This is a genomic window from Paenibacillus radicis (ex Xue et al. 2023), from assembly GCF_024722015.1.
Taxonomy (GTDB): Bacteria; Bacillota; Bacilli; order Paenibacillales; family NBRC-103111; genus Paenibacillus_S.
Map to the genome: position 1 here is coordinate 346,028 of NZ_JANQBD010000002.1, position 115,343 is coordinate 461,370.

The following is a 115,343-nucleotide window of genomic DNA, read 5'->3' on the forward strand; positions in this document are numbered from 1 at the left end:
TTTGTAGTATTTTATTTCTGAGTAACTTAAAGTTTCAGGAATGCAGATAGGAAGATTCATATTCAATTCAATAAAGTCCAGTCTAAGCTCATTACATAATTGAACATTTTCAATAATGGATGTATATTCTATTAAAGTAGGCATTCCAAGCTTCATACGACATCCTCGATTCGCTTTATTATCCGTACCGACTATGATAATACCATAAAATGGATAATAGTTTAAGCACTGAAGGAGTTGATATTGTGAAGGATAAACCTTTATTAGTCATTATCAATGGACTACCCGGCAGCGGGAAAACGACCCTCGGGAAATGGCTTGCAGTTGAGGCAAGACTTCCCCACTTCTCCAGAGACGGGATCTACGAGACGCTCTATGACTCTCTTGATTGCAGGATGGCGGGAATTCCGCCCCAACTGGGTGCAGCATCATTTGCTTTTCTTTATTCCGTGGCGGGAAATCTGCTTGCGGCAGGTCAATCTCTCGTCGTGGAGGGCTTCTTCGGCAAGCCGGAGCTGAGAACCGCAGAGTTTCTTCAGCTGCAGCAGAAGCATGATTTCAAGCCCATTCAAATACTTTGTCAGGCGGATGGACAAGTACTGCTGGAACGTTATCTGACCCGCGCAGGAAGAGCAGATCGGCATGAGGGACATCAGGATCTGGAGTGGTTGGAGCATAACAGAGAACGTTTGCTGCAAGGAATGCTGCCTCCCCTTACCTTGGATGGCCCCATAGTAAACTTGGATACGACCGATCCCGGCAGCATCGATTATGCAGCGGTATTGGAAGTGATTCGCGAATTCCAAAATGATGGAACGGATTAGGGCAATTCCTAATTATCGTTCATGCCAATTCCAAAAGCGGACTTCACCTATCCGGATACCGGAAACCCAAGATTCTTCTTTCAGCTTCAGCAGCTCTTTGGTCGGGCCAGTTAATACAACACCATAAAGCTTCACACCATGAGCTTCTATATATTGAACGGCGGAATCGAGCTCAAGCCAGGGGGCAAGCCGCTTGCTGATGCTAGCATATTTTTGCAGGAGATACAGCGTATCCAAGAAATTTTGCTCCCTTACCTCTCCGTCTCCGTAACTCTCAATCCCCGGCGAAGAGGAGCTTGTAGTTACGATTTTGCTGAACCAACCTGTTTTTTGCTCCGAACGGCTGCTTACTTTCATATCATTCGCGTGCCAGATGGGGTAGAAAGGAAAGCCTACCGGAGATATCACTGCACCACCATCTCCAGGCTTAGCCTCTTGATCCGTGTAGGCTGCGAACCAGACTGGGTCCATATTCTTGTTCTCAAGAAGCTTCAACAGCTCATTTGTCGTATACATCCGATCCAATGAAATGAATGCTTCCGAAACGGTTCCCTCATGCAATTTCTCCAGCTTGGTCCACTCTAAATTCTGGCTTGACGTCTGACTTGCTCCAGGTAGTTGAAATAAAGAAGAGCTGGAAGAAGATGTTTCATTACGCCAAGTCGTTTGCTCCAGACCCGGCAAGCCGAGCAGGAATGAAAATTGAATATCCCCGATGGACGATACCTCGGACCCAATTTTCTTCCTTATCGTTCCTTTGTAATCCATAGTAAGGAAGGCATTCGAATTGGTACCTCCGCTTACACTCAAATTAGGCCGCGTAAGAGCAATGGCTGAGGCGATGACATCTTGGTAGATGGCTGCTCGATTGCCAAGCCCATAGTAGAATCCGGTAAATATTGCACTTACCATGCTAATGGATATGACAATCCCTATAGCGGTCAAGGCCGTCTGAAGCCGGGCTTTCCATTTGCTTCTGCGCAACAAAGAAGCTTCTGTGAAGGATGGAGCCAAGCCTTCTTTAAGCGGTTGCCGGTTCTGGTTCTCCTCACTACCGAGAAGCTCACTCAAATAATTCTGATAAGTCTCCATTTTATTCAACTCATTCTCCAGCTCTTCTTTCTCACTTCCCTTTAATTTGCCTTCCGCATAATCTTGCAGCTGTCGTTTGAATTCCTCACTCATAGATGCTCCTTCCTTTCCTCGGTCTGTCTTATGGCTTGCCTTGCACGGTAGAGCAATATTTTGAAATGAGACAGTCTGATTTCCATAATATCGGCAGATTCCTGATAGGACAGCCCATGAAAGTCATGCAGTAGTATTGCTTGCATCTGATTGTGAGGCAACTTATGTATGACATTTCCGATATGCTCCCATAACTCCTGATTGAGTAAATGTTGATCAGGCGTCCGTGTATCTGGAAGCTTAACAAAAAACTCTGCTCCTATTGGAATGCTGCGCTGTTCCTTGCGGTACGAATCCACGAATGCATTATAAGCAACACGGAACAGCCAAGGCTTCACCTTATCATCCTTGCAATTGTCCAAATAAAGGTAAGCTCGGTAGAATGTTTCCTGAACTAAATCTTCGGCTGCATGATGATTTCGACAAAGGGAGAGCAAGTAACGATAGACGTCTTTTACATATAATTGATACAAGCTGTCCAGTGTATGTCTTCTCATTACATCCCCCCTTCACTTTATTCACGTATGAAGCCCTCAATAGTTACAGATATTTCTATTGGACTGAAAAACATAACGGCGAATCCCATGAAACAACAAAAAAAGGAGCTGTTAACCCAACCAGCTCCTCAATCATTGTTAGATAAAAAAACTTATATTACAGACTCAACAAGGTTTAATTGCCATGAAACCCCATATTTATCTTGAACCCAGCCAAACTTATTCGAGAATGGATACTTCCCTAATGGCATTAAAACTGCGCCGTCATGAGACAATCGCTCATAGACTTTACTTATCTCTTCATCAGTTTCACAGCTTACATACAAGGATATTGCAGGGGTGAATGTAAAGCCATGCTTCACGCTGCTATCTATACACATAAACACTTGTCCATTTAGAGCAAAAGCTGCTTTTATTACAGTTCCTTCAACACCGGCTTCATTAGCACCATAACGTTCAATGCTCAAGATTTCTGATTGTTCAAATAAAGAGGTATAGAAATTCATAGCCTCTTCGGCTTTTCCTTCGAACATTAGAAATGTAGTAATCTTCTGATTGTGATTAGAATTATTCACTATATTCGCCTCCTTTGCTTATTTTACAACTTCTGCATCCAGAATCCAAACTGCAACAAACAGACCTGTACCCAGTCATTCGGGTAATGTGCAGGTCTGTTTGTCAGGTAACAGGATCTATGCCAGCAGCTTTCGTTAATGTTGGGAATCACCGGCCAAGTCCAGCAAAGCATCGGTGAATTGGTAAAATTGATGAACGACAAGGGCATTTTGGCGATCAAAATGTTCAAGAGCGATCGGACTGCTAAGCCAATCGAGGTTTTGAATCGTATTATGTTTAAAATAGAGATCGCCTGTGTCTGTAAACAAGCCAAACCCTCCAAGCGGCAGCTGGATGTTAATTTTTGCTATCTCCTCTAACAATTTCGCATAGACACGAGGAGAGACGTTGTTTTTGATCACGGCAAAGGATTGTAAAATATAAATTCCCTCTTGGGAGAAAGACTCCAGTCCTGGCAAAAAGCAAAGCTCCAAATCAATAAGGGAATTTTGCTCGCCTATCTCATCAAAGCGTAAGATCAGAGAAGGATAAGGCGATTCCTCGGTCGGTTCAGCCCAATGGTTAACAATATCCCTTTGACTGTAGTACTGCTGAAATTCACGGAGAAAGGAGTTCGTAAAATCGTTAAAGGACGTCATGGGAGATGCCTCCATCCAAATCTTATGTTAAGTATGCAATTTTTTGGCAATCAGATCTTTACCCGGCTTTCTTTTAGCCTTATCGACCTTAAGTCCGAGACTTTCTATAACGGATTGGCACTCTTCATCCTGACCGACAACGCCTCCTTCATACAGCATTGAGGCGAGATCTGTTACAAGCTGCGTATAGCATTGGTCGACATTGTTGAAACCCTGGGCTTCCAGCATTTTTTGCCGAACTTGTTCTTTTTTTAGCCCAGCATTCTCGGGCTTGGCCACTTCTTTATCCAGATTCAGCGCTTTGTCGACAAAGGTTTCCTTACGTTTCGACTTCTTGTAAAATTTGATAAGCGCCCCGATGCCGCCAATAATAGCTGCTGCCGCCAACAGGATGGGCCCGACCGGAGATGCTGCTGCCGCCAGAAGCACAGCTCCCCCTGCGATCATAAGAGCTCCTTTCGCCGCAGTAGTGGCGCTCTTGTTCTTATTCATACCTTGAGTGGAGCCGCCGAGGTGCGCAGCCAAACCAAGATCCCGCTGATGCTGGTCGGCCTCAGCCCTGGTATTGAATTTGTTTTCGAGCTTATTCAGGTTTTTCTGGTTTTTGCCGCTCTCGATGTAACCCGCAACTCCACCGGCCAGATAAGCAGCGCCACCAACAACACCGGCAGTACCTGCCGCAATAGTGGCCGCTCCGCTGGTAGCCATATTGCCCAACGTTCTTACACTATTAACCGTGCCTGCAGAAAAACGGGTTAGATCAGCCACACCCCCGGAAGCTTCGGTACCGGCCAACTGGGCTTTATCGACTGCCGACAGGCTGGAATCATAGTTTTGGGAAGCGTTATAAATTTGTGAAACGGAAGCTAAGCCGCTAAGAACACCTGCCGCAGGTGCAACCGAGTTGGCCACACTTAAGGCCCCTCCAGCTCCGAGGCCAGAGCTTATGGTGGCGCTGCCCGACACCCCACCCGCTGTCGCGGAGGTTCCAATCGCAGTATATGAGGCATAATCACGCGACCCATCGGCGTTATAATTTTTAATGTTTTTGGCTTTGGCTTCACGGCTGATTTCGGAGAACCGATCCCAATCTACTGTCTTTGTGAATACACCGGTCAGCATCGTGTCTTTTACCTTTTCAATAGTGGGAGAACGCTCATTATTGCACATTGTTTTAATCGCCGACATTTTTTGCCCGGCAGTAAGATCGTCAAAAAATCCGAACAAAGCATTCTTCTTTTCAGTATCTGCCCGAGCCTTCAACCATTTATAAACAACATTATAGTTGGAATAATTGTTCAGATCCTTTCTCTCCTGTCGGGCTTTGGGAGGGGCAGGGGCAGCTCCTAGCGGCGCGGCTCCAGCAGGTCCCTCAGCCACAGGCCCAGCCACTGCAGGCGCTGCTATCCCGCCTGCCGCATCAGGTGCGGCTGGTCCGGGCAATGATTGCGCTGCCGGTGCTGCCGGGGCTACCGGTACGACAGGACCGGGTGCAGGCCCAGCGCTAACCGGAACGGAGATCGGGGCTTCCTCGGTAGCCGCCAATGCCGGCGATGGGGCTGCCACAGCATCGGGATTTCGTTGAATGACAGGCTTGTCCGCTCGATACGTAGGGGATAACATTCGCTGCACAGCCTGATTGCCGATAACGCGATGCATTTGTAAAACATTTACCATGGATAGTCCTGATGTCTTCAATCCTGTAGCGCTTCCCTGCATAGCAGTCATTTCTTCGGGTCGTTTGTGATTGGAGGTCCGGTCGGTTGCAGTATTTTTTGCAGCGCTATTCGTTTTGGAATGTTCAAACATAAGATATCCTCCCCCAGTATACACCTCTATTTATATTAGCATTTCAAGGTGAAAATATGGGGATTTTTTCAAAAAAATAATTTATCCGTCTCTTTGATTCGTATTTATTTTCGTATCGCTTTATAATAGAGTTTACCATCTTTTATTTATAATCAAGGAGTACTGCTATGAGTTCTTTTCCTGCTTTAAACGACGAGCAATGGTTGAACCTGCTTGAGCAAGTAGCTAAATCCTTTAATGAGGTTACCCTCAGCCGAGGGTTTAATTCTTTTAAACAGCAGCATGTGACAAGCCTGGTCATTTCTGAGAACCGCATAGTTCAAGCAAAGGTAACAGGCCCGGAAGACCACACGGACACGGTTACACTGAATTTGGACAACTTCATATCCAGCTCCTGTAGCTGCCCAGTCCAAAGCTATTGCAAGCATTTGGCAGCAGTTATTATGGAGCTTGCCGACCGGCTGGGCTACCCAGCCTCCCAAGTTGTGAATGCAGCTTATCACCTTAAGCGGGCCAGATTGAATGCCTCATCAGATTCGTCGCTCACTTCCTTGTCCGACATGGATATTTACAACTGGCATAAGTTTCTGCACCAATATACAGCTCATGTTAAAGCAACTTACGATCACGGAGCTTTTGCAAATCTGCTGAGGCATGAGATGCAAAATATTAGAAAGGCGCCTATACCTTTTTCAGCAATGGACTGGCTCTTTTTTGAATTGCATCAAGAGTTATTTATTCTTGGAAAGTTAAAAGAGCTGGCTGCTCAGGGCAGTGTAAACTATTACACTTCTTCTGCATTGTACCGGGTGTTCGATGAAGTCCATGCTTGGCTGCAGCAAAAATCAGCTGATTTCAATTTTACCCTCGCAGAAGAGCGTCTTCAGCAAACACTAAGCTATATTAGACAGCAATTGGCCGAAGAAACCGATCAGAAGTATTTGAATTATGGTCTATATACGTCACTGTGGAAATATTGGATAGACCCATATCCCGAAGCCGACCATTGGGTGTCGCAGGAGATTAATTACATAGAGAAACAAACGAATGATTCTTCATCCCCATCTCTAATTGCAGCGAAGGCGTTTTTGTTCCTTCATCAATCCAAAAGCACAGAGGCATGGGCAGTCTTAGAAGCAAGCGGTACATTAAAAAAGGCACCATCAAGTCTACTTTTATCTTTCCTTAATCAGCTTTATGCTGCTCGTGAATGGGATCAACTGCTTGATTGGTTGCTAAAGACGGCCGATTACTTTTATGGCAAGAAAACAAGGGAACTCGATGCCTATATAAGTTACTGGAAAGAAACTGCCGCATATGTGCCTGAAGCCGATAAGCATTTGTGGGACGTACTGGAAGGAATGCTTCCCCACTCTATCCACATTATTAAGGATTTGCTATATGAGCAGAGAAAATGGAAGCCTTGGTTGGAGCTGCAGATTCTTCAAGGGGATGATCCCACTTCGCATCGGGTCAGTGTCCTGCAGCCGATCGAGAAGGAATCGCCAGAGCTTCTGCTGCCTTATTATCATCAGGCCATCGAGCGTTATGTCGCCCTCAAAAACCGGCATGATTATAAAATAGCGGTCAAGCTGCTGAAAAGGTTAGATAAAGTATATAAGAAAATGAAGCAGACTGATCGCTGGGATCGCTTCTTAATTGGTTTTTTGGAACGACACAGCCGACTGCGTGCGCTGCAGGAGGAAATGAAGAAAGGAAAGCTGTTGGAATGAGCACAAAATTGTATGATATGACCTTGCATGTAGTTTTAACGGATAATGGCGATGCCTTATTATGGGGCATTCAGGATGGATATGATATACCGGGCGATAAATTCCGGAAAATTTTATTTGCTTGGCACGAGCCATCCTGCTATGGAACAACTCTGGAGCTGCGTGAAGCTGGTGAACTGACATTGACGGTCCTCCCAGCGGAAATGGTACTCCCTTTCTTCGCAGAGCCGAACTTCATGGATGTTGTTCGCTGGGACTCTGGAAATGAAGCTGCCGAACAATTGCTTGAGGTAGCACCGGTCCTGTATAGAGAAGCTAAGGCAGGACGTTATATACCAAGCTACAGCTCATTTCGCGATGGAACATTGCAATGGACATGGGAGGCCGGTTCTGAAGAGCTGAAAGCTCTGAATTGGGAATCCCTATTGAGCATGGACTTTTTAGGCGAGGAAATGAGAGGCTTGCGCTCAGCCTTTTCTGCCATTGTGTCCATAGAGCACTATGCGGACGAAGTCTCTATGTCCGATCTTCGAAGGGATTATCCCGCATTGTTTGCTGGGGCCCAGGCAGCAGCCACCGCTGCCCATACGTTTACGGAGGAAGAGTGGCTCGCAGCACTCGGCTGGAAGCCGGACACAGCGCCATTCCGCCCAGCTTTGCAGCTGCTGGAGCCGGATGAAGAGCAGCACGACTGGCGCCTCCGATTGGTGCTGCAGGATAAGAAAGAAGGCTCAGCGCTTGTACCTATTCGCCTTGCTTCAGACGGTTATGCTGCCGGAGCATGGCCTAGCGATTGGACCCCTTATATCCGTGAACGATCTCCCGGGTGGGCTGCAAGGATCGCAGCGGCGCTTCCAAACGAAAATACCGGCAAGGAGCTCTTCTCTGAGCCGTTAACCGATGAATCCGCATGGCACTTCCTGACCACCGACAGCCGTCAATTGCTTAGTGACGGCTGGAACGTTATGCTCCCTGGCTGGTGGGAGGCTGCTTCGAAACGGAAGCCTCGGCTGCGCGCTCAGATTTCGCCAGAATCAGGTGGCACAAGGAAGTCGTTATTCGGGCTAAACTCCCTTGTAGACTTCGACTGGCGAATAGCCATCGGCAATTCAGACCTGAGCGCAGCCGAATTCGCAGAGCTGCTTAGCCGCAAAGAGAGGCTTATTCGCTTCCGCGGAGAATGGGTCTACTTGGATCCTGCTCTGCTGGAGCAAATCCGCAGGCTTATGGAAAGCGTGGATCCGGAAGAAGGGTTAACATTGCAGGATGTTCTTCAATTGCATTTGTTAAATGAATCAGAACCACAGAAACCATCTGAGCACGGCCTAACAACTGAAACCGATGCTGAGGAAGAAGAAAAACGTATTAAGATGGAAGTTGAGTTAAACTCGCATTTATTGGCTCTGCTTCGCCAGTTAGGACAACCATCAGGTTTACAGGAGCTTGTGGTACCCGAAGGATTGCGTGCAGAGCTGCGCGGTTACCAGCGTGAAGGCTTCACATGGCTGAGTTTTCTTAGAACTTTCGGGCTTGGCGCCTGTTTAGCCGATGACATGGGGCTCGGCAAAACCGTTCAGTACATCACTTATTTACTCCATCACAAGAAAGAATCCGGGAGCCCCTCACTACTCGTCTGTCCAACCTCTGTTCTTGGCAACTGGCAAAAGGAGTTGGCACGCTTTGCTCCCGATTTAAGAGTTTTGCTTCATTACGGTAGAGGACGATTAAACGGCGAGGCGCTTTCCAGCGTACTGAAAAATATAGATATAGTGATCACCTCTTACACTACTGCTTTGCTGGATCAAGAAACCTTGCAAGAGACTACTTGGAGCTCTCTTTGCCTGGACGAAGCACAGAACATCAAGAATGCGCAAAACAAACAATCGGCAGCTGTCCGATCGCTCAATGCGCGGCATCGCATTGCGCTGACAGGAACGCCCATTGAGAACAGATTATCAGAGCTGTGGTCCATCTATGACTTCCTTAACCCAGGTTACTTGGGTACCCAGCGCGGGTTTCAACATCGATTCGCCAATCCGATCGAGAAGCATCATGACGTAGAGCTAACAGCTCAGCTTCAGAAGCTTATCAAGCCTTTCATGCTGCGTCGTAAAAAGAAAGATCCAGCTATTCAGTTAGATTTGCCGGATAAACAGGAAATGAAAGTTTATATCAACCTGACAGCTGAACAAGGAGCACACTATGAACGTGTGGTCAAGGATCTTATGGAGCGTATGAAGAACCTCGAAGGCATTGAGCGAAAAGGAGCGATCCTCGCAGTGTTGACACAGCTTAAGCAGCTATGCGACCATCCTTCGCTGCTTATGAAGGAAGCTATGCCGACTGGACAAGCTCTTCAGCTCGAAGAACATCGCGAAGCGTTCATCTCGCGGTCTGCGAAGCTCGAACGAATCGCAGCCATGGTCGGCGAACTCCGGGATGAGGGAGATTCCTGCTTGATCTTCACCCAATACGTAGGCATGGGCCGTTTGCTGGCCGACGTACTGCAAGCCCAGCAGGGTGAGCCTGTGTTGTACCTGAACGGCAGTACCCCCAAGGCGGAGCGTGATAAAATGATTGACGCGTTCCAGGCCGCTGACGGAACAGGTCCGGGTATTTTTATCCTGTCTCTGAAAGCCGGCGGAGTCGGACTCAATCTGACTGCAGCCAACCATGTGTTCCATTATGACCGCTGGTGGAATCCTGCCGTAGAGAATCAGGCTACTGACCGGGCCTATCGGATGGGACAGAAGCGAAACGTACAGGTGCATAAATTCATATCTCTTGGCACGCTTGAGGAGAAAATTGACGAAATGCTGGAGAGCAAGATGAGCTTAAGTGAGAATGTAATCTCCACCTCTGAAAATTGGATTACTGAACTATCCAACGAGGAGCTTCATAATTTATTCGCGCTTCGGCAAGCTTGGTAATTATATCGGCATGCCTAATGTCACAAAACACTTATGGGATCAAGTCCCTGTCAACAACCGATGACAAGAGCTTGATCCCATATGATAAATGAGCCCTATTGGATTACCTTGAACTTGCCAATTTGTTGTTGCAATTCTTCAGCCATTTTGGTCAAGGAAGCAGAAGAGGAGAATACCTCCCCCATTGAGGCTAATTGCTCTTCCGTTGAAGCGGATACATGTTGTATCCCCGAAGCAGATTCCTCAACAATATTAGAAATGTTTTTCATGAAGCTACCAATTTGCTCCGTACTGGCTGACATCTGTTGAGCTGCTGCTGCAACCTCTTGAATTTGGGTTACCACCTTATAAATGGACTGTTCAATATGGTTAAATGATGTCCCGGCGACATTTACAACACGAATTCCTTCGGCCACTTCTTTCGTGCCGGCTTCCATTGATTGTGCAGCCGTGCTTGTTTCATCTTGAATGGTTGCTATTAATTCAGCGATTTGTTGGGATGATTGGCTCGATTGTTCGGCTAGCTTTCTAATCTCACTTGCTACTACCGCAAATCCTTTTCCCTGTTCCCCAGCGCGTGCTGCTTCAATAGAAGCATTTAATGCCAATAAATTGGTTTGTGCTGCGATACCAGCCATAATTCCAACAATCTCTCCAATATCTTGAGATCGTTCCCCCAATCCTTTAATCACATTTGATAAGCCTTCAATGGTTTCATGAATAAAATTCATTTGATGTACTACCTTTATGATCGCTTGATTGCCCTCTTGCGACTTTTCCTGAGCTTCAGAAGCAGAAGATGAAACACTTTGGGCATTAACGGCAATCTGTTGAGCCCCTTCTGACATTTCGCTGACGGCTTGCACACTTTCTTTCACAATGTGAACTTGCTTATCGGTTCCTGTGACGACTTGCTGAATGGCACAAGAAATTTGTTCTGCTGCACTATTAGTTTGTTCAGCACTTGCTGTTAATTGTTCTGAAGATGCAGCTACATGTGCAACACTAGTGCTTACTTGGAGAATCAAATTCCGGAGATTAACGACCATTTGGTTAAAGGAATCAGCCAATTGACTAACTTCATCCCGACTTTTCACTTTAATTTCTTCTAACGTTAGATCACCTGAAGCAATTCGTTGTGCGGCTTTGGCTATACCAACGATAGGTTTGGATATGATTCGCGAAATAAAGAGTCCTATTACAATAGCCATTATAATTGCGAATATACTTAAAATCAGAATCGTTGCTCTGATGGATAGAATCATCAATGAATTCTCTCTACTACCTTCATCAACGAGCTTCTGCTGCCCGATTGCAATCCCGTTAGCCAAATTTTCCATTTCTCGTCCAATCGGAATAACTTCAGAATCGGCCAATTTTATTGCAGCTTCTTTGTTTGTTTTTATTAATGAAATTACTTGGTCTGCGCCCTTCTTAAATTGTTGACCTAGCTCATTCAGTTTGTTTAAATCGATTTTGTCCGAATCACGTCTTACCAAATTCGAGGTTGTATTAATTAGTTCCGTTAAGTTCTTATTCGCTTGATTATACTTAGCCAATCCGTCTTCGTTTTGGGTTAATAGGTAATCACGCAAACTGCTCATTTGCTGTAGCGTGCTTGCTCTCATATCCTTCGTGTTAGAAAGGATATATCCTCGCCTATCAATCAAATCTCTAAAGGAATCGTCTATTTTTTTAAAATAATACAAAGATAACACACTTACGATTCCAAATAACATAGCAATAACTAAAAATCCACTTATAATTTTTTTACCAATTGTAAATTTCATCATATTCCCCCTTTTTCCGATAAAATAAGACATAATTCGACTTTACCACGATAGACCCATACCTTCAATATCAATAGTGGGTAAAAATGCCTATTTTATATTAATTTATTATTAAGATTCACAATTGGGATAGTTGATTTCAAGCAACCTTTTTTAGTAAACCGTTTATTCTATTTCAATCATGACCACAATGAAGGAAGAAAACTATTATAACGGAAGGTGAATCTAATGATAGAGCACCCCTTACAATCCTTCGTCAAAACAGCCATGGAAAATTTAAAAGATATGGTGAATGTGAATACGACTATTGGTGAACCGGTTGTAGCACCTGATGGCACCTTTATCCTACCGGTTTGCAAAATAAGCTACGGCTTTGCTGCGGGGGGAAGTGACCTGGGTAAGTATGGCCAAGAGCCTTCCATACCTATGCTGCCATTTGGCGGTGGTACGGGCGGAGGCGTATCCGTAACACCGCTAGCTTTTCTAATAATAGGGAAAACGGGTGTTCAAACGATATCTCTTGAAGATTCTGCCAATGTGTATCAAAAAATCCTGGATATGACGCCCCAGCTCTTGGATAAATTACAGGTCTTACTCCAGCAATACCAAACGGGATCGGGAAACGTTCAGTGAACTATGCCAGATTCGTTAGGGTATTGCTCTAATTGATGTTCCGCGGCAAGCAAGGGGGCTAAATTGTCGTTCTGAACATGTAATGGACTATTTTTTTCAATTACAATCTCTCTGGCTTCATACTGACTGCGGCAAGCCGGCTGTTCATTTTCCACTCTTATGTATTGCCCATCGGGAAGCAGCTGCCGGGCCTTTACATTATCTTCAAGCAGCAGAGTTAAATATTGAATGATGTTGGATCTATGAGATTCATTTAATATAGGACACATTAATTCAATGCGTTTATCCATATTTCTAGTCATCCAGTCCGCACTGGATAACCATACTTGTGGAGTACCTTCATTTTCAAAATAAAAAATCCGGGAATGCTCCAAAAATCGGTCTACAATGCTGCGAACCGTAATATTGTCACTCAAACCGGGTACTCCCGGACGTAAGCAGCATATGCCGCGAACAATCAGATCAATACGAACGCCTGCCTGTGAAGCCACATATAGTTCATCCACCAATTCTTTATTTGACAAAGCATTCATCTTGGCAATGATTCTGGCAGGTTTCCCTAATGCAGCAATCTCTGATTCGCGTTGAATGTAGCTGAACAACCCCTGTTTTAGATGGGTAGGAGCCACTTTAAGCAAATGCCAATGACTGGGGGCAGAAAAGCCCGTTATTTGATTGAATAGATTGGAGACATCTTCCCCAATATTCGGGTCTGCTGAGAACAGACCTATATCTGTAAATATTTGAGCTGATATTTCATTGTAATTTCCGGTAGCGACATGAATATAACGTCGAAGTATATCCGCCTCCCTACGTACAACCAGGATCATTTTGGCATGAATTTTCAACCCCGCCAGTCCATACACGACATGACATCCAGCCTTCTCCAATTCCTTCGCCCACTCAATATTTCTTGCTTCATCAAAACGGGCTTTCAGTTCAACTACAACTGTAACCTGTTTTCCTGCTTCGGCAGCACGACTAAGAGACTGAATAATTCGGGAATTGCCGTTTACGCGATATAGGGTCATTTTAATAGCCATAACTGAAGGATCCATAGCAGACTGCTGAATAAAATAATTGACAACGTCAAACGGCTCATAGGGATGAAATAACATAACATCCTTATTGCGCAATATTGAAAAAAAATCGTCCGAATACGTAAGTTCCCGAGGATTTACAGGTTCAAGCTTCGGATATTTAAGATGCTCGAAGCCTTGCATGGAAAGTGAAAAAGTCATTAAATAACTCAAATCAATAGGTCCGTCATTCATTATTAATATATGTTCATCAAGTTCTAGTTCTCTTTTTAGCAGCTCCAATGCAAACGGATCAAACCCCTTCTCTATCTCCAAGCGAATCGGTGCCCCCCATTTTCTGGATAGCAGCACCTTCTCCACTTCATCAAGCAAATCTTCTGCCTCCTCCTCGTTTAAATCAAAATCAGCATTGCGGGTTAAACGGAAGGTATGAAAGGAAATTGGCGAATACGTGGTAAACAAAGTGTGGATATACTCTTTTATTAAATTTTCAAGCAAAATGTACTGCCGCTGCTCGGTGTTCATTAATGGCGAAACCTCAATATAACGAGGTAAATTGGACGGAATTTCAACCAAGGCAACATGAGCTTCGTTATCCGATTGTTCAGACGAGTGCTTCAGAACAATAGCCAAATACACACTTTTAGTGCGAAGTAAAGGAAAAGGACGGCTTTTGTCAATTGCCAAAGGTGTCAACACAGGAAATATATTTTGAAAATAATAGGCTTCTAAAGTCTTTTTCTGACCAGCATCTAATTGCTCAAAAGATGTGAAAGCAATACCTTCCTTTTCAAGAAGCCAAGTTATCCGTTCATTTATTTGATACTGATCCGCTACTAATTGCTCTATCATTACTATTAGTTGCTCAAGCAGTTGTTGAGGTGTATGGCCTGTGAAATCCGCATCACTGCTTCCCGTTCTAATTTTATCCATAACTCCTGCAGCCCTAACGCTCACAAACTCATCCAGATTGGTAGACACAATAGATATAAATTTGATCCGTTCCAACAGCGGAGTGTTCTCGTCTTGAGCTTCTTGAAGGACGCGCCTGTTAAATTGAAGCCAGCTTATTTCACGGTTTATATAGTTCAAGTCAGTATTACCTTCTGCAACAAATTTCATGGCGCGCCCCCACCTGCTTCATTATTTTTTTCTAAACAATAATGTTCCTAATTTTTGAAACAACTGCCATGTGGCACTGGAACGAAACGTAATAGTGCTAGGGCTATTTTCTTTTTCATTATTTTGCATGCTGTATCTTCCTTTCACTGTAAAGATGGAGAAAAACCCGCTAAAAGCTAGCGAGTAGATGTTGCCAATAAATTGTATAAAATCCTGTAAATAATCCTTATTACGTTGCCGATGGTGTTGCATGATGAACAGAATCCGTTACTGACTTCGTTACAGACTGAGCTGCATTTGCCACAGACTCTGTAACTGAGTGAGTTGCGTTTGCCATAGATTCGGTCACGGACTCCGTCACATTAGCCACACACTGCTTTACGTCACTTACCAAACGGTTGTTAACAAGAGCATTGCCTGCTTGTATTCCAACCGTGTGACCCAATTTATTTCCCAAAAGCCCTCCAACAACGGATCCTATGACTGTTCCTACTCCCGGTAATAATGTGGTTCCAAGTACAGCTCCATATTCAATACCTGCCATTACACCTATAGCACCTGATACATTCCCCGTCGTTTGGACAGTAAATTCTTTTTTATCCATTTCTCCCTTACTTAAGCTCAATGTATCTTTGATCTGGGTTATTCCTCCGGCTATAAGACCGCCCCATAAAGAACCACCTTGCAGCATATTAATCTCTCCTTGGTCATTTTATAATGTTCTACAAATTGAATTGTTCCCTATTGTAATTTCAAAAAATCGTCATTAAGCATTTTGCACACATTTCCCAGTATCACCCCAGCATCGGATGTTCTGTGTTCTTCTCGTCATCTGTCGATTCTGAATTAAGTTCTGATGTCCTTGTCTTTATTTGATCTGCAACATCGAGTAACATTTCTGTTCCTTTAACAGCAAATCGGCGTACTGCCTTTCTGGCTTCCGGAGATACAGCAAGAACAACAGCTGCAGCTGCAAAAATAATGCCGATCGGTGATTTAATCATAGCTACCTCCCTAAAAAGATTATTAATGAAATAATTCCATAATTTGAATTTTTTTATACTTGACTACAAAATTCGCAATTAATAAATATGCATATTTCAGTAACCATTGTGAATAATACCAAATACATTTTTATGACTTTAACATGGGGTAAGGAGATTAAAGGATGACAGCATCTCTATACAAAAACAGATTTCTCCGCGTCTTGCCAGGAAGAATACGCATGGAAATCTGCGGTCTGCAGGGCAACAAGCATGTTGCTAAGCTTCTAATTGTAAGCTTGTCTGCTTGCAAGGCAGTTCACAAAGTGGAGCCCTGTCTAATTACAGGCAGATTACTGCTTCTTTATGATCAAAATCAGATTACAGAACTTCATATTTTCGAGTTAATCCAGAATATTGAAGAACAAATCTGTTTACTAAACCCATCAAAACAACCTGATGCGCTGTCTGCCGTAACCGAATTAGAGGAAGTTAAGCTGGAAGTTGCAGCCGCGGCCATTGTTGACGCTAAATCTGAGCTCCCTTATAACATGCGGGTTGTTCCTAATATTCTCAATCCAGGTACAGCCGAGCCTAAGGAAAAAGTACCGATTTCACTGGCTTTGTCCATGGGTGGTTTAGCTTTTCTGGGAATCAAGCAGCTGATAATGGGACGTTCCGCATTAGCGCGAAGTCCGGCTCCCTTCTATTTATCGGCGTTCGTCTCTGTAATAACCGGTTATCCCTTTCTAAGAAGGGGGATTCAAACCTATTCGAATAACAAAAAAATAAACTCGGATCTCCTTCTAGGAACAAGCGCACTTGCCCTGGCATTAATGCGCGAAAATCTGGTTGTGCTTGCCGGTCTCAGCATTTTGCAATATGTTAATTGGAAGCGAAGTCACACTGTATTAAACGGTAATCAAGAGGTTTCTTTATCTCCGGAGATTCGAAGATATAGTGAAAAGGCAGGTAAGCTTGGGATTATAGCCTCAGCAATTACTTGGGCTGTTACCCGAAATCCATTGCGTGCAATCGCCGTTCTATTGGCAGCCAATCCGCGACCGATGACCGTACCTGCACAGTATGCATGGAATCAGGCTGAGCTTGTATCTTCTGAGAGAAAATACATTGTGCCTGAAAAAGGGTCTTTAGCTCAGCTTGCTCGGACGAAAACTATGTTATTTGAAGATTCTTCACTCCTGTTTAATAGCCAGGAAATTGAAGAAATTCAATGCATTACAGAAAAGGAAGAAGAGGCGGACAAAATTGTCTGTTTGGCAGCTTCCTTAATGGAAAAGAGTAACCACCCATGGAAAGAAGATATTCGCCTCAAAGCGAAACAAACATGTCGAACCATCCGTACCGCTTTTCACCTGGAAGAAGAAGAGCAAGGATTACAAGGAAAAGTTAATGATAGCCGGATATTCATCGGCAGCTGTAAATACTTGCAGGATCACGGAATCGATTGCCACTCCTATGAGCTTAAAGCTAAAAGACTTGCAAGAAATGGATATGAGGTTCTTTTTGCAGGCAAACAAGGAACGATCAGAGGCCAATGTCTTGGGATCATAGTCAGGCATCAACAATCAACAATTAACGAGTACGGCTCTGCCGCAGCAGCTTTTATCGAAAAAGGCTGGCAGCTCGGGCTACTACATAATAGTTTGAATATTAGCGATGCCGCGATTTCTCAATTTCACATGGATACAAGCTGGTCATCTTTAGAACAAGGTGAGGTTATCGAACGGATCGCCGTTCTCCAGCAGCATGGAGAAGAAGTTTTATTTGTGGCCGATCAAGAGCATAATCCGATGAATCAGTTTTATAAAGAAGCCGGAGTACCCTCGATTGCGGTGCACGAACTAACACGTATCCAAGATAGCGCCCTGTTCGCTGAGAAAATGTATCACACCGTAAACCAACATGTTCAAATCACTAAAAAATGGAATATTTTTGGGTCCGTTTTAGCAACATTAGGGATGATTAGCGCACCTGTCGTCAATTTGGCCGGGGATGCACTATCGCTTGTATTTATGTCCAGAACCAAAAAAATTAGTGAAGCTTTAACACCTATTTCCGTGATGACGCATGAGGCTGAGATTGCAGCCGCTGCCGAAGCATTAGTATGGCATGCCCTTCCCAGTGATCAGGTTATTAAGAGGCTTCAAGCCAATCAGCAGGATGGACTAGCAGCGGATCAGGTCCTCTTCCTACAAAACCAGTATGGGTTGAATCGACTTGACAGCAGAAAACCGACACCCTGGATCATATCCTATATGGGACAATTCAAGGAATTTACAACCCTGATACTCCTAGGAACAACCGCATTGGCTCTATTAACGGGTGGTTTATTCGATGGAATTGCTATGGGTGCTATTCTGCTCGCCAATGCTGCAATTGGAACGATCCAAGAACGTAAAGCTGAGAAAGTTGTGCAAATGCTTAACCAATTTCAGCCTCCCATGAGTAAGTGCATTAGAGATGGACAACAAATGGAGCTAAGTGCTGCGGAATTAGTACCGGGAGATCTTATTTGTCTGGAGGCGGGAGACCGTATTCCGGCAGATATCCGATTAATAAGTTCTTGGAATTTACGTGTCAACGAGGCCACCTTAACCGGAGAATCTCTTCCCATCGAAAAGAATGATTCCTCACTGAAAGAGGATTGTCCTCTGACCGAACGCACCAATATGCTTTTTATGGGTACCGATGTATGCGGAGGTAAAGGTAAAGGGATTGTGGTACATACGGGGATGAATACCGAAATGGGCCATTTAATGTCCCTTTTGAAGCAGCAAGAAAAAGATGTTACCCCCTTGCAGGAAAAGGTAACGTCCATAAGCAAAAAATTTGTAAAAGGTGCTCTTGTAGCTGGAGGATTAGTTTTCGTAGTAGGCATGCTGCGCGGCATCCCTATACCACAAATGATTTCGACTTCCATAACTTTGGCGGCTTCTGCCATACCGGAAGGACTTCCAGTAACTATAACCATTGCCTTAAGTGCAGGTATATTCCGAATGGCCAAGAAAAATGCTCTGATACGCAAGCTCTCTTCCTTGGAAACATTAGGGAGAACGACCATCATTTGCACGGATAAGACGGGCACTTTAACCAAAAATGAAATGACCGTAAAAGCACTTTCCACAGTAGATCGTATGTGGACCGTTACTGGCAACGGTTATGAACCATTGGGAACATTACATGAATTGACACCAGAGATTGCTGCCTCAGCCGCGGCACAAATAGAAACTAAGAATGCTGGCGGAGGCTCCCTGAACCATCCGGATTTGAAAAGATTGCTGCAGATCTGTGTACTATGCAATAACAGCAAGCTAGAACAACAGGAAGGACAATGGATCACCAAGGGTGACCCAACCGAAGGTGCGCTTCTAACGTTAGCAGCCAAAAACGGGATGTGGCTTAAGGATATGGCTCATTGGCATCGAGGACTTGAAATACCATTCGATTCCAATACTGCAAAAATGAGCGTGGTTTGCAAGGATCTTAAGACGGAGCAGGAATGCTACCTCTTTTCCAAGGGAGCCGTTGAAACTATTCTTCGCCGTTGCAATCGATACCAGAGTAACGGGGAGATCTTGCCTCTTTCCGAAGAACAGAAACAGCAAGTTTTGCAGCAGAATGAGAAATTTTCAGCTGATGCGCTGCGCGTTCTTGCTTTCGCCTACCGCCCTATTGATGGGAACGTTGAGCACCAATCTATCGATGACGAACAAGAGCTCATTTATGTAGGTATCGCCGGAATGATTGATCCTCCCAGATCGGAAGTTGAACAAAATATCCGGGAGGCTTTTGCATTAGGGGTAATACCCGTAATGATTACCGGTGATCATCCTATTACTGCTCTTGCCATTGCGAAACAGCTCGGAATTTACAATGGCACGCAAAAGATAGTATCCGGCTACGAGCTCGATAGATGGACCGATGAAGAGTTGAATGAAATTGTAGATGAAGTATCCATCTTTGCGAGGGTAACACCGGAACATAAGCTTCGAATTGTAACGGCTTTTCAAAAACGGGGACATATCGTAGCTATGACTGGTGATGGAGTCAACGATACCCCTGCCATCAAACAAGCCAATGTAGGAATCGCTATGGGCCGAACGGGGACAGAAGTAACGAAGGAAACGGCCGATATGGTACTAACAGAAGATCATTTTGGCACGATTGTCGATGGGGTTAAAGAAGGTCGAACGATAATCGGCAATATCCGCAAGGCTCTCGGCTGTTTATTAACCGGCAATTTGGCCGAAATTATCGTAACGAGTGCCGCTGTGATGGTCGGATTACCTATTCCATTGGTCCCCATACAAATTCTTTTAATGAATTTATTAACCGATGCATTACCAGCGATGGTTTTGGCCGTCAACCCTGGCAATAAAACGAAGCAAACGAAACGGACAGATATCGTGGATAAGGAGCTGTACCAGAAGGTAATTACAAAGGGAGTTCTGTTGGGATTAGGATCACTAGGTTTATTTGCTGCAAGTCTTGCTGCTGGAATCCCTATGCCCGTAGCCCAAAGCATTGCATTTGCAACATTGGTTGCAGGACAGCTGATCCAAACCTTTTCTTGGCGGCAAGAAGGCTCCGAGGAAACCGTACGGGATTGGACTAAGGACCGGTTTTTACTTGGCGCTCTATGTATTTCCTGGTTAGCTTTAATAGGGGCCTTGTACTTTCCACCGTTAGCTGTCTTTTTCCATACCGCTCCTCTGCCGTTAAAATATTGGATTCCAATACTCGGGGTAGCCGGATCGATATCGATCTTATCCAAACCGATTCTAGCCCTGATTTCAAAAAAGCAGGAATTGAAAGCTTTCCATGCAAGCCATACCTTTACTGCGGCGTAAATGCCGCAGTAACCCCATTGTACAAGTAGGAGGTACATAATGCTTCGAAAGAATTTAGACAAAATTATTATTGGATCTGCACTTGCGATAGCGGCCTCCGCTTTACTTCCAATAGCCAAATCCACCCTTCGCCCTATCGCCAAAACAGGAATGCAAGGCGGTGCCAACTTGTTCAATCGTGGCAGATCCTTTATCCAGATAGCGCGGCAAGAAGTGGAGGATATTATTGCCGAAGCCCAGTTTGAAAGGATGAAAAAGCAGCTGGACAAAGAAATTGCATTACTTGATGATGACGAAAAGTGAGGAGACATTATTTATGACGGAACAACAAAATATAGATATTCATTTACAGGAAGCTTTATCCCATCTGGAATTAGCAATAAACCAAAGCGTAAAATGTGTTCTTGAGAATGATAACTCGAAAAAAGAAATCGGTTTGAAGTGGGAAAGATTTCTTGGAGAATTTATGGGTCAAGTTCGAGATAAAGGAAAAAAATCCAGATTAAATTTATTGAGCTGGATTACTTTTCCTCGAGTACGTTAAAGGACATATTGGAGCTGGATCGAAAAGGAGATATTATTATGCCAGATGGATTGCGGGCTAATTCAAAGAAACCGGCAGTTGTAGCATTTGCCCAAATTCTGCTTTATTTTGCTGCGGTTATGAACCTAGTTAATGGCATCTACTCGTTTGGTAATGAAGAAGTCTTAAAGAAAGCACTAGCCGTTGCAATGATTATTTTTGGAGCGGCTGCAATTTGGGCAGCAACCCGCTTAGCACATCCTGCCGTGTCCGGACGCAAGACTGCCATTGGTCTCTCTTGGGTTCTTATCGCATTAAGATTAATCGAGTTCGCCGTTTGGCATAACCTTGGATTTTTACTCGGCCTCATCCTGCCCCTAATCGTTTTGTGGAGACTTAACAGCGATGAAGCAAAAGCCTGGTATGGCCAGAACTGATTATTACGGTCATAAATGTGAATCTTTTTTTGCATAAGTCAGCTAATATAATGTTCTCCATAAATAAAAAGTAACATAAGACTCCCATCCGGGCCACTGCTCGAATAATGCACGTAGTTCAGATGGAGTTGGCTTTTGGTTCAGCCCCAACATTTTCTTTACAGCATTTTGCAGCCCCACATCACCAATAGGGAGAGCTGTTTGATCACCCAAGCATCTCATTCTCACATACTGGGCTGTCCATGGGCCGATTCCCCGTATTTTCGTGAGTTCTTTATCAATGGATTCAGAATCGCTTAGCTTGAGCAGCCTCTCCCTACTTAATTCTCCGCTAGTCATGCGCGATGCTACATCCAATATAGTCATCGCTTTGTTTCTTGTGAGCTGGAGGCTGAGCAACGATTCTATAGAAACGCTGGCAAACTGCTCAGGCGAGGGGAACATTCTATAGACAACACCCTCCCATTCAGCAGCATCCCCATAGTGCTCTGTCAACCGTTGTTTGAGCTTATAGGCAAAAGTAAGATTCACTTGTTGACCGACAATTGCCCAGCAGAGCGCTTCAAAAAGATCTGGAATGCCGACTATACGCAGCCCCGAGAAGCTTTCTATCAGCTGACCTAACAGCGGATCTCCCTCGGACATCTGAATGAAAGGCTCCAAGTCTCGATCCAAATCAAACCAATTTCTGATATACCTTGTTAACTCCTCCAACTCCTCCTTAGCAAGAGAAACCCCTTGCAGCAATTGAACCTGCATCATCCTGCCATGGGGACAGGTCACCCTAATTAATCGCTTGGCAACCCCCACCTTCACTAGACGATTGACCCCCAGTGTATCTGTCGTATACAAACATTCGAATGGAGAACGAGCCATGTAATTCAAGCATAACTGGAAGTCAAACGGATGCGGCAGCGGCAGCTCAAAACCGGAATCTTTCATGTCCAGCGGCCTCCTTATCTGTTACCCCCTCCAATGAAAGGAGGTCTTTCTTCATTTGGAGCCCCCCTCTAAACCCGGTTAACGTACCATTAGAACCAACGACCCGATGACAAGGTAAAACAATTGGCAGCGGATTGCGCCCAATCGCTGTGCCTACCGCACGTATCGCAGACGGTTTTCCAATTGTGCATGCAAGCTGCTTATATGTCCAGGTTTCACCAATAGGGATTTGTCTCAAGGCCATCCATACGCATTGTTGAAACGCTGTTCCTGCTAAGTCCATCGGCACCTTATCGAAGCTGACGGGAATTCCGGCAAAATATTGCTCCAACAGATCAATGATGCCGAATTCAACGAACAGACTGCGATTTTCATCTTGAGCGATATTTGGATCCAAACCGGCTAACAATGCGAGATGCGGAGGATATATCAACTGACTAATTCCGTTCTCGCTGGCTATAAGTGTCCATGGCTGGTTAAAGCCTATTATCGTTTGTCGATATAATTTACTGCTCATCTAAGGAATCCCCTTCTCTTTGTCCATTCCGATACGCTGTAGGAGAAACTCCCGTTCTCCGATAAAACCAAGACGTGAAATGGGATGGACTGCCGTAGCCTACAGCTGTTCCAATCTCCGAAATGGTAATGTTAGATTCTAATAACAGCCTCTGCGCATGAGTTAAACGAACACGCTCGGTTTTTTCTGCAGGTGAGTATCCTCTCACTTGCTTGTAGGTTCGCTGCAAATGATAGGGACTTACAGCAAGTGAAGCAGCCAACTGTGGTAAAGTCAGTTTGTCTTTATATTGCGTCTCAATGATGGCATCCACCTGCATGGCCAAAGCCGCATCCGGTCGAAGTGCTCCGTTCTCATCAGGCTTACACCGTTTGCAAGGCCGAAAGCCAGCATGAAGTGCATCCTCCAGCGAGGGATAGAACGTCACATTCATTGCAAGTGGGATTTTGGCGCGGCAAGTGGGGCGGCATACGATCTTCGTTGTCCTTACCCCCGTATAATATACACCCTCATAGGTCGACTCTCGGTTAACTACAGCTTCGTAAACAAGATCAAATAATTTTTGATCCACATCATTCACCTCATATACACAGTATAAGGCAATCTTTATTCCAGTAGTAGTGCACCAGAATAGGATAGCAACATTTCGACAGTGGGTAGCTCAGTTATTAACTTCATTTGCTCCACTCACTTCCAGGTACTATAATTTAGTAGGTAAATCAATGCCTGATCTTGGCAATTGTTCTTAGAAAGGGGATTCCTTTAATGTTGTTAGCTATATTAATTTTCATAGCTGCCGGGCTTGCTGAAATCGGCGGAGGCTATATGGTATGGCTCTGGATCCGAGAGTCTAAGCCTCATTGGTACGGTGTTGTCGGAAGTTTAATCCTTGTTTTGTATGGCATTATTCCAACATTACAGAGCTTCCCTACGTTTGGACGCGTATATGCAGCCTATGGCGGAGTTTTTGTTGTGCTCGCTGTGTTATGGGGTTGGTTTGTCGATAAGAAAACACCTGACATGTACGATTGGATAGGTGCTGCTGTTTGCGTTTTAGGAGTCTCCATAATGCTTTGGGCTCCAAGAAGCTAACTTATCCATCACCTACATTATTGTGCACAAGATGTCGGATGCATACATTCAGCTTCTGCTATTCTGTTGATAAAGGAGGTCATATTAGTGGATATGCTTAAACATATGAATGGAGCAATAAAGTATATGGAGGAAAATCTTACTTGCGATATTGATTATAAAGAAGCGGCGAGGCTGGCTTTTTGCTCCGAATATCATTTTAAAAGGATGTTTTCCTTCCTTGCGGGTATTACACTTTCGGAATATATCCGCCGCAGACGACTTACTCTTGCAGCCTTTGAGCTCAAAGACAGCAACGTAAAGGTCATTGATATTGCTTTGAAATACGGATACAATTCACCCGATTCTTTTACAAGAGCCTTTCAAAATATGCATGGCTTAACTCCTTCAGAAGCCAGAAATAATGGCCATTCACTGAAAGCTTATCCTCAAATGACCTTCCAGTTATCAATTAGAGGAGGAATGGAAATGAATTATCGTATTGAAGAAAAAGAGGCTTTTCGAATTGTAGGCATTATGAAAAGAGTTCCTATCATTTTTAACGGAGTTAACCCGGCGATTGCCTCCATGTGGGAAAGTTTAGATGTTGAAACGATTCATAAACTTAAATCACTTTCAAATGTCAAACCCGTGGGACTGCTAAGTGCCTCCACGAACTTTTCTGAAGGCAGAATGGAGGAAAAAGGGGAGCTTGATCACTTTATTGGTGTGGCAACAACTTTGGAATGTCCAGCTAACCTAACCCAACTTGAAGTTTCTGCCTCAACATGGGCTGTATTCGAAGCAGTCGGCCCATTTCCTGATACATTACAAAACGTATGGGGACGCATCTATTCCGAATGGTTTCCATCCTCTAACTATGAGCAAATTGAAGGTCCTGAAATACTGTGGAATAAAGATAAGGATGTAACATCGCCTACTTTCCAAAGCGAAATATGGATACCCATTTCGAAATTGTAAATCTGATCCAACAACACTCATGTTTATAATATAACGGCAGAAAGAGGAGGCTGTCCCAAAAGGGTATCAGTGAATGAATCAGTCCCAAACTATGTACAAAGACGCCTCCAAAACCACCATGAAAGTGGAAATGGAAGCGTTTTTTTGTAGGGAAATTCCCATCAGAGTGGGGGTTCGAAAATCGAAAAATGAGTCCGGCCGCTTTTTGGATGTTACTTAAGTGATGGGGCGGCTGCTTTCAAGCTAGAGGAGACCAGGATTTGTCAGGAGGCTGCGGAAGGAAAGAAAATAGATGGAAATTATAACGCTAATCTAGCGTGGATATCGCCTGAAATCAATCTAACTGGAAAAACTAACTCTAATATAGGTGAAATGGTGGATATCAGCCAAAATACGTAGAATTAGCATGAGGAATTCCAGCTATAAGGCTTGGAACGCTATTTTCGGAGTAACTAACTTGACATTTTCCTGATAATTGCACGGAGTGCGCCAGACTGCCATGCAATGCCGTAACCGAACCCCGAGCCACGAACCGGATACCCGCGATGAGTACACGCTGGAAAGCGACCTCATCTTATTCATCACTAAGAATACACAAGAATGTGCAAAAAAGCCTTCAATTATTAAAGTGGAATTGAGGGCTCTTTTGCAACCATCTATTCAGGATAAAATGGTAAAAGGATTGTCTCAAAATGGCTTTTGGGGCAGCCCCCTTAATTTTATTGTGAAGTTTACCTTCCATCATGATGTTTCTGCTAACTTAGCAGGCCATGAAGCATTCGAGCACGAACAACGTTTATTGGTTCATTTATAGGTATATCCAGGAAATATTCCAACTGCCATCTCTGAGTTTTATGAGCCTGGCTGCTTGTTGGTTTATCCCAAGGTGGGTATACACGTATTGCCCGTTTACCCCCCTCACCATTATTTGATACTATATTCTGTTGAAATAAGACGGTTTTCGGAAATACAAATTGACCAAAGTTACTACCTTGGCGTGTACTAATAACGAAAAAATCGACTGGATCTGATCCGTTAAACGGTTGGGTCGATCCATCCCCCACTCTCTGCCATAGTGTCACAAATTGCCCGACCTTAGTTGGAGTAATTTTAGCAGCACGAAATCTAATGGACATACAATTTATATTAAATAAATAAGCCCCATACTCAGCATTTTGTGCTTCCAAGAGTGGTTGAGAGCATTCAAACCCGCATACGTTATAGACAAGCTCCCTGGCGGCAAGCAAATCACTATGAATGGTATCTGAAAAAGTTCGAGAACTTTGATTGTTAGAGCCATCTTCCGTTAAGGGACGGTTGTTCCTAGCCATATACTTAAATCTCCTGTTTCCATATGAGTTGGTTGCTTATCTACGAACGGTTGCGCAGAGCGATAGCCGGGTTGTAGGACATTAAACTGTCCAGCACGCTTCGATCAATTCCCCATTCTTCCGCAAATGGAATAAACACCGTGAACAGCTTATGATAAGGCCGAATATCACCGCCTTGCTCTTTTCCAACCGTGTACCAGCCCAGGTCCTGAGACAGCAGCAGCTTCTCTTTCATTCCGCGATCGAGAAAAGCTTGGAGCAGCCTGCAATTATCCTCATTAGGCCAACGCATGATGGAATCAAGCTCAATCCACATCCCCTGCTTGAAAGCCAATTCATGCATGTCCAGATCTTTTTCGTTCTGGGCGTGAACCCAGATGAATCGAGACGGATCAAAGTGGCGCTCTGCCATAATTTCCAGCACATGCATGACCGCGATGCCATCGTTCGTATGGGCTTGGATCGGCAGACCGGTTTCTAGCGATGTGGTCAGTGCGGCACGGACGATCTTCTCCTGTACCGGGTTAAGCCGGCCTTTGTTCAGCGCGATCTTAATAAAGCCCGGCTTGACCCCGCTATCTCCGATTCCATCGTCATATTCGCGAATCCACAGCTTGGCAAGCTCCGTTTCCGGTATTTCGTACACAAATGGCGACAAATATGGAGCTTGATAAAATCCAGTATTCGTGATGATATGCAAGCCCGACTTTTCGGCCAACTCGCGTAATAAATAGGGATCCCTTCCCAAATATTCCGGAGAGCAATCGACAAACGACCTACACCCCACACTCTTAAGCTCCAACAAATAAGGTAAAATATGGTCGACTACTTCCTGGCGATCATAATCATCTCGCGTCAATTTTCCGTCTTCGATAAAGCCAACCAAAATATGCTCATGCGGCAGGGTAACGCCAAGCTCCCTTTCTTCGATCGGACCAAGCACCGTATGTATCATAGTAGTGAGCCTTCCTTTGACAGCATCCAATCGAATGTTTCTTTCAGAGCATCCTCCAGCTTCAACTGCGGCTTATATCCGGTTACTTCAGTTAACCGTGAAGTGTCATAAATGCGATGCCTTGCATGATGGACATCGTTAGGCTTATTTTGCAAAAATGAGTGAAGCAGCACGGAGCTGAATTGCAGCTCTACGTCCAATAGTCCGGCAACGATCTCGTAATATCGCTTTGCCGTTACCGCATCAGGTCCCGCACAATTAAAAATATGTCCGAAGCTCTGCTCCATCCCGGCTATATGTGCGATGCATTGCGCAATTTCGCGAGTCCATACCGGTTGGATAAGCATCAGCCCATCGTTCAGCAGCTTCAGGCCTTCTCCGCTGCGGATTTTGTCCAACAGCCCCGTATCCCGACCGAGCACCTGGTCGCTTCCTAGCTCCTTTCCAGCTCCCAAAATATGAGGCGGCCGAAGAATCGTCACAGGGAAACTCTCTTTCTCCCAGGCCTCCAGAAACAACCGCTCACAATCAAGCTTCCCTACCGCATATGCTGTGTCACGCTGCGTTTCAGCCGACTCTGCTATTGGAAATACCGTCCGCGTAGTGGACGCGTATACATAATCGGTACTGATAAAAACATAATGCCCGCAACATCCGTTCAAGCTGTGTAAGGAGTTCAACGCATCAAGCTCCTTATAGCCGGCGCAATCGACGACAAGGTCGTAATGACGACCCTCCAATGCCGCTTGCAACTCCTCCCGAATGGAACGATCTGCCTGAATAATGGTACCACCCATAGTAACAGGCTTGTTACCTCGGCTAAGCACGTGTGTGTCCCAACCTTCCTCGATCAGTTGTGTAGTTATCGCGCCGCCGAGAAATCCGCTGCCACCTATGATAAGTGCAATTTTCCCCATAATCTATCACCTCTTGGTTATATTATAGAACCATATTCGTTAAAAATCTTACTGGAAGCGATTTCATGAAACCATTATAGCAAAAAGTGGAAAGGTTTTGTTAGGAAAAAACACTTTCACATAAGTTAGTTTAACTTGATATGCCCCTTCTGAAGCATCCTTTTCTCTGCTCTATACGAACAGGCTGCCGATTGAATACTTCGGCAGCCTGTTTATTTCGATAATCGTTACCCTTACTTATTCTGTAATCTCCCACTCTGGATTATAAACTACTTCCCACAAATGACCATCCGGGTCTTGGAAGTAGCCTGAATACCCTCCCCAAAAAGTCTCATGAGCAGGAACTGTAATAATAGCACCGGCCTTCTTCACTTCTTCCATCACCTTATCAACTTCTTCTTGGCTGCTTACATTGTGACCGATACTGAATTCAGTGGGGCTTGCTTCAGTCTGATTGATCTTCGCGTCATAGGCAAGGTTTTTACGACTAAATAGGGCAAGCCTTAAACCCGCTTCCAAGTCGAAGAAGGCAACAGCACCATGCTCAAATTCTTGGCCTATAATCCCTTTTGTCGGGAACCCTAGACCATTGTGATAAAACTCCAAAGATCGCTCCAAGTCATCTACACCCAATGTAATAACTGTAATACGTGGTTTCAAAGTAAATACCTCCCTATTATTGTGTTCTTTAATATCCTAACGGTTTCTAATCGCTAAGGATTGTAGAAATCGGACATGCTTCCAAACTCTCTGAGCGCAGCAAGCGGCGAATCACCGTAGAAGCGTTTGAAATCTCGTATCATATGGGCTTGATCAAAATAACCATGGTCTAACGCAAGGGAAACTCCGTCTATTCTTCGTGAGCTTTGTATGCAGTCTATAATCGCTTGGAACCGTACAACATCACAAAATCTTTTTGGGCTCGTTCCGATCCATTGATAAAATATCCGATTCATATGACGTGCGCTAATTACTTCTTTATCAGCTAATTCCTTTACGCTCGTTTTTCCTTTAGCTACAAAAATGTGATAGAGCAGATTATTTATTAAGCTGTCGTTTATATTGTTTTTAGTCCGCACGCTAGAGAGTAGATATTGCTCCATAATCTGAGCCTTATTCTCGAAAGACGGCTCTTCGAAAATCCGATATCCAATTTCACTTGCGAACCCGGGCCAAACCAAATCTATGTCAAAATGAGAATTAGCCAGCTCATGTAGGGGCATACCTAACAAAAAATGCGCTCCACCTGGAAAAAATCGTACGCCAAACTTTCTCACCGGGAAATTCTTATCGTAAGTAATTGTAAAGGAACTATCAAAAAATCCGCAAAAAACAATCCTGAATGTATTACGCTTGAGGTCATGTACAAATAAAATGTCATTGCAGCCGTCCGGCAATACCCTGTCAACTGTTTCTTCACGTATCACATTGAAGGGTTGGGAAGCATCCTGGCGCTGATTTTCCATCACAGGTTCAGTTAGCCAATAACAGGATACATATGGAGCTAGTAACTGCGAGGGGGAAATTTCCGTATATTTGTACGCTGCAACTCTGCCGCTTGCTTGTTTTGGCCGAAAAAGCGAATGCATCTGTACATGCATGAAGCTCGCCCCCCTTTTGACTGTATGATTCACTCCGACTAATGACTTATTTCAGGCCTTTGGTCTGTTTTGATTTCAGTTTACTGTTACGTGCCCCTTATAAAAGCTATTACAAAGAATGGCTGTAACGTTAATATTACCATCGAGCTTGGCTTAGTGGTATACCCTTTGTGGTCATGCTTTTTCATCAATTAAAAAAACGACCCTAAGGCCGTGTCAGATTATATGGATACTCTTGCCCATGCGCGAATAGGAAATGCGCTCATACCTTGAAGCTTCATAGGGACTGCAGAGAATCGAAACCCTACAGTCGGAAGCTGCTCCAAGTTGCAAATGTTCTCCACGATTAGAATTCCTGCTTCGAGCAGGATCGAATGAACTGGACGCTCGGGATCACCTTCGAGACGGATGACGATGCCATTGAGGTCAGCTATCGAATCAATTGGCAATTCAGCAATATCGGGCATACCGGCAAATCGGTGAGCAGGACTGTCAATAGAAGTTCCAGCGTTAGCCACCATATCAACCCGACCAATGTGAAAGGTAACTCCAGGAGCGTAACACCCTTCAGAATTTTCATGGCTCAAATAATCCGATACCTGTGGTTTCGGAAAGCCAGGGTAAGTCTCCATTCCGTTAACGATCGTGTGGCTGAGGTCTATTACACGTTTATCCATTGCTGACGTATTATCAGGCATAACTAAATCTTCCTTTTTAATAGTTAATTGTAATTTAGTCCAACTGCTGATCTGCAATTGTTTCTCTTAATAAACCTATAAATTTTTGTGCTGCAAAGCCTATATATTTTTCTTTGTGGTAGGCGAGTCCAATCTGCCTGCGAACAGGCGGCTTCTCAAGTTTGATCATTCTAATATTATCATTTGTCCATAAAGTCAAGAGAGTTTTTGACAGGATGGATACTCCGGCTTGGGCTTGAACTAAAGTGAGAATCGATTCCGTTGCATCGGTTTCAATGATGGGATTTATTTGAGCTTCTATAGTTTTAAAAGCGGCATTAATTTGTTGGCGGCACTGATATTTTTCTGGAAATAAGATGAAATGCTGATCCTTCACTTGCTCTAAATCAATGGTTTTCTTTGCAGCCAAAGGATGATTGTTCGAAACGGTTAAATACAAATCTTCCTCGTATAAGAGCTCTGTTGTAATTCTTTCATCATGAATTGGAATAATTGTCAAACCTAAATCAATCTCATTACGAATGATTCCTTCTGTAACATCATCACGGCCAACCACTGCGATTTGAACGTACGGGTAATTCTTATGAAAAGTGAAAAGTACTTTGGAAACCAATTGGTTCAGTTCCCCCGTCAAAACGCCGATTGAAAGCCGGCCACATTTAACTTCCTGCAATTCTTCGATTTCTTCTTGGGCATTTTGCAGGCTATTAAATACTTGGTTACTATGCTTTAGAAGGATTTCTCCCGCTTCCGTAAGTGCAGTCTTCTTTCCGATTCGATCGAATAGCGGCATTCCGATTTCTATTTCTAATGCCTTTATTTGATGACTTAATGTGGGTTGGGTCACCCCTAATTTTTCGGAAGCACGAGTGAAATGCAGCTCCTTGCATACTGCCATAAAGTATTCTAGTTGTCTTAATTCCATATTATATTTGCCCTCCATAAGCCATGACCACTAATAATCAAAATAGAAATGGTTGTTAGTTCTAACTTGGTTATTATTCTTTCCAGGGTGAATGTAATACGCAATCGCAAAAGTTTATCCCTTGAAATCCTGGGAGCAATCGAGCACAAACATCTGCTTTTATATTACCAAATGTCGTTTCTGGTTTATGTTTGAAGCCTTCGAGGAATGATGGCAATATCTTGTTTTTAAAATTATTACGCGGAAATGCAGATACTACCTTTTCACGCACTTCTTCTGTAATACTGTCAAAATTCTCACCCATCACATCGTAACCAACTCCCGAATAAATGAGAGCAACCTCAGGTTCTTTATATTGTGCAACTCCAATCGTTGTGTGTAAAGCAATCGCATCCCAAACTAAACGGATAGAAGTATCCGGTACCCCGTGCTGCTGAAGATAACTGCGGGCTGCATTGGCACCATCTACCTCGAAGCGTTTATCCGCGCTGCTATAATGCTTGGTAAGTCCCAAATCGTGGAATAGGGCACTGATATAAAGCAATTCAGGATCGAATTTAACCGCTGCATTCTGACCTTGAAGGACACCAAAAAGAAAAACACGATGGGAATGGTTCCATAATAAATCATTACCATGCTCACGCAGCAACTCAGCTGCTCCAATGGCTAATTTACTATCGGGAATTTTGATATCTGCAATGATTGTAGACATAAAGTTCACCCTCCTAATTTGGATTTATATGCTCCCTGATTGTAACTGCACAGAAATAATTGATCAATATTATCGTTTCTATAGTAACAATAGATATTGCGCATGATAAGTCGTGATAAGTTTCATCCATGCAGCTTTTTGATCCATTTTATGCCCTACCTGGTGACAGCTTACGTCAGTACTTCCCCTATTTACAGCTAAAAGAATATATGGTAAATTGATTTTAGTTTCACTTTACGATAACAGGTTTCACTAGATGAAATTAATGTAATACAAAAATTCTCGCAAGTTAATAAGGAGGAAACAACAATGGAAGATTCGATTAAAAACAAAGTGCAGCAGCAATTTGCTAAAAACGCTGAAAAATATGTCACAAGCAAGCGACATGCCAAAGGCGAAGATTTGTCATTACTCGTCTCATTTTCCAAAGCCGATAAGAATATGGATGTACTTGACATTGCAACGGGCGGCGGACATGTGGCGAACGCTCTCGCCCCTTTGGTTCATCGGGTTACAGCCTATGATTTGACTGAAGAAATGTTAACGACCGCTGCTGAATTTATCCGCGGGAACGGTCATTCAAACGTCGAATTTGTTAAGGGTGATGCAGAACAGCTTCCTTTTTCCGCCGCTTCTTTCGATCTTGTTACTTGCAGAATTGCAGCGCATCATTTTCCGGATATCCCTGCTTTCGCAAAAGGAGCCTTCCAAGTCGTCAAGCCGGGGGGCAAGCTGCTGCTTATTGACAATGTAGCTCCTGAGAACGATGATTTCGATCAATTCTACAATGAGATAGAAAAGCAAAGAGATCCTAGTCATGTTCGTGCTTGGAAAAAATCAGAATGGATCAACCTTCTGGAGAGCGTAGGCTTCCGCATCGAAACGATCGTTTGTTTCCCGAAACCATTCCAGTTTCATGACTGGTGCGAGCGATCAGCGCTCCCGGAGGAGGAAACAGCTTTGCTGGAGACTAAGATGCTGCAAGTCTCACAGGAGATGCAGCAGTTCTTCTCAATTCAAACCGATGAATCAGGCGGACTGTTAAGCTTTACAGGTGAAGCTGTTTATTTCCAAGCCATTCGTCCATCTTAGGGTTATTAAGTTAGCAACGCTCGCCCGATATGTATAGCCTGGAGATGCCTCTCATACATTGGAACATACAAACTATGGGGAGCTGATTGCTATGCTGGATCGGGGAGCGCAATATGAGCATCAATTTTGGCTGCAAATTTTGGGGGATCATTCCCGTTTTATTCATAACACTTTGTATCCAACCGAACACAAGGATATCGAAGCTTCCGGACAATTCATTCGGCAATTTGATTGGCTGCTCGAACGATCACGCGGGTCGTTAAATCCTGCGCAGCTTTCGGAGTTGAATCATGCAGCCTATCGGGAGACAATCAGCTTACGTTCCTATAAATTAAACCTGCTGGATAGATCTCTACTAGACGCGGTCAAAATCGGTATATCGCCTTCCTTCCTGAATCATATGGTTAATGAGCTAGAGGAATATATTCGTATACTTGATGAGCTACTGGCAGGGAAAGCTGTACCGAATTACCCTCCCATCCACCATGATCTGCTATGGCTGTCGGATGCTGCCTTTCATTCCTCAGCCATTTCAACGACGCTGGACTTCGTGGAGAGACCGTTGATCGCCAGAAGTAAAATGTTCGAGCAGCATTTTAACGATTTTTATTTAAAAGCTATTGAACTGGCCGGATATTTGCGAACGATGAGAAATCAGTATCCCGCGTTTATCCGCTTTCATCGGGACATTAACATGGAAATGACTATCTTTATGGCTTTTCTAAAAGAATTGGAGCAGCTCGATTTAAGCAAGGAACTGCTTGGCAGCATGAGTCCGCTACTTCCTGATCATATGTACCGGGAGGAATGCTATTATTTGCATAAGCTCGCACAATCCGGAGAAATTACCACACCAGCCTGTAATCCGACCACACCTCGAGTAGATGGATGAATTTCACCGCGCAATCAAAAAGAGGAGCTTTCACGATGCAAGCTCTTCAAAATTAGTAACGATATCAACCAGATACTTATGGGCAATAGAAAAAGGGTTACAAACCGGTATAACCGGATATGTAACCCTTCTTTGTATTGTCAGTTTGCAGTTATTTGAGTTCCATAAAACTTATACGACCGACGTATGGTTCATAATAGTATTAATAATAGTATCCCAATCGTTGAAATGTATTTCGTGGCCAGTTCCTTCGAGGGTTAGCAACGTTGCATTGGGAATTTCATTGACAAGAGCTAGACCATGTTCATATGGAAGTATGATGTCTTCTGTACCGTGAATAACCAATACAGGTACCTTGATTCTCTTTAATTTCCCCTCAAAAGAATCATCACCCTTAAGAAGTGCGTGATTAAACATACTTAGTAGGTTATTGGCTCTTTTTATTTCTTTTCTTACCTGCTTATAGGCTCTCATCTCATCGAATTTATGATTTGAACCACTGAGCAAGCCCGACCCTGCAACCAGGTAATTGGCAACCATTTCTTCATCTGACCAATTTAAAGCAGCTCCATTAGCATGAAAAGCCAATATCCTCTCATCCATTGGAGGTAAACCCCGGTCGTTGTCATCTGACCCGAAAATAGTTGAGGCTATTAATGTCATTGTTAGAATCTTGTCAGGATGGCGCAATGCTATAATTTGAGCTATCATCCCCCCTAACGACAGGCCGACAATATGAGCTTGCTCAATATGGTATGCTTCAAGTACTCCAACCGCATCATCAGCCATGTCTGCTACCGTATAATGAGAACTTCCCGGTTCATAGGCAATTGAGCGGCCGACATCTCGGTTATCATATCGAATAACATATCGTCCCGTATCCGCCAGTCGTTGACAAAATTCTTCATCCCAATAAACCATTGAACACGTGGCTCCCATAATGAGTAACACCGCTGGATTTCGGGGGTCACCAAAGCTTTCTGCGCATATATCAATACCGTTAATATTAAATATCTCTTCGCTCATAGTTAATTCCTCATTTCATTCGAATTTGTTAAATGTAAACATGCATACATAAATAAGACCCAACACATTTCCTAAAAAATGGATGAACTTATTTGAACTGCACCTCAATTAACGTAAACGAATGAATTTGATAATCACGATAAGCACTCTCCTATACATATCTCAATAAGGGGTTTAACCCACTTCCGATTATAACATTATTCTCTTTAATCAAAAAGAGGGGCTGCGACGATGCAGGCCCTCCTTCCCGTTTAATAAAAATTATCTTCGATTCTACTTAAGCAAAGTAAGGATTACTTCCACAAAATTATCTACAAATGATCGTTCGGGACGAGATTTCATCATCACCGTAAGCCCTATTAACGATACGACTAGTGACTGTGCTAAATCTTTTGCCTTTACACCCGGACTAAGCTCACCTGAGCGCATACCTCGTTCAATCGCTTCTTGAAATAGTACCGAAAGGTACATCTGATGTTCCCTTGTCAGAATTTCAAATTTCTCATCATGAGGCGCGAGCTCCACCATCGTATTGATGCAAAAGCATCCCCGGTTGGCACTATTATCATATTCTTTTGCCACTATATTTTCAAAAAAGGCACGGAATGCTTCTTTGACAGAAGGATGGTTCTGAAGACTCGATCGTACATAGGCAGCATGGAATTGCGTATATTTGCGCAAGGCAGCTTCAAACAGTTCTTTTTTATCTCCAAAGGCCGAGTATATGCTAGGTCGCTGAATGCCCATTTTTGATGTCAGATCGCTTAAAGAGGTAGCTTCAAACCCCTTTTCCCAAAATAGTTGCATAGCTGCATCCAATGCCTTTTCCTCGTCAAATTCGCGTAGTCGAACCATAACAGAGCCCCTTTTCGTATCGAACAGTATGTTATGATTTTATTGTTAGAAGGCGGTTTTGTCAACAAGATCATTCTTTTTTTGTAATGCATTGACAGTTTATATTTTTGGGGAGTATATTAATCAGGCATCATATTGTATCGTTCGGTATGTTATAAGATTTGACCAAACTAATTTTGAGGAAGTGTCATTTGTTTTATGGAGAAGTTTGTTGAAAAGCCAATCGAATCGCCCTCTTTAATGTCTCGATATGTCGCATACTTATTTGCAATTGCCTGCGGATTGTCTGTTGCCAACATCTATTACGCGCAACCCCTTCTGGACGCTATTTCGAGCGAGTTCGGTATTACTCATTCATCCGTTGGCATTATTATTACTATTACTCAGGTTTGTTACGCGATGGGACTGCTGTTGTTAGTGCCGCTCGGCGATCTCGTCAATCGACGTCGGCTAATCGCTGGGCAGATGCTTTTATCCGTGCTGGCTCTGATTGTTGTCGGCACAGCCAATACCAGTACGATATTGTTCATTGGCATAGCTGCGGTTGGGCTTCTAGCAGTCGTGACCCAAGCACTCGTTGCGTTTGCGGCAACTTTGGCTGCTTCAGCCGATCGTGGACGTGTTGTTGGTATGGTGACAAGCGGGATAGTTATCGGCATTTTACTTGCCCGAGCTTTCGCCGGTGTTTTGACGGATCTAGCCGGTTGGCGTTCGGTGTATCTTGTATCTGCGGTATTGACGCTAATAATGGCAGGCGCGTTGTTCCGGGTGCTTCCGCATGATGAGCAAGAAAGGAAATCATTATCCTACCTACAGCTGCTGCGATCAGTGTTTATGTTGTTCGTACAAGAACGAATCCTGCGAATTCGTGCTGTATTAGCTCTGTTGATTTTCACCGCATTCAGTATTTTATGGACTTCCCTGGTGCTGCCCCTCAGTGCCCCGCCAATTTCTCTCTCGCATACCGCGATTGGAGCGTTTGGTCTCGCTGGAGTTACAGGAGCGTTAGCGGCAGCACGTGCAGGCCGACTTGCTGATCGTGGCTTAGGGCAAAAGACCACAGGCGTAGCCTTGGTTCTATTGCTTGTTTCATGGCTGCCGATTAGTTATACCGAACATTCGCTTCTCGCTTTAATTGTTGGTATTATCCTCTTTGACCTGGCGGTACAAGCCGTACATGTCACCAACCAAAGCATGATCTTTACTGTGCGCCCTGAATCACGCAGTAGGCTTACCGCCGGTTATATGATTTTCTATTCCATTGGCAGCGCCATCGGATCCATCGCATCTACCCGTATTTATCATTTCCTAGGTTGGAATGGCGTGTGCTTGTTAGGGGCAAGTGTCAGTGCTCTCGCTCTACTATTCTGGTCATTAACTCGTGGCGCAGGACGTGAACATTAACCCCTTTAAATAATATTAATAGCACAAAGAAAAACGCCATCTTCCTTTTCAAGAAAGTGACGTTTTCCTTTGTACTATTTTTTGGCAATGATATCCCAATCAGATGCAGTGAAATTCCCCATATGCCAGAGGGAAATGCCTTTGAGACCATAGACCTTGGCGAGCCAGATTTTTTTGGCAATACTTTGAGTATCTTCATAATAGATTTCATTTATATTACTGCCGTCCTGGTATTGGACAAGCTTCAGGAAATACGGCATACTCCACGTTTTGGAAGCATTCGGATCAGCAATTCGTTTCTCCACCAGCTCAATAGCAGGCTTGGCCGTTGTTGTCTTGCTATTCGTTGTGATCCACTGGTTGGCCTGCTTTGAAATGCCCAGCACCAGCTTGCTGGCCGGCACCCCCTGCTTGAGAGCTCTCTCCACCCCATCCCTGACTAAGGGCAAAGGAGCAGAAGGAAGGTGTGAATCATCATGCGTAAAATCGTAAGCCATGAGAATAAGGGAGTCCGCCGCTGCGCTGAGGTCTTTATAATTATAGCCTTTATAATAATGATCGGTCGGTATGCAAACGGATAGTGTCTTGCTTCCAATGGCTGCTTTTACATCCCTCACAAACTGCGTATAATTCGGGGCATCCGATTCCTCAATCAACCCTTCTAAATCAAGAGAGACACCGGAAAATCCAAATACCGGATCGTTAAGCTTAGCTACAAGTTGGCTGATAAACATCTTCTGCGCCAGAGCATCCTTCAAAAATGCCGCCAGCTTCTCCCTCTCGTTGAAAAAAACCATTAAGTCTTTATTCACATTCGCTTGGTCGGCTGCCTTCAACACTTCCTCGAATCCGTCTGGAACTTGGTAGGTAGTTGTATTTGTCCCCAATTTGGCTGTGCCTGCTGTATCGTATTCGAGATGGGACCAGCCCATCGCAACATTGTCGACTAGAGACATACGCGCGATGGCGGGGCTCGATTTGATCGCGTAGAATCCGGTTATTTCCAGTTCCTGTCCAACCGTTTCAATATCAATCAGACGATTAATCACAGCGGCGGCTTCACTTCGTATTAATCCGCTTTTCGGCCGAAAGCCCTGGTTATCACCTTCCATGACGGTCCGGTTTATTGTATAGAACACATAGGGTGCAAGCTTATTGCTAATTATCTGGATATCACTATACGCACGTGCATCCCGTTCTTTCGACCAATCCCCCGATATCCACTGTGGGCCAACGGATTCATCCTTGTCCAATAGATACATACCGACGACGGCTGCGACTTCTTCACGTGTAATCGGCTGCTCCGGCTTAAATTCGTCTGCCTCGTTCACCATAAATTCGATCCAGTGCCGCTCCGAGGCAGCTGCAATGTATGGAGCCGACCAACGGTTGACCGCATCCGCAGGCACCGTTCCCGAAGTTTGGGAAATATCCAGCTTAGCCGCAGTAACCAACAGCTTAATAAAAGCTTCCCGCGACAATGCTTCTTCAGAATGATATTTGGAATCTGGATACCCTTCAATAATACCGAGCGCCGATAACGTATATACGTAATCTTTTTCCCAAGACTGCTCCATTATATCTTTATATTTAGCCATTGGGACATCGTAGGCATACGCATTTCCGGCTGCTACGAACAGAAGTAAAATCATAAATCCTGTAATCTTTTTGTACATATTACACTCCTTCTCTATGACGTCAACCTTTTTAGACGTGCCTAAACAGAGAAAGGTTGCTAGATTCATATCTTCCTTTACTATTCCGTTGAATTCAATAATAAAAGACTGATGAAATACTGATAATTAGCCTTATACTAGTCCTCCATACTCACTATTTGCATCACAAGACTTGTCGCATTTTTACAATACGAAGTTTTCGAGGAGTAATATAATCATATCTATCATCAAAAGTCGCTCAAAACAGAAATCAGAGTTTGATGAAGTTATTCGATTCGTCTCTGTTGCCGTGCCCAACTCAGCACTAAACAAAATCTTAATAATAGCAACGACAACTCACACAACTTTATTCAAATGATTCGATTCGAAGCCACTGCCTCATCTCCAAAAACCTGCATCTATACAGTTATTTGACTTGCATATCGGCAGATTCTTGAATTCATGCGAATGTGCATTTATTTTTTCATTTTTAACTGAACCGGTGCGTTTTCCATGAAAATTGATGTACTTTCGCAGGTTTTTTCTCCCAATCGCGATTTCGGCAGTAAATAACTGCATGTTAGCAGGCTTTTATGAGGACAAATAGTCGGAGGAGGGTTAAGCACTGATTTTGAGTTGGAGCCTCAAAGGGGTACAATAGGGTCAAAAATAACAATGAAAAGGTGACAATAATGAGCAAATTTGGAATGTACGTGAAATTCATAGCTAAATCCGGTCAGCGGGACGCTCTGGCAAACATCTTGTTAGACAGTGCGGCTTCTGCACAGTCGCTTAAGGAATGCGAGTTATACATCGTCAATATCTCTGACACCGAACCTGATACCATATGGGTGACAGAGGTGTGGAGTGATTCAGAAGCACATGAGGCGTCCCTTGCTCAAGAAGAAACAAAAGCTTCTATTCAACTGGCCATGCCGCTAATAGCAGGAGTGGAAGCAACCAAGGTAAGGCCTATTGGTGGCAAAGGACTTTAGTTGGGCAGCCGCGTTCAGAGTGTGAATTGCTTCACAGCAGACGACACATTAAACTAAAGGAAGCCGTATTATTCTACTAAATGTAGAGTATCACGGCTTATTTGTAGTTAATGGAACGCCGTCCACAACATAGAAATTCCGGAACATAACAAGAGAAAATCTAGCACATACTTGAATGAAACAATACTCATACGCTGCACAACACTCTTCGCTATAAACGTGCCCAGCATAAGAGATACACCTACAGTAACTCCTTGTAATATTAATTCTATTGGAAGAGCTCCTAGCTCACGGAAAGTTACAACTTTACTTATATATAGTGCAAGTGAGCTGGCAGCTTCCGTAGAAAGAAAGGCTCCCTTCATTAATCCGTAAGAAGTGAATGCCGGAACACTAAGGGGGCCAGTAGAGAGAACTAAGCCGGTCAAAAAACCAATGATCCCCCCAATAATAGAAAGCTGCCATAAACGAATATGTAATTTTTTTGCATCAAGCCAATGCCTTATAGGAATAATAACCAGAAAAAAAATGCCTAGTCCGATATCGACAATATGTACGGGTAATACCCACAAAGTTTGTGCACCAATTGCTGCGGCAGGAATACCTGTTATTGAGTAAACGGCAAATGCTTTCCAATCGATCTCACGCCACCAGGCAATAACTCTTGAAATATTCGCCATGACAGCAGCTACTGCCATAATTGGTACTGCTTGCTTGGGACCAAAGGTAAACACAAGTACGGGCAATAACATTATGGATGAGCCTGTTCCAATAACACCGCTGATAGCTCCTGCTAACAGTCCTACAAATAATACAAATAAATATTGCCCCAACTATAGCACTCCTAATTGAACCATCTAAAAAGATAGCAATAAAATATGAAAGATCTGATAAGATTTTAACACAAAGACTATTGATGAGCGATCAAGAAAACATATTTGCTGGCAATATCGTCTTTCGAAAATTGATATTGTTTTAGTGGGAGAACTAAAAGAAATCCCGGTAGGATCAAGTTCATCCCCGGGATTATGTGATTCTAAATCAGATAAGGACAGCTCTAATAATTCTAGCATTTCTCAATACTCTTGTAACGATAATTCCTTTTGAATTCATGAACTTGATTGTTGTGGTAAGACTTCCCACTCTCGCTATTACTCTTGCATTAAAAACTATAGTGGTACCCGTGTTAGTTCTGTAGACAATACCATAGAACCGGTTGACCATAAGGTTCATATATATCACCTCTCTTTCTGTGTGATGATATACTCTATTCATATCCTTCATAACAGTGAGGGCTTATTTAATAGATTTATAGAAATAAGGCGAATCATGCTTACTAAAGTTGAGAAACTATATAAAAACGAGTAAAGTATAGGTATTAAGGAGGCGAATCCACTTGGCTAATCAAACAAAAAATATGGAAATTGGAATCAGCACTTTTTTGGAAACTACGCCAGACCCAGTGACAGGGGAGGTCATCAGCCATGCAGAACGGCTACGTCATGCGGTTGAGGAGATCGTGTTAGCCGATCAGGTTGGTCTGGATGTCTATGGAATTGGAGAGCATCATCGGGCCGATTATGCAGGTACTGCGCCAGCTGTTGTACTGGCAGCAGCAGCTGCCATGACCAAGCGGATCAGGCTCACGAGCGCCGTCACCGTACTCTCCTCTGATGATCCGGTTCGTGTTTATCAAGCCTTCTCCACTCTGGATGGCATCTCAAACGGACGCGCCGAAATTATGGCAGGCCGAGGTTCGTTCATTGAATCCTTCCCGCTATTCGGTTATAGTCTGGATGATTATGACGAATTGTTCGAAGAAAATCTGGAGCTTCTTCTTGCTGTTCGCTCCTCAGAGAAAGTGACTTGGCGCGGCGGTCACCGTCCGGCAATCGATAACCTGGGCATCTATCCACGATCCGTTCAGAGCCCTCTCCCTGTTTGGATCGCAAGCGGCGGGAATGCCCAATCAGCTGTTCGGGCCGGAATGCTCGGCCTTCCTATAGCATTCGCCATTATCGGCGGAATGCCTGAGAGCTTCGCTCCTTTAGTCGAGCTCTATAAGAAAGCTGCGGCACGGGCTGGGCATGATCCTGAAACACTGCCGATTGCGACGCATTCTCACGGATTTGTAGGAGAATCCACCGAGCAGGCCGCTGATTTATTTTTCCCTTCAACACAGGCTCAAATGAACGTCATTGGTCGAGAGCGGGGTTGGGGGCAGCCCTACAATCGCACCACTTATGATGCAGCACGCAGTTTACGAGGCGCTCTCTATGTCGGCGATCCGGAATATGTTGCTGAAAAGATTATTCTGCTGCGCAAAAATTTGGGGGTTACTCGTTTCTTCCTGCATGTTAATGTAGGTACGATGCCGCATCGTGAGGTTATGCGCGCCATCGAGCTGCTCGGGACAAGGGTCGCACCAATCGTGCGTAAAGAACTTGCTCGAAGCGAGTCGAAGGATTAAATAGAGAAGTCCCTATACGTGGCCAGGCTTATTAAGCTAACTGGTTATATGAAAAGCTTCTGATCGAAACCTTTTCGATAAAGATACATTCGTGTCCTGGAAGTGGCCTTTCTTGCAATATCAAACTTCTTCAGCTCCGCTTTCGTTACAGGCAGCTACTTCTTTCCATAAAGAATAATCAGTCGAAGCAATAGCGGACGTATTCGTTCCGCTATTGTTCGGAAAGCACAAAAAACAGAGAGATACCGGAAGAACTACTTCCGTTATCTCTCGTTTTTGTGCATAATATTCATCATTCGCTCCAAATAGCGGAAACCCGACTTCCGCTATCGTCTTATATTGGAGGCGGATGATTAAATAACGGAACTTTCAGTTCCGTTCAGTACCTTCGGAACACATCGCTACTACCCCGCTATCCAGATATAGAAACTCGTAGGTCCACACTTTCTTTTATATCCTTCCCCACAGCAGAATAAGGTTCGATTGAACCATCAATCCATCCTTGCTTTAACCCTCCAGCTTAACGAATATTGGAAAATTTAAACATATCTTTGAAAAAGACGAGCTGCGGCGGCATCGACTCATATACTCCAAAATGTTCCATAAGCTCCAGCTCGGTCTGCTCCTTGAAGGATAGCAGCTCGCTCTCCTCCTCCACCGTCAACTCCATAATTCGATAGCCAATCGAAATATGGAAGCGATAGTCATCGTGATCAGGAAACCGCAGCCCTAGCTCGTTCGAGACTTCGTCTCGGAACTCTTTCAGCTTTCTGGTGTCATCAACCGCCAGCGGCAGCAGATTGACGGTCAAAGCAAGTCCGTCAGTGTTCAAGTAGTTAAACTTCATGTTAAAACCTTCCGGCACACGAACCTTTGCCCACTTCTCCCGAAAAAAGCGGTCCACTTCCTCCAATGGTGCATCCAGCGGCAAATAGTGCGACCAAAGCTCTTGTTTCCGATCCTCGTCGCAAACGCCCTGAATGATGGTCATATGGTAGCTTGATGGCGGCAGCATCGTGAATTTCTGTGAGCAGGAAAGCTTGTGGAAGTTTTCCGCCAGCTTGACCAATTTCGGGTATACCGCATGATTCGGATCAATCGGACAGATGACCGTGTTGCCCGGAAAATAACGTACAGACCCATCCTCGTGGAATTTACGGCCGACCGCCTTGGTAAATACTCGATGGGAAACCGTATTGCTTGAATTTTCTTCAAGACTAGTGCTGTTCAACCTTTCACCGCCCAAATAATCACTGCCATTCGAATGATTCATAGAAATATAATCCCCTTCCTTTTAGAATAGCTTAGGCTATTACTACAATTGTACCATCTACTTCACTGAGCCATCGACCATTCCTTTTACAAAATGCTTTTGCAGTGACAAATACAATACAGTGGCGGGAATGATCGCGAGCAATGCTGCAGCCGCTGCAGCGTTCAGGTTCGTATTGTTTTGACTGAAAAAAGATGAAATCGCCAGCGTAACAGTGCGTTTGAGAGGTGACTGCATAAAGTATAGCGAGAATGAATAATCATTCCAGATCGACACGCTGTTCATAATGATCACAGTTGCAGTAACCGGCATCATGGAGGGAAGCAGAATGCGGTAAAATACACTGAATTTGCTGCAGCCATCGATAGTTGCAGCTTCGTCAAGTGCTTTGGGAATCGTAGCGATAAAATTCGAATACAGAAAGATACAGGCCGGCAGCTTATAGGTAGTAATCAGCAGTATGATCCCCCAAAACGTGCTGACGCCTCCGAGCCCCGCCACCAAGCTGTACAAAGGAACCAATATTGTCAGCTTGGGTACCATCATGACAGCCAAAATGAAGCTAATCATGGTCAAATTGAATCGGTTTTTGACACGTGCCAGAGGATAAGCCGCCATCGCGCCGAGCAGCGCAATCAGCAGCACCGAGCATGTAGTCACAACCATGCTATTCATCATTGCTTGCAGCAGCTTGCCGCCTCCCAGAGCCAAACGGAAGTTGTCCAGAAAGAAGTAATCCGGTAAAGTCCACCGGGATGTATAATCATTCGTTTTTTTGAAGGCCATCGTGATCAGGATATAAAAAGGCACAAAATGGATAGCCATGATGATGAGCCCTACGGTATTTTTTAGAAGACCTGCATAGCCCTTCATCAATACTCCACCTCTCTCTTCCTGAAAATTTTCAGCATCACATAACTGATCGATATGACCAATACAAATGTAATGAGCCCAATCGCCGCTGCATAGCCAGCGTTCTGATTTTCAAAATAAAAGTAATTGATCAAGGAAGACATCGAATGTGATTCAAATCCCGGTCCCCCTGAGGTTAGCGAGATAACAATAGCAAATAGCTCCAGACCTCCAATCAAATTAAGCATAAAACTCGTAGTTATGGCTGGTATCAGAAGGGGCAGTGTAATATGGCGGAACCGGCTCAGACCGTTGGCTCCATCAATGGTAGCTGCCTCCTGCAGCGATTGTGGAATGCTCTGAATGCCGGCCAAATAAATGATCATTGAAGTGCCGACATACTGAAAAGCGTTGATGCCAGTAATGATCCACACAGCGCGCGAACCTTCAGCCATCCAGTCCACTGGCTCAAAGCCAAGTGCCGCGAGCATATCATTAATCGCCCCTCCATCATACTGGACAAGGAAATACCAGATATAGCCCATAATCAGCTGAGCCACGATGACCGGCATGTAGACGATGGTACGCACCAGTATCCGACTTCGAAACTTCATATTGAGCAGCAGCGCATACAAAATTCCGAAAAAGTTTTGCAGAATCGCGCTTCCGAAACCATATATAAGCGTATTCAACAGCGATTTTGTAAAGCGTACATCTGTCATCAGCTTACTGTAATTATCAAGACCTATATAGCTATACTTTTGCGAATAGCCGTTCCAGTTTGTGAATGAAATTTGAATGCCCGAGACAAGGGGGTAGGCCACGAACAGCAAAAACAAACATAAAGCAGGCGCATACATCAAGGATAACCCCTTGTCTGAGTTAATCATTATTGCTATTTTCCGTCTCATTGCGCTCTCTCCTCGAAGAAATTACGGTCGTGCTCCACCGTTATTTTTGCGAACGGAGTTTTTTATAATCATCGTTCATCATCCGCGAGGATTCCTCCACTGTCATATCACCAGTCAGCAGCGCAGGTCCGATTATCTTTAATGTGCTCCACATGCCGTTGGGCAAATATTCCCGGTCGAAAACCGGAATCGTCCGCAGGCCTCCGTATTTAGTAAAGTCTGCGGTCAAGCCGCCCAAATCATATTTGACGTTCTTAAGTCCGGCAGGCATCCCTGTAGCTGCAGCCACTTTAGCGATATTGTCGCTTTTAGCCATATAACTCAAGAGCAGCAGCGCTGCATCTATGTTTTTCGATTTATTCCATACGCCAAACGCTTCCCGTTCTCCGCCGTTCAGGATCGGTTCATCTCCTTTGTAAAAGGCGGGCACAGGCATCATCCCAACCTGTGCATCAGGATTGATCTTCATCGCTTCGGCAACAATAGCATTGTTTTCAAACAAGAAAGCCGCTTTACCGGTGGCAATCTTCTCAGCCGCGCTTAACGGGTCGGCTGTTACGACATCCTTGTTCAAGTAGCCTTCCTTCTTTAAATTTACCAGCTGCTGCGAGACCATATTCCACCCGCTCCAGTCAAAAGTGCCGTCTTTCAGTGAATCTCCGTAATTATGTGATTTATCCGATACAAGAACGGTTGGAGCCAGCTTATTGAAAAAGCCTGCCAGTTTTGTCGTGTCTTTGCCCCCGATGTGGATCGGAGTGATGTTGGCGTTTTTGATCACCTTGCAGGCTGCCATCAGCTCTTCCCATGTCTTCGGAATCTCCAGGTTCAAATCCTTAAGTACCTTTTTGTTGTACACGATACCGGATTGGTCGATATTTAACGGCAGCACATAAACATTTCCTTTTTTATCGGAAATGGTCGGTTTGATCGTATCCGTAAGGTTGCCAAACCATGGCTGATCGTTGAGAGGACGCAAATATTCGCTGTACCGATTCACGGACCAGCCATGCGTTGCAAACAGGTCCGGCAGATCATTGGAAGCCATCTTAGCCTTCATCAGCTGCTCATAGTCCTTTCCCTGTGTGCTGAAATCGACCTGAATGCCTGGATTTTCCTTTGTAAATCCGTCTATTATCGTCTGAATTGCATCAAACGTCGTACCTGTTGCGTTAGTCATCATCGTAAGCTTGACCGCCTTTGCCTCCTTCGTCGGAAGCGTGCCTGTGTTTGCTCCGTTACTCGCTCCCACTGACGTATTGCTGTTTCCACCGTTCGAGCATCCTGTTGCCATGATCAGTGCCGATAGGCCGATTGTACAAAGCTTCGTCATTTTTTTCATGAATCGTTTTATCCCCTTCATCGGTTAATTGGTGTGTCACATCGTCAGTATAACGGAATAAAACGGTCTCAAATCAGCTCAAAACTACACTAACCGTGCTGCTTTCTATGATACTGCTTTTTAGAGTCAGGGTTGATCGTTCTGAAGGAAGGAAGATCCTTGAGCATGTCGAATACGTTGTCTCAAGAAGAATCTCATCAGGACAAGAAAGGTTGATTCACTCATGAAAGGCTTCGGGATCAAACTGTATCGGCCGCTTAATAAGAAGCTTGTCCTTATTTTCATGATCAGTACACTGCTGCCGATGTTGCTAACCACCTATATAGTCGCACGAGTTTATATCGATAAGAACAGCAACGATACAGGAATTCTGATTGACAACACACTGATCTCTCTGTCCAAGAGCTTGTCCAGCTACCTCAACGAGTTGGACCAACTTACGCTTATTCCTTACTATAACGATGATTTTATTTATGCGCTCAAGGTCAAGGCCTCCGAATCTTACGAAAGCATGAGCAAATACCAGGTCCTAAGCATCACTAATATGTTGGATTCGCAGCTAAGGTTTGTTAGGAATACACGCAAGGATATTATGAGTACCCTGATCGTTTCGGACAACAAGCCATTGTTTTATTCGACCAACAACCCGCTAAATGATGTGGCGCCTGATTATGAGTTTTCTGAAACAGATTGGTACCGCAAAGCTCTGCTCGCAGGCGGAAACGCTGTTTTCATTAATCCACACAAGCAGGACTATTTTACTCGCACTAAAAATGAAACGGTGTTCTCTGTTGCACGCACGATCCGGGAAATCCCATCCCAACGACCAATCAGCGTCATTATCGCCGATGCTAATACCGTTGTTTTACAAAAAATGTTTCAGGACATCGATTTCCATGTCCCTTCCTATATCGCACTCCTAGATGAGGAACGTAATTTCGTTTATTCAAATCACGAGATATCTCCGGCGTTGTTCAGGCCGATGCCCGAAAATCGTTCCGTTATACGCGATGGCAGCAATTCCTATCTGGTGATAAGAAGAACGGTGGCCCCGTACAACTGGGAGCTGGTCGTGCTTCTCTCCTACAAGCATCTGGAGCAAAAGACATTATGGATCTACCTGAACTCCGCTCTGCTCTATATCGTTTGTCTTGTCGTTGCTTTCTTGTTCTATCAAGTACTATCTCGTAAAGTGATGGGGCCAGTCAAGGAGATCATTAAGGCGATGCGCAAGGTCGAGCAAGGTGATTTTACAGCCCGCTACCATTCCCATACGAAAGACGAATTCGATGTGATCGGGCAATCACTCAATTCCATGATCGATGAGTTGAAGCAGAAAATCGAGATGGAATACGTGCTGGTGCTGAAGCAGCGCAATTCCGAGTACAAAGCGCTTCAGTCGCAGATCCAGCCGCATTTTTTATTCAACATGCTAAACGGTTTTGTCGCACTTAACCAACTAGGTGAGCGAGAACTGCTGGAAACATCGATTATCGATCTTACTCTGCTGCTGCGGTATATCTTGAATCACCCGGATATGACTACTCTCGAGGAAGAACTGCAGCTTATACAAAAATATGGTTCCCTCCAGCAGCTGCGCTTCGGACAACGCCTACAGGTCCACGTATCGTACGAAGATAGCGTGCGTTCTTACAAGGTGCCCAAGCTGCTGCTCCAGCCCTTGGTTGAGAATGCAATCATCCACGGAATCGAACCCATGAACGCTCCTTGCAGTCTGGTGATTGCAGCCGATATGCTGGTTGAGAATGATATCATATATGTGCATATCCGTATCGAGGATGACGGCACCGGCTTCGACCCGGAGTTTCCGGAAGAACACGGCAAGATTGGCCTGACCAATACCATTGAACGGTTGCGGCTGTGCTTTCCTGACAGTCTGTTTCAGCTGAAGAGCTCTATTGGTGAAGGAACGCGAATTACTATCATGATACCGGAGGGCAATTTCCATGAAAATCCTAATAGCGGATGATGAGCATCTGATTCGGCTGTCAATCCGGCATAACCTGGAGAAACTGAATATTCCTGCGCAAAGTATTCACGAAGCAACTGATGGCTACGAGCTTCTTCGCGAGTTGGAACGACTGCAGCCCGATGTTGCTTTTGTCGATATCAAAATGCCTTTGCTTGGCGGTTTGGAAGCCATCGAGCAAGGCAAGCTCGTCTCACCTTACACGGAGTTCATCATTCTGACCGGATTCTCCGAATTTGACTATGCCCGGAAGGCAATAGCTCTTCGGATCAACGAATATTTGCTGAAGCCAGCCAGTCTTGACCAGCTGAAAGCGGTAATCCACAACATTATGGAGCTTCTTGAACGCAAAGCTGAGGAAAGAAACCGGCTGTTCACCCTGCAGATCGCTGAAATCATTGCTGCAACGAAGCCTGCAGAGGATAACCGTTTACCACTGGAAGGAATGAATTGCAAGCTGGTTGCCGTATGTTTTGACGGTTTGAAAGAAACGAATCGTTTGAGAGCCGAAGCATGGCTAGATCGAGCCAGAAGCTGCGCCAAGCCATACATGAGCCAACATTTTCACATGACCATCGTGAAGCCGCGCGATAATGAATGGATTCTTGTGCTCGGCATCGAGAAGACTTGGGAAGCCGGCAATGAGAAACTGTTATCTTGCCTGTCGGAGATCCGACACATGACGGCAGCCTGGCGCAAGGAGCAGGGTGACAATCTAACCCTGATTACGAGCAACACCATCCCCTTCAGGTTATTCTTATCCACATATGGGGAGCTTCTGCAGATGACCTGCCTGAGAGCTTTACTCGGTATTTCTGTTGATTATTCCCAGTCGTTTCTAAAAGCAGTTATTCAGGATAAACCTTATTATCTCACTGTTTGCACTTTACTTGTCGAATTGGCAAGGTATCAGGAACTTCAAAGCCCTATTGAATTCGGCAGCGCGATCGAGCGGCTCATCCCTCTTGTAGAAGATCAACGGCTGCATGAAAACATTCGAGTCATTTCCGCCATGGGATTGTTTTTACGTTGTTCCATTGGGCTGTCTGTGGAAGCTGATGGCGGGTATTCTAGTTTGAAAAGTGAGCTGTTGGACTATAGCAAACGTTTAATAGGTTCCCAAACGGATCGGAGTCAAATCATTCGGTCTATCGTCACTTACGCCAATTCCCATTACGCAGATGAAATAAGCGTCGCCAAGGTGGCTGACCTGTTCGATATCAGCCCCAATTATTTAAGCACATTATTTCATAAAGAAACGGGAAATCGATTTGTTGAGTATATAGCGGAGTTGAGGATGAAGGAGGCGCGAAAACTGCTTCTGGAGACTGATTTATCCATACATGAGATTACTAGGAAAGTCGGACTTTATAGCACAAGCCATTTCAGTAAACTGTTCACCAAATATTACAGTGTCTCCCCCCAAGAATATAAAAAAAATGCGGCCTCTAATCGTTCGCAGCCCCCTGCTTTACCTGAGTAAATTTGTCTTTATGATCGAATATCTTCAGATCGAAGCCCTTTCGAGGAAGAGACATTCGTGTCTAAGTTGTAGCTTTTTTTGCTATATCAGACTTCTTCAGCTCCGCTGAAAACTTATCAAGTCTGATATTATAAAATAAGGCTGTCGGTCGATCCGACAGCCGGTTATAATACCTTCTCATAGTAGATAATCTCCATCTCTTTATACAGCCTTCGATTTATTTCTATATATCCATTTCGCTCGAATAATTTTTGGGCCGGCAACTGTTTGACGGTTGTATCTAGAATGAGTTTTTGGTAGCCTTTATCTTTTGCCGAGCTCTCTAAAGCCGTTAAAATCAACTGACCTATTCCTCTTTTCTGATAGTTCTGATCAATTCTAATTCTCTTTATTTCTGCTGTTTCACTATCATACTTTCTATAAGCGCCCATGCTAACTATTCGATCATTAATTAATCCAACTATAAATTCTCCGTTATTATTCAGGTAAATCTCCTCGATTCGCTCCATGTCTTTATCTAAACCGGGGTTCCCTATACTTGCACTAAATTGAATTAGTCCTTCCACGTGCAGCTTCATAACAAATTCATGATCGCTTGGTTGATACTGTCTGATTCGTATAGACATTTTATTTTCCCTTTCAATATAGCCTAAATTTCTTTCTCTTAAAGCATTGTGGTAAATCTGTCGAGACGGTAATCCTCTATTAATTCTATATTTTTTTTGTGTTTTACATATGTTTTGATTTGTTCCTTAATATTAGGAATCAGCAAAATCGAATCCAACTCTTCTAATGCGATCCATTTTACTGCAGATTGATTAGGGTCTGGATGCTGAGGCATTTGAGGCTTTGAATGATCCTTTAACGTACATTCGAATATTAAATGAATTCCATGTTTATCAGTCGGAAGGTATTCACCTGATTGTTTGTGCGGAGCAAATTCATACACTAATGCTAACGGTCCAACTTCAACTTCTGCGGTAGTTTCTTCGTACACCTCTCTGATTACTCCATCAATAACGGTCTCACCCGGCTCTGCACCTCCACCAGGAAGATTATAATGGATTCCATTGTCTTCATATTCTACAAGCAAGATTGAATTATCTTTTATAATTAGCGCTGTTGGTCTTATTCTAATATGTGACAAAGTATCGCCTCCACTTATTGTCGTATTATTTATACTTATATAGAGCATTGAAGCAGTGTTCTTATTGTAAAATTCAATAAATCCCACAATATACCTGCACTCAAGCTCATTTTCTACTCAAAAAAAAATTAAAACATAACAAAAAGGACAACACCCTGAAGAGGTAATTGTCCCGATGCTACAAGTGAAACGAATGGTTCCTTGCTGCCATCACACAGCAGAACAAATTTATTGCTGTCCGTGCTTGAAATTTCATGCACCGGACATTGTTCATCGTCAGTGACCTTATCATACAGCCCCTAGATACCCATGTGAATATATATAACGTTCATATTGTTTGAAAGTCCAAAATATGTCTCATTCTTTGTTTTATAAACGATAAATGTTATATTAGGTAACGTGAAGACCCTTTCAACTTGACAATTATACTTTTTCAGCATAAGGAGTTGGCTGTTCATGGATATTACCGTACAAGAAGCACTACAGATTTATCCATTGTCAGAAGGTAAACTTGTGGCAGGAGCTCAAGGCGTATCACGGGTTATCAGCGCATTAAATTTGATGGAAGCACCCGACATTTACAATTCGATGAATGAAGGAGCGCTGCTCTTAACAACGGGATATGCAATCAAGGAATCCTCCGAAAGTTTTGTTCACTTATTGCAAAACCTGAATGCATGCGGTTCTTCAGGACTCGGAATCAAATTGGGTCGTTACGGGAAGAAAATCCCGAATATCGTAATAGAAGAAGCCGACAGGCTCCAGTTTCCACTTATCGAGCTTCCCTCTGAAATTACCTTCTCCGAACAAATCACTGCTCTTTTTCATACTCAATTCGAGAGAAATAAGAAATTGAACCAAGTTCTGGATATGCAGAAGCGGCTTGTTGATTTCGCTATGCAAGCCAATGATAACTCCGATTATTTTGTGGAACTTTCCGAAATACTCCAGTGTCAGTTCGCTGTTATTGATTCTTGGGGTAAAATGCTCTACAACTCAACCGGCTGCAAAGAACAAGAACTGTTAAGAAACTGGCCCTGGGAGCCGGATTATAAGTTAAGCCGAATTCAAGATAACATGATATACCGCATTCCTTTATTGAAAAGCGGCAAATGTCTCGGTTATTTTCTGGTCATGTCTGCAAGCTTGTCTGATGGAAGTTCAGATAAGGGCGTTTATCATCAGGCCGCTGTCATTCTCTCCTACCATTTGGAAGACATTCAGAATTACGAGTCTTTGGCGGCAGATCAACGGCTCGGGAACGCGATTGAACGATATCTTCAGCAGCAAATTTCACAGGAGGAAGTGATTGATCAAGCCATTACGTTTCGGGGTAACATCTGGAAAGGCGCTTATCTATGTATCTTAACACCTGTTCATTCCGGATCTGGTGATCCAGCCTGGAAGAAATCTGTCCTAAGAAGCATTCATGAGAGCATGAAGAATTATCAGAAAATGGCAGCCTGCGAATCGCATCATCTGTTTGTACATAATAAACTGCTGTCCTTATTTTCATTACCTGAGAAAAACAGTGCTGACTTAACCTACATCGAGCAGCTTACTGGCAGCTATGCGCAGCTGCTTGGTCTCCTAATGGACAACCCGCAGCAATCCTTTGTCAGTTCCATCAAACATCGGTTGGAATCGCTCATGGATGGATATGAGCAATGCGTGGAAGCTCAGCGAATAAGCGAGCAATTGTCTTTGGACTCGGCCATTATCTCCTTTCCCGATCTGGAATTTTTTTATATACTCCGGCATATTCCTGTTCAGGTGATGACGAAGTACACCGATAGCCTTCTGTATCCTTTGCTGCAAAAGGATGAGGACTATATGGCTGAAATGCTTCGAACTCTTGATGCTTACTTTATTAACAACGGACTAATTAACGATACGGCCAAGGAGCTTTACATTCATCGCAACACCGTATTATACCGCATGGAGAAAATCGGAGAGCTGCTGAAGATCGACCTCAAAAAACCGAATGATCTCCTAAAAATAAAATTAGCGTTAATGTTCAGACGCCTCCTTAAATAAGGTGTCTATAGCCTAATGAAAGCAAAAGAGAGGCTGCTGCGAGGCAAGCTTCTCTTACATTTCCAGCTTATGATTTTGCGCGTCAGAACATGGTTTGAAAAGCCGGCCAACTCATCTTTTAAACAAATTCTCCTGGATGCCGTCTTTTTAACTCAGGTATAGCGTCTTCGCGTCCTGTTGCCTCAAGCCGATTAACATATTCTTTAAGGAAACCTTTGGCATGGTAAGGTCCTCCCTCCTTCATTACCGTCCATAATGGATCCACATCGAATTTCATAGTATTCATCATATCATCATGCCATTCATTCAATAAATAAACCGCCTCTTTGCATATATCGCGTTGTTCCAGTGCCAGATCCTGCTGTTCATGGGGATCATTCTGAAGATTAAACAGCATTTCCTTGTTAAACAAATGATAGCCGTCATGATAGGTACGGATATATAAGTAGTCTCCAAACCGGATACTTCGCTGGCATACATGAGCACATTGAGAGATTACTAAATAATCTCTGCTGCTTGGTTCCCCATTTTGTATAACACTAGCATAGCTTTTTCCATCCCAGCTCTTCATCGGCTCTTTTTCTAATAATTCGGCAAGGGTTGGATTTAGATCCAGATGATAATGCAGTCCCTCATCCACAGCTTTCTTCGTTCTGCCAGGCCAACGAATAATCATAGGAATACGGCATGTTCCTTGATCAGCTGTTCCATGCTCCCCATAGATGCCCAGCTCACCCTGATTTTCACCATGATCCGCGGTTATGATAACGATTAAATCCTCCATTACTCCCTGTTCTTCCAATGCTTGAAACACTCTGCCTATATTTTCGTCCATAAATTTAATGCCTGTGTCGTATCCGTCAATCATTCTTCGCAATGATGCCCGATCGTTGATTTCTCCTGGATGCCGCGGGTATTGAGGAGAAGTGCTGCTGTTGTACATATTGATTTCACTTGCGCTATGCGGCCCGACCTTCTTCATATGTTTTTCTAATACATCATCACTAATCCAATCCGGCAGCGGGTCGTTTTCAAACGGATTGCCAAATTCGAGCGGTGCTCGATAAGGAGTATGCGGGTCCCAATAATTTACATACAAAAACCAGTCGTCTTTCGCAGCATTGTTCTTTACCCAATCTATCACGGTTGGTGTTACTTCCTCAGACGATTCCATACCGCTCTTACCTGTATTATGGATTTCGTTAAATCCTGCATAAAAGGTCCACGCAGAATGGCGTTCACCGAACGGACTGATGAGTGAAGTACGCAATCCCGCTGAACGCAGCAAAGCAGGTAAACTTTCATGCGCTAATGTATCTTTGAATTGACGGTCTTGACCTTCATGGCGAACGTCAGCAGCCGTTCCTCCATGTCCGACAACGCCGTTATGGATACCGAATCTGCCTGTCATCAAGGCTGTTCTGGAAGGAAAACAAGGAGCATCCGACGTGTAATAATTGGTGAAGCGGATTCCTTCCTCAGCAATTTTATCAATGTTCGGGGATGTATTGCGATGGTAGCCATAACATCCCAAATGATCCGGGCGTGTTGAATCTAAATCCAACAACAAGATTCTCATATTCGAAGCAGCTCCCTTAACTGGTAATTTTACATCATAATAGTTCGAACAGTGTCAATCATCAACTAACAGGTACTTGAAACCGATCCCCTGTCTTATGTATCCACTCCACTAATTGCTCCTGCAGCTCTTTTCTTTTACTTGCATAGACTCCTTGAGGATTATGGGCTTGATTAACCAGTTCATAGGGATCTTCCTTTAAGTTGAACAACATCCATGAGCATCCTTCAAAGCAAACATATTTCCAGCCATCCTTGGTTACAATACCGCGCCATGGCTTATCCACATTCCCGCGTGCGGTCGGACTTTGCAGAAAGGCACTGTCCGGCTGTTCCCCGACATCACGAGAAGAAAGGCGATGCCCAGAGAAATCGGTTCCCTCCATCCATCCCGGCTTGTCGATTCCGCATAAACCCAAAGTTGTGGGAGCTATGTCCACATGATTCATCATGGCTTGCGACTTCCCTGTTTTTCGGCCATTGTAGAAAGCGGTTTCCCCACTAATTATGAATGGAACCCGAATCGATTCCTCATAGGGAAGTGTCTTCAAATATTGGCCATGGGAACCGTGCATATCTCCGTGATCACTAAAAAATACAATATGGGTATTGTCTGCCAGGCCGCATTCAGACAAGGTTCGGCGAATTTTACCGACATTCCAATCCAAATTTTCGATCATCGCGTAGTAACCGGATAGATCAAGCCGAGCTTTTTCCTGCACCTTGGGAATGGCCGGGACATTCGTACGCAATTGAACATTGGCAGGAATATGCCGCTTTCTGGTCTCCTCCGGGGATATATAGGGATTATGCGGAGGCTGCACGGAAAGGACTGCGAAGAACGGCTCTCCGCTGCCTTCCTTCTGCTTTTGCCCCATGTCCTCTAAGTATACAGTAAATAGGTTGGTTAATTCATCTGTTTCATAGCCCGGAAGACGATAATGGAATGCACTCTCTCCTTCGCCTCCGTGCACCCAGCAATCCCACTGGCTGTTATTGTTTTCATAGCCAACCCATTGCTTGAATCCACCTCTTCGGTCGGGAGGGATAATATGATGTGAGGCCCTGCCTAGCTTTTCCTGATATCCATCCAAATGCCATTTACCGAAATAGGCAGTATGATACCCGTGATCATTGAACTCGTTAGCAATCGTACGTTGTTCAGGCGGCAATTGGTATTCATGTCCTGGAACACAGTTATGCGGATAACGGCTGGTTAACATGGAGCCCCTGAACGGGCAGCATAACGGAAATCCGGATACGGCATTAACAAAATTGACTCCCATTGCCGCCAAATTATCGATATTGGGAGTCGATACGTTCGGATCACCGTTGCAGCCAAGCGCCTGGGCACGATGCTGGTCTCCTAATATCCATATTACGTTCGATTTCACGGAAGATTCTTTACTCCGGTTCAAATGAATCCCTCCTCATTGTAGAGCCAGTATGCGGCCGGCTTACCCTTTCAATCCTGTCGTAGCGATACCTTGCACAATATATTTCTGGAAAACCATAAAAATAACAAATTGTGGAATCAAAGTCAGAGTTGACATCGCGAGCAGCGGTCCCCACTCTGTTTTTGTCGACGGATCGGAAAACAGCCTCAAGCCCAGCGCGATCGTGTACAGCTTTGGATCATTTAAGTAGATCAACGGTGCGAAAAAGTCGTCCCACGTCCACAGGAATGAGAATATCGCTACTGTTGTAAGTGCCGGCATGCACAGAGGGAGCACAATCCTCCGCCAAACCCCAAATGTCGTGCACCCGTCAATAACGGCTGCTTCATCAAGCTCACGTGGGATTCCACGGTAAAACTGAACCATCAGGAAAATAAAGAATGGAGTCCCGCCGATAAAGGAAGGGACGATCAATGGATAATAGGTATTCACCCAGCCAATTTTTTGGAACAAGATGTATTGCGGAATTAACGTGACCTGTCCTGGCAGCATCATAGTTACAAGCAAGCAGGAGAAGAGTATGGAACGAAACTTGAACTGCAATCGGGCAAAACCAAATCCGACAAGACTTGCCGAAAGCAAGCAGCCCAGCATGACACTCAGCGTTACAAACGTGGAATTCAGAAAAAACGTCGAGAAGCTGATTCTTCCAGCACCTCTCCAACCAACTAAATAATTGTCCCACTGCAGCCGGCTCGGAATCAGGGAAGCCACATTCGTAAATATTTCCGAGCCAGGCTTAAGCGAACTGGCCAGCATCCACAAAATCGGATATATCATTAAAAAGCCGCAAACGATTACAAACAAATGATAGATAGCGCTTCCGGCATTTGCTTTCATTGATCTGTTTATCTCCCCTTTAAGATTCATAATGAGCCCATTTCCGGGATGACCTGAAGATAAGCGCCGTGCAGCTAGCCATCATCGCAAGAAGCACCCATGCCATAGCCGATGCATATCCCATTTTATGATGAGTGAAAGCCTGATCGTATAAATACAAGGCATAAAATAAAGTTTCATCCAACGGACCTCCGCCAGTAATCAAATACGCTTGGGAAAAGGTGAGAAAAGCATGAATCGTTTGCATCACCAAATTGAATAGCAGCACTGGCGTGAGCATGGGCAGAGTAACGGATAGGAATCTTTTCAGACCATTGGCTCCGTCGACGGAAGCCGCCTCATACAAATCTTTAGGAATCGCTTTTAATCCCGACAAAAAAATGAGCATGGGCGCTCCGAATTGCCACATTACTTGCAAAATTATGACCGATAAGGAGTGATCGGGACTGAATATCCAATCCACCGGCTCCATTCCAACCTTAGCGGTAAACCAGTTAACTACACCATCCAAGCTGAATAACTGTCTCCACATGACGGCCACGGCTACACTTCCTCCAAGAATTGAAGGAATATAATACACGGTTGCGTACAAATTCGTCGCTTTGCGCTTGCTATTAAAGAGTAATGCAAGGAGCAGAGCTGCCCCCAGCTTAAGAGGCACAGAAACTAAGACGAACCACAATGTTACCTGCAAAGACTTCCAAAAGCGTGAATCTTCCATCATATTTCCGTAATTCCCCAATCCGATCCAACGAGCCGGAGATAATAAATCGTAATCTGTGAAGGAAAGATACAACGAAGCGATCATCGGACCGATAATAAATCCCAAAAATCCTATCAACCATGGGGATATGAACAGGTAGCCCGCAACGTTTCGTTTAATTTCACCTCTGCTCATTTAGCGAACTCACTCCCTTTCAGCCATCCTGATGTATGTTTTACTTGGCGAATATTTTTTTGACACCTTCACGAAGCTGTTTGGCAAAGCCCTCTGGAGTCGTTTTTTCGAAAATCAGCTGCTCATTCAATTTATCCCACAAGGACGTCACTTCCGAATAGCCTGCTGGTTCAGCCGTATACAGGGGCGCAGCATAAGGCTCCACTGTTTTTGAATAGTCAATAATTTTTTTCACGGATTCATCCAATTTAGGATAAATGATATCCATCAATTCTTTATGAATGGGAGTGCCCCGGATACCAAGCAAAATTAGATTGGCTTCTTCACTTCTTGTGAAAAAATCGATGAATTGGGCAGCCGCTTTGGCCTTCTCCGGACTCGTTTCTTTCGTTACAGCGAGCATCACGCTTGGCTTGAAGTATAGTGCTTTCTGTCCGCCTGGCGTCGTCGGCAGCACGGTCAATTCCAGCTTGCGGCCGCTTAGCTCTTGGATCGCTTGCGTTTGAGCATCATACATGAAGTCAATCGGAGATTTATTTTTTACAATAAGCTTATCTTCATTTTTTTTGATGGAAACGGTAATATTAGCCGGCGGGCTTACTCCATCCTTACGCAGCGGAGCCCAGTAGTTCAAGAAATCGATCAATACTTGATCATCAAATCCGAGACCGTTGTTTTCCTTGTTGTAGAACCATAATCCCCTTTCTCTCAAATAATGATAAAACCCAAGCATTCCGTCCAGGGGCATTACGTAATAATCTTTGCCCAACTTCTCTTTTAACTGCCGGGATGTAGACGCTAGTTGTTCCCAGGTGTATCCAGGCTCTAATGGTTTAACCCCGGCTTTCTCAAACATCGCAGGATCGTAGATCATGGCAGGTGAATTCGTTCCTACTGGCAATGCAAACGTTTGATTGTTCACTTTTCCTCCTGAAACCAGCATCGGATTGACATTTTTCAAATTAATAACATCCTGCTGAATAAACGGATCCAAAGGCTGAAGCAAGTCTCGGGATACCCATTCGTTAATTCTCGTCAAATCCATCTGCATCAGCTCTGGCAGGTTTCTCCCCGCCGCTTGCACGGCCAGCTTTTCCCAGAACGCATTAACATCGGCATATTGAGCGTTGATTTTTATATTCGGATTTTTTTGCTGAAACAGATCGATAATTTTTTGATACCGCTCGTTATGAACCGTTGTCCCCCACCACGCAAATGTAATTTCCACAGCTTTATTAGGACTTGTGTTCTTGGTCTCTTTCGAATCCACCGTATTAGTCCCGGAGCATGCCGAAAGTACAGTCATTGCTAATAGCCATACACTTAACAAAATACCTGCATTTCTTCTCAACCGATTTGAGGCTGATTTCATTTTTAAATCCCTCCCTTTCTGCTTTGCATTCAATATCTATTTCAGTATAGGCATCTCTTTTCGCGGACAATAGGCATTCACGTTCATATTTCGTATCATTGTTTCAAACGTTTTCATCGATCCCGGTAAAAAGGTATCAATTATTCAGATTATAGGGTCTTAACGTTGGAATCATCTTGATACATCTAACCTCTCTTAAGAAAATAAGCTATACTAAACTTGTTGCACCGATTTGTTTGAAGAATGAAGTGCAAATGCGTTACAGCAGCATAGGACGTTTAACAAAAAAGGTGTGATTCTATGTATAAGCTTGTGATTGTGGATGATGAAATCGAAATTCGCAGCGGCATTGCTCAATATTTCCCTTGGCATGATCTTGGCTTTGAGGTTGCTTATCATTGTGAAAACGGCCTCATCGCTCTGGACTACATATTGAATCATGAAGTGGATGTTGTGTTGAGCGACATTAAGATGCCTGTTATGAATGGTATTGAGCTTGCCCAAAGTATACATCAGCGTAGGCTGAACATAAAAACAGTTTTTCTAAGCGGTTATAAGGATTTTGAATACGCCAAGCAAGCACTCATATACGGAGTGAAAAATTATATCGTCAAGCCGACCATATACAAAGAACTGTATGACGTGTTTACCTTATTAAAAATAGAGCTCGACGAGGATAAGCTTCCCCTTCCAGAGGCAACAAACACTACTGAAGCACCCAGCTTTAATGAAAAGGTTATTCAAACCATTCACGATTACGTGCAGCAAAACTATCGAAATGCATGCCTCGAGGATGCTGCCCGGTTGATTTATATGAATCCCCATTATGTTAGTACCTACTTTAAGGAGAAGTCAGGCGAATATTTCTCGGAATACGTGCTGAGGGTAAAAATGAATAAGGCTGCCGAACTGCTAATGGACATCAACTTTAAAACCTACGAAGTAAGTGAAATGATCGGATACAGCAATACGAAAAACTTCGCCAGGGCGTTCAAGCAATATTTCGGTAAAACCCCGCGAGAATATAGAAACCGCTAAGGAGCCCTATTCGATGCCCAGAAAATTTTTCATCAAAAACTTAGCGTTGTTCCTCATCCCGATGATTATTCCGTTGTTGATCATTGGGTCGTTATCCTTTCTCATAACACAGCGTTATGTGAACAATGAAATTACAAGAAACAGCTCTAACTTATTTTTGCAAATAGACAGAAGCATCCAGCTCATTTTTTACCAGCTTGACTCTTTGTTCTTGAGCTTCAGCAATCCAAGTGTCATATACTCGCTTAAAGATGTGCTGCGTACCCAATCCATCACCTATGAGCAAAATCAGATGATGAATTCGCTCAAGATGTCCATCAACACCCCAGCCAATTCTCAACCCTACATCGAATCCATTTACGTGTATATAGAAAATCAAAACGGTTATTTCTTGACATCATCACTGGAAGGTTTAGTGAACCTGAAAGACTACTACGATAAGGACTGGTTTGAGAGCTACATGCGGAACAAAAATAATAAAGGGATTTTTGCCGAGTCCAGACTAATAACCCGCAGTTCTTTTGAAAAACCAATCCCAATTACAACCATCTACAAACCGCTGATCTCGACAACGCGCAGCCAACCTGACGGTGTCATCGCGCTTAATATTTACACTCAATATATCGAAAACCAATTAAAAAATATTGACACCCTTCCCGATCAAAGTCTGCTTATTGCCGATGAACTGAATACAATTATTTTCAAAAATTACGATCTTCCCTATTTGCAGGATCTCGATTTGACTAAATTCAATGATCACTCCGGCACGGCTCTAGCGTTGAAGCTCAAGGGTGAAGCATACTCCGCTTTTCGGCTGCTGTCACCGAACAACGGTTGGAATTATATATCGATCACTCCGGATAAATCGTTGTTTGCCATTCCTTCACAGCTAAGAAAGCTGACTTTTTGGTCACTTGGACTATGTTTTCTACTGGGATTCATCTTGGCTTACTATATTACTACCAAAAATGTGCGGCATATTAGAACGATCTTCTCAATCATCAAATCTGCTGAAAATAATACACCGCAGTCTGAGCTGGCTCTTACCGCCAAAAAAGACGAGTATGGCTATATAATCAACAATATCGTGCAATCCTTCATCCTGCAAAATCAATTAAATCTGCAGCTAACTGAGAAAAAATATTTGCTCAAATCTGCAGAACTGCTAGCTCTGCAATATCAGATGAATCCACATTTTTTGTTCAATACACTGGAGACTATCTATTGGAAAACATTGAGACTGACCGGACAGCCCAATGAAGTCAATTTCATGCTTGAAAACTTATCCAAGGTTCTACACTATGCGCTGGATCGGCCTCAAGAAATTGTCACCATTGAAAAAGAAATCAATTATACCAAAAGCTACATCGACATCCAGCAGATCAGATACCCGAACAAATTCAAAGTCAACTGGGAGTTTAACGATGAAGACGTCAAAGCGTTCAGCATTATTAAGATGTCGCTGCAGCCGCTTATAGAAAATAGCATCTACCATGGGATCAAAGAAAAGGAAGGAATGGGCTGTATCAAAATCAAGGTGCTGCGTTGCCATCCCTCCTGTATGAGGATTACGGTGACAGATAACGGGGTAGGTATGAACAAAGAACATCTGGAGAGAATTAGTGAGCATTTCCGTCAAAATACTGAGATTCATGACCATATCGGATTATTTAATACGAATAAACGGATGACTCTTACATACGGGGAAGCATACGGCATTCAAATTCGCAGCAAGCCAGGATTTGGAACTGTTATCGACCTGAATATCCCTATTTAGCTCAACAGAGACAGCCGCATAGCCATGAAATCATCTATTTAGTTGTGGCTGCTCTCTTTTGCTTTCCTTATCACGGATTCAATAAATGGAGCTTTCGCCTTCGTATATGCAGCTCTATCATTCTTATAAACAAGTTCAAGTTCTTTCTTTAAAACGTTATATTCCCTCAATAAATCAGGGTGATTAATTAAATAGTCTCTAAATAATAAGTTGGAATTCCAATTATCCGCTTTGTGCTCGTATATATGTAAATGATGAGTTCCTGCACGCCACTGCCCCTTTCGAAAAAACCTTCTTTCAGGAAAATGGGGATGATCAACAAACTCATAGCCGATCGTTTTTAATTGTTCATAATGCAGCTTAGTCAAGTCTTGCAAGTTATTTATTCCAACCATCATGTCAATTACAGGCTTGGCTGCCAGTCCAGGAATAGCTGTGCTTCCAATATGCTCTATTCCTTGAATCAAGTCCTTCAGGAGCTGGACTATTTTTACCTTTTCAACATTATACTCAGTAACCCACTCCGGATTGTATTCGCAAACAACAACTTCTTCCATTAGCAGCTCAACCCTTTCAGTTATGATATAAACCACTTAGGCTTTATCAGTTCAAAATAATTATGATCTTCTAGCACCCTATCAATCTTATCCATCATAATAGCGGTCTCTTCAGGCTTTACTTTAATTATCCATACAACAGATGAAATGATACACATCGCAAGATAGAGTGAATATAGCTTCCAGAATAATTCAGTTGGATCTTGATTACCATGATACCCCATAATCTGACCCATCGAAAAAGGAAGGCTAACTTCCGCACTAAACATGCCTACTTTTAGAAACTCATGTACCGGATCGCCCCAATCATATCTATTAAAATCAATAACTCCGGACAACTCTTTATCTTTAATAATAAGATTTGCTACATGAAAATCATCGTGCTGAAATAGATTGGGCCTATTTTTCATAAGCTGAAGGTTATCTTCAATAAAAGACATTACTTTAAAATCATTCTTAACCTTCACATCAATATTGGAATACTCCTCGATATATCATGCTTCCCATCTGAATAGGCCGTGAGCATTTCACCTTATATTCCTTCATTTTCATTAAGGCTTCGTATTCGAATTGCTTTTCTCCGTAATGTTTAAAATCAAAGGACCTGAGAAGATACGATTGATTGTTTTTAGTAACTCTATACTTTTTATCGCTTGAATATCCCTTATCAATTGGGACAATCTGAGTGTTACCTTGTAGAAATGGAATATGTTCCATAAAAATGTGGCGATTATCGGTAGGGTCCATTCATTTAAACCTCTTCTCTCCTTGGAAATGTAAGGCCTGCTTTGTAATACTACCAAGTTTTTACAACAAAATACAACATCAAGTTGTTAAACCTGATGTTGTATTTTTCAATTGTCCTATGCGATTTTTATCAGCAACCAGTTATCACCGAGCGAATCATCCTGGTTTTTTACCTCAATCTGCATCAATAGCCTTCGATGGAAGCAATCGATCCAGGTAATAAATATTCGCCAACCTGTTGGGGGTGAAGTTCGATGCAAAGCCGAAGCTTAGCTGAGCTTTATGCGGGTGTTTACTATCCGGCAAATGAATGGCTAACCCTTCCGGTTCTCTGAAAGTGAGCGTATCTCCTGCGGTCATCAGCTGCTTATCTATAACTTCACCGCTTTTTAATTCTACAGCAGTGATATAAGTATTTCCTACGGGTGCAACGGATCCGTTCGAGCCGTAAGCGGTACCTTCCAGCAGGTATAAATAACCTCCATAGGAAGCAAACCCTTGAAATGTACCAACTGTAGGCTGAGGTACGTCAGCCAATGGCGTGTAATTATTCTGCTTGACTTCTTCCAGCGAATATACGCCGAAACGGAATGCGCCGTCTAAACGGTAACGCATGGTTAGCAAGCCGTTCGCTGCATCAATATTGACAGTCGTTCGATCTGCACCTTCCACAAGACGGTATTTTTCTAGCTCAGGCGACTCGGGATTCAGAATTTTACCGGTTTCAAACGGAAATCTTGCAAGCTGCGTTCCCCAGCCACTGCTCCCCTCCGTGACGGAATCCGTTTCCGTCCATAAATAGGCTGTTTCTCCCACGGTTTCCACACCGATCTGGACACCATGGCCAAACCCTTTCAGGTACATGTAGCCGAGCTTATTTCCCGACATATCAAGCTGGGTTAATGCCAGATCGCCGCTAAGATCCCTGCTTGCTCCGCTAACTACCCCTGCCTCCCCTGGCAGCTGCTGTCCGCCTGCCATCAATTGAACCACATAAATGTGTTGATTCACATTATCGAAAGCAAATGATTGCAATACCGTCCCATTTTGCAGCGCTTTTTCATTAATCAGTTCAGCAGCCGGCTCCGAGAGGGCAAACATCTTGGATTTCAAAACATCGCGTTTGGCTTGGATAGGAGCAGCTGACCATGGGAGAAGACTAATAATGGCTGCCCCAATTACAATTTTCAATAAGTGACTTCGGCCAAATGACTGCCGGATATTCTTCTTCCGTCTTATTTGAAAGAAGTTCATACTTCACCTCCCATTATGCTCGATCACATATCGAATTTCTTGAGCCGGCCTCGGATTGTTGCAGGTCATTAGAGTGGAGCCGCATCCAAGCGCATAATAGACTTGTTGATCGACGTCCGGGCAATAACACCAAGGAAGAATATCCTTATCCTGAAACTCCTGAACCAGCTTCGGTGTCAACAGCTTCATACTGATTCCTACAGCCCACATCTTAGAATAAGTACCTTCGGGGCCTGAATCAAAATTATGCATCAGCTCTGCCGGGAAACCCTGTGTCTTTAGCTGATAAGTATCATGGATATAGGCGATTATGACCGCATCAAAGCTGGTGAATACGCAGCGTGGAAGATAGCCGAATTCGTCAAGCATGGCGACAGCCTTATCCACGACCCATTTCGCATGAGGGCTAGGCTTAATTTCTACATTTAACAGCATCTCGGGGTAAGAGGCAATCAAGCTGCATAGCTCCTCAAAGGTCGGGATTTTCAATCCCTCAAAAACAGGGTCAAACCAACCTCCCGCATCCAATTGTTTAAGCTCTGCCAAAGTATGGTCCATCACCTTACCGGAACCATTCGTCGTACGCTCCAATGTCTCATCATGGATAACCATGACCACGCCATCCTTGGACAGCCGAAGGTCGAGCTCCAGCATATCCACCTTTGACTCCATAGCTTTTTGAAAAGCAAGCAGCGTGTTTTCCGGATAATCGCATTTCAAGCCTCTATGTGCTGCAACAACGATCGAGTTATTGTTTTCAAGACGTCCTATCATGTAGTCTTACCTTCCTTTCCATCTATTTTTTAATAATTCGCTCTGTTTCTTTCTTAAACGTATCCAGTGTGGTTTCAATATTTTTGTTGTCATACATAATCGCTTGTATTGCTTTGTTAAATTCTTGCATAACTTGTGTCCATGCTACATGCTTATTCGTGTCAACTGCATATTGAAGCTGATCATAGGCTACTTTACGATTCGGTTGTTTGGCCCAAAGATCCTTCATCTGTTGGGACTCAACCATTTTTTTAGTAAACGGAAGGTACCCTGTATCGAGAATGAATTGCAAGCCGCCCTGAGGGTCAGTCATCGTCCAACGAATAAACTCCCACGCCGCTTCTTTATTTTTCGAATTGGCCATCAAAGAAACATTCGCCCCTCCTGTAGGGTTTGCATATACTTGGTCCATTGGCAAATAGGCTGTAACATAATCGAATTTAACCGTGTCCATAAGACTTCCGATGACGCCGGTGGACTGGTACATCATACCGATTTTACCGCTTGTAAACATCTGGTTGACAATATTTCCAGAGTCCTGGGCTGGAGGGTAATACAAGGCGCCTGTGCTCTGCATATCCTTCAGGAATTTAAAGGTTTTCACACCTTCACCGTTATTAAATCCAATTGAAGTAGTGGCATCATTAAAAAACTTGCCCTTTGCTTGTGTGATCATGGCAATAGGATACCAGGTGTCGTAGGGCATACTGTACCCGTAGCGCTTGTATTCGCCATTCTCCTTAATCACAAGCGCATTGGCTACTTTATTTAATTCATCCCATGTTTTCGGAATAGCAAGCCCTTTCTCGTCCAGCATCGTTTTGTTTACATGTAAAATTGGAGTAGAGCGGTTCAATGGCAAGGATACCAATTTATTATCGAAGGTAGAGTGGCCCAAAAGACCTTGCGTAAAGTCATTGATGCTTAACCCTGATTTCTTAAGAAAAGGGTTCATGTCCTCCAATACATCCGAATCAGCAAACAGCTGTACATAGGCGCGCTCTAGCATAGCTACATCCGGCCCGGTTTTAGCAGCAACCGCTTGCTGCACCTTCGTAACCGTTTCATCGTAAGTCCCCTGGAAGGTGCCGACCACTTCAATTTTATTTTGAGATGCGTTGAAGCGTTTGATCATGGCGTCTGTATATTCGCCATTCTTACCTCCCAAAGAATGCCAAAATTGAACGGTAGTTTTGCCTCCCGTGTTAGCTGGCGCTGGAGTTGCAGTAGATTGAGGATTGGTTTTTGGATCTATAACCTGTTGGGACTGACCGCCCGAGCACCCTGCGAGCAGAGTGGATAGCAAAGTCGCTGACAACATTGCAACTGAAAGCGTTTTCTTCATATTCGATGACCTCCAAATAGATTATAGTTTTTCTGGCAAGACACCCAGATTTATTTAATTCCGGAATAAACGAAAGCTTTTACGATTTGTTTTGAAGTGAAAAGATATACAATCAAGATGGGGACAACCAATACAACATTACCGGCCATGATAATGTGCCAGTTGCTTATTCCCTCGGTCTCCCTTAGCATGGCAATTCCCATCGTTAACGGTCGGACGTTAGCGGAATCGGTCATAACAAGCGGCCAGAAATAGTCGTTCCAATGGCTCACAAAACTAAATAATGCGATGGTTGCTAAAGCCGGCATAGACATTGGAACCATGATTTTCATAATAATTTTTAATTCACTGGCATTATCCAATCTCCCTGATTCTATAATTTCCTGCGGAATTTGCATAAAATATTGGCGCAGCAGAAAGATGCCAAATGCATTTGCCATGAATGGAATGATTTGCGGAAGCAGTGAGTTGATCACTCCCCAATCCGCAAGCATTAAGTACACAGGAATGAAGGTCACCTGTCCGGGAATCATGAATGCGAGCAAAACCAATGAAAACAATATTTCTTTCCCCACAAACCTGTACTTGGCAAAGGCATATGCAGCTGGAATCATGACAATTATTTGCAGAATGATAACGGAAAATGTAACGATAAGCGAGTTCCCGGCATAGGTCAAAAAGGGACCTGCTCTCATAGCCGCCACAAAGTTAATCCATTGCGGCCATGCGGGAATCCACGTAGGCGGAAACGCCAATGTTTCCTGAAAGGTCTGCAGCGAGGTTGAAATCATCCATAAAAACGGGAATACAAACACCATCAAAATAGCCGCTTTGCATAAAAATCCTAATGTATTCTTGATGGATTTTAAATCGAATGTCACCTTTTTCACACCCCCTCTATGTGAGTCATCTCGTCTCGACAGATCATTGATAATGTACTTTTTTGGACAGCAATCGGAAGTAAATAAACGTCAGAATCGCGATGATCCCCATCAAAACCACTCCAGTTGCTGAAGCATACCCGATGCTATTGGTTCTGAATTCATAAATATAGTAAACAAGAGTGGTCGTTGCGTTATTGGGCCCACCTGCGGTCATGATTTTTACAGTATCAAATACTTTGAACGAACCGATCGTCATGATGATCAATATGAAAAACAACTGCGGTGAAATTAGCGGCAAAGTGATCTTGTAGAACATCTTAAACCGGCTTGCGTTATCCAGTGCAGCAGCCTCATAGATGCTTGGCGGTACGCTTTGAAGTGCAGCTACAATGATTAAAGTGTAATAACCGATATTTTGCCATACCGAAACGATGATGACTGAGACCATTGCAGTACTAGAGCTCTGCAGCCATGGTGAGGACGGAAGTCCAATTGCCTTAAGCAGAAAATTAAGCATGCCGTGATTGGGCTCCATAAGCCACATCCAGACGAGCGCAACAGACACAATGGAAATAATGTGTGGAGTAAAGATGCCTGCTTGCACAACCGCATTGAAACGTGTCTTTTTATTAAGCCAGATGGCAATCAACAGAGATAACAGCATAGTAAATCCAACTACCCCTACCGTGTAAACAACCGTATTGGTCAGAGCGCCGTAGAAATCCTCACGGGTAAAAATTTCTGTGTAATTATCAAATCCAATGAACTTGCTTTTATCCTTATTCATCAGGTTGTATTTATAAAAGCTTAATTTAATTAAATAGATAACTGGATATATGACAAAAAGAATAATGCCAGTCATAGCAGGTAAGACCATAATATAGGGTCGAATCGCTTCCCACAGTCGTTTTTTATCCATACTGCTGCCCTTTCAGCATTCTTAAATAAGTTCCAAATCGTTCGTCTTCCTGACTTATTCGGTTCTCATCAGCACCAAAGAAAAAGATTTTAGCCGCTTCCACTCCAACATAAACCTCCTGATCGAAGGAAAATAAATCTTCGGTGCATTTGATCATAAACGCATGCTCGCCGGATCTCACCTGATAAATCGTTTCAGAACCTAGCATTTCTCTTGTTGCGATCACTCCGCGCATGGAAAAATGACAATTGTTAGGTTCGGCAGAAAGTACAGCACTCTCTGGGCGGAAACCGAATTTCACCCCGTCTGCCCCTAATTCACCGACATTCATTGGCGGTACTCCGATAAACTGAGCCGCAAAAAGATTATTCGGTTGACGATAGATGACCTCAGGGGGCGCCTCCTGTTGAATCCGTCCACGATTCATAAGAACAATAGTGTCCGCCATCGACATCGCTTCTACCTGATCATGTGTGACATATACAAATGTCGTTCCGAGTTTTTTGTGCATTTCAATGAGTTCAATGCGCATCTGTACCCTGAGCTTGGCATCGAGATTGGACAGCGGCTCATCCATTAGAAATACGGATGGTTTCTTCACCATGGCACGGGCCAATGCTACACGCTGGCGTTGGCCTCCGGATAATGTAGAGGGTTTACGATCCAGGTATTCAAATAATCCGACTGTTTCACTAATTCCCTCTACTAGACGGGTTCTTTCTTCCTTGGCCACTTTATTATTTTTCAACCCAAATTCAATGTTTTCTCTTACAGACATGGTCGGGTAAATCGCATAGTTTTGAAAAACCATGGCAACCCCTCTTTGACCGGGAGCTACTCGTGTCACATCTTTTCCGTTAATAAGAACCGATCCTGAAGTATGAGGATCAAGCCCGGCGATCATTCTGAGGAGCGTAGTCTTCCCGCAGCCTGATGGACCTACCAATACCGTGAATTTGCCGTCCTCTATCTTTAAATCCAAGCCTTCAATTATTATGTTTTTATCAAATGATTGCGTTACTTGAACGAATTCAATGGATGCCAAGAGCAACCCTCCTCACCAATTATTCCTAGAATCCTTAAATGGTTGCGTTTACATTTTCATGCAGCTGTACAATTCGATGTTATTAACAATTGAATGGATTTATGGTACAATCCATTTACGACTTTCACTGTGTCACCAGTGAAAGTCCAGGATTGTTTTTTTCCAGTCCCTGTGAGTCATGGCAGATTCCATAGCGCCAGCGAGGTCTTCTGCCGTGCTCACAACCGTATATTTCTCGGGAAGCAATTTTCTTAATGTGTCCTGACAATCTGTGCTTTCCATAACCTTCAACACTTGTTGGAAATCCTTTGCCGAGCTGCGGCTGCTTCCATGGAGTGTGATCCCTTTCTCCAACACATCGCGTGTATTGATCGGCACCAGATTCTCACTTACCCCCATTGCAATAAGATGGCCTCCGGGCTTTAGAATATCAATTCCTTGATTGATAGCACTTTCACTAAACCGCCCTCCTGTACATTCCATCACGATATCAACCTTCTCACTAGTTAAGAAATCGTAATTCTGTACCAGTTCAGTCGTTGCAAAGGTGAATTGATCCAGCTTCTCTTTTATAGCACCGAAGACAATTAAACGATCCCTGCCAATCTTATAACCGTGATGCAGCATGGCTGCGGTCAAGTATCCGACAGGTCCATCTCCAAATACTGCGATCCGAGACCGATCCAATAAATGACTTATTCCTCTTATTGCTCTGTACGAAACACTGCATAGTTCCGCTAAAACAGCGATCTCATCAGGTATTGATTCAGGAATCGGAATCGCACACATATCAGGCAGCACCAGCCTGCTTTGAGCTATCCCATCGGTACCGCTTCCCAAAAACTCGGAATGATAACAATAGTTATCTTCAATCTCATTTCTGCAAGCGGGACAACAAAGCTCAGGTTCGATTCCCCGAAGCAGGTAGCCCGGTAAATTCGGAACAATGAGCACTCGCTGGCCTTCAGAGAGCTTGGATGAGCTGCTTTCGACCACGATACCGATTCCCTCGTGCAGTAAGGCCATCGGCAGTTTTTTGGCTAATACCTCAGGCTTTCTCTGACCGCTGAAGTAACGCAGATCAGCGTGACAAATACTGGCAATAGTTGGCTCAACTGCAACTTCATCCTTCCGAAGCTCCCTGGCTACTTCCAACTCTTGAATTTCACTCGGCTTAGTTAAGCGTAGAGTACGTGATTTTACTGTGCCGGTTTTACTTCTGTCCACTAATAAGAACACCTCCGTTTAAACCTATTCAATCTATATGAAATTTCAAAGAAGCATGAAGCATCCATGAAAATATCATCGCGAATCAAACAAGAATTACGTTCACACCAGAATCCTGAAATTGCTTTTTATCGTATTCTGTAATCTCCTTAGCCGTAATTAAAGTTTGAATGGCTGAGTTTGGAGCGACCGTATGAAGAGACAACTTGCCAATTTTGGTATCATCAGCAACCACAATCACTTCCTGTGCCGCATTAATCATACCTTGCTTTGCGAGTACCAGCTGCGCCTCCGGATGCATCAATCCATGTTTGGGATGAATCGCAGGTGTACCGATGAAAGCTTTGGACACATGAAGGGAACGTAGCGCTTGATCTGTAAACATGCCATTAAGCATAAAGCTCGATGGATACAGATCTCCGCCGGTTACTGTAACCTTCACACCTGGGGCATCTCTCAGCTCGGCAGCAATATTAATATCATTCGTTACTACAGTAATGTTCGAATGGTAGAGCAAGTTCTTCGCAATGTGAAGTGTAGTTGTACCCGAATCAATGATGATATGATCTCCGTCTTCCACCATACTTGCAGCCATCTTACCGATGCGCATTTTCTGTTCAAGCTGCACATTAAACCTGTCATTAAAAGAGGGCTCATTGTGGGTCAATTGCTCCACTATGACTCCACCGTGAGTTCTCTTTAGCAAGCCCTCCTGTTCAACCTCCGCCAAATCCCTGCGAATAGTTGCCTCATGAACATCAAATTCCAAGGCTAATGCCGCGACTGAAGCAACACGATGCTGTCTTACATATTCTACGATTCTCATTTTTCTTTCCGCAGCCAACATGGTTTACGCTCCCTTTCAGACAAACACGGTTTTGCAATAATTTGTTTATTAATGTTTATATTTGCTCTTTTAAATTATCATTGGTAAACATTTCTGTCAATACCTTTTTAGGAAATCCTTTATCTTTCAATATAGAAATGGGAATATAAATGTTTATATATGTTCATTAATGATTATTTTATTTCAATGATATGTTCAAACATGTTATTATTATTGTTGTTATTAACTTTAGAATAGCAATCTATAAGAAATCCCAGAACTGGTTATAGGCTAGAATATACCCTGTAATTGAAGTGAAAGCATGAACTAAAGATAGGAGATCTGACATGAAAACCAATAGAATTAAAACAATCGCATACTGGGTAACCACCCTATTAGGTCCGGCAAGCTTCGTCATAGGCGGCTTCCTATTCTTCACTCACGGAGAGCAGCAAGTGGAAGTAATGAACCACCTTGGCTATCCTCCTTACCTCCTTACTATTCTAGGCTTGTGGAAGTTGCTTGGCGTGATAGCGATCGTAATACCTCGTTTGCCGCGCCTAAAGGAATGGGCCTACGCGGGATTTTTCTTTGAGCTCACCGGGGCTGCTGCATCTCACGCTTTCTCTGGGGATAGCCTAGCATTAATCTCCCAGCCGGTTGTCTTCCTTGCACTAGTCATCGCGTCGTGGGCTTTGCGTCCGCCCAGCCGCAAGCTATCAGGCCGATGAAAACAAATGCAGTTCATTAACAAGCTAAAAGCCATCGCATTGAACAATGCGATGGCTTTTAGCTTGTTATCCCAGCAATTAATTTTGATTGACCGCACTTTCATCCATATATACTAATTCCCAAAGATGACCGTCTATATCCTGAAAACTCCATGAATACATAAACCCATGGTCCATAGGTTCTTTGGAAGGTGTTCCTCCTGCTGCCAAAGCTTTATTTACAATCTCGTCAACTTTTTCCCTGCTGTCAGCAGATAAAGCTATAATAGCTTCTGTACTTTTTGTTGCATCAATAATATCTTTTTGGGTAAACGTTTTGAAAAAGGGTTCAACTAGCAGCATGACAAATATGTGTTCACTGATAACCATACATGTAGCATTTTCATCGGTAAATTGGGGGTTAAATTCAAATCCTATACTAGTAAAAAAATCGACGGTTTTGTTTAGATCTTTGACCGGTAAATTAACAAAAATTTTGTCAGCCTTAACTCCCATAAACTAACACCTCTTCTTCTAATTTTCAACTTGTACACTTTCCCTATTATAGCAAAGGGCAAGATCAGTGATTTCTTATCGATTGCTGTTTTGGCTGATTGCATCGAATGGCAACATGCTAATCACCAGCAAATGTAGACTGCGACTGTTCATTTTCTGAACATTCGAAGCAGATCAATGTCTTATCCTCTACTACGATACCGTTAAGAAATCCATCCTCGCACATAATCGGTTTGTTACATTTTATACAATGACCAACAAGCTCCTGCACATTCACAACCTCCCATGATAAGTTCACAAAAAAAGAGACGTCTCATTTCAGTCATCCCTTTGTCTATTCTATGAAAATTGTTTGCAACTAAATATTATAACACTTTACGAGGGATTTAAGCCAACCCATTCCTTATACGATTTCACAACAGGCAGTGTGCGGTGGCTGAATTGCCTATATTTCATGGCGTGGGAAGTATTAAATAAAACTACCTCGTTATACCGGCTAATCCCCCCTTGATCAAGCAAACGAATTAAGCCGGCCCATGTGGCCGCGCCTTCTGGTGATGAGGATATTCCCAGCTTACCCAAAGAGAGCTGCGCTTGGCGTATTTCTTCCTGAGAAACAGCCAAAGCGGTGCCTCCCGATTGACGTATTATCGAAACGAGGAGCTGACCGTCAGGCGGATACGGCACTCTCATGCCCGTAGGGCTTGAATTCACATCTTCACTCTGAGGTGAAAATAAGTCATTGTTCTGCAGTGCTGTAACTATTGGTTGGCAGCCTGTCTCTTGTATGCAAACTATGCGAGGGAGATCTCCTTGAATAAAACCTAGTTGCTTCAACTGCTGAAAAGCATTCCACATGCCGATAACTCCAGAGCCCCCACCTGTCGGGTAAATAATGACTTCAGGCAGCTTCCAATGTAACTGCTCGGCAATTTCCAGCCCCATGGTCTTCTTGCCCTCCGCTCTCCCCGGCTCCTTCATGGTACCGACATTGTACCACTTCTGTTCTTGCTCTCCTTCTCTGATCAATTTGCCCGCATCTTGTATTAACCCATCAACCAAGTAAGTATGAGCTCCATAATGAAGGCATTCTTCTATAATCAGCCATGGACAATCCTTAGGAAGGAATACATACGCCTCCATTCCCGCGAAGCCTGCATAGGCCGCTAATGCAGAGGCAGCGTTACCATTAGAATTAACCGCCACCTTGTGGATTCCATATTCATTGGCAATAGACAATGCGACTGAAAATCCTCTGGCCTTGAAGCTTCCTGTAGGATTCTGTTCCTCTCTCTTGACCCAAAGCTTTCCAAGAGGGAGAGCTTGTTCAGCTTTTGTCAATGGAACTAGGGGCGTAAAGCCTTCCCCCATTGTGATAATATTTTCTGTCTTCTCAATGGGCAGAAGCTCAGCATATCGCCACATCGATGCTATACGATTATTTAAGCTTTCCTTTGACAAGGTATGTTTAACAAGCTCCAAATCATATTCGACCCGCAATGCGCCTCCGCATGAGCATGCTCCAGCATTTATATGAAAAGAGATTTGTTTCCCGCATTTTCTGCACTCTAACCAAAATCTCATAAGCTGTTCGCCCTCCTGTCGTCAGGTTTCTTTAACAGCATATGAGGATTTGCTTATTCCGCAAGGGCATCTATAGGGAGCCTGTTTTATTTTACACCAACGTCCAATCCATTTTTTAATTTCGGTCATAAGGTGAATGAGAGTCTTTTTTTCCAATAAGGAAAGAGGAATGATGCTCCATGCAAAGATTGATGTGTAAAGGGAAAATTCATAGAGCCACTGTAACCGAAGCGAATTTGGACTACGTAGGAAGCATAACGATAGACGCTCTCCTTCTGAAAGCCGCCAATATTCACCCTTATGAAATGGTTCAAATCACTAGTTTACGTAACGCAACCCGTTGGAAGACCTATGCACTGCCAGGACAAGAAGGCTCAGGCCAAATATGCTTAAACGGACCACCTGCTCATCTCTTTCAACCTGGAGATTTGGTTATTATACTCAGTCTCGGATTATTTAACGAAGCCGAACTGCAAGCACTGGCACCAAGAGTCGTTTTTGTGGATAAGAATAATCAGCTTACAAGCTGTGAAGAGCATCCATTATACAGTGATGCCGGGGATGTGAATTGGCGTGACTTACAGCCAGAGTAAAGGTGCAGGATTATGGTTCACTAATACGATAGAAGGGGGAACAATAAAATATGGCTTATCATTTGGATAAATGGACCAAACATAAGATCATGATCGAATCCTCTGAACTGGCGTCTGCACTTCCTGCTACACGTGTTTTAGGATATCAATCTTTTTCCACTCTCTTAGATCAGTATAACAAAGTCATAGTCAAACCATCAGGGGCTTGTGGTGGATTGGGAGTAATCCAGGTTTCTTCGAAGGGAGATAGACAATACGAGGTTCATTATGGGAAAAGCAAAAAAACGATTACAGGACTTCAATCTACTTACAACTTCGTACGCAGCCAATCCAAGCGAACTTTGAAGATCGTTCAACAGAAAATCCCGCTTGCCCAAGTAAACGGGAAACCGTTTGACGTTCGTGTTATGGTTCAAAGGACTACCTGGTCGAATTGGACGATTACAGGTAAATTGGCAAAGATTGCTGGTTCCGGCTACATTATTACCAACACGGCTCGCAGCAAAGGCAAGGTCGTTCCTATTTCAACAGCCATCCGAAATTCGAATATTTCCGGTATTTCTGAAGAAAAGATTCAGCAAGAAATCGATCGAATTGCTTTAATAGCAGTTAGACAGCTGCATTCCTCATATCGATGGATCCGAATGGTGGGATTGGATATTGGGTTGGACAGCAAAGGAAATGTTTGGATTATTGAAGCAAATTTCGAGCCATCCAAAGCTCTGTTTTTACATTTGAAGGACAAATCCATATACCGGCAAATTATGTTTTATGCCAAAAAACGTAGACAATAACAAAACTAAGCCGAAGCTCCTCTATTTAAGCAGGGGCTCAGGCTATATTACTTGATTTGTTGCTTCTGCTGCCCAAATCTCTGAAATAACCATATGGCAACTGCCAGCCAAAAGCCGCTTGCTAAATAACCGCCTAACACATCACTGGGATAATGAACGCCCAGATAGATCCTGCTTCCCCCGATCGCAATAATCATTCCAATACTTATAATAATTAATATCATTCTATTTATTGCATGAGAGGTATGTCGCCATAGTAAAAAAGCTGTCACACCATATAAAGTAAAGGCTGCCATAGAATGACCGCTGGGAAAGCTAAACCCGGTTTCTTGTACGATCTGGTGAATGGTTGGACGAGCCCGCCGAAATAAAGTTTTAAGCCCCAAGTTCAAAAAACCTGACCCAATGTTAACCCCAATAAATAGAACAAGCTCCCTGCGATGTCCTAAAACTTTATATAAGTAAACAGCAATGATTGGGATGAGTATGGCAATGACTCTGCTCGATCCAATAAATGAGAAGCCATTCATAATCGTTGTCATCAAGGGAGATTCCAAATTTTGAACAAAATGGATAATGGATTGATCAAAATGATCAATGGTTGTTTTATGAATTAACATGGCTATAATACCAAAGCCACTTACACAAATAAAGCTAATAATAAAAGCCGGGATTAACCGTAGCTTAAGATTCAACACGCAGCCTCCTCGCTACTCTAGCTTTTAGAACCACGGTCTATGTACTCATCTCTGCAAGGAAGCCATATAGTCACGCTTGTACCTTCATTTTCATTGCTTTCGATTAGAATATCGCCGTGATATTTATTTATAATACGTTTGGCAATTGCAAGTCCTAAGCCGCTGCCCCCCAGCTTTCGGTTCCGAGCCTTATCCACTCTGTAAAACCGGTCAAATACAAACGGAATGTCTTCTTTGGGAATACCTACACCATGGTCCATAATTTGAATACTTGCTGTATTGGATTGAACTAGATCCATATTAATCTCTATCATCTTCTGATTAAGTGAGTATTTAACGGCATTATCAAGTATGATCAAAATAATTTGTTTCAAATGATGCGTAGAAATTTGCAGCAGGCATTCTTCTTTGGCCAATCGTACGATAAATTCAACATCCGAATGAAGCACGGAGAGATCATTAACGACCTGTTGAATAATCGATCGCGCATCGGCCCAATCTTCAATTGCATTCTCATGGATGGCTTCCGCTCGTGAAAGCTCCAATAATTCTTGTACAAGCTCTTTAAGTCGGACAATTTCCTCTAAAGAGGATGTCAGCGATTCATCCAATATGTCTGTATTAGTTTTCCCCCAACGGTTCAGTAAGGACAGATGCCCCTCAATTATAGAAATAGGTGTACGAAGCTCATGTGATGCATCCTCAACGAACTGCTTCTGCTGCCGGAACGATTTCTCAAGCTGCTCCATCATTTCATTAAACATTATTGCCAAGTAAGACAACTCATCCTTATTATCATGAAAGGGGACACGTTCCTGCAAACCATTTTCCATTATTTTTTTCATCGTTTCTGTAATGGATTGTATAGGCTTGAGAAGCTGACGGGATATGAGCAATCCGCCTAAACCACTTAGTATAACAGCAATCCCCGCTCCGGATAGCATGATAACTATAAGGGTTTGGTTGAGGTTATCCAATGACTCCAGATTGTTAATGATCTCAACAGTTCCAGTAAAATTGCCTGTAATTAATGGGCTTCGTATAATAAGCAAATGATCTTCAAGGTACCATTTTGTTTCCATTTCCGGCTTTGCTACAGGCTTAGGGGTTACCCCTTGCTCAGGCAAATCATTGCTAACTATTAAAACAGGGTCACCATTATTGTTTATAACACGTATTAACTGATTGTTTTTAACGATTTTTTCAACAAAAAGGGTCGCGTCTGCTATCTGCTCTTGATCTGACTTCTCTGCAATAAAATAATCTTGTATGGAATTCATGTCCTTGCGAATTTCTTCATAGGTTTGGTTCATATGCCAATGGTAAATAACTATGTATTGGGCCGTGTTATAAACAAAAAATATGATAAATAACAGTATAAACGACCAAAGCATTAATTTCCATTTTATCGGGATCCTAGAATATTTTATCCCCATGGTATCATGCTCATTACATCCTCAACGATAAAAATTATTACCATCCCGAATCCCTCAAATTCATAGCATAAGTTGTTTATTTCTTTATAAGTATTCCACTTCTCTCATAAATTCATCATTAATGAGAATGTTTTACTTAATTGCTCTTTCATGTCAAGACTATTTACATTAATTATTTCTAATGAATTTCTAATAACACCGGTCAAAATCAAACGGCGTAAGGGTTTTCCCCTCCTCAGGTAAATAGTGGCTATTTTTCTTGTGGTATGTTGTTGTTAGGCCAAAGCCTACACCAGACAAAACCATAGGAGGAAGAGTTATGAACAACACGAAGAAAAACCATCTTGGTAAAGCTGTAGTGGGAATCAGCCTCACCCTAGCGGTTGCTTTTACAGGAAGTACGCTGGTGGCACCTCAATCCGCTCACGCGGCTACTGTGTCCAGTACGTCTGTGGCAAACAATGTTATTGCAACGGGAAAACATTTTCTTGGCGTCCGATATCAATTTGGAGCTCCTTCAGGAAAAACGAATGCTTTTGATTGTTCATCGTTCACCCAATATGTTTTTAAACAAAATGGAATCAACCTGCCACGTTCCTCCAGACAGCAAGCTGGGGTCGGTACCCCTGTATCCAAAAGCAAGCTGCAGCCGGGAGATTTAATTTTCTCCGACACTAACCGTGATGGTGTTATTAATCATGTAGGTATTTATATGGGCAATGGGAAAATACTTCATACCTATAAAGTCGGAATCGGCGTTACGATTTCCAATTTTGCCGGAAGCACATGGGATCGAACATTCGTGACAGCCCGCCGCGTCATTAAATAGCACGTCAAAAAAGCCCCAAATTCGGGGCTTTTTCTCATAAACATCAGGATAAGGAGATTGCTACTACAAATTCGGTAACGCCTTCGTTGCTTTTCACTTGAATCGATCCTTTATAACGAATAATTAGCTGCTTCACTATATGCAGCCCTAGTCCGCAATTTTTACCGCTGACTTTGGAAGAAAAGCCGGATTCGAATATTCGAGTATGTAATTTCTCGGGAATATCTGGGCCTGTATTGCTTATAGTAAAATGCAATTGGTTGTTCACTATATCCCCTTTAACTTTTACATGGCGATATTTTTTTTCGAGCTCCATTGTTGCGTCAAAAGCATTATCTATTAAGTTGCTTAGTATTTTCACGACATCCGTAGCTTTAATCGGGCTTAACTTCAATTGATCCATATGTTTGAATTCGTACTCACACAGGATATGCAAAGATTCAGCTTGCGTTAATTTTGCCTGCATTAGCGCTATTAGAGCGGGATCATTAATATTTATTAGATCATTAATAATCCGTATCTCTCCCACGAGAGAATTGGTGTATTTCTGCAAGTCATCATAACGTTTTAGAGTTAGGAACGCATGAATGGTTTGTATATGATTTATAAAATCATGCCTCTGCTCTCTAACCGATTGAAACAGCATTTCGATATTTCCAACATAAGCTTCTTGAACATTTTGAAGCGCAAGCTTCTTATTTCGTCTGAATATCCACAAAATGGAACTCACAATAACTATCGCTAGCAAGGTACATAGCCCCATAAACCACACAGTGTTCATCAATTGTTTGTTAAGCACCCTATTGATTTCGGTATAGTCGGATGTTATTGCTATTAACGGTGCACTTCCGGAAGGATTATATTTTAAGTAATCCGTCGGGATAGGAGCGAAGCTTTTCATCACAGATTTACCGTTTATTTCTGTAGTATAGAAAACCATTTCATTTGTTACCATAGACAATGCAGCATGCTGCTTCTCACGAGAGTCTCTAAGCTGATAAGTTCCAAAAAAAACTTCTCTTTCTGAAAACCAACTGCTAGGGGTCGGATTATCGCCCGGAAGCTTACGATCAAGAAATGTATTGGAGTTTAAGACGCACACTTCCAGTATAGTAGGGCCATTTTCCTTCATTAATACTTGAATCGCATCTTCTATTCTTGTAATTTCTTGATATTCACGAAAACTCTTTTTATGCAAAAAGGGATTAATTATATAATTAGTAGTACCATCGTAATAGTACCCCCATTTATTGACTTCATTAGGGCTTGTCGTGGCAGTGTCGATGGGATAGCTCCAATAATGTGGTAAAGTTTGGCCCATGCCCACATTAACATCCTGCAGCTTAAACAATTGATTAAAAGCAATGTAGATCGTATCCCAGCCTTTGGAGCTAACATTGATCTCTTTCGGATCTGACGATCTCACTCCAATAATATCATCATTGACTTTGGCAAATAACGTAATCTCATCGACTCCAAGATCGCCTGCCAATGCCTTTAGTTCATTATTATCGATTTTATTGTAATCGGGATCTAACTTTTGCTTGGCTGCAATCGCAACCGTTCTAAGATTTTTCCCCAGTAATTCCTCGACAACCGACTCTCCATCCACAGTATGTTCAAGGTTCGATTTGATGCTTTTATATAGAAGATTCATTACTCCCTTTTGATTCTCTATGAGCAGCTCCTTATAATGCATATAATAGGATGTATTCAACAAAATTAGTATTATTATAAACAATAGAGATGTTTTTAGAGGTATATGTTTTAACAAACCCATATGGATCACCTTTTCTTCATTCTCATTCTTATTTTCATTATAGCAAGGATTTGAAATAATTGTATTATTTTGTCGAAAATAAGAAATGAATACAACAAATTATGAAGTACGAAAGACCCACTTTCGCTGAATATCTGCTGTTTTTACGCAATACTGTTATAATGTAGCTTTGTAGAAAAAGCAGAAACAGGTCATTTCCAATTCGGGAGGTTTAACATGAATGATAAGGTTGAGCAGGCTTTAGTCACCACTCTAAGAAACTGGAAGTCTATGTTGGGAGCGGAAAACGCTGAGGCAGAAGAAGTTGCAAATGGATTTGAGGCTTCATTTTACTTGTTCATTGATGCGGTTCGCGAGTGGTTCCAAGAGTTAGATCAGCGGCCGCAAACATTGGATGAGTTCTTGGAATTATCCGTGATCAAAGATATTATCGACAGGCTTCCTGGTCCGTTGTATTTGAATTTTGAAACCGAAGCCGAGCTCATTGTTGAAAATAGGCATAGAATCGACGACGAAAAGTATGACTAACCAGTCGCTGCAGGCTGTGAAAAACAACTCTCCAACGACTTGGTTTAGTGTACCATTATGGATTGAGAGGATTCAAATGTTTTTCAAAAAGGTTTGAATCCTATCCAATGCCTTATCAAGTTGTGTTAACGATGTAGCATAAGAGCATCGGACAAATCCTTCGCCGCCAGCCCCGAAAACATTGCCTGGAACCGTAGCCACTTTCGCCTCATCAAGCAGCCTCTGAGCAAATTGTTCAGAGCTCAAACCCGTGTGCGAGATAGATGGAAATACATAAAAGGAGCCAAGAGGCTCGTGACAAGGCAAGCCAATTTGGCGTAGATTCTGAACTATCATTCGCCGGCGTTGATTGTACGACTCCATCATGGAGTCCTTTTCTTCCATTCCGTTTTTCAATGATTCAAGAGCTGCTATCTGTCCCAAAATAGGCGCACACATCACGGTATATTGATGAATTTTCAGCATAGCCGCAATTAGTTCCGGATGGCCGCATACGTAGCCCACTCTCCATCCAGTCATTGCAAATCCTTTGGAAAAACCGCTGACCAGCAAGGTCCTTTCCTTCATTCCAGGCAGAGAAGCGAAGCTGACATGTTTGCCCTTATACGTGAGCTCTGCATAAATTTCATCGGAAATGACAATAAGATTTTTTTCCTCGACTATTTTGGCGATTGGAAGCCAGTCCTCATAGGTCATGATGCCCCCAGTCGGATTGTTCGGATAGCAAAGCATAAGCACCTTTGAGCGGGGTGTTAATTTATTGATTAGAGCCTCTGGAGTGAGCTTGAAATCATCTTGGGCAAATGTTTCAATCTCCACAGGCTTTCCGCCGCCAAGAAAAGTAAGAGGGGAATATGAAATGTAGCAAGGAACTGGCACTAATATCTCATCATCAGCTGTAATAATTGTACGCAATGCAAGATCAATAGCTTCACTGCTTCCGACCGTGACAAGCACTTCATTGGATGGCTCATATTTGACATTAAAGTTAGTGAACAGATACTCAGCAATCCCCTCCCTAAGCTCAAGAAGTCCTGAATTCGGAGTATAGGTTGTTTTTCCTTTCTTCAGCGCTTGTATACACGCTTCTCTAACATTCATGGGAGTAACGAAATCCGGCTCTCCTATCCCAAGTGATATAATATCCGCCCTTCCATTGGTTAAATCAAAGAACTTTCGAATTCCGGATGGTGGCATTTCACGTACGGATGGCGAAATAAAATCAGCTATTGAATGATGTGTCATAAATAATTCCTCCTCTTTTTGAAAAAACAAAAAAACCCGCCCCATGTCAAGGGACGAGTTTTAACCCGTGTTACCACCCTAGTTTCACTTAAAAAAGTGACACTCTGCTCACGTATCCATCAATACGTGTTCCTTCTAACGCAGGAAATGCGGCGGGGCTTACTTCATTTCAGCTCGCTTCTCGGAGACGGCTTTCGGTTATCATCTGAACGTTGGTTTTCAGCTACCCCAACTCTCTGTACGATCAGACCTGCAACCTACTTTTTCTCTTCAATGAATTTATGGTACTAATATGAAATTAAAGGTAATGATAAACATACTTTAAAATTCTGTCAATAGAAATTTCAAAAAAATACTGCGGATTCTGGTTCCTTATCATTTTCTTTTAACACGAATTTCGTGAGCGATTTGCTCTGTTATCTCATTTAGACCGATAGTACCGAGGTCACCCTCTCCCCGATTGCGGACAGCTACCGTGCTTGTATTTTTTTCATTTTCGCCTACTACCAGCATGTAAGGTACTTTTTCGAGCTGCGCCTCACGGATTTTATAGCCAAGCTTCTCGCTCCTTATATCTACCTCCACGCGGATACCTGCATCCTCTAATATTTGTTTCACTTGAAGTGCGTAGTCGATGTAATTATCAGATACCGGCAATACTTTGGCTTGCACAGGTGCAAGCCAGATGGGGAAAGCTCCACTGAAATGCTCTGTTAATATCCCTATAAAGCGGTCTATAGACCCATAGGCTGCGCGATGAATAACGACAGGACGGTGCTTTTGGTTATCTTCTCCGATGTAGGACAGGTCAAATTTTTCGGGCATTTGAAAATCAAGCTGAATAGTCCCACACTGCCAGCTGCGTTTAAGTGCATCAAGAATATGGAAATCGATTTTAGGTCCGTAGAATGCCCCATCCCCTTCATTTATGCGGTATTTAATCCCCCGCACATCCAACACATTCTGAAGAGCCGCTTCCGCTTGGTCCCATAGCTCTTCAGAACCCATTGAATCTTCGGGTCGTGTAGATAGCTCGATTGTATATTCAAATCCAAATACGCTGTATATCTGATCGATAAAGTCAATAACTCGACCAATCTCCTCTTGTATCTGATCAGGTCTCACAAATAGATGAGCATCGTCCTGACAAAATGTTCGTACACGCATCATCCCGTTTAAAGCGCCAGAAAATTCATGACGATGTACTTGGCCTAATTCGGATATACGAATTGGAAGCTCCCGGTAAGAGCGGAGGGTGCTTTTGAATATAAGCATATGTCCCGGACAATTCATTGGTTTAAGCGCATATTTAGTTTCATCCACATCTGTAAAGTACATGTTTTCATGATAATGCCCCCAATGTCCGGACTGTTCCCATACTCTCTGGTTCATCATAAGAGGAGTGAGTACTTCTTGATAACTTTGCTTTATCTGCTGCTCTCGGGAAAAGTTCACGAGCTCTGTACGTATCGACATCCCCTTGGGCAGGTAGAACGGCATACCTGGAGCTTCTTCCGAAAACATGAACAACCCAAGCTCTTTGCCAAGCTTACGATGATCCCGTTTCTTGGCTTCCTCCATTAACAGCAAATGCTCATCAAGCTGAGCCTTCTTCGGAAAGGAAGTGCCGTATATGCGCTGCAGCATTTTATTGCTTGAATTGCCACGCCAATAAGCACCCGCTACATTCAAAAGCTTGAATGCCTTAATCCTGCCTGTTGATGGAAGATGCGGCCCGCGACATAGATCAAGAAACTCTCCCTGATCATATATCGAAATTACAGCATTCTCCGGCAGATCATTGATTAGCTCCAGTTTAAGTGTGTCTCCCAGCCTCTCAAAAATCTTTATAGCTTCTTCGCGGCTTACTTCACGTCGTACTATGGGAATGTTCTCTTGAACTATCCTCTCCATTTCTATTTCAATAGCAGCCAGGTCATCACTTGAAAAAGGCTTTTCAATATCGATATCGTAGTAAAAGCCGTCTTCAATGACAGGTCCTATACCGAGCCTGACGGCTTGCTGCCCATAAATGCGCTTAATGGCCTGAGCCATCAAATGCGCTGTACTATGACGGTAAACTTCTACGCCATCCTTGCTTTCAAGCGTTACAATTTCAACTTCACAATCGTCCACGATTCTTCGGCTTAAATCAACCATTTCCCCATTAATTTTCCCTGCCACTGCCGTTTTCTTTAATCCGCTGCTAATGGATTCTGCCACCATCTCAACAGTCGCACCATAACCATAATTCCGTATAGATCCATCAGGCAGCTTGATCTTGATTTCCATGTCTATTCCTCCAAAATTGAATTTTTGAAACACAAAAAGCACAGTTCATCCAAAGGGACGAATGTGCTCGTGGTTCCACCCTAATTTTGACCCCCAAAAGGGAGGGGTCCTCATTAATTTTCTGTAACGGGAATTCCCGGCGAAGTTTACTCTCATGACGATTTCAATATCGCAGCTGCAAGGGGGTAAACAGCTTACGATCTCCGAAGGGGCTTTCAGCCGGTGACCCCTCTCTCTGTCCGGTATCTATAAAGCGTTCATGTCCTTGGTTGTAGCTTTTAATGTATGAATATATACGCAAAAAAGCACACAAGTCCTAAAAGGGACGAGTGCGCTCGGCTCGTGGTTCCACCCTGATTCTGACCCTCACAAATGACGGGTCCTCATTGATTTCTGTAACGGGAATTCCCGGCGAAGTTTACAGTCATCACGAATTTCTCATGACGATTTCGATATCGCAGCTACAAGGGGGTAAACAGCTTACACTTTCCGAAGGGGTTTTCAGCCGGTGGCCCCTCTCTCTGCTCGGTATCTATAAGTATTCATGTCCTTGATAGTAGCTATTATTTGTAGATTATAATAACTAAATGAATATTGCTTGTCAAGCAGCATAAAATTTTCCCCAAAAATAATGTTGTGCTATTCCTTGTTCATTATAAATATTACGATCAATGAGGTTGTGTGAGTGATAAAGCAAGTATGGGTTATCCCGTTGTTTTTTACAAGGCAAATGCCTGCTCCAGCTTAAGCACTAGCTCATCAGACAATTTCCACCCCGTCGCTCCGGCATTTTCTACAATTTGTTCCGGACGTGTTGCACCAATAATAGCCGAAGAAACAGCTGGACGGTTAATGAGCCAATTCAAGCTAACCTGGGATGGTGTTTTTCCAAGCTCCTGAGCTACCTCTCTTAGTACTGAGAGTCCATGTTGAACCCGATCAACTTGTGATTTCATCCGGACTGCTCTATCAAGCGTTAATGGGTTATTATCGCCAACACGGCTATCCGTAGGTATTCCTTGATCATATTTCCCCGTTAAAATACCGCCTTCCAACGGACTGTAGATTATCATTCCAATCCCTTGGTCAACGCATAATGGCTGAAGCTCCTTCTCCACCTCACGGCTGATCAAATTATATTTGGGTTGTGCGGAGCTGAAGCTGACCAGGTTTTTAACATCGCTGATCCATAGCGACTTTGTGAGCAGCCAAGCAGGGAAATTGGAACTGCCAATATATCTAATCTTTCCTTGACGAATCAGATCATCAAAAGCACGAAGCGTTTCCTCAAGAGGTGTCCCCCAATCAACATCATGTGCTTGCAGTAAATCAATATAGTCCGTATCAAGCCGCCTTAAAATATTATCAACCTCTTGCATAATATGTATGCGGGATAAACCCTCGTCATTGGGGCGGTTGCCTACTCTTTTCATCAGCTTGGTTGCAACCACGAAATCAGAACGACGACCTTTCATGGCGCGACCTTGGATTTCTTCCGCTTCTCCACCAGTATACCGGTTAGCATTATCGATCAGATTAATACCTAGGTCATAGGCTTGGTGAATAAGGCGAATCGAATCCTCAGGCGACACTCGACCCGGAATACCAAAAGCAGGGTTCGAGCTGCCGAAATTCCAGCAGCCTAAGCTAATTTTCGAAATTTTCAAACCACTTTTACCCAATTTACCGTATTCCATTCTTACCCTCTCCATTCGTAATAAAAATTTTAGTTCATTTATTCATTGTAAAGGTATACCTGTAAGGTATTTTACAAATCCTTTGAAGGAGGACTTATTTAGAAAGGTGTGACGACATGGCTGAGCAAGAAGCATCCAAGCAAAAGCAAGTACAGCAGCAAATCGAGCAGGCAGCACAAGAGGCGCAGCAGCTTGCCCAACAAACCGAGAAAATAGCTCAACAAGTTAACGAGCAGCAATTGCAGCAAATCCAACAACAAGTCGAAGAAAGCTCTCAGCAGCTTCAGGAGCTCCAGCAAACCTTGCAAGATTCAGAAAATTCAGAGGATCAGAAGCAGCAGCAACAACAACAACAATAATAAACAAAAATCAAGCCCCGATTGAAAGACCAGTCATAAGATTGGTCTTTTAGTCTCTTGAATGGCTTATCGAACTTCTTTTGCATTTCTATTACCAAGTTTTAACACTTACAAATCATTAATATATTTCCATCCGGATCTTTAAAATTAAACCAGTGACCATGCTCAATATCCGTAACCAATTCAACCCCTAGACCCTTCATGAAATCAAAAGATTCTTGTATATCATCCGTATTAAAATGAAACGTCGGTGTTCTAAAATACGCATCCTTCGTATAGATTTTACTGTCCAAAACAACGTTCAAACCGTTATTATCCATCGGAATACAACACAGATGACCCGCAATAATATCAAAGTCAGGTTTAAGACCAAGTAATAAGCAATACCAATTTCTTGCTTTTTCAATGTCACTTACAGGTATAAAAATAGCTCCAACTTTACTCTTAATAAGCTGTGACTCCAATGTCATCCCTCCCCATATGCCATTATGAGTAAAATTCGATCTGGAATCGATATTTCCCTCTTTATTCTTCAAACAAAAAAGGGACTAGCTGTAATGAAACAGCTGTCCCTATCGTTGCTTGAAGTTAACTCTATTGAATGATTAATCTGGCACTATGAAATAATTTCTACCAAATAAATCGACTACATCTTCAGACTTTAATTTATTGCCGCCATTCCGATGAGCCAGATACTGAATGAAATCATAAGCTGCTCTTTGATCAAGCTCGTTTAATCCGTCCAACAGGTTAAATAATTTTTCTTTGCTGACCATAAATAAATCCTCCTCTCAAATTAAAAAAAGTAGAGACGGAAAGATTTTTTTGCTCCTTAAAACACAATAAACACAAGGCTAGACCTTGTGCTTAAAAAAGCAAATCTATCCTTCCCACTTGCGCTTACGAGGTTAGCTGTCGGATTTGGGCGGTGAGAAATCGCCCTACAACGTATATGAGATACGTCGATTCACCCCAATAAACTTGGTTCCCCCGTTTTTCTTAAAGAAAACTCAGCGTGCTAAAGTGATATTAAGTTGTACTATATTCTAACCCCTAATTGCTTATTTTGTAAACCCCATTTATTAAAAATAAGGCAATATTACTAAATCATTAGAATTTCTCGAATTTCATGCTCCGTCAGAGCCGATAATGCTTCCTGTCCGGGTTGGATCACTTCATCGATCAGGTTCTTCTTTTTTTGCTGAAGCTCGTACATTTTATCTTCAACGGTACCTTGGGTTACAAGCCGGATCACCTGCACCACATTCTTCTGTCCAATTCGGTGTGCTCGATCGGCTGCCTGCTGCTCCACTGCAGGGTTCCACCATAAGTCATACAGGATTACCGTGTCCGCTCCAGTCAAGTTCAACCCGGTCCCACCCGCCTTAAGCGAGATAAGGAATAAGTCTCGTTCACCATCATTAAATCGGCTGCATAGCTCGACACGATCGGAAGTTGGGGTATTCCCATCCAAATAAAAGTGAGGTACACCTTGATAGCCGAGCTCTCTTCCAATCAGACCTAACATTTCAGTAAATTGTGAGAAAATCAGCATCCGTTTACCTGCACTTCTGCATTCATCAATAATCTCCATTAACTGCTCGAATTTAGCCGAGCTTCCAGTATAGTCTTCAACGAACAGCACAGGATGGCAGCACAGCTGGCGGAGTCGAGTCAAGCCGGCCAATATTTTGATCCGGTTTTTTTGAAAGCCCTCCTCATTCAGATGCTTCAATGTTTCCTTCTGCAGTTTGGCCAAATAAGCCACATACAGCTTCTTCTGATCAGGCAGCAGCTCGGAGGCTTGCAGCGATTCGATCTTCTCCGGCAGCTCCTTCAGTACTTCTGTCTTCAGGCGACGAAGTAGAAACGGACGTATTCGTTTGGCAACGATTTCCCGAGATAAATCATTGAATGCCTTTCTACCTGGGAACAACTCAGGGAACACCGCATCGAATATGGACCATAATTCCTCCAGCCTATTCTCTACCGGGGTTCCGGTAAGGGCAAATCGATACTGGGCCTGCAGCAACTTTACAGCCTGTGCTGTCTGAGTAGCGTGATTCTTAAAAACCTGAGCTTCATCCAAAATAAGGGTGTGGAACGATTGCGTAACATATAGATCGATATCCCTGCGCAAAAGCGGGTATGAAGTAATAATAACATCGGCTTGAGATAGATTCTTCAGAGCACTGCTGCGCTCCGCCCTACTGCCATCGGCGATGACAGACCGAATCTGCGGCGCAAATTTCTTCAACTCATTCCGCCAATTGTAAACAAGTGAAGCTGGTGATACGATAATCGCCGGCTGCTCTCGATTTCTTATCTCCGGTAGTACCGAAACGATGAAGGCGATGCTCTGCAATGTTTTGCCAAGGCCCATATCATCGGCCAGTATACCGCCAAAATGGTAATGCGCCAGTGTCTTCATCCATTGGAAGCCATACTTCTGATAATCCCGTAAAATAGGTATAAGACTTTCAGGTACTGCAAAATCCAGATTATCTGGATTTCTCATATTTTCCAATAGCCTTCGGAACGATTTGCCTAATTTAACCGCATTGCCTTGTCTCTGAGAATCCATCAGATGGAGGCCGCGAACTACTGGAATGTGAAATTTCGTCCCTTTTAGATCTCCTTTACTGATTCCCATTTCATTCATGAAGCGGATAATCTCTAGAAACTCTTCACCTTCTAGTGGTAAAAAAGCTCCGTTAGGCATCCGATGATAGTTGCGCTTCTCTTCAAGGGATTTCAACAGATTGCGGATTTCCGATTCCGGAATACCTTCCATATCAAACTGGAATTCCAGCCAATCGGTTCGTTCATCCACATCAACGGATATTTTAGGAGGTGTATGGCCAGTATAAAGTCTTGCTTTAACAGCCGATGTGGCGTATACCTTCAGAAGCTTTTCTAGCTGAGGTACGACATGATACAGAAAATCGTATTCCGCTTCTTCGTCATCCATGAAGTATCCGCCTTCTGTTTTGGTGAAGAGACTTTGCTCCATTAGCTCCATGATTTGTCGTTCTTGATCACCATCACGCATGAGGATGCGATCGCTGCCGCGCTTATGACTGTTTCCTTCCAAAGGATTAATGACAATATCGCCATATTGAAATTCTAATCCCGCCAGTAGACGATCCCTTACTCTATCCAAATACAGCTTAGCCTTTAATGGAGTATGCTCAATGCGTTCTGAGACGGATTGAGCGATACTGACGCTACCCAGCTTCATCAAACCGGGTACTACCTTTTCCATAAAAGGCTCCATTTGTTCTTGTGATATCTGGATTTGGTGCTTGCGCGAAGATTCCAGCATTTGCTTAAGCTCCACTAATCGCTTACATTGTTCCGGCTGCAGCTTAAGAAGCCTTCCTTCAAAAAGGGCTATCCCATAAGATTCCATTATTGTAATCTGCTCCAGACCTTGAATATCCAATTGATACCCAGCGGCATGTGAGGACTCGTCGAATTTAAAGAGAAGCGGGATCGCTTCATCGGATAGATGAAACCCATCGAATGTCCGGTCTTCATGCACCAGCTGTATGGACGGCGCCTTGATAAGCAAAGGAAGCAGCGCTTCCCATGAATAGGATGGAATCAGAAGCATTCTATCGCCGCTCATACCATTGCCATGACTAGAATAAGGATTAGAGGTTTCACGATACATCTGCTCATTATTATAAATTTGGGCTAACTGCCGAATTACATCATCATTCTCCTTCTGAAAACTATGGAGCTCCGGATCATAGGAGAAATTTTTAGAAAATACATAGGATTCTCTGTGGTCGAATCGATCAAGAAAATCTCTTATTTTCTGTACAATATATAGTCGCTTGGGACCGAACTTGATCTCAATGCCGAACAAATACTTCCGATAGCCATAGGGAAAGGTTTTACAAATAAACTCCACCTCAAGAGGGGTTCTTGCATCGAATAGAGGCCGGGTGCCGCTTGAACGCTGTGGCCTGAGGTCAAATAGCTTCAGAATTCCGTTGGTCAGTTGAATATCTCCTGTCGGATCAGCAGATCGGCCACCTCTGGAAGCTCCGAAGCGGGGTTCGACATGCCCGAGCCTGTTTCGCGATTCGTATTCCGGCTGCAGCATTGAAGCGTAAGAGCGAATCGGCACTTCACCTTCCTGCTGTAGATCATGGATGTTCAGTAATACGGCGGCGATATGCTTACAGTACTTGTCACTTGCTAAATAAGCAGGACAAGTGCATTCCGCATCCACATCCCCGTTTCGATCAATTTCAACATTAACCTGGTAGCTGCTGCCACCTTGGACAATGGCTTCATATAGTGATGAATTCGGATTATTATTTATTAAAGTTACTTTATGTGCGCGATAATAAGCTTCTCCTTTTTCGTAAGAAAACGAGCCGCATAACAACTTAATGACACGCTGAGTCAACTGAAAGCTCATTGCCTTACAATCCTTCCTTGGTTCAATCCATTCAATATACCGGATTTGTTTTATTCCTTAATGATAGCAGAAAAAATACTAATAAATAAATGGAGCCCCATAAAGAAAATATATCAGAGTTATGAATAATCAGCCCTATATATTCATACCTTTTACGGTAATGACAGCTATGCTGGTATTCCCCCTCCTGATGTTTCGTTTAAAAAAATGATGGGTAATAATTGCCAGCTGGATATTTATACCAGAATCTGAAAGTTACATAACAATAAAATAAAAGGAGTGGTTCAAATGAATTTGCTAAAAACGAAGTTTTCTGCACTTGTGGTCTGTTCAGCTTTGATGCTTACAAGCGCGGCTGGCGTTGCGGCAGCCGCCGATTCAACAACCCAAACACCCACAACGATCCATGTCACACCTCCACCTCTAATCTTCTGGTCCGTAGGCCAAACCATGGTTAATGGTACATATGTTCCTGGCAACTATTTGATAGGCAAAGACTCCAAAGTCGCCTTCATTCCAGGCGGCGTAGGCTTGGTTGTTGTCGATAAATCAATAGCCTTACCCGTTGGAGCTTATTATGTAAAATAAAAAGCACATCGTAACCACTCATCGAAGTAAATTTGATGTGCATCTACAGATCCTAAAAGGGTCTTTAGATGCACATTTTATTTGACATCGATCTATGCGGGATAGCTTTTTTTGTCCGCAAAAGCAGATCCTATCATTTTAACTTTATAAATAATTCCTTAAGCTCATCGGCTGTATTTACTATAAAGGCTTCTACAACGTCCTTAGTAAGATAGGTTATAGGAACTTGAGGTTCATTACTTGGCACATCAAACCAATCAAAAACCTGCTTCCGCCATCTATGAAGTTCATTCGAAGTGTATAGGCTTGTTAATTCATAAATTGGTGCATGCATAACTTGATCTATAACACAGTCTTTCCACGGTACTGTACGAAATAAATTAAAATCGTTCTGGTTCTCTTCATCCCACAATAAGTCGTTTATTGGATTAGGGTGCATTTGTTGAGAGACAGCTTTCTTAATCATTCCCCAATTAATATCGGCGACGATATGACTTATATAGCCCAAAAGAAACGGCTTTAAATTTACATCAGTCGATAATTTACTTTGCGATTCATAGAAGGTAACGAAATCTTCTGTTTGACCCGTTGCTTTATTCAATAAATGGGATTTGGATTTGCTCACTTTACCTTTTTCTCTTACAAGTACTGCGTCCGGAGCAATGCTTCCTAGTAGAAAACTTGGATTTGCTTCAGCGCCATATATCTGATTAGCTATCGAGAGATGAATCATAGACCACGGCAAAACTATCACGTCCTTTGCTATTTGTTATGTAGCTGAAGAGGACTTCAATTAAGTAATACTCTTATAGTACTAATCAGACATTTAATATGTAAAATATGTAAAAAAGATCAAATTGATCTCATATAGATATCATTAAAATAAATACAATGCCGTTTATAGATGGATGGTCCAGCAATTTAGAGCGTCTTTTTGTCCACAACAAAGGTCATACTTCAATAAAACTAGACTTGAGACGGGGGGAAACCTCTGCTTGAGTCCAAGGCTATATTTGTTTACCTATGTTAAACTGAATGTAACTAACACTAGATTACTAGATTCAATTATTTGATATGCATTTTTTATGAAAAGAGGACGTTCTCAATGAATCCAAAACGAATTCTAATGATCAGCACCATGACGCTTGGCATAACCATTAGCGGAGGTTTATGGAGCGAGGAAACAAGTGCTAAAGCTTCACACGGCCAACCGGAGAAATATGAAGCTCAGAACTTGCAAGTTGCTGCAAAAGATGATTTTTTACAAATGCTCGGCGCTTCTTCTGATGAGGAGGTTTATCATTCTTTGTTGGAAGGCAAATCACTGGCGGATATTGCCGTTAACAATAATGAAGATGTGAATCACATTATTAATCTGCAAATCACTGAATTGACCAAACAATTGGATATACGATTCGCTAATGGAAGCATTCCTCCATCCGTATACCAATCGCAAAAAAAGGAGTTCGCAGATATCATTAAGAGAAGTGTTTATGGAGACAGAAATACATAGAAACGGTTTGAGTCCATGTAAGTTTATGTGCTACTTGGGCTGTAGAAAAACTCACTCCATTTCTATATTTCTTAAAACCATATGGATGTGATCTTCCCATTTATTATTGATCTTTAAATATTTTATCGCCAAACCTTCATTATAAAAGCCTAAATGTTCGGTTACTTTTAAAGAGGCTTTGTTTCTCGGCAATATATTCGCTTCTATTCGATGCAGCTTCAATTGGGTAAATGCATGCTTAATAATTTCTTGCAATGCTTCCGTCATATAGCCTTTATTCTGTTCATCCTTATCGATTCGATACCCTAGGTGGCAAGCTTGAAAAGCACCTCTAACAATATTATTTAAAGCTATTGAGCCGATGATTCGACTTCTATCCTCTATCTTATAGATCCATACCTTAAATAGCTCACCATGCACTAGCTTTCGATTCTCCTCAAGTAACAGTTCCTTCTGAACTTGGTATGTATAATGGTCGATCTTTTTATGAGCTTCCCATTCTTTTAGAAATTCCTTGTTCCGCAATATAAAATCCAATACAGCATCAGCAGCTGATTCATCGATTACCTTCAAAACTAATCTTTGCGTGTATAATTCCATTATCCATAATCTCCTCATTTCAACTCATTTTCGCATGATTCCCTGATATAGTGTAGAATAGAGAATACAAGATAGGATGTCACATAAAAATTGTACACATAATTAGGAGTTGTCAAAATGTCAAAAGATGAAATTGTTTTAACACGAGAGGGATTAACTAAATTAGAGCTTGAATTGGAAGACCTTAAAACAGTAAAGCGCAAAGAAATAGCCGCTCGTATTAAAACAGCTATTAGTTATGGTGATTTGAAAGAAAATAGCGAATATCATTCTGCCAAAAACGATCAGTCTTTTATGGAAACAAGGATCCTTACATTAGAAAAAATGTTAAATAAGGTTCGTGTTGCTGATCTGGACAGCTTAGACATTACAACCGTCAGTGTTGGTTCCATTGTTATACTGAATGATGTAGAAGTTTCGGAAAAGCTTGAGTATAGGATCGTAGGCGCGGCTGAAGCTGATGTTCTGGAAAATAAAATTTCATATGAGAGTCCTTTGGGAAAATCCCTCATGGGAAAATCAGTTGGCGATATCATTAGTGTAAATGCGCCCGTTGGGCTTATCAAATATGAGTTGCTTGAAATTAAGGCGATGTGAATTAACATAACCTGAATTCAATTAAGAAGAGAAGCCAATGACTTGGCTTCCCTCATTATTATCTTCAACTTATGCCAGCTTTATCTGCTATCTCTAAATGCATCACTCAGCCAATATTTAGCTTTCATCCTTCACATTACCTTCATCGTTACCAGATCCCTTGCGGATTATTCGAGCAGGCCGGACTACCCAGTTCTCGCGGTTCATCCGAGTTACCCGATTTATCGGATTATCCATATCCACTATGTGGCTTTCAGTAGGAACTGCTCCAGCTTGCTGAAGAGGATTCTCCTTAGAGGTTACTGCTTTATTCTTACTTCCCCCTGGCGGTCCTCCTCCACCATTGCGTTTGCCCTTGTTCCAGACTCTTCCTTTACTCATCTTAACACTCCATTATTATGTTTATTTGTGTGAATGAACTCTAAAGACAGCAATAATGTGTAAACGAAATATCATTTAACCATATCACACTAATGCGAATGATTCCAGAACCTAAGAAAAAACCTCATCCCTTGCAATTCTCCAAGGAATGAGGTTTCTCTTTATTCGTAGTTTAAGGATAAAATGTACTTTGAGGCGTGGTCGATGGGCACCAACGTGAGTTCAGCAGAAACTCGATAAGCACTTTTTTGGCTGAATCTGTGCCAATATAATGAAGCGCTTCCGCGGCGTGCCCGCGAACATAACGATTATCATCCTCCAGCGCAATTTCAAGCGCCGGCACCGCCTCATCGGCAGCAGCTCCCATTCGGCACAGAGAAAGGCCAGCTATGAAACGAACCTGCACATCCTCGTCCTTAAGACAGCGGATAAGTCCCTCAACAACCTGATCTACCGGTGCTCCGATCAACGCCAGAGCCTCAGCAACCGTTTGTCTAATAACTACATCGGTTGACGGCTCAAGCAGCTCTAATAGCTGCGGAATTGCCGAAGCAGCCAAATGCCTCAATTCGCCTAATGCAAAAACTGCATGAACCACGGTTTCAACCCGTTCTGCTCCAAGTGAAGCTTCCAGACCGGCCACAGCTCCCGAGCCCGCTGCCGCCAACCCATAAGCCGAAGTACGAGAAACCTTAAGGCTTTCGTGACGAAGTCCTTGCAGCAGCGCCTGAATACCCGCATCACCCATTGCTGCAAGGTTGTATGCAGCATTCAATGCGGTAGGCTCGAAACTATCTTCGAGCTGCGCCGCGGCTTCCTGCACCTTAGCCGTATCAACCTTCTCGCTATCCGCCAAACTGCCTATTTGACCAGAAAGCCAGTTCCAGGTTTCCTTCCACATCATTTCATGCTCATTAATCTTGGTGCTGAAGGCTGCCGGCTGTTTCCATTCCCGATCCAAGCAATCCCAGCTAGGAGCTGTAGGTGCTTCGGTTCGCATGAATTCAAATTTCAGCATGTATCTAGGCTGTCCCAGCACATTAGGTGTTGAACGATGCCATATATCATAATGAATTAATGCGAAGGTTCCCGCATTGCCGCTGGCTACTGCTTCTCCCTCCGTCTCATCCGATTCGAACGTCCTGCTCTCATAGTTTTGCGTGCCAGGCATAACGCCTGTTGGGCCGAGTTCTACCGGTGTATCCTGCGGGAAATACATGATCATCGCCCACCATGGATGATGATTGCGCATTTTTTTGTAACCCCAATAGCTGTCCTTGTGCCACCCTCCCGCTTTTGGAGATGCATTAAAATGACCATGTCTATGAGTATGCATTAAATAGTTAGGTCCCAGAACACTAGTCAATGCACCGGTAATGATTGGATTATCAAAAACCTTTTGCAAATCTCTAATACGTGGAAGCAAATTGTTACCTGGATTGCCTTCTTGCTCATATACCTGATTTAATTGCTCCATAAGCTTTTGATGAAATTGTTCCGAGAAATCAGTTTTAAGTATTAAAAAGCCTTCTGTTACAAACTTTCTCATTTGCTCATCATTTAATAATACTGGAACTTCGCGACCCATGCCTCTACCTCCTAATGTGAACTTGATTCAAATTATAATAATTCAGGAGGTAAGATCATATGCAGAATGCTAATTCAAGTTTGCACAAAAGTAAGGTGTTTCGATCAAATGATTAGGCTGACCAAATAAATAACCCATACCTAAGAGGTAATGGGTTATTTAACAGGTTATTGCATTTTTTATATAAAGGACTGTTGCATTACGTACAAAAGCTCAGGTTAGTCCCTGTTGCCAGTCACAATCACACTTAATCTTCACCGGTAATTCTACTTACAATTTCAAGCACGGCATCTCTATTGAGTTTGCTTTCACCGTTCGACAGAGCATAAAGGGTACCATGTGCCAAAGCCAGAGGGATGCTGCAGAAATCAAGAATTGGCCCAGGCTTAATATCGGCAATATATTCAGTAGCCATTTCCAGATTACGCTCAGTGTATGCAAACATTTCTTCAAGCCCCCAATGAGGTGGGAAAAAATCGACCCCTCTGGTGGAATCCTCAATACGGTTGCGAACAATATTTACAGCTTGAAGACCACGCCCAAAAGCCACCGCCTTGACTCGATCGGTTTCCGTACCGTCAAACCATTTCCAAAGGTCGGAGAGAAGTTCTCCCACGGCCCCTGCAACGCAATAGGTGTAATAATCAAGATCCTCTTCCGTATTAATCTTCCAATCCCGTTCAACCCATTCAGCCATTTGTTCAGCCATAGTTGCCGTACTTTGAATGACTCGAGGCGCAATTGAAGCTGGACAAAGATTAACCCAATCATTAAGACGTACTGTTACATCACAAAGCGTACCTTGATAAGGTTGGAACAGCGTACGCAGCTCCGTTTCTCTTGACGGCTCTTGGATGAGCTTGCTTACCCCTAATAACAGCTTAACTTTTATCTCGGCAGGTAGTTCAGTGTGATCTTCGATCTCATCAATAGCACGCATACAAAGATATGCAGAGGCTACCGCTTCCTTTATTCCAGGTATCAAACGGCTAATCGGAATTAAAAAGGTTCGGCTTGTTTCCGCCAACATATCCATCGCATCGCTTAATAAATCATTTGTCTTATTCACCAAATGCCCTCCAACATAAATCGATTCTCTTTTGTAAACATAAATATAATTTCATAAAACAGGAATTATTTTATTAGTTCTTTTCTTATTTTACTGTCCTCTATCGCAATATGCAAAAAAAACACAGAAAAAAAGCTTTTAAGTATAACATATTTATGAAATTAAGCATTTCATTATTTAAATACGTAAAATTCAGCTTTATATAAACTTGAATTAACCTATTATTACCAAAAGCATATCATTTATTATAGGTTTGTGAAGTTGTATTTACCATGCATGTTGTTTGGAGGTCTCAAGTATGTTAATAAGAAAAGCTTCTGATCGAAGCCCTTTCGAGGAAGATACATTCGTGTCATAGCAGGGGCTTTTCTTGCAATATTAGAAAGGCGAACCTCCGGTTCGAACTTCTACTTTCTAATATTATCAAAAAACCGCCATATCGGCGGTTTTCTATTTAAATTATGAAGGAAAAGCTGGTTCGCCTGAGGAATCATAGGCCTGCAAAACCGACATCAGCAATCCTGGAAAACGAGCCTCGAGATCATCAATGCGAATAGAAAGGAATCTCATGGTTCCATGTATCCTAACATTAACAACACCCGCTTCCCTAAGTGTACGAGCATGATGGGAAACGGTTGATTTAACAACGGGAACTTCGAATTCACCGCATGCTCGCTCTCCTGCTTTGTACAGCTCGGAAACAAGATACAAGCGAATGGGATCGCTTAGGGCATAAAGCACGGAGGACAACTGGATATCCGCTCGGTCTGGATGGTGTAGGACTTTCATGAAAAAAGCCTCCTTCATACGTTAAAGCTTATGATTGCATTTTACCATATTGCATGTTATATTTCTATTGTTCGATTACAATCGAACAATAGAAATTATGTGAGGTGTAAATGATGTCAAAGCTAGATAGTCACAAATCCGACGGTAAACCACAGCCAACCAACTTACGCGAAGGAAGAGTCGCTATCCTTCTGGGAATCTCAGTTGTATTGGTAATTATGAATACGATGATGTTTAATCTGGCGCTCCCAGACGTATCTCGCGCATTCAGTATGTCAGCTTCATCTACTTCCTGGGTAGTAACTGGCTACTCCATCGTATTCGCGATCTCATCCATTACGTATAGCCGGTTATCCGATTTTGTTCCTATTCGACGGCTATTCATTATTGGAATTCTCTCGCTTGGCATCGCCGCTATCGGCGGCTTCTTTAGCAATAGCTTCGTACCGCTGCTTATCGCTCGTATTCTGCAAGCATCGGGAGCCGGCTCCATTCCTGCATTGTCGCTTGTGCTAATTACCCGTTATGTACCTCTGGAACGGCGAGGTAAAGCCATGGCCACGGTTATGTCGGCTGCTTCACTCGGTTTAGGTCTCGGACCTGTTGTAGGTGGCGTTATCGTTGAATATTTGGGTTGGCATTATTTATTTGCCGTAACCGCAGTAACATTACTACTGGTACCCTTCTATACAGCACTTATCCCTAAAGAAACACCTGCCAAAGGCTCTTTCGACGCACTTGGAGCACTATTAGCCGGTATCGGAACAACAGGGATCCTTCTGTTCTTAACGAACCAATACTGGGTTGCCCTGGCAGCGGGATTGCTATCGCTTGTCCTGTTTGTGGTTCGGATTCACCGAGCAGCTGATCCATTCGTGCAGCCTGCCCTGTTTCGCAATCGTTCGTATTTAACGCTTGGCTCCGTTGGAATTGCAGCCTATTTATGCAGCTTCGCTACATTATTCCTAATGCCTCAAATTCTCGTACATCAATATGGATTGAGCGCAAGCGCATCTGGACTTATCATATTCCCAGGGTCTTTACTGGCTATGTTTGTCTCACGTAAAGTAGGCAGAACTATCGATCGGTATGGCAACGGTTCTATCATTCGATATATTCCGCTGCTAGTACTCGCATCCGTGTTGCTGTTTGCTCTGTTTGCCGGCACTTCTTATATAGCTATATTGTTCATTTATATGATATTAAGTGTAGGATTTACGTTTCTTACCAGCAGCATTTCTAATGAAATGTCCCGCATTCTGCCCAAAGCCCAAATCGGCTCCGGACTAGGCCTATTCCAGCTGCTGCAGTTCTTCAGTGGAGCATTCGGAGTAGCAGCAACGGCAAGCGCCCTTGTGTGGCAACAAAAGCTGCCTCTTACACAAGCCTATGCGAATATTTATTGGGGACTCGCGATCATCGTTATAGCCTCAATAGGCTGTTCCCATCTGTATCTCCGTTATACTTCAAGGACAGTTCAGCAAGCTTAATATTTCTGCAAAGGCCCCTCCCTATCCAGCTTACTTGATTATTCTCATCATCGTATAATCTTTGATTCTACTAATTTATTTTTTTGATGAATAAGTCTCATGTCATGTAAAAATTAGAGAATCCGTTTATACTAAAGTAGATAAATCCATAAGCTGGATCGAAAGGGAGGAAGAATATTATGAGTTTTGAAATAGTAGAAGCAACGATCCCTGACATTCAGGCCGCTCTCGATTCAGGTGAAATGACTTCGAAGGGTCTAGTACTTATGTATCTCGATAGAATAGCTAATATTGACAAGCTCGGACTTACTATCAACTCCGTGCTTGAAATAAACCCGGATACCTTATTTATCGCAGAGTCCTTAGATGTAGAGCGGGCAGTTCAAGGTCCAAGAGGTCCGATGCATGGAATTCCTGTTCTGCTGAAGGACAATATCAATACCGGTGATAAAATGCACACAAGTGCCGGTTCCCTTGCTCTCGCCAACTCTTATGCGACGAAAGACGCTTTTATCGTTCAAAAGCTGCGAGAAGCCGGGGCAATTATTTTAGGAAAAGCCAACATGACGGAATTCGCCAATTTTATGACCAATAATATGCCTTCTGGATACAGCTCGCGCGGGGGACAGGTTCTGAATCCCTATAATATCTCAACTCCGACTGGCGGCTCCAGTGCTGGGTCCGGTGTAGCGGTGGCTTGTAACTTTTGTACGGTCTCTGTTGGTACGGAAACGTCGGGCTCTATTCTGAATCCAGGGAATTTGAGCTCAACAATTGGTATTAAACCTACTGTCGGATTAATCAGCCGTTCAGGCATTCTTCCTCTCTCTAGTAGTCAAGATACGGCTGGCCCTATGGCCAGAACAGTTACCGATGCTGTTTTACTGCTGAATGTTCTTGTAGGGGTGGATGAGAGCGACCCCGCAATGGGTACCGGCTTAGGGAAGCAATGTGCAGACTACACAGATTTTTTAAACAAGGATGGTTTACGGGGCGCCCGAATAGGTATTCCAAGGGATTATTATTTTGAAGAATTAACGGAGGAGCAGCTCATCCTCTTTAATAATGCCGTTGACATCATGAAGCAGCATGGCGCTGTGATAGTAGATCCTGCCAATATCAAAACAGCTCGTGAAATTAAGTATTCCTCCGTCATACTCAATGAATTTAAAGCTTCTCTCAATGCATATTTATCCCAGTTAGGTCCACATGCATCCATTCGTTCTCTAAAAGACATTATTGATTTTAATAACAACCATCCAATGGAAACTTTAAGATACGGACAAACATTACTTGTCCAAGCCGAATACAACACCTCAGGTACATTAACCGAACCCAATTATATTCATGATCGTGCTTTGGATTTAAAGCTATGTCAGCAGGATGGAATCGACGCCGTTATGAAAGAGCATAATTTGGATGCGCTGCTCTTTCCAGCTGATTTTGGAGCAAGAATTACTTCAAGAGCCGGTTATCCGTCTATCGTTGTCCCGGCCGGTTACACTGCGGCAGGCGTACCCTTTGGTGTCACCTTCTCAGCTCGGGCCTACTGTGAGCCCATGCTCATTAAGCTCGCATATTCATTCGAACAGCATTCCCAATTTCGTGAAGCTCCTTCTTTAAAGAGCTTCCTTTAATTCAACTAATGAATCTTTCTCTTGATTACAAAAGCTTTATCCGCCTTTTCAAACCCTATTTTCTCATAAAATCCTACAGCTTTGGGCGCCGTGGTGAGTATGTACTGAATTTCTTCTTCTCCTACTCGGTGCCTTAGCATTTTAATTAATTGTTTTCCAATTCCTAATCCCTGATACTCTTTATCAACAGCAATATCTGAGATGTAGCAGCAATAAGCATAATCCGTAATCGCTCTTAAGAAACCAACGACTTTCCCGTCGGCTCTTGCCGTAATGATTTCGTCCGCATGTTTTATCATTTTCTGAATTCGATTTGTGTCTCCAACAGGCCTTCTAATTCCTGAGCTAATAAATACATCTTGTACTTCCTTAACGCTGCAGCTTTCATCAAATCTATATTCCAGAACCATAGTTCACATCCTTAATTCCGCTCGATGTTAACCATTTTATTTATAAGTCCTTAAAAACGAATTCACGATAAGTTTTGTACCCATGTTTTCTATAAAAATCTTTTGCTGCACCATTATTATGCCAGTAATCCAGCTCTATTTTTCCAATTTTATTTAATTCCGCTATTTCGTTTATCTTCGCCATTAATTGACTTCCATAGCCTTTGTTCTGCTCGCTTGAATTTATGCTCAGTTGAAGGATATTTATCGATTTATATGCCTTTTTAAACGGGTTCTCCGCATATTCCTTGATTTCTATCCAAGCATATCCAATATTTTGTTGATCATTCTCCAGTATTAGAAATATGTAATTTGGTCTATCTATGATTGATTTGAAAAACTCCTTGATCGTCTCGTAATTATATTCCTTAAAGTGGTCTGGATATAACTCCGCATGCACGTCCTGCACAGTCTTATTCAAATGAGCGATAGCTTCAAAATCCTTGGTTTGAATGATTTGCATGTCAGCTTCCATTCCTTTTCTCTTATTTTTGGATTGCTGATTCCCTACTCCTTCAGTTGACCTGCTAAGATACCAGCTTTCCTAATGATTGCAATTCGTTCTTCTCGTCCCTCGATTTTTTGTATCATGTCTATTGCCGTTTCAAAATTCGTTATTACATATCCCGTCGTTTCATATTGTTCAGGCATTTCAATGAATTTCTTAACTTTTGTCAAAAAATACAGCCTGTAGGAGCCAAACTCTTCCCAATACCAGCAAGCAAAAGGAATTACCTCGTCTTCTATTTGTATTCCTGCTTCTTCAATAGCTTCTCGTCTCAATGCTTCTATTAACGATTCATTTTTTTCGAGCCTACCACCAATTGTTGTTAATACTCGTTCCTCCCTATCCCAAACCATAATCAGGTTTCCATTATCTAAAACAGGTATGCAGTGGACTCCACTAACAGGCTTATCGACGGGTATTTCCTGGATAAAAGTAAGCACAACAACTCTCCCCCTTCTGATTGCATTTATAGAGTCAAATAATAATGATAGAACTGCTCATCCTTCTTGTATCCATTCCGTTCATATAATCTTTGAGCTCTTACATTATCTTGCGCCGTTGCCAGCTCTATGCCTTTAACAGCGCAAGCTCCAGCATAATTCCTCGCTTCCTCTAATAATTGCTGAGCGATCCCATTCCCCCTATAAGCCTCCACTACATATAAATCATTGAGTATCCAAGAACGTTTGAGGGAGATGGAAGAAAATGAAGGATACAGTTGCATAAACCCTACTGCTTTTTCGTGTGTTCTATCCTTCGCAATAAAAATAACTGACTCCCGAGCAACTAGTCTTTCAAACAAAAATGCTCTCGCACTTGTCTCATCGGATTCTTGTCCATAAAAGATTCTGTATTGATCAAACAAGGGAACGGCATCCTCTAAATCGTGAATTGTTGCTTGCGCATACGTGAAATTATTCATCATTTTGAATTATTGCCTCTCTTTCCTTCAATCCAACGTTGTCCGCCAGGAAATTTAAGTGCCTTATTAATATGCTTTAAAACCTAATACTTTTGCAAAGCTCAACTTTTTCAGTCAAAAAATATTCAATGTAAAAATCATGTAGCGTTCTAGGGAACTTATACATTCTCATAGATTCATCGTCCTGAATTAAAGACTCTCGAATTTTACTAATAGGCAACCATTCAATCCCGATTTGTCCAATATCTGCTTGGATACTATTTAGGTCAGTATGGATTGGTTCAGTCTTACACAGGTAAATAAAATCTAAAGAGTGGACTTCCTTCATAATAAATGAATATTCATGGTTGTAAGATATGTACTCTCTGATACAAAGTAATTTACTTTCTACAATACTCACCCCAAGTTCTTCAATGCATTCACGATATAAAGCTTGCTCCAATGTTTCATCAGGCTCTTGAGCACCGCCCGGAAGTGCATAATAGACACCAATCCCTGGTCTCTCTTTTTTTATGGAAAGCAAATGATCGTCCTGAACTATCAAAGCTCTGACCGTGTTTCTAATCATCCCAGATATCACCTCATTTTTTTGTTTCTAGTCTATTGCTTCGATTGCCGACATTTCATTTCTCGCCCGAGCCATCTAATCATCTCCCTAAAATAATAAAAAGCATTTGATCAATGACCAAACACTTTGCCCAGGCGAACGGCTGTATAATCCATGTGTTTCCTCGTAGTTATCTACGTTATCGCCAGTTACACATGTCAAATATTTACTTATAATCATATCTGAATATTTAGAAAAATCAATATTTTTATTCCATAAGTTCTTATGTATGACTTGAGTACAATAAGATACCGTCTCTTTTCATCCAGCCCGAGCGGTTCCAGAAATGATTTCCAATTTCATTATCTTCGATCACCATGATATGGCATTTGTCTATCCCTTCCAATCTAAGCTTAGCTAAACTTCTAGCTACTAATTGCTTTCCAATGGAATTCCCCCGATATTCCGGATCCACAGCAACATGATAAATGTAGCCTCTTCGTCCGTCATGCCCGCATAGTATCGTTCCAACGACTCGTTGATTATCTACACAAACAAAACTCATTCCAGCATTTCTAATCAAATAATTGTGGATGGACTCCCTTGAATCAGCGTTACTTAGAGCCATTCCTTCCGTTCTTTTCCATAGTTCTATTGCCATTTCATAATCTTGTATGTTCATTTCTCTTAATTCATACATTTCGTTAACCCCTTATCCATGTCCCTCTTGTATATCCCAGTCTCAATCCTGCTCTTTCCATATTCCTGAAGCTTGTTGAAGCATATGCCGCTTGGCTAATGACCAAATTACAGTTGTTTCTGCAAGCTTCCCATATTCTTCTTTCTATTAAAGCTTTTTGAACCCCTTTATTTCTGAATTCCTGCAGAGTTGTTGCAAAGGTTAAAGAGGCCAGTCCATCTTTTATGTACATGACCCCAACGCCAGCAGGAGTATCGTCAACAAATCCGCCAAAAAATTTCCAGCCTTCTCTATTAAAAAGAACTCTATTATTATCGGCAACATGACTTTTACCAGACAATGATAGGCCTGTTCCGAGACAATGTATTTCCGCATACAAATTAATCTCATCAGCTTCTAGTTCGCGAACTGTAACTGAGCCACCAGAGATGCTCTTTTCTGCAGGGTGTCCATATAATGTGGCGTGAAAATCAGATTGATAGAAAGCTCTCTCGAATAGTGCCTTCATTAGTTCTTTTTTGGCCTTGGTTGGGATAATTTCAAATTGCAATCGGCTGCCCTTGCTCTTGTAAAATTCCAGGATATCATCCAAGACATGAAGATCATTAAAGCTAATTCCTTTCACTGTATTAAATTGAGGCCAGGGCATTTCTTTACTGTAAAAGGCTATTGCCCCGCCGAACTTTACGATTTCGATACCCATCGGATTACCAGGACGTTCTTTTATCGCATTCATTCGATCGATCATATAATCAATTTCTGCTTTTTCCATAAGCTCAGCAAACTCATGCGTTTGTATTTGAAATGACATAGGACAGCCCCTTTTAATTATAATCCGAATGATGTGTCTTTTGTGCAGTAACTACCCGCTCTGCTTCACTCCACTGCCAATGGTAGCCAAGCGCCTTCACTGCTGTTTCCCAATCTACCATAACAAAATTATTCAATACATGGACTAGAGGCGATTCGATAGTCTCCTTCCTGCCCGCATACGTAAAGGTAATTCGCTTATTTTCAGCATCATAACGTACATTTTGGGCTCCCAGCATTTCAAATGTCTGATTTAGTGGCACCCAGGGTATCCCTTGAATGAGAATCGGTTTGATTCCGCTAAAAGATAACTCCCGTCCATCAACCACCATACGAATAAACGGCAGATGCTGAGCCACGGTATCCCCAGATAGGAGCGTTAGGATTCCCTGATTCAGTTGAGTCTTTTCCCGCTCGGAAAGATGTGCGATTTTATTATTAGATTCCCGCGGCTGGAGTTTGATATGATATTTTTTCTCCATATAACGATGAAGCCGGTCCAGCTCTTCCTTGCTTGCAGTCCCTAAGCTTCTTCCCTGCATTTGCGCCATCAGTACTCCTATAGATTCGGCAGCAATCGTGCCATTCGGTTGGATGCGCGTACTTCCATAAGCGACTGCCGTTGAGCCAACCAATTTGCCCGCTGTCACAACATTACTAGTGCCTTGCAATAAATAACTGCGCAACGGGATTCCATATTTATCAGGGCGTCCAATTGCAAGGCCTTCCCTATTGGATCGAGATCCCTGAATGTCCAGAAAATATCCGCCAATACTGACATTATCCCAGAACATTCTGCCACTCATCAGATCAGACGCCTGCATCACGTACTCGGTAGGATAATGATTATATTCACGGATATACAAATAGTTAGGATCCCCATTAAGCTCCAACCCTTCGAAGCCGATGATTTGCTTGCGCAAATGATCCCTAATGGAAGCCATTTCCTCCTTGGCCAATCTCATTCCCCTATCAATAGTTTCTTCTCTGCTGGGATCCACCCCATATACCTGGAGTGCGTTAATGACAATTTCACCGTTGCCTTGATTTAATATATTAAGTCCACGCAGATTAAGCCATTCCTTGTTGTTCAGCTTGTAAGCTGACACCACTGGAGGAAAGCCATACGAGATATTGGAATCTACATACGTTTCCGGTCCATACTTATGAGCCCGCTCCACCTTATCCATTTTCCAGAAGTGACTGTAAAATTTATGCCAATCGACACCCTTGAACCGCATTATATAGGTAGCACTCATATATTCCTTTTCCCTAGCGCCGTAAAGCGCTTCCAAACCTTGAAGCGGCTCTAAATTCAGCTTTCGTATCAGAGCGGCATCATCGGAATTATCGACCACATAATGTGGATATACGGTTCTTGTTTTTCCAAACCGATTTACATATTGGATAGAAACAACCTGCCCCCCATCTGAATACACATTCTTTAATTCAACCTTCTTTTCAAGCGGGATTCGATCGATCAAATGATGAAAATATTGGGCAAACTGCGGTTTATTCCGAATGGCTCCAGCTTCATATTGATGAAAGAGCTCCTTCATGCCCCCTTGTACTAATGAGTTGCCCTGATCATCATAGGTTCCATCCAAATAGAGCATTTCACCTTGAAGAAGCTGTCCTCCCAAGCTGCTTTTCGGTTCCAGAATGAGGACATTAAGCCCTTCCTGCTTAGCCTTTTGAGCCAAATACATCCCTTCAAGCTCAGTGCCTATTACAACGACATCCGGATCATGAGCGAAATTAGGATATAGCGTATAACTGCCGTCGCTATCACGGTGGAGGCCATAATAGCCAAACACACCTGCAGTAATTGCCGAAGCAGCAAGGAGTGTGCTGGTTAATAAAATGCTATTGAACGTTCTGGGTATCCAATTGTTTATGTTCACTTCTGCTCACCGTTCATTCTCCTGATATTGGCCATGCTTTGTTGTTATCTCGTATATCTCGATTCCAGCTTACGGCCCATGAACCAGATCGATACCAGGAGAATGACGATAGCGATCATTTTCCACGGCTGGTTAAGCAGGTTGCCAAGATCATGCCCTGCAATTGATACAATAAGGATCATTACAGCCTTCCCCATTGAAGTAGCGATCAGAAAAACACTCTTAGGCAGCTTAGAAATTCCAGCTACAATATTTACAAACGCAGAGGGTGTAAACGGGAAACAAGCCAATACAAAAATCGGCGTGAATCCGTGCTGTTCTACCCAAACAATGAACTTTTGCGCCTTTGGATATTTACGTTCAATATAGCCGCGAAAACGTCCACCGAATTTTCTAAAAAACAGAAATACACATGCAGCACCACTAACAACACCGATCCACGAATACAAAGCGCCTTCCCAAATCCCATAAGCATTCACATTAGCAATGATAATTGCGATTAAAGGCAATATGGGTACAAACGATTCGATAAACGTCGCAAGAATACCCGGCACTGGACCGAGTGCTTCGTACCGGAATAAAATAAGTTCTATATCCTCCCAAGTCAAACCGGCAAGCTTGTCTATCCAGCTCATTTGTAGTAGTCACCTTTCTTAGCGGCTCTTTATAGTTGAATGATCGTGCTGCTTGGCCATAGTAAAATCATATTCGGGCTCAAGACTAATCATGTTCTCCCAAACTGAATTAGTAATACGTACAATATCGTTCATGGTTGCTATGCAGCCTATCTAAAATTTTTGTTTAGCTCTACATCATTTTATAAAGGCATAGGTGTTGAAGTTGGTTTGGCAAACCCGCTTTTGTACTTTCCATCGATATAGGCACGAATATCCTTATCAGCTAGACCGTCTTTCTTGAGCTTGGCTGATTCCAAAGCAATGTTAAGACATACACCACATCTGGTGCCATGATCATCCCATACGACGGACCCGTCTTTATTTACCTCTTTAATAAAACAATTCTTATTGCTTTGGTGGCCGACACTCTCTCCGCAGCCGCAGTAGCAAGGCATCCATTGCAGCAAGTCGGCGTTAGCGGCAGCTATTTGATAAATCATCCGTATCTCTTCGCGTTGATTCGCCAAAAATTTAGGCAAAACCTGCAGGGAAGATGTTTTCTCCTGTAAATCCTTTTCTACATGCCCGGCAGCCTCATGACCCTCGTGTACTTTAGTTGCAGCCTCTTTATTGGAGCTGCAGGCCACCATGGCTGCCAAGGAAACGCCAATAATCAATGACTTTGATAACAGCTTCATAGCCCACCTCAAATTTATGTATAGTAAGTACTTGTATTATATAACGCTTAGAGTATTATTTCATCTTTCCCATCTGAGAAGAAGGTAACCCTTACATGAGTCACATAATCGCAAATAAGGATGTTATTCTGTTAGTCTTTTCCCAACAGAATAGCATCCTCAATCCAACCGATACATGTAAGTGCAATAATTAACTGAACCGTTTCTTGTATTCTGATGGATAACAACCGACAAATTCGGTAAACAGCTTCGTGAAATGCCTTGTGCTGTAATAGCCAACCCTCTCAGCAGCCTGCTGCACCTGAATGCTCGGCATTGCCAGCCATTCCTTGGCCCGGATCATTCGATATTCGGTTAAATATTTCATGAACGTCGTTCCCATCCGCTTATGGAAGAGCGTGCTTAAGTAATTGTGTGTAACATCCAGTTGTTCAGCTATTAGCGAGATACTGATGTCCTGGTCATAGTTTTGTTCTATAAATGCTATAGTAGCTTGAACTAGACAGGTGGCATTGTCAGTTCCTTGATGTTTGGACAGCAGCTCTTCTCCCTTTTTAATAAGTGCCTCATACCATTCGTGAAACGGCCGACAGGCATCCAGATGACAATCCATGGATACGTTCAGAAAATGGCTAAGCTGAGCTTTATGCGATGATGCCAAAGCCTCATTGAGACTTCCGATCTGCATTTTGAACATGGCCACTGCTTTCATGTATTCCGTGTGATCTTGCTTCCTATAATGATCCAGTAATTCGAAGGCTTTTCGCGCCAGCCCGGCTAATGATCCCCTATGTTCCATTTCCTCTAAAAAGTGGAGCTCCAATGTTTTTCCGTGCTCATATAAGCAGCGCAGTGCCGAAAGCTCATGAAGAGAAATCCACTTGCTTTGGAAAGCAGCGATGCTGCTGCAAGGTTCCAAAACAACCGATGTAATTGCATATTGCTCCGTTTTGAACTGTTGAATCGAATTATTGATTTGATTAATCATGTTAGAGGATTCTGCAGCGCCTCGTTCATAATTATCCGAATTCCAAGAACAAATAAAGGCGAGTTCACCTTGAGGTAAAACCAATTTAGCCTTGCGAAGTCCTCCATGCGTCTGCTCATCGACCAAGTCTCTTATAATTGAACCTATTTCACGCTGCTTGCTTGCTCTTGAAGCAGCGGATAAACTGCTGTCCGTATATACTATTACTGCCTGAAAGCAAGACTCTGAGAATAAAGCTCCGGACGGTTCAGATTCAAGTGTCGTCATTCCAAGTAATAAAGAATGCATAGTTGACTCAAATTGCCTGTTGTGAAGAATACGCTGCTCTCTTACGCTTCTGCTTACTTTGACCAACGAAGACTCCAGATCATCTGGACTGACCGGTTTTAACAGATAATCCTCTGCGCCTAGCTTCAAAGCTTCCTGGGCGAAGCTGAAATCGGAATAGCCGCTGATAACAATGAAGGAAGTATGAGGAGAAACCGTATGTGCTTGTTGGATCGCTTGCAGACCGTTCATCAAGGGCATACGTATATCAATAAGCACAATATCGGAAGCGTCGCTTTTCAACAATTCCAGCAGCTCCACCCCATTGGTTGCCTCACCGGTAACCGTCCATGTCGAGCCCATATCCTCGATCATACTTCGCAAGCTTAAACGAACCAGCACTTCATCGTCAGCAATGACAATTCTCATAGTCTCACTTCCCGTAATGGTATGGTGATCGTAACAAGGGTACCTTGGTCGCTTTCACTCCATATGTGAATATCCGCATGCTCGTATGCAATCAGAAGTCGGTTTCTTACATTCGTTAGACCTATAGCCACTGAATCATCTACCTTATCTGGGGCAAATCCCGCTCCATCATCCCTAATAGTAATTACAAGCGCTTCTTCATTCTGAGTATTATGTATGAGACATGACACTGTTAGCGTACACGAACGATTTAACGGCTCAATACCATGAATGATTGCGTTCTCAACAAGTGGCTGAAGCAGCAATTTGGGAAGAAGATATGCGGTTGCAGCTGGGTCCGTATATAAATCCAAGGTCAAGCGGTCTTGAAAGCGAAGCTGTTGAAGCTCACCGTATTTTTTTATAAATAGCATTTCTTCAGCGACGGTTGACCAATCATTATGCTCCAATATATATCTAAGCATACTGCTGAGTGATAATATGGATTTTTCTAACAAACGCCGGTCCCCCACCCGATTTAATCCTATAAAGCCATTTAATGTATTGTATAGAAAATGGGGTTGAATTTGTGACTGCAATGCCCTGTACTCAGCATCCCTTTGATTTAAAACCGCCTTATATTCACTGTCTATTAATTCCTTAAGCTGGTCGATCATCGTATTAAGCGCCTTACCAAGCTCCGCAACTTCGTCTTTTCCCCGAACGGCAACACGAGTAAGAAGCTCTCCTTTTTGCACCCTTTTCATAACAAAGGTCATCTCTCTAAAAGGCTTAATAATCCATTGGGACAAAGTGAAAAAGACAAGCAATGTCAGCACAATACCGCCTCCAGCAAGCAGCAAGCCAACAATATAAATGCCCTCCAGCTTGGCTTTGAGCTCTGAATTGTCGAGCAGCACAACAATATTCCAGTTGGCTTGTGTGACCTTCTTCGAAACGACTACGTATTCATCTATGGTTTGACCGTTCAGCGCTGGGAAAAGCAGCTTTTGCTGAAGCTCCTGCGGCAGGCTGGCTGTGGAATAAATCAAATGATGCTGCTCATCAAAAATTGCAACGATCGACCTCACATTAAATTTGATGTCGTTGGCAATTTTTTCGAGAATGACCGTATCCGCATCGGCCTTCATGACAGCTAGCGGCTGTTTGGAATCGGGATCCTTAATCAGTCTAGCAACGGAAAACACTTGGGTAATAGTAGGCTTTTTTAAATAGTCCTGTGCGTGAGCACTTATAAAGCTGACCTTGCCGTCAGCCTCTACAGCCTGCTTATACCAGCCCTGTTCTGTAAATGGATAATTGTCCACCGGTTCATTTTTGAAAGCAGAAGTGACATATACGGAACCATCATAGGAAAGTAAAATCGTGCCTAAGATATCGTTGCGGGGGTTTTTTAGAAAATTAGGCAATGTCACATTCAGTGCTTTATCCGTTAAAAACTGTGAATAAGCGTCGGTTGACTCATAGGAAACATTCGCCTTTGCTTTCAATGCACGCATAACCTCTTCACTCCAATAAGGAGTAACGGTGAGGCGCTCCAAATCCTCCAAGTACGTTTCGATATTATGCGTTAAAGAAGTTAGACTGCTCTCAGTCAATGTTGTCGTATCGGTTGTGATGAGCTTTTGATAATAGGAGGGCATTACAAAAACGATAATAATCAGAGGCACGATGAGTGTCAGGAAGAATAAGATCGACAGTCTCATTCGCAGAGAATAGGATAATTTCAACGGAAGTCACCTTCTCTATCTGCTGGCATCACATCCTCGGCACAACGCTTTACTACTAACGCAGACAATCTGGTTGCCACCCTGTGCAAGTCATACCCTATTATAATATAAGTTGGTAAAATGTGGTATCCTTAAGCCTTAATAGCTCCAGCAGCCATACCTTCAATAAAGTACTTTTGCAAAAAGAGGTAAACTAACGTGATCGGCAATGCTGCCATTAAGGAGCCTGCGGCAACCCAGCCTACATTATTATTGAATTGTCCAAAAAAAGCGGCTAACGCAACGGTAATCGTATGAACCTCCGTCTTTTGCAGGAAAAATACAGAAAATTGGTAGTCATTCCAAACCGCGACGCCAGAAAGAATAATAACTGTGGCCGTAGCAGGCTTTAACAAAGGTAAAATAATGCGAAAAAAAAGCCCGAGCCGCGATGAACCGTCCATCATAGCCGCCTCGTCAAGCTCTCTTGGAATTGTACTAATAAAGCCGGTGTATAAGAAGATGGTAATCGGAAGATTAAAGGTAACGTGCAGCAGGACAATTCCCCACAGTGTGTTCAGCGCGCCCAAATCTACATATACCTTGTACAAAGGTACGAGAATAGCAATGGAGGCACGATAAGCGCGGATATAAAGACGGTATACATCAATTTATTCCACACTGTTCTGAATCTAGCCAGCGGGTATGCCGAAATCGAACCTAGTACAATAACCAGAATTACTGCGGCCAAAGTGATTATAATATTGTTCTTGAATGAAGTGCTCAATCGCGCTTGATCCCATGCATTTATGAAATTGTCCAGATAAAGATACCCGGGTAATATCCATTTGGAGCTGGGGTCGTCGATTGCTTTTAATGAAGTAGTGATCAATATATAAAAAGGGATGACGTGAATGAGCGCAATCACAATAGACATCACTACCGCCCATTTCGAATGGCGATTACGGTTCAATGTGCCACTTCCTTCCGCCGCAACAAATACAACGAGGTTATGCTGATCACTGAGATAATTACAAACATCAGATTCCCAAGCGCCGCTGCATAGCCGGCATCCTGTCTGGCAAAGTAAAGCTGGTACATCAAGGTGGATAAAGATGCAGAGGCGTATCCTGGCCCTCCGCCCGTCAATGATGTAATGACATCGAACAGCTTAAGACCGCCAATTAAATTCAACACAATATTTATCGTTACGGAAGGCGCGAGCAATGGCCAGGTAACATGCAGAAATTGAGAAAGCTTACTTGCACCGTCGATTTGCGCCGCCTCATAATAGTCCTTCGGAATAACCTGCAGTCCTGCCAAATAAATGATCATCGCAATCCCCAGGTATTGGTAAGTGTTCACAAGCGTAATCAGCCATACATTAATTTCCGGGCTGGCAAGAAGGTTAATGGGTTCATCTCTGAATAGAAGAATAATATCATTAAAAGCACCACCGTAATATTGGAAAATAAAATACCAAATATATCCCATAATTAACGGACTGATAATAACAGGTAAATAAATAATGGTTCTTGTAATCCCTTTGCTTCGAAAGCTCTGATTCAAAAGCAGCGCGTAGAGCAGCCCCATCATATTTTGTAAGATCGTACTGCCTATGCCATATATAAAGGTGTTTTTGATTACATTCAAAATTTGCGGATCCGAAAACATTCGTCTGTAATTATCCCATTGTACCCACGAGTAATCCTGATTGTAGCCGTCCCAATTCGTATAGGAGATCTTAATCCCTTCAATAAAAGGAAAGAAAATAAAGATGGCGAAAAGCACTAAGGCTGGGATATACATCACATTCAGGATAGCAGGAGAATTTAGCAGCTTGCGTATGGCCGTTGGCTTCACATTCTGATATGGCTTCGTCTTTTCCGGGGCGGTGAACGGCATATCCTTTCCTCCATTCTCTGGGATCGGTTAACCTATATCGAAGAAAGGGGGGACAACACGAAACGGTTAATCCCCCCTGCTGGCATTTATTTTTTGCGCAGCCGTTCCACTTCTTGCTTCATAATCTGAGAGAATTGCTGGGTTGTAATCCTGCCCGCTATCAGCTCGGTGCCTTGTTTACACATGACGTCCCACATCCCATTCGGCAAATAGACACGATCGAAGTATGGGAATACGCGGATGCTTTCGTATTTTTTGTAATAGTCCGAGAACTCATGATTAGAGCTTATACCCTTCAAGCCCGGAGGAAGCTTGGTTGCATTTGCGATCTTTTCCATGCTTTCTTTTTTGGCAAAATAGGCGATCAGCTTCTTCGCTTCAGGCAAGTGCTTCGAGTCTTTCCAGGCTCCCATTGTGTAGCGCTCGCCTCCGGAGAAGTTGGGCTCATCTCCAGCTACCATAGAAGGAACTGGCATGTAGCCGATCTTGAGGTTAGGCGTGATTTTGTGAACTTCGTCTGCAAAAGAAGGGCTACCAAGAGCAAAAGCCAATTTCCCGTTCGCAAACATTTTCGGTAAATCACTGTATTTGGCTGTTAGCGCATCCTTGTTGATCAATCCTTTTTTCTGCAAGTCGAGCATTTTCTGGGCAAGATCTCCCCACTTATTCCAATCAAATGTGTTATTCAGGAATGCGTCTGCCTGATTATCCTTTGGGCTGATGAACAAGGAAGTGGCAAATATATCCAGGTAGCTTCCGAACATCCAGGAATCAATACCAGAGAAATAGAAAGGCACGATATCCCCTTTGCTCTCATTTTTGATTTTTTCTGCAGCTGCAATTAGAGCGTCATAGGTCTTGGGAGGTTCAATGTTATATTTCGCCAGAATATCCTCACTGTAGGTGATACCGTCCTTCGCTTCGCTCATGACAAGA

109 protein-coding genes, 1 pseudogene, 2 riboswitches and 1 other annotated feature (2 of these 113 running past the window's edge) are annotated in these 115,343 nt (G+C 43.1%); of the genes and pseudogenes, 31 read left to right on the plus strand and 79 right to left on the minus strand.

Annotated features, from left to right (window positions below):
- On the minus strand, positions 1–156 hold the start of the coding sequence (locus tag NV381_RS04175) for a sugar phosphate isomerase/epimerase family protein (protein WP_258212012.1). The gene continues 636 nt to the left of window position 1, outside the view; 156 of the gene's 792 nt are visible here — the first part of the coding sequence; it begins with the start codon at positions 154–156; its stop codon lies beyond the left edge, outside the window.
- A gap of 89 nt (positions 157–245) precedes the next feature.
- On the opposite strand from NV381_RS04175, the gene NV381_RS04180 reads away from it, so the two are divergent.
- Complete coding sequence (locus NV381_RS04180) at positions 246–824, plus strand: AAA family ATPase (RefSeq protein ID WP_258212013.1); 579 nt, start codon at positions 246–248, stop codon at positions 822–824.
- A gap of 12 nt (positions 825–836) precedes the next feature.
- Here the strand turns inward: NV381_RS04180 and NV381_RS04185 are convergent, their stop codons facing one another.
- The 5 genes from NV381_RS04185 to NV381_RS04205 form a co-directional block, all read right to left on the minus strand.
- Complete coding sequence (locus NV381_RS04185; protein ID WP_258212014.1) at positions 837–2,009, minus strand: anti-sigma factor; 1,173 nt, start codon at positions 2,007–2,009, stop codon at positions 837–839.
- On the minus strand, positions 2,006–2,506 hold the full coding sequence (locus NV381_RS04190; RefSeq protein ID WP_258212015.1) for a sigma-70 family RNA polymerase sigma factor: 501 nt from the start codon (positions 2,504–2,506) through the stop codon (positions 2,006–2,008). The genes NV381_RS04185 and NV381_RS04190 overlap by 4 nt, the downstream gene beginning before the upstream one ends.
- 152 nt (positions 2,507–2,658) lie before the next feature.
- Positions 2,659–3,081, minus strand: coding sequence for a VOC family protein (locus NV381_RS04195; RefSeq protein WP_258212016.1), 423 nt, complete (start codon positions 3,079–3,081; stop codon positions 2,659–2,661).
- 135 nt (positions 3,082–3,216) lie between these two features.
- Positions 3,217–3,720 carry a hypothetical protein gene (locus tag NV381_RS04200; RefSeq protein WP_258212017.1) on the minus strand — a complete coding sequence of 168 codons (504 nt, stop codon included), beginning with the start codon at positions 3,718–3,720 and terminating at the stop codon, positions 3,217–3,219.
- A 27-nt stretch (positions 3,721–3,747) separates the two neighbouring features.
- Positions 3,748–5,529, minus strand: coding sequence for a hypothetical protein (locus NV381_RS04205; protein ID WP_258212018.1), 1,782 nt, complete (start codon positions 5,527–5,529; stop codon positions 3,748–3,750).
- Between the two features lie 167 nt (positions 5,530–5,696).
- Between NV381_RS04205 and NV381_RS04210 the strand changes: the two genes are divergently transcribed.
- Positions 5,697–7,262, plus strand: coding sequence for an SWIM zinc finger family protein (locus NV381_RS04210; RefSeq protein WP_258212019.1), 1,566 nt, complete (start codon positions 5,697–5,699; stop codon positions 7,260–7,262).
- Entirely contained in the window at positions 7,259–10,192 is a 2,934-nt protein-coding gene (locus NV381_RS04215; RefSeq protein ID WP_258212020.1) for a DEAD/DEAH box helicase, read from the plus strand. The genes NV381_RS04210 and NV381_RS04215 overlap by 4 nt, the downstream gene beginning before the upstream one ends.
- A gap of 95 nt (positions 10,193–10,287) precedes the next feature.
- Here NV381_RS04215 and NV381_RS04220 read toward each other — a convergent pair whose 3' ends face one another.
- On the minus strand, positions 10,288–11,982 hold the full coding sequence (locus NV381_RS04220) for a methyl-accepting chemotaxis protein (protein WP_258212021.1): 1,695 nt from the start codon (positions 11,980–11,982) through the stop codon (positions 10,288–10,290).
- 228 nt (positions 11,983–12,210) lie between these two features.
- Between NV381_RS04220 and ytfJ the strand changes: the two genes are divergently transcribed.
- The gene (gene ytfJ, locus NV381_RS04225) at positions 12,211–12,615 is read left to right on the plus strand and encodes a GerW family sporulation protein (protein WP_258212022.1); all 405 of its coding nucleotides are present in this window, start codon (positions 12,211–12,213) and stop codon (positions 12,613–12,615) included.
- On the opposite strand, the gene ppk1 is transcribed toward ytfJ, so the two are convergent.
- From ppk1 to NV381_RS04240, 3 genes are all read right to left on the minus strand, one after another.
- Positions 12,609–14,777, minus strand: coding sequence for a polyphosphate kinase 1 (gene ppk1, locus NV381_RS04230; RefSeq protein WP_258212023.1), 2,169 nt, complete (start codon positions 14,775–14,777; stop codon positions 12,609–12,611). The genes ytfJ and ppk1 overlap by 7 nt on opposite strands.
- Before the next feature lie 229 nt (positions 14,778–15,006).
- Positions 15,007–15,468: a hypothetical protein gene (locus tag NV381_RS04235; RefSeq protein ID WP_258212024.1), complete on the minus strand. Its 462-nt coding sequence runs from the start codon at positions 15,466–15,468 to the stop codon at positions 15,007–15,009.
- Positions 15,469–15,571: 103 nt separating this feature from the next.
- Positions 15,572–15,781 (minus strand): hypothetical protein, encoded by a 210-nt coding sequence (locus NV381_RS04240; protein ID WP_258212025.1) that lies wholly within the window; start codon positions 15,779–15,781, stop codon positions 15,572–15,574.
- A 164-nt stretch (positions 15,782–15,945) separates the two neighbouring features.
- On the opposite strand from NV381_RS04240, the gene NV381_RS04245 reads away from it, so the two are divergent.
- From NV381_RS04245 to NV381_RS04260, 4 genes are read left to right on the plus strand one after another with little or no spacing between them, the layout of a single operon-like run.
- Positions 15,946–20,634 (plus strand): cation-translocating P-type ATPase, encoded by a 4,689-nt coding sequence (locus tag NV381_RS04245; RefSeq protein ID WP_258212026.1) that lies wholly within the window; start codon positions 15,946–15,948, stop codon positions 20,632–20,634.
- A gap of 39 nt (positions 20,635–20,673) precedes the next feature.
- Entirely contained in the window at positions 20,674–20,937 is a 264-nt protein-coding gene (locus NV381_RS04250) for a DUF5132 domain-containing protein (protein WP_258212027.1), read from the plus strand.
- Between the two features lie 13 nt (positions 20,938–20,950).
- Entirely contained in the window at positions 20,951–21,178 is a 228-nt protein-coding gene (locus NV381_RS04255) for a hypothetical protein (protein ID WP_258212028.1), read from the plus strand.
- A 38-nt stretch (positions 21,179–21,216) separates the two neighbouring features.
- Positions 21,217–21,594 carry a hypothetical protein gene (locus NV381_RS04260; RefSeq protein WP_258212029.1) on the plus strand — a complete coding sequence of 126 codons (378 nt, stop codon included), beginning with the start codon at positions 21,217–21,219 and terminating at the stop codon, positions 21,592–21,594.
- Between the two features lie 42 nt (positions 21,595–21,636).
- On the opposite strand, the gene NV381_RS04265 is transcribed toward NV381_RS04260, so the two are convergent.
- Genes NV381_RS04265 through NV381_RS04275 form a run of 3 tightly spaced genes read right to left on the minus strand, consistent with a single transcriptional unit; the run spans position 21,637 to position 23,624 of the window.
- Entirely contained in the window at positions 21,637–22,536 is a 900-nt protein-coding gene (locus NV381_RS04265) for a DNA-3-methyladenine glycosylase family protein (RefSeq protein ID WP_258212030.1), read from the minus strand.
- Positions 22,517–23,053 carry a methylated-DNA--[protein]-cysteine S-methyltransferase gene (locus NV381_RS04270; RefSeq protein ID WP_258212031.1) on the minus strand — a complete coding sequence of 179 codons (537 nt, stop codon included), beginning with the start codon at positions 23,051–23,053 and terminating at the stop codon, positions 22,517–22,519. Before NV381_RS04270 ends, NV381_RS04265 begins: the two co-directional genes overlap by 20 nt.
- A complete protein-coding gene (locus tag NV381_RS04275; RefSeq protein WP_258212032.1) occupies positions 23,043–23,624 on the minus strand; it encodes a bifunctional transcriptional activator/DNA repair enzyme AdaA in 582 nt (193 codons plus the stop codon). Before NV381_RS04275 ends, NV381_RS04270 begins: the two co-directional genes overlap by 11 nt.
- A 194-nt stretch (positions 23,625–23,818) precedes the next feature.
- On the opposite strand from NV381_RS04275, the gene NV381_RS04280 reads away from it, so the two are divergent.
- Positions 23,819–24,145, plus strand: coding sequence for a YnfA family protein (locus NV381_RS04280; RefSeq protein WP_258212033.1), 327 nt, complete (start codon positions 23,819–23,821; stop codon positions 24,143–24,145).
- Between the two features lie 87 nt (positions 24,146–24,232).
- Positions 24,233–25,105, plus strand: a complete 873-nt coding sequence (locus NV381_RS04285) for an AraC family transcriptional regulator (protein WP_258212034.1) — start codon at positions 24,233–24,235, stop codon at positions 25,103–25,105.
- Between the two features lie 755 nt (positions 25,106–25,860).
- On the opposite strand, the gene NV381_RS04290 is transcribed toward NV381_RS04285, so the two are convergent.
- The 8 genes from NV381_RS04290 to NV381_RS04325 form a co-directional block, all read right to left on the minus strand.
- The gene (locus NV381_RS04290; protein WP_258212035.1) at positions 25,861–26,436 is read right to left on the minus strand and encodes a MepB family protein; all 576 of its coding nucleotides are present in this window, start codon (positions 26,434–26,436) and stop codon (positions 25,861–25,863) included.
- A 40-nt stretch (positions 26,437–26,476) separates the two neighbouring features.
- The gene (locus NV381_RS04295; RefSeq protein ID WP_258212036.1) at positions 26,477–27,391 is read right to left on the minus strand and encodes a phosphotriesterase family protein; all 915 of its coding nucleotides are present in this window, start codon (positions 27,389–27,391) and stop codon (positions 26,477–26,479) included.
- Positions 27,388–28,308, minus strand: a complete 921-nt coding sequence (locus NV381_RS04300; RefSeq protein ID WP_258212037.1) for an NAD-dependent epimerase/dehydratase family protein — start codon at positions 28,306–28,308, stop codon at positions 27,388–27,390. Before NV381_RS04300 ends, NV381_RS04295 begins: the two co-directional genes overlap by 4 nt.
- Before the next feature lie 237 nt (positions 28,309–28,545).
- The gene (locus NV381_RS04305) at positions 28,546–28,968 is read right to left on the minus strand and encodes a VOC family protein (RefSeq protein ID WP_258212038.1); all 423 of its coding nucleotides are present in this window, start codon (positions 28,966–28,968) and stop codon (positions 28,546–28,548) included.
- 53 nt (positions 28,969–29,021) lie between these two features.
- Positions 29,022–29,909 carry a helix-turn-helix domain-containing protein gene (locus NV381_RS04310; RefSeq protein ID WP_258212039.1) on the minus strand — a complete coding sequence of 296 codons (888 nt, stop codon included), beginning with the start codon at positions 29,907–29,909 and terminating at the stop codon, positions 29,022–29,024.
- 221 nt (positions 29,910–30,130) lie between these two features.
- Positions 30,131–30,607, minus strand: coding sequence for a cyclase family protein (locus NV381_RS04315; protein ID WP_258212040.1), 477 nt, complete (start codon positions 30,605–30,607; stop codon positions 30,131–30,133).
- Between the two features lie 34 nt (positions 30,608–30,641).
- Positions 30,642–31,532 carry a LysR family transcriptional regulator gene (locus NV381_RS04320; RefSeq protein WP_258212041.1) on the minus strand — a complete coding sequence of 297 codons (891 nt, stop codon included), beginning with the start codon at positions 31,530–31,532 and terminating at the stop codon, positions 30,642–30,644.
- 73 nt (positions 31,533–31,605) lie between these two features.
- Positions 31,606–32,244 carry an HD domain-containing protein gene (locus NV381_RS04325; protein WP_258212042.1) on the minus strand — a complete coding sequence of 213 codons (639 nt, stop codon included), beginning with the start codon at positions 32,242–32,244 and terminating at the stop codon, positions 31,606–31,608.
- A 270-nt stretch (positions 32,245–32,514) separates the two neighbouring features.
- Here NV381_RS04325 and NV381_RS04330 point away from each other — a divergent pair, with 270 nt between their 5' ends.
- Positions 32,515–33,336 (plus strand): class I SAM-dependent methyltransferase, encoded by an 822-nt coding sequence (locus NV381_RS04330; protein ID WP_258212147.1) that lies wholly within the window; start codon positions 32,515–32,517, stop codon positions 33,334–33,336.
- A gap of 58 nt (positions 33,337–33,394) precedes the next feature.
- Positions 33,395–34,228, plus strand: coding sequence for a DUF2935 domain-containing protein (locus tag NV381_RS04335; RefSeq protein ID WP_308861654.1), 834 nt, complete (start codon positions 33,395–33,397; stop codon positions 34,226–34,228).
- A 171-nt stretch (positions 34,229–34,399) separates the two neighbouring features.
- Here the strand turns inward: NV381_RS04335 and NV381_RS04340 are convergent, their stop codons facing one another.
- Both NV381_RS04340 and NV381_RS04345 read right to left on the minus strand, forming a co-directional pair.
- Positions 34,400–35,254, minus strand: a complete 855-nt coding sequence (locus tag NV381_RS04340; protein WP_258212043.1) for an alpha/beta fold hydrolase — start codon at positions 35,252–35,254, stop codon at positions 34,400–34,402.
- 273 nt (positions 35,255–35,527) lie between these two features.
- Entirely contained in the window at positions 35,528–36,109 is a 582-nt protein-coding gene (locus NV381_RS04345; protein ID WP_258212044.1) for a TetR/AcrR family transcriptional regulator, read from the minus strand.
- 198 nt (positions 36,110–36,307) lie between these two features.
- Here NV381_RS04345 and NV381_RS04350 point away from each other — a divergent pair, with 198 nt between their 5' ends.
- Positions 36,308–37,513 carry an MFS transporter gene (locus NV381_RS04350; protein WP_258212045.1) on the plus strand — a complete coding sequence of 402 codons (1,206 nt, stop codon included), beginning with the start codon at positions 36,308–36,310 and terminating at the stop codon, positions 37,511–37,513.
- 74 nt (positions 37,514–37,587) lie between these two features.
- Here the strand turns inward: NV381_RS04350 and NV381_RS04355 are convergent, their stop codons facing one another.
- Positions 37,588–39,189 carry a glycosyl hydrolase family 18 protein gene (locus tag NV381_RS04355; RefSeq protein WP_258212046.1) on the minus strand — a complete coding sequence of 534 codons (1,602 nt, stop codon included), beginning with the start codon at positions 39,187–39,189 and terminating at the stop codon, positions 37,588–37,590.
- A 671-nt stretch (positions 39,190–39,860) separates the two neighbouring features.
- Here NV381_RS04355 and NV381_RS04360 point away from each other — a divergent pair.
- Entirely contained in the window at positions 39,861–40,163 is a 303-nt protein-coding gene (locus NV381_RS04360; RefSeq protein ID WP_258212047.1) for a putative quinol monooxygenase, read from the plus strand.
- A gap of 107 nt (positions 40,164–40,270) precedes the next feature.
- Here the strand turns inward: NV381_RS04360 and NV381_RS04365 are convergent, their stop codons facing one another.
- Positions 40,271–40,996, minus strand: a complete 726-nt coding sequence (locus NV381_RS04365) for a sulfite exporter TauE/SafE family protein (RefSeq protein ID WP_258212048.1) — start codon at positions 40,994–40,996, stop codon at positions 40,271–40,273.
- Positions 40,997–41,580: 584 nt separating this feature from the next.
- On the opposite strand from NV381_RS04365, the gene NV381_RS04370 reads away from it, so the two are divergent.
- A complete protein-coding gene (locus tag NV381_RS04370; protein ID WP_258212149.1) occupies positions 41,581–42,633 on the plus strand; it encodes an LLM class flavin-dependent oxidoreductase in 1,053 nt (350 codons plus the stop codon).
- A 520-nt stretch (positions 42,634–43,153) separates the two neighbouring features.
- Here NV381_RS04370 and NV381_RS04375 read toward each other — a convergent pair.
- From NV381_RS04375 to NV381_RS04390, 4 genes are read right to left on the minus strand one after another with little or no spacing between them, the layout of a single operon-like run.
- The gene (locus NV381_RS04375) at positions 43,154–43,906 is read right to left on the minus strand and encodes a DUF1868 domain-containing protein (protein WP_258212049.1); all 753 of its coding nucleotides are present in this window, start codon (positions 43,904–43,906) and stop codon (positions 43,154–43,156) included.
- Positions 43,907–43,963: 57 nt separating this feature from the next.
- On the minus strand, positions 43,964–44,779 hold the full coding sequence (locus NV381_RS04380; RefSeq protein ID WP_258212050.1) for a carbohydrate ABC transporter permease: 816 nt from the start codon (positions 44,777–44,779) through the stop codon (positions 43,964–43,966).
- Positions 44,779–45,669 carry a carbohydrate ABC transporter permease gene (locus tag NV381_RS04385; protein ID WP_258212051.1) on the minus strand — a complete coding sequence of 297 codons (891 nt, stop codon included), beginning with the start codon at positions 45,667–45,669 and terminating at the stop codon, positions 44,779–44,781. Before NV381_RS04385 ends, NV381_RS04380 begins: the two co-directional genes overlap by 1 nt.
- A gap of 40 nt (positions 45,670–45,709) precedes the next feature.
- Positions 45,710–47,011, minus strand: coding sequence for an ABC transporter substrate-binding protein (locus NV381_RS04390; RefSeq protein WP_258212052.1), 1,302 nt, complete (start codon positions 47,009–47,011; stop codon positions 45,710–45,712).
- Positions 47,012–47,234: 223 nt separating this feature from the next.
- Between NV381_RS04390 and NV381_RS04395 the strand changes: the two genes are divergently transcribed.
- Together NV381_RS04395 and NV381_RS04400 are read left to right on the plus strand one after the other, a co-directional pair.
- Positions 47,235–49,001, plus strand: a complete 1,767-nt coding sequence (locus tag NV381_RS04395; RefSeq protein WP_258212053.1) for a cache domain-containing sensor histidine kinase — start codon at positions 47,235–47,237, stop codon at positions 48,999–49,001.
- Positions 48,979–50,484 (plus strand): helix-turn-helix domain-containing protein, encoded by a 1,506-nt coding sequence (locus NV381_RS04400; protein WP_258212054.1) that lies wholly within the window; start codon positions 48,979–48,981, stop codon positions 50,482–50,484. Before NV381_RS04395 ends, NV381_RS04400 begins: the two co-directional genes overlap by 23 nt.
- Before the next feature lie 164 nt (positions 50,485–50,648).
- Here the strand turns inward: NV381_RS04400 and NV381_RS04405 are convergent, their stop codons facing one another.
- Positions 50,649–51,110: a GNAT family N-acetyltransferase gene (locus NV381_RS04405; RefSeq protein ID WP_258212055.1), complete on the minus strand. Its 462-nt coding sequence runs from the start codon at positions 51,108–51,110 to the stop codon at positions 50,649–50,651.
- Between the two features lie 38 nt (positions 51,111–51,148).
- Entirely contained in the window at positions 51,149–51,631 is a 483-nt protein-coding gene (locus tag NV381_RS04410; protein ID WP_258212056.1) for an NUDIX domain-containing protein, read from the minus strand.
- A 456-nt stretch (positions 51,632–52,087) separates the two neighbouring features.
- Between NV381_RS04410 and NV381_RS04415 the strand changes: the two genes are divergently transcribed.
- Positions 52,088–53,668: a PucR family transcriptional regulator gene (locus NV381_RS04415; RefSeq protein ID WP_258212057.1), complete on the plus strand. Its 1,581-nt coding sequence runs from the start codon at positions 52,088–52,090 to the stop codon at positions 53,666–53,668.
- Between the two features lie 118 nt (positions 53,669–53,786).
- On the opposite strand, the gene NV381_RS04420 is transcribed toward NV381_RS04415, so the two are convergent.
- From NV381_RS04420 to NV381_RS04440, 5 genes are all read right to left on the minus strand, one after another.
- The gene (locus NV381_RS04420) at positions 53,787–55,247 is read right to left on the minus strand and encodes a sulfatase (protein WP_258212058.1); all 1,461 of its coding nucleotides are present in this window, start codon (positions 55,245–55,247) and stop codon (positions 53,787–53,789) included.
- A 61-nt stretch (positions 55,248–55,308) separates the two neighbouring features.
- Entirely contained in the window at positions 55,309–56,664 is a 1,356-nt protein-coding gene (locus tag NV381_RS04425; protein WP_258212059.1) for a sulfatase, read from the minus strand.
- Positions 56,665–56,703: 39 nt separating this feature from the next.
- Complete coding sequence (locus tag NV381_RS04430) at positions 56,704–57,543, minus strand: carbohydrate ABC transporter permease (protein WP_258212060.1); 840 nt, start codon at positions 57,541–57,543, stop codon at positions 56,704–56,706.
- Positions 57,544–57,562: 19 nt separating this feature from the next.
- Positions 57,563–58,441, minus strand: a complete 879-nt coding sequence (locus tag NV381_RS04435; RefSeq protein WP_258212061.1) for a carbohydrate ABC transporter permease — start codon at positions 58,439–58,441, stop codon at positions 57,563–57,565.
- 40 nt (positions 58,442–58,481) lie between these two features.
- Positions 58,482–59,813: an ABC transporter substrate-binding protein gene (locus NV381_RS04440; protein WP_258212062.1), complete on the minus strand. Its 1,332-nt coding sequence runs from the start codon at positions 59,811–59,813 to the stop codon at positions 58,482–58,484.
- A 300-nt stretch (positions 59,814–60,113) separates the two neighbouring features.
- Between NV381_RS04440 and NV381_RS04445 the strand changes: the two genes are divergently transcribed.
- Both NV381_RS04445 and NV381_RS04450 read left to right on the plus strand, forming a co-directional pair.
- Entirely contained in the window at positions 60,114–60,851 is a 738-nt protein-coding gene (locus tag NV381_RS04445; RefSeq protein ID WP_258212063.1) for a response regulator transcription factor, read from the plus strand.
- 13 nt (positions 60,852–60,864) lie between these two features.
- Positions 60,865–62,628 (plus strand): sensor histidine kinase, encoded by a 1,764-nt coding sequence (locus NV381_RS04450; protein ID WP_258212064.1) that lies wholly within the window; start codon positions 60,865–60,867, stop codon positions 62,626–62,628.
- Between the two features lie 38 nt (positions 62,629–62,666).
- Here NV381_RS04450 and NV381_RS04455 read toward each other — a convergent pair whose 3' ends face one another.
- The 10 genes from NV381_RS04455 to NV381_RS04500 all read right to left on the minus strand — a co-directional run bounded on the left by NV381_RS04455 (position 62,667) and on the right by NV381_RS04500 (position 72,227).
- On the minus strand, positions 62,667–63,185 hold the full coding sequence (locus NV381_RS04455; protein WP_258212065.1) for a GrpB family protein: 519 nt from the start codon (positions 63,183–63,185) through the stop codon (positions 62,667–62,669).
- 20 nt (positions 63,186–63,205) lie between these two features.
- The gene (locus NV381_RS04460) at positions 63,206–63,652 is read right to left on the minus strand and encodes an aminoglycoside phosphotransferase family protein (protein WP_258212066.1); all 447 of its coding nucleotides are present in this window, start codon (positions 63,650–63,652) and stop codon (positions 63,206–63,208) included.
- A 454-nt stretch (positions 63,653–64,106) separates the two neighbouring features.
- Positions 64,107–65,186, minus strand: coding sequence for a hypothetical protein (locus tag NV381_RS04465; RefSeq protein ID WP_258212067.1), 1,080 nt, complete (start codon positions 65,184–65,186; stop codon positions 64,107–64,109).
- A gap of 3 nt (positions 65,187–65,189) precedes the next feature.
- The gene (locus tag NV381_RS04470; protein WP_258212068.1) at positions 65,190–65,960 is read right to left on the minus strand and encodes a glycerophosphodiester phosphodiesterase family protein; all 771 of its coding nucleotides are present in this window, start codon (positions 65,958–65,960) and stop codon (positions 65,190–65,192) included.
- A 22-nt stretch (positions 65,961–65,982) separates the two neighbouring features.
- On the minus strand, positions 65,983–67,305 hold the full coding sequence (locus NV381_RS04475; RefSeq protein WP_258212069.1) for an ABC transporter substrate-binding protein: 1,323 nt from the start codon (positions 67,303–67,305) through the stop codon (positions 65,983–65,985).
- A 50-nt stretch (positions 67,306–67,355) separates the two neighbouring features.
- Positions 67,356–68,123, minus strand: coding sequence for a carbohydrate ABC transporter permease (locus NV381_RS04480; protein WP_258212150.1), 768 nt, complete (start codon positions 68,121–68,123; stop codon positions 67,356–67,358).
- A 106-nt stretch (positions 68,124–68,229) separates the two neighbouring features.
- Positions 68,230–69,108 (minus strand): carbohydrate ABC transporter permease, encoded by an 879-nt coding sequence (locus tag NV381_RS04485; RefSeq protein ID WP_258212070.1) that lies wholly within the window; start codon positions 69,106–69,108, stop codon positions 68,230–68,232.
- Positions 69,101–70,153 (minus strand): ABC transporter ATP-binding protein, encoded by a 1,053-nt coding sequence (locus NV381_RS04490; protein WP_258212071.1) that lies wholly within the window; start codon positions 70,151–70,153, stop codon positions 69,101–69,103. Before NV381_RS04490 ends, NV381_RS04485 begins: the two co-directional genes overlap by 8 nt.
- Positions 70,154–70,285: 132 nt before the next feature.
- Positions 70,286–71,380, minus strand: a complete 1,095-nt coding sequence (locus NV381_RS04495) for an alcohol dehydrogenase catalytic domain-containing protein (RefSeq protein ID WP_258212072.1) — start codon at positions 71,378–71,380, stop codon at positions 70,286–70,288.
- An 85-nt stretch (positions 71,381–71,465) separates the two neighbouring features.
- On the minus strand, positions 71,466–72,227 hold the full coding sequence (locus NV381_RS04500; RefSeq protein WP_258212073.1) for a DeoR/GlpR family DNA-binding transcription regulator: 762 nt from the start codon (positions 72,225–72,227) through the stop codon (positions 71,466–71,468).
- Between the two features lie 326 nt (positions 72,228–72,553).
- On the opposite strand from NV381_RS04500, the gene NV381_RS04505 reads away from it, so the two are divergent.
- The gene (locus tag NV381_RS04505; protein WP_258212074.1) at positions 72,554–72,937 is read left to right on the plus strand and encodes a DoxX family protein; all 384 of its coding nucleotides are present in this window, start codon (positions 72,554–72,556) and stop codon (positions 72,935–72,937) included.
- A gap of 78 nt (positions 72,938–73,015) precedes the next feature.
- Here NV381_RS04505 and NV381_RS04510 read toward each other — a convergent pair whose 3' ends face one another.
- The 3 genes from NV381_RS04510 to NV381_RS04520 form a co-directional block, all read right to left on the minus strand.
- Positions 73,016–73,432, minus strand: a complete 417-nt coding sequence (locus NV381_RS04510) for a VOC family protein (RefSeq protein WP_258212075.1) — start codon at positions 73,430–73,432, stop codon at positions 73,016–73,018.
- 118 nt (positions 73,433–73,550) lie between these two features.
- Positions 73,551–73,703 carry a hypothetical protein gene (locus NV381_RS04515; protein WP_258212076.1) on the minus strand — a complete coding sequence of 51 codons (153 nt, stop codon included), beginning with the start codon at positions 73,701–73,703 and terminating at the stop codon, positions 73,551–73,553.
- 104 nt (positions 73,704–73,807) lie between these two features.
- Positions 73,808–75,016, minus strand: coding sequence for a threonine synthase (locus NV381_RS04520; RefSeq protein WP_258212077.1), 1,209 nt, complete (start codon positions 75,014–75,016; stop codon positions 73,808–73,810).
- Positions 75,017–75,195: 179 nt separating this feature from the next.
- Between NV381_RS04520 and panD the strand changes: the two genes are divergently transcribed.
- Together panD and NV381_RS04530 are read left to right on the plus strand one after the other, a co-directional pair.
- Positions 75,196–75,609 carry an aspartate 1-decarboxylase gene (gene panD / locus NV381_RS04525; RefSeq protein ID WP_258212078.1) on the plus strand — a complete coding sequence of 138 codons (414 nt, stop codon included), beginning with the start codon at positions 75,196–75,198 and terminating at the stop codon, positions 75,607–75,609.
- 50 nt (positions 75,610–75,659) lie between these two features.
- The gene (locus tag NV381_RS04530) at positions 75,660–76,403 is read left to right on the plus strand and encodes a YheC/YheD family protein (RefSeq protein ID WP_258212079.1); all 744 of its coding nucleotides are present in this window, start codon (positions 75,660–75,662) and stop codon (positions 76,401–76,403) included.
- Between the two features lie 47 nt (positions 76,404–76,450).
- Here NV381_RS04530 and NV381_RS04535 read toward each other — a convergent pair whose 3' ends face one another.
- Both NV381_RS04535 and NV381_RS04540 read right to left on the minus strand, forming a co-directional pair.
- On the minus strand, positions 76,451–77,101 hold the full coding sequence (locus NV381_RS04535; protein ID WP_308861655.1) for a phosphatase PAP2 family protein: 651 nt from the start codon (positions 77,099–77,101) through the stop codon (positions 76,451–76,453).
- A 17-nt stretch (positions 77,102–77,118) separates the two neighbouring features.
- Complete coding sequence (locus NV381_RS04540) at positions 77,119–78,495, minus strand: HAMP domain-containing sensor histidine kinase (protein ID WP_258212080.1); 1,377 nt, start codon at positions 78,493–78,495, stop codon at positions 77,119–77,121.
- A 361-nt stretch (positions 78,496–78,856) separates the two neighbouring features.
- On the opposite strand from NV381_RS04540, the gene NV381_RS04545 reads away from it, so the two are divergent.
- Complete coding sequence (locus NV381_RS04545) at positions 78,857–79,366, plus strand: C40 family peptidase (protein WP_258212081.1); 510 nt, start codon at positions 78,857–78,859, stop codon at positions 79,364–79,366.
- 43 nt (positions 79,367–79,409) lie between these two features.
- Here the strand turns inward: NV381_RS04545 and NV381_RS04550 are convergent, their stop codons facing one another.
- Positions 79,410–81,023: a sensor histidine kinase gene (locus tag NV381_RS04550; protein ID WP_258212082.1), complete on the minus strand. Its 1,614-nt coding sequence runs from the start codon at positions 81,021–81,023 to the stop codon at positions 79,410–79,412.
- A gap of 339 nt (positions 81,024–81,362) precedes the next feature.
- Between NV381_RS04550 and NV381_RS04555 the strand changes: the two genes are divergently transcribed.
- A complete protein-coding gene (locus NV381_RS04555) occupies positions 81,363–81,674 on the plus strand; it encodes a hypothetical protein (RefSeq protein WP_258212083.1) in 312 nt (103 codons plus the stop codon).
- Positions 81,675–81,746: 72 nt separating this feature from the next.
- Here the strand turns inward: NV381_RS04555 and NV381_RS04560 are convergent, their stop codons facing one another.
- From NV381_RS04560 to NV381_RS04570, 3 genes are all read right to left on the minus strand, one after another.
- Positions 81,747–82,919, minus strand: a complete 1,173-nt coding sequence (locus tag NV381_RS04560; protein ID WP_258212084.1) for an aminotransferase class I/II-fold pyridoxal phosphate-dependent enzyme — start codon at positions 82,917–82,919, stop codon at positions 81,747–81,749.
- A 46-nt stretch (positions 82,920–82,965) separates the two neighbouring features.
- Positions 82,966–83,202: a binding site (T-box leader), on the minus strand.
- A 92-nt stretch (positions 83,203–83,294) separates the two neighbouring features.
- A complete protein-coding gene (gene thrS, locus NV381_RS04565; protein ID WP_258212085.1) occupies positions 83,295–85,211 on the minus strand; it encodes a threonine--tRNA ligase in 1,917 nt (638 codons plus the stop codon).
- A 719-nt stretch (positions 85,212–85,930) separates the two neighbouring features.
- Positions 85,931–86,908, minus strand: a complete 978-nt coding sequence (locus NV381_RS04570; RefSeq protein WP_258212086.1) for an aldo/keto reductase — start codon at positions 86,906–86,908, stop codon at positions 85,931–85,933.
- Positions 86,909–87,024: 116 nt separating this feature from the next.
- Here NV381_RS04570 and NV381_RS04575 point away from each other — a divergent pair, with 116 nt between their 5' ends.
- Complete coding sequence (locus NV381_RS04575) at positions 87,025–87,267, plus strand: hypothetical protein (protein WP_258212087.1); 243 nt, start codon at positions 87,025–87,027, stop codon at positions 87,265–87,267.
- 101 nt (positions 87,268–87,368) lie between these two features.
- On the opposite strand, the gene NV381_RS04580 is transcribed toward NV381_RS04575, so the two are convergent.
- From NV381_RS04580 to NV381_RS04590, 3 genes are all read right to left on the minus strand, one after another.
- Positions 87,369–87,737 (minus strand): VOC family protein, encoded by a 369-nt coding sequence (locus NV381_RS04580; RefSeq protein ID WP_258212088.1) that lies wholly within the window; start codon positions 87,735–87,737, stop codon positions 87,369–87,371.
- 135 nt (positions 87,738–87,872) lie between these two features.
- Positions 87,873–88,043: a hypothetical protein gene (locus NV381_RS04585; protein ID WP_258212089.1), complete on the minus strand. Its 171-nt coding sequence runs from the start codon at positions 88,041–88,043 to the stop codon at positions 87,873–87,875.
- A gap of 106 nt (positions 88,044–88,149) precedes the next feature.
- Positions 88,150–88,293: riboswitch (cyclic di-AMP (ydaO/yuaA leader) on the minus strand.
- A gap of 76 nt (positions 88,294–88,369) precedes the next feature.
- Complete coding sequence (locus NV381_RS04590; RefSeq protein ID WP_258212090.1) at positions 88,370–91,702, minus strand: DEAD/DEAH box helicase; 3,333 nt, start codon at positions 91,700–91,702, stop codon at positions 88,370–88,372.
- A 288-nt stretch (positions 91,703–91,990) separates the two neighbouring features.
- On the opposite strand from NV381_RS04590, the gene NV381_RS04595 reads away from it, so the two are divergent.
- Positions 91,991–92,290 (plus strand): hypothetical protein, encoded by a 300-nt coding sequence (locus tag NV381_RS04595; RefSeq protein WP_258212091.1) that lies wholly within the window; start codon positions 91,991–91,993, stop codon positions 92,288–92,290.
- Positions 92,291–92,423: 133 nt separating this feature from the next.
- On the opposite strand, the gene NV381_RS04600 is transcribed toward NV381_RS04595, so the two are convergent.
- Entirely contained in the window at positions 92,424–93,035 is a 612-nt protein-coding gene (locus NV381_RS04600) for a zinc dependent phospholipase C family protein (RefSeq protein WP_258212092.1), read from the minus strand.
- Positions 93,036–93,395: 360 nt separating this feature from the next.
- Here NV381_RS04600 and NV381_RS04605 point away from each other — a divergent pair, with 360 nt between their 5' ends.
- The gene (locus tag NV381_RS04605) at positions 93,396–93,803 is read left to right on the plus strand and encodes a hypothetical protein (RefSeq protein WP_258212093.1); all 408 of its coding nucleotides are present in this window, start codon (positions 93,396–93,398) and stop codon (positions 93,801–93,803) included.
- 51 nt (positions 93,804–93,854) lie between these two features.
- On the opposite strand, the gene NV381_RS04610 is transcribed toward NV381_RS04605, so the two are convergent.
- Entirely contained in the window at positions 93,855–94,403 is a 549-nt protein-coding gene (locus tag NV381_RS04610) for a GNAT family N-acetyltransferase (protein WP_258212094.1), read from the minus strand.
- Between the two features lie 117 nt (positions 94,404–94,520).
- Here NV381_RS04610 and greA point away from each other — a divergent pair, with 117 nt between their 5' ends.
- Positions 94,521–95,000, plus strand: a complete 480-nt coding sequence (gene greA, locus NV381_RS04615) for a transcription elongation factor GreA (RefSeq protein WP_258212095.1) — start codon at positions 94,521–94,523, stop codon at positions 94,998–95,000.
- Positions 95,001–95,117: 117 nt separating this feature from the next.
- On the opposite strand, the gene NV381_RS04620 is transcribed toward greA, so the two are convergent.
- The 4 genes from NV381_RS04620 to NV381_RS04635 form a co-directional block, all read right to left on the minus strand.
- Positions 95,118–95,381 (minus strand): hypothetical protein, encoded by a 264-nt coding sequence (locus NV381_RS04620; protein WP_258212096.1) that lies wholly within the window; start codon positions 95,379–95,381, stop codon positions 95,118–95,120.
- Positions 95,382–95,553: 172 nt separating this feature from the next.
- Positions 95,554–96,969, minus strand: a complete 1,416-nt coding sequence (locus NV381_RS04625) for a HEAT repeat domain-containing protein (protein WP_258212097.1) — start codon at positions 96,967–96,969, stop codon at positions 95,554–95,556.
- Positions 96,970–97,216: 247 nt separating this feature from the next.
- Positions 97,217–98,005 carry a squalene/phytoene synthase family protein gene (locus tag NV381_RS04630; RefSeq protein WP_258212152.1) on the minus strand — a complete coding sequence of 263 codons (789 nt, stop codon included), beginning with the start codon at positions 98,003–98,005 and terminating at the stop codon, positions 97,217–97,219.
- A gap of 492 nt (positions 98,006–98,497) precedes the next feature.
- Positions 98,498–98,827, minus strand: a complete 330-nt coding sequence (locus NV381_RS04635) for an ArsR/SmtB family transcription factor (protein WP_258212098.1) — start codon at positions 98,825–98,827, stop codon at positions 98,498–98,500.
- Positions 98,828–98,937: 110 nt separating this feature from the next.
- Here NV381_RS04635 and NV381_RS04640 point away from each other — a divergent pair, with 110 nt between their 5' ends.
- Both NV381_RS04640 and NV381_RS04645 read left to right on the plus strand, forming a co-directional pair.
- Complete coding sequence (locus NV381_RS04640) at positions 98,938–100,317, plus strand: MFS transporter (protein ID WP_258212099.1); 1,380 nt, start codon at positions 98,938–98,940, stop codon at positions 100,315–100,317.
- A gap of 179 nt (positions 100,318–100,496) precedes the next feature.
- The gene (locus NV381_RS04645) at positions 100,497–101,954 is read left to right on the plus strand and encodes an amidase family protein (protein ID WP_258212100.1); all 1,458 of its coding nucleotides are present in this window, start codon (positions 100,497–100,499) and stop codon (positions 101,952–101,954) included.
- A gap of 5 nt (positions 101,955–101,959) precedes the next feature.
- Here the strand turns inward: NV381_RS04645 and NV381_RS04650 are convergent, their stop codons facing one another.
- From NV381_RS04650 to NV381_RS04720, 15 genes and pseudogenes are all read right to left on the minus strand, one after another.
- Positions 101,960–102,364 carry a GNAT family N-acetyltransferase gene (locus NV381_RS04650; protein ID WP_258212101.1) on the minus strand — a complete coding sequence of 135 codons (405 nt, stop codon included), beginning with the start codon at positions 102,362–102,364 and terminating at the stop codon, positions 101,960–101,962.
- 40 nt (positions 102,365–102,404) lie between these two features.
- Positions 102,405–102,878, minus strand: coding sequence for a GNAT family N-acetyltransferase (locus NV381_RS04655; RefSeq protein WP_258212102.1), 474 nt, complete (start codon positions 102,876–102,878; stop codon positions 102,405–102,407).
- Positions 102,879–102,910: 32 nt separating this feature from the next.
- Positions 102,911–103,351, minus strand: a complete 441-nt coding sequence (locus NV381_RS04660) for an NUDIX domain-containing protein (protein ID WP_258212103.1) — start codon at positions 103,349–103,351, stop codon at positions 102,911–102,913.
- Between the two features lie 26 nt (positions 103,352–103,377).
- Complete coding sequence (locus tag NV381_RS04665; RefSeq protein WP_258212104.1) at positions 103,378–103,836, minus strand: GNAT family N-acetyltransferase; 459 nt, start codon at positions 103,834–103,836, stop codon at positions 103,378–103,380.
- Positions 103,837–103,909: 73 nt separating this feature from the next.
- A complete protein-coding gene (locus tag NV381_RS04670) occupies positions 103,910–104,401 on the minus strand; it encodes an NUDIX domain-containing protein (protein ID WP_258212105.1) in 492 nt (163 codons plus the stop codon).
- A 121-nt stretch (positions 104,402–104,522) separates the two neighbouring features.
- Positions 104,523–104,603, minus strand: a riboswitch (ZMP/ZTP riboswitch).
- A gap of 60 nt (positions 104,604–104,663) precedes the next feature.
- Positions 104,664–105,080, minus strand: coding sequence for a GNAT family N-acetyltransferase (locus NV381_RS04675; RefSeq protein WP_258212106.1), 417 nt, complete (start codon positions 105,078–105,080; stop codon positions 104,664–104,666).
- Positions 105,081–105,084: 4 nt separating this feature from the next.
- Entirely contained in the window at positions 105,085–105,891 is an 807-nt protein-coding gene (locus tag NV381_RS04680) for a GNAT family N-acetyltransferase (RefSeq protein WP_258212107.1), read from the minus strand.
- Positions 105,892–105,904: 13 nt separating this feature from the next.
- A complete protein-coding gene (locus NV381_RS04685; protein WP_258212108.1) occupies positions 105,905–107,794 on the minus strand; it encodes an FAD-dependent oxidoreductase in 1,890 nt (629 codons plus the stop codon).
- A gap of 44 nt (positions 107,795–107,838) precedes the next feature.
- Positions 107,839–108,429, minus strand: a complete 591-nt coding sequence (locus tag NV381_RS04690; protein WP_258212109.1) for a TVP38/TMEM64 family protein — start codon at positions 108,427–108,429, stop codon at positions 107,839–107,841.
- A gap of 182 nt (positions 108,430–108,611) precedes the next feature.
- Entirely contained in the window at positions 108,612–109,109 is a 498-nt protein-coding gene (locus tag NV381_RS04695; RefSeq protein WP_258212110.1) for a PCYCGC domain-containing protein, read from the minus strand.
- A gap of 190 nt (positions 109,110–109,299) precedes the next feature.
- Positions 109,300–110,793, minus strand: coding sequence for a response regulator (locus NV381_RS04700; protein WP_258212111.1), 1,494 nt, complete (start codon positions 110,791–110,793; stop codon positions 109,300–109,302).
- On the minus strand, positions 110,790–112,523 hold the full coding sequence (locus NV381_RS04705; RefSeq protein WP_258212112.1) for a sensor histidine kinase: 1,734 nt from the start codon (positions 112,521–112,523) through the stop codon (positions 110,790–110,792). Before NV381_RS04705 ends, NV381_RS04700 begins: the two co-directional genes overlap by 4 nt.
- A gap of 131 nt (positions 112,524–112,654) precedes the next feature.
- Positions 112,655–113,439 (minus strand): annotated as a pseudogene (locus tag NV381_RS04710) (carbohydrate ABC transporter permease).
- A gap of 32 nt (positions 113,440–113,471) precedes the next feature.
- Positions 113,472–114,407 carry a carbohydrate ABC transporter permease gene (locus NV381_RS04715; RefSeq protein ID WP_258212113.1) on the minus strand — a complete coding sequence of 312 codons (936 nt, stop codon included), beginning with the start codon at positions 114,405–114,407 and terminating at the stop codon, positions 113,472–113,474.
- Between the two features lie 86 nt (positions 114,408–114,493).
- Positions 114,494–115,343 carry the 3' portion of an ABC transporter substrate-binding protein gene (locus tag NV381_RS04720; RefSeq protein ID WP_258212114.1) on the minus strand. Its footprint extends 482 nt past the window's final position, so 850 of the gene's 1,332 nt are visible here — the last part of the coding sequence; the start codon falls outside the window, past its right edge — the gene reads right to left on this strand; the stop codon is at positions 114,494–114,496.

What these genes read in the sequence shown, in the direction of transcription:
- NV381_RS04185 (WP_258212014.1), bottom strand. Translation starts at nt 2,009, where the DNA reads ATGAGTGAGGAATTCAAACGACAGCTGCAAGATTATGCGGAAGGCAAA.
- NV381_RS04190 (WP_258212015.1), bottom strand. Translation starts at nt 2,506, where the DNA reads ATGAGAAGACATACACTGGACAGCTTGTATCAATTATATGTAAAAGAC.
- NV381_RS04200 (WP_258212017.1), bottom strand. Translation starts at nt 3,720, where the DNA reads ATGACGTCCTTTAACGATTTTACGAACTCCTTTCTCCGTGAATTTCAG.
- NV381_RS04205 (WP_258212018.1), bottom strand. Translation starts at nt 5,529, where the DNA reads ATGTTTGAACATTCCAAAACGAATAGCGCTGCAAAAAATACTGCAACC.
- NV381_RS04210 (WP_258212019.1), top strand. Translation starts at nt 5,697, where the DNA reads ATGAGTTCTTTTCCTGCTTTAAACGACGAGCAATGGTTGAACCTGCTT.
- NV381_RS04215 (WP_258212020.1), top strand. Translation starts at nt 7,259, where the DNA reads ATGAGCACAAAATTGTATGATATGACCTTGCATGTAGTTTTAACGGAT.
- NV381_RS04220 (WP_258212021.1), bottom strand. Translation starts at nt 11,982, where the DNA reads ATGAAATTTACAATTGGTAAAAAAATTATAAGTGGATTTTTAGTTATT.
- ytfJ (WP_258212022.1), top strand. Translation starts at nt 12,211, where the DNA reads ATGATAGAGCACCCCTTACAATCCTTCGTCAAAACAGCCATGGAAAAT.
- ppk1 (WP_258212023.1), bottom strand. Translation starts at nt 14,777, where the DNA reads ATGAAATTTGTTGCAGAAGGTAATACTGACTTGAACTATATAAACCGT.
- NV381_RS04235 (WP_258212024.1), bottom strand. Translation starts at nt 15,468, where the DNA reads ATGCTGCAAGGTGGTTCTTTATGGGGCGGTCTTATAGCCGGAGGAATA.
- NV381_RS04240 (WP_258212025.1), bottom strand. Translation starts at nt 15,781, where the DNA reads ATGATTAAATCACCGATCGGCATTATTTTTGCAGCTGCAGCTGTTGTT.
- NV381_RS04245 (WP_258212026.1), top strand. Translation starts at nt 15,946, where the DNA reads ATGACAGCATCTCTATACAAAAACAGATTTCTCCGCGTCTTGCCAGGA.
- NV381_RS04250 (WP_258212027.1), top strand. Translation starts at nt 20,674, where the DNA reads ATGCTTCGAAAGAATTTAGACAAAATTATTATTGGATCTGCACTTGCG.
- NV381_RS04255 (WP_258212028.1), top strand. Translation starts at nt 20,951, where the DNA reads ATGACGGAACAACAAAATATAGATATTCATTTACAGGAAGCTTTATCC.
- NV381_RS04260 (WP_258212029.1), top strand. Translation starts at nt 21,217, where the DNA reads ATGCCAGATGGATTGCGGGCTAATTCAAAGAAACCGGCAGTTGTAGCA.
- NV381_RS04265 (WP_258212030.1), bottom strand. Translation starts at nt 22,536, where the DNA reads ATGAAAGATTCCGGTTTTGAGCTGCCGCTGCCGCATCCGTTTGACTTC.
- NV381_RS04270 (WP_258212031.1), bottom strand. Translation starts at nt 23,053, where the DNA reads ATGAGCAGTAAATTATATCGACAAACGATAATAGGCTTTAACCAGCCA.
- NV381_RS04280 (WP_258212033.1), top strand. Translation starts at nt 23,819, where the DNA reads ATGTTGTTAGCTATATTAATTTTCATAGCTGCCGGGCTTGCTGAAATC.
- NV381_RS04290 (WP_258212035.1), bottom strand. Translation starts at nt 26,436, where the DNA reads ATGGCTAGGAACAACCGTCCCTTAACGGAAGATGGCTCTAACAATCAA.
- NV381_RS04295 (WP_258212036.1), bottom strand. Translation starts at nt 27,391, where the DNA reads ATGATACATACGGTGCTTGGTCCGATCGAAGAAAGGGAGCTTGGCGTT.
- NV381_RS04300 (WP_258212037.1), bottom strand. Translation starts at nt 28,308, where the DNA reads ATGGGGAAAATTGCACTTATCATAGGTGGCAGCGGATTTCTCGGCGGC.
- NV381_RS04310 (WP_258212039.1), bottom strand. Translation starts at nt 29,909, where the DNA reads ATGCATGTACAGATGCATTCGCTTTTTCGGCCAAAACAAGCAAGCGGC.
- NV381_RS04315 (WP_258212040.1), bottom strand. Translation starts at nt 30,607, where the DNA reads ATGCCTGATAATACGTCAGCAATGGATAAACGTGTAATAGACCTCAGC.
- NV381_RS04320 (WP_258212041.1), bottom strand. Translation starts at nt 31,532, where the DNA reads ATGGAATTAAGACAACTAGAATACTTTATGGCAGTATGCAAGGAGCTG.
- NV381_RS04325 (WP_258212042.1), bottom strand. Translation starts at nt 32,244, where the DNA reads ATGTCTACAATCATTGCAGATATCAAAATTCCCGATAGTAAATTAGCC.
- NV381_RS04340 (WP_258212043.1), bottom strand. Translation starts at nt 35,254, where the DNA reads ATGAGCGAAGAGATATTTAATATTAACGGTATTGATATATGCGCAGAA.
- NV381_RS04345 (WP_258212044.1), bottom strand. Translation starts at nt 36,109, where the DNA reads ATGGTTCGACTACGCGAATTTGACGAGGAAAAGGCATTGGATGCAGCT.
- NV381_RS04350 (WP_258212045.1), top strand. Translation starts at nt 36,308, where the DNA reads ATGGAGAAGTTTGTTGAAAAGCCAATCGAATCGCCCTCTTTAATGTCT.
- NV381_RS04355 (WP_258212046.1), bottom strand. Translation starts at nt 39,189, where the DNA reads ATGTACAAAAAGATTACAGGATTTATGATTTTACTTCTGTTCGTAGCA.
- NV381_RS04360 (WP_258212047.1), top strand. Translation starts at nt 39,861, where the DNA reads ATGAGCAAATTTGGAATGTACGTGAAATTCATAGCTAAATCCGGTCAG.
- NV381_RS04370 (WP_258212149.1), top strand. Translation starts at nt 41,581, where the DNA reads ATGGAAATTGGAATCAGCACTTTTTTGGAAACTACGCCAGACCCAGTG.
- NV381_RS04375 (WP_258212049.1), bottom strand. Translation starts at nt 43,906, where the DNA reads ATGAATCATTCGAATGGCAGTGATTATTTGGGCGGTGAAAGGTTGAAC.
- NV381_RS04380 (WP_258212050.1), bottom strand. Translation starts at nt 44,779, where the DNA reads ATGAAGGGCTATGCAGGTCTTCTAAAAAATACCGTAGGGCTCATCATC.
- NV381_RS04385 (WP_258212051.1), bottom strand. Translation starts at nt 45,669, where the DNA reads ATGAGACGGAAAATAGCAATAATGATTAACTCAGACAAGGGGTTATCC.
- NV381_RS04390 (WP_258212052.1), bottom strand. Translation starts at nt 47,011, where the DNA reads ATGAAAAAAATGACGAAGCTTTGTACAATCGGCCTATCGGCACTGATC.
- NV381_RS04395 (WP_258212053.1), top strand. Translation starts at nt 47,235, where the DNA reads ATGAAAGGCTTCGGGATCAAACTGTATCGGCCGCTTAATAAGAAGCTT.
- NV381_RS04400 (WP_258212054.1), top strand. Translation starts at nt 48,979, where the DNA reads ATGAAAATCCTAATAGCGGATGATGAGCATCTGATTCGGCTGTCAATC.
- NV381_RS04405 (WP_258212055.1), bottom strand. Translation starts at nt 51,110, where the DNA reads ATGTCTATACGAATCAGACAGTATCAACCAAGCGATCATGAATTTGTT.
- NV381_RS04415 (WP_258212057.1), top strand. Translation starts at nt 52,088, where the DNA reads ATGGATATTACCGTACAAGAAGCACTACAGATTTATCCATTGTCAGAA.
- NV381_RS04420 (WP_258212058.1), bottom strand. Translation starts at nt 55,247, where the DNA reads ATGAGAATCTTGTTGTTGGATTTAGATTCAACACGCCCGGATCATTTG.
- NV381_RS04430 (WP_258212060.1), bottom strand. Translation starts at nt 57,543, where the DNA reads ATGAAAGCAAATGCCGGAAGCGCTATCTATCATTTGTTTGTAATCGTT.
- NV381_RS04435 (WP_258212061.1), bottom strand. Translation starts at nt 58,441, where the DNA reads ATGAGCAGAGGTGAAATTAAACGAAACGTTGCGGGCTACCTGTTCATA.
- NV381_RS04440 (WP_258212062.1), bottom strand. Translation starts at nt 59,813, where the DNA reads ATGAAATCAGCCTCAAATCGGTTGAGAAGAAATGCAGGTATTTTGTTA.
- NV381_RS04445 (WP_258212063.1), top strand. Translation starts at nt 60,114, where the DNA reads ATGTATAAGCTTGTGATTGTGGATGATGAAATCGAAATTCGCAGCGGC.
- NV381_RS04450 (WP_258212064.1), top strand. Translation starts at nt 60,865, where the DNA reads ATGCCCAGAAAATTTTTCATCAAAAACTTAGCGTTGTTCCTCATCCCG.
- NV381_RS04455 (WP_258212065.1), bottom strand. Translation starts at nt 63,185, where the DNA reads ATGGAAGAAGTTGTTGTTTGCGAATACAATCCGGAGTGGGTTACTGAG.
- NV381_RS04465 (WP_258212067.1), bottom strand. Translation starts at nt 65,186, where the DNA reads ATGAACTTCTTTCAAATAAGACGGAAGAAGAATATCCGGCAGTCATTT.
- NV381_RS04470 (WP_258212068.1), bottom strand. Translation starts at nt 65,960, where the DNA reads ATGATAGGACGTCTTGAAAACAATAACTCGATCGTTGTTGCAGCACAT.
- NV381_RS04475 (WP_258212069.1), bottom strand. Translation starts at nt 67,305, where the DNA reads ATGAAGAAAACGCTTTCAGTTGCAATGTTGTCAGCGACTTTGCTATCC.
- NV381_RS04480 (WP_258212150.1), bottom strand. Translation starts at nt 68,123, where the DNA reads ATGGTGTTTGTATTCCCGTTTTTATGGATGATTTCAACCTCGCTGCAG.
- NV381_RS04485 (WP_258212070.1), bottom strand. Translation starts at nt 69,108, where the DNA reads ATGGATAAAAAACGACTGTGGGAAGCGATTCGACCCTATATTATGGTC.
- NV381_RS04500 (WP_258212073.1), bottom strand. Translation starts at nt 72,227, where the DNA reads ATGTTGGCTGCGGAAAGAAAAATGAGAATCGTAGAATATGTAAGACAG.
- NV381_RS04505 (WP_258212074.1), top strand. Translation starts at nt 72,554, where the DNA reads ATGAAAACCAATAGAATTAAAACAATCGCATACTGGGTAACCACCCTA.
- NV381_RS04510 (WP_258212075.1), bottom strand. Translation starts at nt 73,432, where the DNA reads ATGGGAGTTAAGGCTGACAAAATTTTTGTTAATTTACCGGTCAAAGAT.
- NV381_RS04520 (WP_258212077.1), bottom strand. Translation starts at nt 75,016, where the DNA reads ATGAGATTTTGGTTAGAGTGCAGAAAATGCGGGAAACAAATCTCTTTT.
- panD (WP_258212078.1), top strand. Translation starts at nt 75,196, where the DNA reads ATGCAAAGATTGATGTGTAAAGGGAAAATTCATAGAGCCACTGTAACC.
- NV381_RS04530 (WP_258212079.1), top strand. Translation starts at nt 75,660, where the DNA reads ATGGCTTATCATTTGGATAAATGGACCAAACATAAGATCATGATCGAA.
- NV381_RS04540 (WP_258212080.1), bottom strand. Translation starts at nt 78,495, where the DNA reads ATGCTTTGGTCGTTTATACTGTTATTTATCATATTTTTTGTTTATAAC.
- NV381_RS04545 (WP_258212081.1), top strand. Translation starts at nt 78,857, where the DNA reads ATGAACAACACGAAGAAAAACCATCTTGGTAAAGCTGTAGTGGGAATC.
- NV381_RS04550 (WP_258212082.1), bottom strand. Translation starts at nt 81,023, where the DNA reads ATGAATCTTCTATATAAAAGCATCAAATCGAACCTTGAACATACTGTG.
- NV381_RS04555 (WP_258212083.1), top strand. Translation starts at nt 81,363, where the DNA reads ATGAATGATAAGGTTGAGCAGGCTTTAGTCACCACTCTAAGAAACTGG.
- NV381_RS04560 (WP_258212084.1), bottom strand. Translation starts at nt 82,919, where the DNA reads ATGACACATCATTCAATAGCTGATTTTATTTCGCCATCCGTACGTGAA.
- thrS (WP_258212085.1), bottom strand. Translation starts at nt 85,211, where the DNA reads ATGGAAATCAAGATCAAGCTGCCTGATGGATCTATACGGAATTATGGT.
- NV381_RS04570 (WP_258212086.1), bottom strand. Translation starts at nt 86,908, where the DNA reads ATGGAATACGGTAAATTGGGTAAAAGTGGTTTGAAAATTTCGAAAATT.
- NV381_RS04575 (WP_258212087.1), top strand. Translation starts at nt 87,025, where the DNA reads ATGGCTGAGCAAGAAGCATCCAAGCAAAAGCAAGTACAGCAGCAAATC.
- NV381_RS04580 (WP_258212088.1), bottom strand. Translation starts at nt 87,737, where the DNA reads ATGACATTGGAGTCACAGCTTATTAAGAGTAAAGTTGGAGCTATTTTT.
- NV381_RS04585 (WP_258212089.1), bottom strand. Translation starts at nt 88,043, where the DNA reads ATGGTCAGCAAAGAAAAATTATTTAACCTGTTGGACGGATTAAACGAG.
- NV381_RS04590 (WP_258212090.1), bottom strand. Translation starts at nt 91,702, where the DNA reads ATGAGCTTTCAGTTGACTCAGCGTGTCATTAAGTTGTTATGCGGCTCG.
- NV381_RS04595 (WP_258212091.1), top strand. Translation starts at nt 91,991, where the DNA reads ATGAATTTGCTAAAAACGAAGTTTTCTGCACTTGTGGTCTGTTCAGCT.
- NV381_RS04605 (WP_258212093.1), top strand. Translation starts at nt 93,396, where the DNA reads ATGAATCCAAAACGAATTCTAATGATCAGCACCATGACGCTTGGCATA.
- NV381_RS04610 (WP_258212094.1), bottom strand. Translation starts at nt 94,403, where the DNA reads ATGGAATTATACACGCAAAGATTAGTTTTGAAGGTAATCGATGAATCA.
- greA (WP_258212095.1), top strand. Translation starts at nt 94,521, where the DNA reads ATGTCAAAAGATGAAATTGTTTTAACACGAGAGGGATTAACTAAATTA.
- NV381_RS04620 (WP_258212096.1), bottom strand. Translation starts at nt 95,381, where the DNA reads ATGAGTAAAGGAAGAGTCTGGAACAAGGGCAAACGCAATGGTGGAGGA.
- NV381_RS04625 (WP_258212097.1), bottom strand. Translation starts at nt 96,969, where the DNA reads ATGGGTCGCGAAGTTCCAGTATTATTAAATGATGAGCAAATGAGAAAG.
- NV381_RS04630 (WP_258212152.1), bottom strand. Translation starts at nt 98,005, where the DNA reads ATGGATATGTTGGCGGAAACAAGCCGAACCTTTTTAATTCCGATTAGC.
- NV381_RS04635 (WP_258212098.1), bottom strand. Translation starts at nt 98,827, where the DNA reads ATGAAAGTCCTACACCATCCAGACCGAGCGGATATCCAGTTGTCCTCC.
- NV381_RS04640 (WP_258212099.1), top strand. Translation starts at nt 98,938, where the DNA reads ATGATGTCAAAGCTAGATAGTCACAAATCCGACGGTAAACCACAGCCA.
- NV381_RS04645 (WP_258212100.1), top strand. Translation starts at nt 100,497, where the DNA reads ATGAGTTTTGAAATAGTAGAAGCAACGATCCCTGACATTCAGGCCGCT.
- NV381_RS04650 (WP_258212101.1), bottom strand. Translation starts at nt 102,364, where the DNA reads ATGGTTCTGGAATATAGATTTGATGAAAGCTGCAGCGTTAAGGAAGTA.
- NV381_RS04655 (WP_258212102.1), bottom strand. Translation starts at nt 102,878, where the DNA reads ATGGAAGCTGACATGCAAATCATTCAAACCAAGGATTTTGAAGCTATC.
- NV381_RS04665 (WP_258212104.1), bottom strand. Translation starts at nt 103,836, where the DNA reads ATGATGAATAATTTCACGTATGCGCAAGCAACAATTCACGATTTAGAG.
- NV381_RS04670 (WP_258212105.1), bottom strand. Translation starts at nt 104,401, where the DNA reads ATGATTAGAAACACGGTCAGAGCTTTGATAGTTCAGGACGATCATTTG.
- NV381_RS04675 (WP_258212106.1), bottom strand. Translation starts at nt 105,080, where the DNA reads ATGTATGAATTAAGAGAAATGAACATACAAGATTATGAAATGGCAATA.
- NV381_RS04680 (WP_258212107.1), bottom strand. Translation starts at nt 105,891, where the DNA reads ATGTCATTTCAAATACAAACGCATGAGTTTGCTGAGCTTATGGAAAAA.
- NV381_RS04690 (WP_258212109.1), bottom strand. Translation starts at nt 108,429, where the DNA reads ATGAGCTGGATAGACAAGCTTGCCGGTTTGACTTGGGAGGATATAGAA.
- NV381_RS04695 (WP_258212110.1), bottom strand. Translation starts at nt 109,109, where the DNA reads ATGAAGCTGTTATCAAAGTCATTGATTATTGGCGTTTCCTTGGCAGCC.
- NV381_RS04700 (WP_258212111.1), bottom strand. Translation starts at nt 110,793, where the DNA reads ATGAGAATTGTCATTGCTGACGATGAAGTGCTGGTTCGTTTAAGCTTG.
- NV381_RS04715 (WP_258212113.1), bottom strand. Translation starts at nt 114,407, where the DNA reads ATGCCGTTCACCGCCCCGGAAAAGACGAAGCCATATCAGAATGTGAAG.